This is a genomic window from Pseudomonas sp. NLJ1 (assembly GCF_049486705.1).
In the GTDB taxonomy this organism is placed as follows: Bacteria; Pseudomonadota; Gammaproteobacteria; order Pseudomonadales; family Pseudomonadaceae; genus Aquipseudomonas; species Aquipseudomonas inefficax.
Genome location: NZ_CP137735.1, coordinates 3,485,001 through 3,596,892 on the forward strand (window position 1 = coordinate 3,485,001; position 111,892 = coordinate 3,596,892).

Annotated in this window: 100 protein-coding genes, 7 tRNA genes, 2 rRNA genes and 5 pseudogenes (2 of these 114 only partly in view); 73 read left to right on the forward strand and 41 right to left on the reverse strand. The window is 61.2% G+C overall.

Annotated elements, in window-relative coordinates:
• The 5 genes from R9B85_RS15715 to R9B85_RS15735 form a co-directional block, all read left to right on the forward strand.
• Positions 1-2,065, forward strand: a 23S ribosomal RNA gene (locus tag R9B85_RS15715); it begins 827 nt to the left of the window's first position.
• A gap of 144 nt (positions 2,066-2,209) precedes the next feature.
• Positions 2,210-2,325: ribosomal RNA gene (gene rrf / locus R9B85_RS15720) — 5S ribosomal RNA — on the forward strand.
• Positions 2,326-2,628: 303 nt separating this feature from the next.
• Positions 2,629-3,288 (forward strand): paraquat-inducible protein A, encoded by a 660-nt coding sequence (locus tag R9B85_RS15725; protein ID WP_112251876.1) that lies wholly within the window; start codon positions 2,629-2,631, stop codon positions 3,286-3,288.
• The gene (locus tag R9B85_RS15730; protein WP_015268842.1) at positions 3,275-3,898 is read left to right on the forward strand and encodes a paraquat-inducible protein A; all 624 of its coding nucleotides are present in this window, start codon (positions 3,275-3,277) and stop codon (positions 3,896-3,898) included. The genes R9B85_RS15725 and R9B85_RS15730 overlap by 14 nt, the downstream gene beginning before the upstream one ends.
• Positions 3,891-6,191 carry a PqiB family protein gene (locus R9B85_RS15735; RefSeq protein ID WP_112251877.1) on the forward strand — a complete coding sequence of 767 codons (2,301 nt, stop codon included), beginning with the start codon at positions 3,891-3,893 and terminating at the stop codon, positions 6,189-6,191. The genes R9B85_RS15730 and R9B85_RS15735 overlap by 8 nt, the downstream gene beginning before the upstream one ends.
• Positions 6,192-6,436: 245 nt before the next feature.
• Here the strand turns inward: R9B85_RS15735 and rpsT are convergent, their stop codons facing one another.
• Positions 6,437-6,715, reverse strand: coding sequence for a 30S ribosomal protein S20 (gene rpsT / locus R9B85_RS15740; protein WP_003247625.1), 279 nt, complete (start codon positions 6,713-6,715; stop codon positions 6,437-6,439).
• A 250-nt stretch (positions 6,716-6,965) separates the two neighbouring features.
• Here rpsT and murJ point away from each other — a divergent pair, with 250 nt between their 5' ends.
• From murJ to ispH, 6 genes are all read left to right on the forward strand, one after another.
• The gene (murJ, locus tag R9B85_RS15745) at positions 6,966-8,504 is read left to right on the forward strand and encodes a murein biosynthesis integral membrane protein MurJ (protein WP_112251878.1); all 1,539 of its coding nucleotides are present in this window, start codon (positions 6,966-6,968) and stop codon (positions 8,502-8,504) included.
• A gap of 118 nt (positions 8,505-8,622) precedes the next feature.
• Entirely contained in the window at positions 8,623-9,573 is a 951-nt protein-coding gene (gene ribF, locus R9B85_RS15750; protein WP_112251879.1) for a bifunctional riboflavin kinase/FAD synthetase, read from the forward strand.
• Positions 9,570-12,401, forward strand: a complete 2,832-nt coding sequence (gene ileS, locus R9B85_RS15755) for an isoleucine--tRNA ligase (protein WP_112251880.1) — start codon at positions 9,570-9,572, stop codon at positions 12,399-12,401. Before ribF ends, ileS begins: the two co-directional genes overlap by 4 nt.
• Entirely contained in the window at positions 12,394-12,909 is a 516-nt protein-coding gene (gene lspA / locus R9B85_RS15760) for a signal peptidase II (protein WP_112251881.1), read from the forward strand. Before ileS ends, lspA begins: the two co-directional genes overlap by 8 nt.
• A complete protein-coding gene (gene fkpB, locus R9B85_RS15765; protein WP_003258215.1) occupies positions 12,902-13,339 on the forward strand; it encodes an FKBP-type peptidyl-prolyl cis-trans isomerase in 438 nt (145 codons plus the stop codon). Before lspA ends, fkpB begins: the two co-directional genes overlap by 8 nt.
• Positions 13,340-13,353: 14 nt before the next feature.
• Positions 13,354-14,301, forward strand: a complete 948-nt coding sequence (gene ispH / locus R9B85_RS15770; protein ID WP_215520195.1) for a 4-hydroxy-3-methylbut-2-enyl diphosphate reductase — start codon at positions 13,354-13,356, stop codon at positions 14,299-14,301.
• A gap of 136 nt (positions 14,302-14,437) precedes the next feature.
• Here the strand turns inward: ispH and R9B85_RS15775 are convergent, their stop codons facing one another.
• Entirely contained in the window at positions 14,438-14,953 is a 516-nt protein-coding gene (locus tag R9B85_RS15775; protein ID WP_112251884.1) for a GspH/FimT family pseudopilin, read from the reverse strand.
• 109 nt (positions 14,954-15,062) lie between these two features.
• Between R9B85_RS15775 and R9B85_RS15780 the strand changes: the two genes are divergently transcribed.
• From R9B85_RS15780 to thiO, 5 genes are read left to right on the forward strand one after another with little or no spacing between them, the layout of a single operon-like run.
• Entirely contained in the window at positions 15,063-15,245 is a 183-nt protein-coding gene (locus R9B85_RS15780) for a prepilin-type N-terminal cleavage/methylation domain-containing protein (protein WP_112251885.1), read from the forward strand.
• A complete protein-coding gene (locus R9B85_RS15785; RefSeq protein ID WP_112251886.1) occupies positions 15,242-15,886 on the forward strand; it encodes a PilW family protein in 645 nt (214 codons plus the stop codon). Before R9B85_RS15780 ends, R9B85_RS15785 begins: the two co-directional genes overlap by 4 nt.
• A complete protein-coding gene (locus R9B85_RS15790; protein ID WP_112251887.1) occupies positions 15,883-16,347 on the forward strand; it encodes a hypothetical protein in 465 nt (154 codons plus the stop codon). The genes R9B85_RS15785 and R9B85_RS15790 overlap by 4 nt, the downstream gene beginning before the upstream one ends.
• 1 nt (position 16,348) lies before the next feature.
• Positions 16,349-16,738, forward strand: a complete 390-nt coding sequence (locus R9B85_RS15795; protein WP_112251888.1) for a type IV pilin protein — start codon at positions 16,349-16,351, stop codon at positions 16,736-16,738.
• Between the two features lie 54 nt (positions 16,739-16,792).
• A complete protein-coding gene (gene thiO / locus R9B85_RS15800) occupies positions 16,793-17,890 on the forward strand; it encodes a glycine oxidase ThiO (RefSeq protein ID WP_112251889.1) in 1,098 nt (365 codons plus the stop codon).
• Positions 17,891-18,004: 114 nt separating this feature from the next.
• Here the strand turns inward: thiO and R9B85_RS15805 are convergent, their stop codons facing one another.
• The 10 genes from R9B85_RS15805 to R9B85_RS15850 form a co-directional block, all read right to left on the reverse strand.
• Entirely contained in the window at positions 18,005-19,414 is a 1,410-nt protein-coding gene (locus tag R9B85_RS15805; protein WP_207879905.1) for an amidase, read from the reverse strand.
• 1 nt (position 19,415) lies between these two features.
• The gene (locus R9B85_RS15810) at positions 19,416-20,693 is read right to left on the reverse strand and encodes a Zn-dependent hydrolase (protein WP_423770350.1); all 1,278 of its coding nucleotides are present in this window, start codon (positions 20,691-20,693) and stop codon (positions 19,416-19,418) included.
• 153 nt (positions 20,694-20,846) lie between these two features.
• Positions 20,847-21,542 carry an ABC transporter ATP-binding protein gene (locus R9B85_RS15815; protein ID WP_112251892.1) on the reverse strand — a complete coding sequence of 232 codons (696 nt, stop codon included), beginning with the start codon at positions 21,540-21,542 and terminating at the stop codon, positions 20,847-20,849.
• Positions 21,542-22,294, reverse strand: a complete 753-nt coding sequence (locus R9B85_RS15820) for an ABC transporter ATP-binding protein (protein ID WP_207879907.1) — start codon at positions 22,292-22,294, stop codon at positions 21,542-21,544. The genes R9B85_RS15815 and R9B85_RS15820 overlap by 1 nt, the downstream gene beginning before the upstream one ends.
• Positions 22,294-23,313, reverse strand: a complete 1,020-nt coding sequence (locus R9B85_RS15825) for a branched-chain amino acid ABC transporter permease (RefSeq protein WP_423770351.1) — start codon at positions 23,311-23,313, stop codon at positions 22,294-22,296. Before R9B85_RS15825 ends, R9B85_RS15820 begins: the two co-directional genes overlap by 1 nt.
• 1 nt (position 23,314) lies before the next feature.
• On the reverse strand, positions 23,315-24,175 hold the full coding sequence (locus R9B85_RS15830; RefSeq protein ID WP_039614952.1) for a branched-chain amino acid ABC transporter permease: 861 nt from the start codon (positions 24,173-24,175) through the stop codon (positions 23,315-23,317).
• Positions 24,176-24,240: 65 nt separating this feature from the next.
• Positions 24,241-25,443, reverse strand: a complete 1,203-nt coding sequence (locus R9B85_RS15835) for an ABC transporter substrate-binding protein (protein WP_112251894.1) — start codon at positions 25,441-25,443, stop codon at positions 24,241-24,243.
• Positions 25,444-25,533: 90 nt separating this feature from the next.
• Positions 25,534-26,298 carry a FadR/GntR family transcriptional regulator gene (locus tag R9B85_RS15840; protein ID WP_085626734.1) on the reverse strand — a complete coding sequence of 255 codons (765 nt, stop codon included), beginning with the start codon at positions 26,296-26,298 and terminating at the stop codon, positions 25,534-25,536.
• 226 nt (positions 26,299-26,524) lie between these two features.
• A complete protein-coding gene (locus tag R9B85_RS15845; protein ID WP_112251895.1) occupies positions 26,525-26,755 on the reverse strand; it encodes a PP0621 family protein in 231 nt (76 codons plus the stop codon).
• Positions 26,756-26,849: 94 nt separating this feature from the next.
• Positions 26,850-27,869, reverse strand: a complete 1,020-nt coding sequence (locus R9B85_RS15850) for an outer membrane protein assembly factor BamD (protein WP_085626733.1) — start codon at positions 27,867-27,869, stop codon at positions 26,850-26,852.
• Between the two features lie 147 nt (positions 27,870-28,016).
• Here R9B85_RS15850 and rluD point away from each other — a divergent pair, with 147 nt between their 5' ends.
• From rluD to R9B85_RS15890, 8 genes are all read left to right on the forward strand, one after another.
• Positions 28,017-28,979, forward strand: a complete 963-nt coding sequence (rluD, locus tag R9B85_RS15855; protein ID WP_085626778.1) for a 23S rRNA pseudouridine(1911/1915/1917) synthase RluD — start codon at positions 28,017-28,019, stop codon at positions 28,977-28,979.
• On the forward strand, positions 28,976-29,716 hold the full coding sequence (gene pgeF, locus R9B85_RS15860; protein WP_313852623.1) for a peptidoglycan editing factor PgeF: 741 nt from the start codon (positions 28,976-28,978) through the stop codon (positions 29,714-29,716). The genes rluD and pgeF overlap by 4 nt, the downstream gene beginning before the upstream one ends.
• Positions 29,717-29,966: 250 nt before the next feature.
• The gene (gene clpB, locus R9B85_RS15865; protein ID WP_112251897.1) at positions 29,967-32,531 is read left to right on the forward strand and encodes an ATP-dependent chaperone ClpB; all 2,565 of its coding nucleotides are present in this window, start codon (positions 29,967-29,969) and stop codon (positions 32,529-32,531) included.
• A 465-nt stretch (positions 32,532-32,996) separates the two neighbouring features.
• Positions 32,997-33,072, forward strand: a tRNA-Asn gene (locus tag R9B85_RS15870).
• A gap of 4 nt (positions 33,073-33,076) precedes the next feature.
• A tRNA-Pro gene (locus tag R9B85_RS15875) sits at positions 33,077-33,153 on the forward strand.
• 6 nt (positions 33,154-33,159) lie between these two features.
• A tRNA-Lys gene (locus R9B85_RS15880) sits at positions 33,160-33,235 on the forward strand.
• A 46-nt stretch (positions 33,236-33,281) separates the two neighbouring features.
• Positions 33,282-33,358, forward strand: a tRNA-Pro gene (locus R9B85_RS15885).
• A 5-nt stretch (positions 33,359-33,363) separates the two neighbouring features.
• A tRNA-Lys gene (locus R9B85_RS15890) sits at positions 33,364-33,439 on the forward strand.
• Between the two features lie 170 nt (positions 33,440-33,609).
• Here R9B85_RS15890 and R9B85_RS15895 read toward each other — a convergent pair.
• The 3 genes from R9B85_RS15895 to R9B85_RS15905 all read right to left on the reverse strand — a co-directional run bounded on the left by R9B85_RS15895 (position 33,610) and on the right by R9B85_RS15905 (position 35,926).
• A complete protein-coding gene (locus R9B85_RS15895) occupies positions 33,610-34,905 on the reverse strand; it encodes an NAD(P)/FAD-dependent oxidoreductase (RefSeq protein ID WP_025337608.1) in 1,296 nt (431 codons plus the stop codon).
• Between the two features lie 84 nt (positions 34,906-34,989).
• Positions 34,990-35,163: a DUF3094 family protein gene (locus R9B85_RS15900; RefSeq protein WP_013970765.1), complete on the reverse strand. Its 174-nt coding sequence runs from the start codon at positions 35,161-35,163 to the stop codon at positions 34,990-34,992.
• Positions 35,164-35,296: 133 nt separating this feature from the next.
• Positions 35,297-35,926 carry a DUF1780 domain-containing protein gene (locus R9B85_RS15905; protein ID WP_013970766.1) on the reverse strand — a complete coding sequence of 210 codons (630 nt, stop codon included), beginning with the start codon at positions 35,924-35,926 and terminating at the stop codon, positions 35,297-35,299.
• Positions 35,927-36,082: 156 nt separating this feature from the next.
• Here R9B85_RS15905 and R9B85_RS15910 point away from each other — a divergent pair, with 156 nt between their 5' ends.
• Positions 36,083-36,766, forward strand: coding sequence for an energy-coupling factor ABC transporter permease (locus tag R9B85_RS15910; RefSeq protein ID WP_423770352.1), 684 nt, complete (start codon positions 36,083-36,085; stop codon positions 36,764-36,766).
• Between the two features lie 260 nt (positions 36,767-37,026).
• Here the strand turns inward: R9B85_RS15910 and yacG are convergent, their stop codons facing one another.
• Genes yacG through R9B85_RS15930 form a run of 4 tightly spaced genes read right to left on the reverse strand, consistent with a single transcriptional unit; the run spans position 37,027 to position 39,924 of the window.
• A complete protein-coding gene (yacG, locus tag R9B85_RS15915; protein ID WP_003260624.1) occupies positions 37,027-37,227 on the reverse strand; it encodes a DNA gyrase inhibitor YacG in 201 nt (66 codons plus the stop codon).
• On the reverse strand, positions 37,224-37,847 hold the full coding sequence (gene coaE / locus R9B85_RS15920; protein ID WP_112251900.1) for a dephospho-CoA kinase: 624 nt from the start codon (positions 37,845-37,847) through the stop codon (positions 37,224-37,226). Before coaE ends, yacG begins: the two co-directional genes overlap by 4 nt.
• Positions 37,847-38,713: a prepilin peptidase gene (locus R9B85_RS15925; RefSeq protein WP_423770353.1), complete on the reverse strand. Its 867-nt coding sequence runs from the start codon at positions 38,711-38,713 to the stop codon at positions 37,847-37,849. Before R9B85_RS15925 ends, coaE begins: the two co-directional genes overlap by 1 nt.
• Before the next feature lie 2 nt (positions 38,714-38,715).
• Complete coding sequence (locus tag R9B85_RS15930) at positions 38,716-39,924, reverse strand: type II secretion system F family protein (RefSeq protein ID WP_423770354.1); 1,209 nt, start codon at positions 39,922-39,924, stop codon at positions 38,716-38,718.
• A 215-nt stretch (positions 39,925-40,139) separates the two neighbouring features.
• Here R9B85_RS15930 and R9B85_RS15935 point away from each other — a divergent pair, with 215 nt between their 5' ends.
• The 7 genes from R9B85_RS15935 to R9B85_RS15965 all read left to right on the forward strand — a co-directional run bounded on the left by R9B85_RS15935 (position 40,140) and on the right by R9B85_RS15965 (position 48,180).
• On the forward strand, positions 40,140-40,550 hold the full coding sequence (locus R9B85_RS15935) for a pilin (RefSeq protein WP_112251903.1): 411 nt from the start codon (positions 40,140-40,142) through the stop codon (positions 40,548-40,550).
• Positions 40,551-40,621: 71 nt separating this feature from the next.
• Positions 40,622-40,697: transfer RNA gene (locus tag R9B85_RS15940), tRNA-Thr, on the forward strand.
• Between the two features lie 164 nt (positions 40,698-40,861).
• A complete protein-coding gene (locus R9B85_RS15945; RefSeq protein WP_423770355.1) occupies positions 40,862-42,190 on the forward strand; it encodes a tyrosine-type recombinase/integrase in 1,329 nt (442 codons plus the stop codon).
• An 894-nt stretch (positions 42,191-43,084) separates the two neighbouring features.
• Complete coding sequence (locus R9B85_RS15950; RefSeq protein WP_423770356.1) at positions 43,085-44,065, forward strand: integrase domain-containing protein; 981 nt, start codon at positions 43,085-43,087, stop codon at positions 44,063-44,065.
• Positions 44,062-44,337, forward strand: coding sequence for a hypothetical protein (locus tag R9B85_RS15955; RefSeq protein ID WP_423770357.1), 276 nt, complete (start codon positions 44,062-44,064; stop codon positions 44,335-44,337). The genes R9B85_RS15950 and R9B85_RS15955 overlap by 4 nt, the downstream gene beginning before the upstream one ends.
• A gap of 317 nt (positions 44,338-44,654) precedes the next feature.
• A complete protein-coding gene (gene drt5, locus R9B85_RS15960; RefSeq protein WP_423770358.1) occupies positions 44,655-46,163 on the forward strand; it encodes an antiviral reverse transcriptase Drt5 in 1,509 nt (502 codons plus the stop codon).
• 562 nt (positions 46,164-46,725) lie between these two features.
• A complete protein-coding gene (locus R9B85_RS15965; protein WP_423770359.1) occupies positions 46,726-48,180 on the forward strand; it encodes a trypsin-like serine peptidase in 1,455 nt (484 codons plus the stop codon).
• A 352-nt stretch (positions 48,181-48,532) separates the two neighbouring features.
• Here the strand turns inward: R9B85_RS15965 and R9B85_RS15970 are convergent, their stop codons facing one another.
• A complete protein-coding gene (locus R9B85_RS15970; protein WP_423770360.1) occupies positions 48,533-49,786 on the reverse strand; it encodes a hypothetical protein in 1,254 nt (417 codons plus the stop codon).
• Between the two features lie 397 nt (positions 49,787-50,183).
• Positions 50,184-50,381, reverse strand: a pseudogene (locus R9B85_RS15975) (integrase); the annotation flags it as partial.
• Between the two features lie 178 nt (positions 50,382-50,559).
• On the opposite strand from R9B85_RS15975, the gene R9B85_RS15980 reads away from it, so the two are divergent.
• From R9B85_RS15980 to R9B85_RS15995, 4 genes are all read left to right on the forward strand, one after another.
• Complete coding sequence (locus R9B85_RS15980; RefSeq protein WP_423770361.1) at positions 50,560-51,657, forward strand: ABC-three component system protein; 1,098 nt, start codon at positions 50,560-50,562, stop codon at positions 51,655-51,657.
• Positions 51,650-52,135 (forward strand): ABC-three component system middle component 2, encoded by a 486-nt coding sequence (locus R9B85_RS15985; RefSeq protein WP_423770362.1) that lies wholly within the window; start codon positions 51,650-51,652, stop codon positions 52,133-52,135. The genes R9B85_RS15980 and R9B85_RS15985 overlap by 8 nt, the downstream gene beginning before the upstream one ends.
• Positions 52,135-53,949, forward strand: coding sequence for a hypothetical protein (locus R9B85_RS15990; protein WP_423770363.1), 1,815 nt, complete (start codon positions 52,135-52,137; stop codon positions 53,947-53,949). Before R9B85_RS15985 ends, R9B85_RS15990 begins: the two co-directional genes overlap by 1 nt.
• An 877-nt stretch (positions 53,950-54,826) precedes the next feature.
• Positions 54,827-55,054: a hypothetical protein gene (locus R9B85_RS15995; protein WP_207879775.1), complete on the forward strand. Its 228-nt coding sequence runs from the start codon at positions 54,827-54,829 to the stop codon at positions 55,052-55,054.
• 643 nt (positions 55,055-55,697) lie between these two features.
• Here the strand turns inward: R9B85_RS15995 and R9B85_RS16000 are convergent.
• The gene (locus R9B85_RS16000; RefSeq protein WP_112251912.1) at positions 55,698-55,949 is read right to left on the reverse strand and encodes a hypothetical protein; all 252 of its coding nucleotides are present in this window, start codon (positions 55,947-55,949) and stop codon (positions 55,698-55,700) included.
• 460 nt (positions 55,950-56,409) lie between these two features.
• On the opposite strand from R9B85_RS16000, the pseudogene R9B85_RS16005 reads away from it, so the two are divergent.
• The 4 genes and pseudogenes from R9B85_RS16005 to R9B85_RS16020 all read left to right on the forward strand — a co-directional run.
• Positions 56,410-56,529, forward strand: a pseudogene (locus tag R9B85_RS16005) (KGG domain-containing protein); the annotation flags it as partial.
• Positions 56,524-56,670, forward strand: a pseudogene (locus tag R9B85_RS16010) (general stress protein); the annotation flags it as partial. The pseudogenes R9B85_RS16005 and R9B85_RS16010, both read left to right, overlap by 6 nt.
• Positions 56,671-56,763, forward strand: a pseudogene (locus tag R9B85_RS16015) (general stress protein); the annotation flags it as partial. It abuts the pseudogene before it with no gap.
• A gap of 58 nt (positions 56,764-56,821) precedes the next feature.
• Positions 56,822-57,697 (forward strand): manganese catalase family protein, encoded by an 876-nt coding sequence (locus R9B85_RS16020; RefSeq protein ID WP_423770364.1) that lies wholly within the window; start codon positions 56,822-56,824, stop codon positions 57,695-57,697.
• Positions 57,698-57,739: 42 nt separating this feature from the next.
• On the opposite strand, the gene R9B85_RS16025 is transcribed toward R9B85_RS16020, so the two are convergent.
• On the reverse strand, positions 57,740-58,249 hold the full coding sequence (locus R9B85_RS16025; protein ID WP_112251915.1) for a ferritin-like domain-containing protein: 510 nt from the start codon (positions 58,247-58,249) through the stop codon (positions 57,740-57,742).
• Positions 58,250-58,498: 249 nt separating this feature from the next.
• On the opposite strand from R9B85_RS16025, the gene R9B85_RS16030 reads away from it, so the two are divergent.
• Positions 58,499-59,428 (forward strand): malate dehydrogenase, encoded by a 930-nt coding sequence (locus tag R9B85_RS16030; RefSeq protein WP_112251916.1) that lies wholly within the window; start codon positions 58,499-58,501, stop codon positions 59,426-59,428.
• A gap of 420 nt (positions 59,429-59,848) precedes the next feature.
• Positions 59,849-60,844, forward strand: coding sequence for an IS110 family transposase (locus tag R9B85_RS16035; protein ID WP_252379473.1), 996 nt, complete (start codon positions 59,849-59,851; stop codon positions 60,842-60,844).
• A 63-nt stretch (positions 60,845-60,907) separates the two neighbouring features.
• Here R9B85_RS16035 and R9B85_RS16040 read toward each other — a convergent pair whose 3' ends face one another.
• Together R9B85_RS16040 and R9B85_RS16045 are read right to left on the reverse strand one after the other, a co-directional pair.
• Positions 60,908-61,729, reverse strand: coding sequence for an amino acid ABC transporter permease (locus R9B85_RS16040; protein WP_112251917.1), 822 nt, complete (start codon positions 61,727-61,729; stop codon positions 60,908-60,910).
• A complete protein-coding gene (locus R9B85_RS16045) occupies positions 61,726-62,547 on the reverse strand; it encodes an ABC transporter substrate-binding protein (RefSeq protein WP_112251918.1) in 822 nt (273 codons plus the stop codon). The genes R9B85_RS16040 and R9B85_RS16045 overlap by 4 nt, the downstream gene beginning before the upstream one ends.
• Before the next feature lie 118 nt (positions 62,548-62,665).
• On the opposite strand from R9B85_RS16045, the gene R9B85_RS16050 reads away from it, so the two are divergent.
• The 9 genes from R9B85_RS16050 (at position 62,666) to R9B85_RS16090 (ending at position 72,402) form a co-directional block, all read left to right on the forward strand.
• Positions 62,666-63,550: a homocysteine S-methyltransferase family protein gene (locus R9B85_RS16050; RefSeq protein WP_181457332.1), complete on the forward strand. Its 885-nt coding sequence runs from the start codon at positions 62,666-62,668 to the stop codon at positions 63,548-63,550.
• Between the two features lie 169 nt (positions 63,551-63,719).
• On the forward strand, positions 63,720-64,991 hold the full coding sequence (locus R9B85_RS16055; RefSeq protein ID WP_252379350.1) for a cystathionine gamma-synthase family protein: 1,272 nt from the start codon (positions 63,720-63,722) through the stop codon (positions 64,989-64,991).
• A gap of 143 nt (positions 64,992-65,134) precedes the next feature.
• A complete protein-coding gene (locus tag R9B85_RS16060; RefSeq protein WP_181457330.1) occupies positions 65,135-66,583 on the forward strand; it encodes an amino acid permease in 1,449 nt (482 codons plus the stop codon).
• A 37-nt stretch (positions 66,584-66,620) separates the two neighbouring features.
• On the forward strand, positions 66,621-67,505 hold the full coding sequence (locus R9B85_RS16065) for a LysR substrate-binding domain-containing protein (protein ID WP_112251922.1): 885 nt from the start codon (positions 66,621-66,623) through the stop codon (positions 67,503-67,505).
• A gap of 23 nt (positions 67,506-67,528) precedes the next feature.
• Positions 67,529-68,917, forward strand: coding sequence for a threonine synthase (locus R9B85_RS16070; protein ID WP_423770365.1), 1,389 nt, complete (start codon positions 67,529-67,531; stop codon positions 68,915-68,917).
• Positions 68,914-69,351: an Lrp/AsnC family transcriptional regulator gene (locus tag R9B85_RS16075; RefSeq protein WP_085626668.1), complete on the forward strand. Its 438-nt coding sequence runs from the start codon at positions 68,914-68,916 to the stop codon at positions 69,349-69,351. Before R9B85_RS16070 ends, R9B85_RS16075 begins: the two co-directional genes overlap by 4 nt.
• Positions 69,352-69,559: 208 nt before the next feature.
• Complete coding sequence (locus R9B85_RS16080) at positions 69,560-70,603, forward strand: homoserine dehydrogenase (protein WP_207879778.1); 1,044 nt, start codon at positions 69,560-69,562, stop codon at positions 70,601-70,603.
• A 12-nt stretch (positions 70,604-70,615) separates the two neighbouring features.
• Positions 70,616-72,034 (forward strand): aldehyde dehydrogenase family protein, encoded by a 1,419-nt coding sequence (locus tag R9B85_RS16085; protein WP_112251925.1) that lies wholly within the window; start codon positions 70,616-70,618, stop codon positions 72,032-72,034.
• A 44-nt stretch (positions 72,035-72,078) separates the two neighbouring features.
• Positions 72,079-72,402, forward strand: a complete 324-nt coding sequence (locus R9B85_RS16090; protein WP_112251926.1) for a RidA family protein — start codon at positions 72,079-72,081, stop codon at positions 72,400-72,402.
• A gap of 23 nt (positions 72,403-72,425) precedes the next feature.
• Here the strand turns inward: R9B85_RS16090 and R9B85_RS16095 are convergent, their stop codons facing one another.
• Positions 72,426-73,379 carry a bile acid:sodium symporter gene (locus tag R9B85_RS16095; protein WP_313852669.1) on the reverse strand — a complete coding sequence of 318 codons (954 nt, stop codon included), beginning with the start codon at positions 73,377-73,379 and terminating at the stop codon, positions 72,426-72,428.
• A 443-nt stretch (positions 73,380-73,822) separates the two neighbouring features.
• Between R9B85_RS16095 and R9B85_RS16100 the strand changes: the two genes are divergently transcribed.
• Positions 73,823-74,818 (forward strand): IS110 family transposase, encoded by a 996-nt coding sequence (locus R9B85_RS16100; protein ID WP_423770366.1) that lies wholly within the window; start codon positions 73,823-73,825, stop codon positions 74,816-74,818.
• A gap of 94 nt (positions 74,819-74,912) precedes the next feature.
• Here the strand turns inward: R9B85_RS16100 and glyA are convergent, their stop codons facing one another.
• A complete protein-coding gene (gene glyA / locus R9B85_RS16105; protein WP_112251928.1) occupies positions 74,913-76,166 on the reverse strand; it encodes a serine hydroxymethyltransferase in 1,254 nt (417 codons plus the stop codon).
• Positions 76,167-76,450: 284 nt separating this feature from the next.
• The gene (locus tag R9B85_RS16110) at positions 76,451-80,281 is read right to left on the reverse strand and encodes a sensor domain-containing protein (RefSeq protein WP_207879782.1); all 3,831 of its coding nucleotides are present in this window, start codon (positions 80,279-80,281) and stop codon (positions 76,451-76,453) included.
• Between the two features lie 247 nt (positions 80,282-80,528).
• On the opposite strand from R9B85_RS16110, the gene R9B85_RS16115 reads away from it, so the two are divergent.
• The 3 genes from R9B85_RS16115 (at position 80,529) to gdhA (ending at position 84,845) form a co-directional block, all read left to right on the forward strand.
• Positions 80,529-80,942 carry a hypothetical protein gene (locus R9B85_RS16115; protein ID WP_112251931.1) on the forward strand — a complete coding sequence of 138 codons (414 nt, stop codon included), beginning with the start codon at positions 80,529-80,531 and terminating at the stop codon, positions 80,940-80,942.
• 580 nt (positions 80,943-81,522) lie between these two features.
• Positions 81,523-83,190 (forward strand): energy-dependent translational throttle protein EttA, encoded by a 1,668-nt coding sequence (gene ettA, locus R9B85_RS16120; RefSeq protein WP_085601695.1) that lies wholly within the window; start codon positions 81,523-81,525, stop codon positions 83,188-83,190.
• 314 nt (positions 83,191-83,504) lie between these two features.
• Positions 83,505-84,845, forward strand: a complete 1,341-nt coding sequence (gene gdhA / locus R9B85_RS16125; RefSeq protein ID WP_112251932.1) for an NADP-specific glutamate dehydrogenase — start codon at positions 83,505-83,507, stop codon at positions 84,843-84,845.
• Positions 84,846-84,967: 122 nt separating this feature from the next.
• Here the strand turns inward: gdhA and R9B85_RS16130 are convergent, their stop codons facing one another.
• The 4 genes from R9B85_RS16130 to R9B85_RS16145 form a co-directional block, all read right to left on the reverse strand.
• On the reverse strand, positions 84,968-85,465 hold the full coding sequence (locus R9B85_RS16130) for a GreA/GreB family elongation factor (protein WP_423770367.1): 498 nt from the start codon (positions 85,463-85,465) through the stop codon (positions 84,968-84,970).
• Between the two features lie 67 nt (positions 85,466-85,532).
• The gene (locus tag R9B85_RS16135) at positions 85,533-85,889 is read right to left on the reverse strand and encodes a hypothetical protein (protein ID WP_207878432.1); all 357 of its coding nucleotides are present in this window, start codon (positions 85,887-85,889) and stop codon (positions 85,533-85,535) included.
• A gap of 239 nt (positions 85,890-86,128) precedes the next feature.
• Positions 86,129-87,982, reverse strand: a complete 1,854-nt coding sequence (locus R9B85_RS16140) for a DUF4105 domain-containing protein (RefSeq protein WP_112251935.1) — start codon at positions 87,980-87,982, stop codon at positions 86,129-86,131.
• 74 nt (positions 87,983-88,056) lie between these two features.
• A complete protein-coding gene (locus R9B85_RS16145) occupies positions 88,057-88,545 on the reverse strand; it encodes a DUF3015 domain-containing protein (protein ID WP_112251936.1) in 489 nt (162 codons plus the stop codon).
• Between the two features lie 253 nt (positions 88,546-88,798).
• Here R9B85_RS16145 and R9B85_RS16150 point away from each other — a divergent pair, with 253 nt between their 5' ends.
• The 5 genes from R9B85_RS16150 (at position 88,799) to R9B85_RS16170 (ending at position 93,586) form a co-directional block, all read left to right on the forward strand.
• On the forward strand, positions 88,799-91,237 hold the full coding sequence (locus R9B85_RS16150; RefSeq protein WP_207878434.1) for a Lon protease family protein: 2,439 nt from the start codon (positions 88,799-88,801) through the stop codon (positions 91,235-91,237).
• Positions 91,238-91,398: 161 nt separating this feature from the next.
• Positions 91,399-91,737 carry a hypothetical protein gene (locus tag R9B85_RS16155; RefSeq protein ID WP_003247487.1) on the forward strand — a complete coding sequence of 113 codons (339 nt, stop codon included), beginning with the start codon at positions 91,399-91,401 and terminating at the stop codon, positions 91,735-91,737.
• Positions 91,738-91,931: 194 nt separating this feature from the next.
• Positions 91,932-92,420 (forward strand): TIGR00645 family protein, encoded by a 489-nt coding sequence (locus tag R9B85_RS16160; RefSeq protein WP_003247486.1) that lies wholly within the window; start codon positions 91,932-91,934, stop codon positions 92,418-92,420.
• 157 nt (positions 92,421-92,577) lie between these two features.
• A complete protein-coding gene (locus R9B85_RS16165) occupies positions 92,578-92,883 on the forward strand; it encodes a DUF6482 family protein (RefSeq protein ID WP_085626988.1) in 306 nt (101 codons plus the stop codon).
• A gap of 85 nt (positions 92,884-92,968) precedes the next feature.
• On the forward strand, positions 92,969-93,586 hold the full coding sequence (locus tag R9B85_RS16170) for an FKBP-type peptidyl-prolyl cis-trans isomerase (RefSeq protein ID WP_025337633.1): 618 nt from the start codon (positions 92,969-92,971) through the stop codon (positions 93,584-93,586).
• A 142-nt stretch (positions 93,587-93,728) separates the two neighbouring features.
• Here R9B85_RS16170 and R9B85_RS16175 read toward each other — a convergent pair whose 3' ends face one another.
• The 3 genes from R9B85_RS16175 to R9B85_RS16185 form a co-directional block, all read right to left on the reverse strand.
• On the reverse strand, positions 93,729-93,974 hold the full coding sequence (locus tag R9B85_RS16175) for a hypothetical protein (protein WP_112251938.1): 246 nt from the start codon (positions 93,972-93,974) through the stop codon (positions 93,729-93,731).
• Positions 93,975-94,058: 84 nt separating this feature from the next.
• Positions 94,059-94,400, reverse strand: coding sequence for a zinc ribbon domain-containing protein YjdM (locus R9B85_RS16180; protein WP_016713349.1), 342 nt, complete (start codon positions 94,398-94,400; stop codon positions 94,059-94,061).
• Between the two features lie 187 nt (positions 94,401-94,587).
• Entirely contained in the window at positions 94,588-95,556 is a 969-nt protein-coding gene (locus tag R9B85_RS16185; protein WP_112251939.1) for a polyprenyl synthetase family protein, read from the reverse strand.
• A 244-nt stretch (positions 95,557-95,800) separates the two neighbouring features.
• Here R9B85_RS16185 and rplU point away from each other — a divergent pair, with 244 nt between their 5' ends.
• The 5 genes from rplU (at position 95,801) to R9B85_RS16210 (ending at position 99,496) form a co-directional block, all read left to right on the forward strand.
• Positions 95,801-96,115 carry a 50S ribosomal protein L21 gene (gene rplU / locus R9B85_RS16190; protein ID WP_003247466.1) on the forward strand — a complete coding sequence of 105 codons (315 nt, stop codon included), beginning with the start codon at positions 95,801-95,803 and terminating at the stop codon, positions 96,113-96,115.
• A 38-nt stretch (positions 96,116-96,153) separates the two neighbouring features.
• A complete protein-coding gene (gene rpmA, locus R9B85_RS16195; RefSeq protein WP_003247464.1) occupies positions 96,154-96,411 on the forward strand; it encodes a 50S ribosomal protein L27 in 258 nt (85 codons plus the stop codon).
• A 188-nt stretch (positions 96,412-96,599) separates the two neighbouring features.
• Positions 96,600-97,826 (forward strand): Obg family GTPase CgtA, encoded by a 1,227-nt coding sequence (gene cgtA, locus R9B85_RS16200; RefSeq protein ID WP_112251940.1) that lies wholly within the window; start codon positions 96,600-96,602, stop codon positions 97,824-97,826.
• Positions 97,827-97,911: 85 nt separating this feature from the next.
• Positions 97,912-99,030, forward strand: coding sequence for a glutamate 5-kinase (gene proB, locus R9B85_RS16205; RefSeq protein WP_112251941.1), 1,119 nt, complete (start codon positions 97,912-97,914; stop codon positions 99,028-99,030).
• A gap of 22 nt (positions 99,031-99,052) precedes the next feature.
• Positions 99,053-99,496: a CreA family protein gene (locus tag R9B85_RS16210; protein ID WP_181457333.1), complete on the forward strand. Its 444-nt coding sequence runs from the start codon at positions 99,053-99,055 to the stop codon at positions 99,494-99,496.
• A gap of 131 nt (positions 99,497-99,627) precedes the next feature.
• Here the strand turns inward: R9B85_RS16210 and mksF are convergent, their stop codons facing one another.
• From mksF to mksB, 3 genes are read right to left on the reverse strand one after another with little or no spacing between them, the layout of a single operon-like run.
• Positions 99,628-102,459 carry an Mks condensin complex protein MksF gene (gene mksF, locus R9B85_RS16215; protein WP_112251943.1) on the reverse strand — a complete coding sequence of 944 codons (2,832 nt, stop codon included), beginning with the start codon at positions 102,457-102,459 and terminating at the stop codon, positions 99,628-99,630.
• The gene (mksE, locus tag R9B85_RS16220) at positions 102,456-103,163 is read right to left on the reverse strand and encodes an Mks condensin complex protein MksE (RefSeq protein WP_112251944.1); all 708 of its coding nucleotides are present in this window, start codon (positions 103,161-103,163) and stop codon (positions 102,456-102,458) included. Before mksE ends, mksF begins: the two co-directional genes overlap by 4 nt.
• Positions 103,153-104,442, reverse strand: coding sequence for an Mks condensin complex protein MksB (gene mksB / locus R9B85_RS16225; RefSeq protein ID WP_112251945.1), 1,290 nt, complete (start codon positions 104,440-104,442; stop codon positions 103,153-103,155). The genes mksE and mksB overlap by 11 nt, the downstream gene beginning before the upstream one ends.
• 301 nt (positions 104,443-104,743) lie before the next feature.
• Between mksB and R9B85_RS16230 the strand changes: the two genes are divergently transcribed.
• The 4 genes from R9B85_RS16230 (at position 104,744) to R9B85_RS16245 (ending at position 107,446) form a co-directional block, all read left to right on the forward strand.
• Entirely contained in the window at positions 104,744-105,529 is a 786-nt protein-coding gene (locus R9B85_RS16230; protein WP_207878436.1) for an energy transducer TonB, read from the forward strand.
• Positions 105,526-105,981 carry a ribosomal protein S18-alanine N-acetyltransferase gene (rimI, locus tag R9B85_RS16235; RefSeq protein ID WP_112251947.1) on the forward strand — a complete coding sequence of 152 codons (456 nt, stop codon included), beginning with the start codon at positions 105,526-105,528 and terminating at the stop codon, positions 105,979-105,981. The genes R9B85_RS16230 and rimI overlap by 4 nt, the downstream gene beginning before the upstream one ends.
• A 49-nt stretch (positions 105,982-106,030) precedes the next feature.
• Positions 106,031-106,669: a carbonate dehydratase gene (can, locus tag R9B85_RS16240; protein ID WP_112251948.1), complete on the forward strand. Its 639-nt coding sequence runs from the start codon at positions 106,031-106,033 to the stop codon at positions 106,667-106,669.
• 201 nt (positions 106,670-106,870) lie between these two features.
• Entirely contained in the window at positions 106,871-107,446 is a 576-nt protein-coding gene (locus R9B85_RS16245; protein WP_112251949.1) for a D-Ala-D-Ala carboxypeptidase family metallohydrolase, read from the forward strand.
• Here the strand turns inward: R9B85_RS16245 and R9B85_RS16250 are convergent.
• Positions 107,386-108,303, reverse strand: a complete 918-nt coding sequence (locus R9B85_RS16250; RefSeq protein WP_207878440.1) for a LysR substrate-binding domain-containing protein — start codon at positions 108,301-108,303, stop codon at positions 107,386-107,388. The two genes, R9B85_RS16245 and R9B85_RS16250, sit on opposite strands and share 61 nt — an antisense overlap.
• Positions 108,304-108,549: 246 nt before the next feature.
• On the opposite strand from R9B85_RS16250, the gene R9B85_RS16255 reads away from it, so the two are divergent.
• The gene (locus R9B85_RS16255; RefSeq protein ID WP_112251951.1) at positions 108,550-109,167 is read left to right on the forward strand and encodes a LysE family translocator; all 618 of its coding nucleotides are present in this window, start codon (positions 108,550-108,552) and stop codon (positions 109,165-109,167) included.
• 102 nt (positions 109,168-109,269) lie between these two features.
• On the opposite strand, the gene R9B85_RS16260 is transcribed toward R9B85_RS16255, so the two are convergent.
• Positions 109,270-109,346, reverse strand: a tRNA-Met gene (locus tag R9B85_RS16260).
• Between the two features lie 89 nt (positions 109,347-109,435).
• Positions 109,436-110,019, reverse strand: a pseudogene (locus tag R9B85_RS16265) (FecR family protein); the annotation flags it as partial.
• A 182-nt stretch (positions 110,020-110,201) separates the two neighbouring features.
• Between R9B85_RS16265 and R9B85_RS16270 the strand changes: the two are divergent.
• From R9B85_RS16270 to R9B85_RS16280, 3 genes are all read left to right on the forward strand, one after another.
• The gene (locus tag R9B85_RS16270; protein WP_112251953.1) at positions 110,202-111,416 is read left to right on the forward strand and encodes an MFS transporter; all 1,215 of its coding nucleotides are present in this window, start codon (positions 110,202-110,204) and stop codon (positions 111,414-111,416) included.
• Between the two features lie 184 nt (positions 111,417-111,600).
• On the forward strand, positions 111,601-111,738 hold the full coding sequence (locus R9B85_RS16275; protein WP_166674214.1) for a hypothetical protein: 138 nt from the start codon (positions 111,601-111,603) through the stop codon (positions 111,736-111,738).
• An 83-nt stretch (positions 111,739-111,821) separates the two neighbouring features.
• On the forward strand, positions 111,822-111,892 hold the start of the coding sequence (locus tag R9B85_RS16280) for an MFS transporter (protein ID WP_112251954.1). The gene runs 1,087 nt beyond the window's last position; 71 of the gene's 1,158 nt are visible here — the first part of the coding sequence; the start codon lies at positions 111,822-111,824; its stop codon lies off the right edge, out of view.

The following is a 111,892-nucleotide window of genomic DNA, read 5'->3' on the forward strand; positions in this document are numbered from 1 at the left end:
CCTCATGTATCACTGTAGGGGGTAGAGCACTGTTTCGGCTAGGGGGTCATCCCGACTTACCAAACCGATGCAAACTCCGAATACCTACAAGTGCCGAGCATGGGAGACACACGGCGGGTGCTAACGTCCGTCGTGAAAAGGGAAACAACCCAGACCGTCAGCTAAGGTCCCAAAGTCATGGTTAAGTGGGAAACGATGTGGGAAGGCTTAGACAGCTAGGAGGTTGGCTTAGAAGCAGCCACCCTTTAAAGAAAGCGTAATAGCTCACTAGTCGAGTCGGCCTGCGCGGAAGATGTAACGGGGCTCAAACCATGCACCGAAGCTACGGGTGTCATCTTTGATGACGCGGTAGAGGAGCGTTCTGTAAGCCTGTGAAGGTGAGTTGAGAAGCTTGCTGGAGGTATCAGAAGTGCGAATGCTGACATGAGTAACGACAATGCGAGTGAAAAACTCGCACGCCGAAAGACCAAGGTTTCCTGCGCAACGTTAATCGACGCAGGGTTAGTCGGTCCCTAAGGCGAGGCTGAAAAGCGTAGTCGATGGAAAACAGGTTAATATTCCTGTACTTCCAGTTATTGCGATGGAGGGACGGAGAAGGTTAGGCCAGCCTGGCGTTGGTTGTCCAGGTTTAAGGTGGTAGGCTGAAATCTTAGGCAAATCCGGGATTTCAAGGCCGAGAGCTGATGACGAGTTGCCTTTAGGCGACGAAGTGGTTGATACCATGCTTCCAAGAAAAGCTCCTAAGCTTCAGATAACTGGGAACCGTACCCCAAACCGACACAGGTGGTTAGGTAGAGAATACCAAGGCGCTTGAGAGAACTCGGGTGAAGGAACTAGGCAAAATGGCACCGTAACTTCGGGAGAAGGTGCGCCGGCGAGGGTGAAGGACTTGCTTCGTAAGCCCATGCCGGTCGAAGATACCAGGCCGCTGCGACTGTTTATTAAAAACACAGCACTCTGCAAACACGAAAGTGGACGTATAGGGTGTGACGCCTGCCCGGTGCCGGAAGGTTAATTGATGGGGTTAGCGCAAGCGAAGCTCTTGATCGAAGCCCCGGTAAACGGCGGCCGTAACTATAACGGTCCTAAGGTAGCGAAATTCCTTGTCGGGTAAGTTCCGACCTGCACGAATGGCGTAACGATGGCGGCGCTGTCTCCACCCGAGACTCAGTGAAATTGAAATCGCTGTGAAGATGCAGTGTATCCGCGGCTAGACGGAAAGACCCCGTGAACCTTTACTATAGCTTTGCACTGGACTTTGAATTTGCTTGTGTAGGATAGGTGGGAGGCTTTGAAGTGGGGACGCCAGTTCTCATGGAGCCATCCTTGAAATACCACCCTGGCAACTTTGAGGTTCTAACTCAGGTCCGTTATCCGGATCGAGGACAGTGTATGGTGGGTAGTTTGACTGGGGCGGTCTCCTCCCAAAGAGTAACGGAGGAGTACGAAGGTGCGCTCAGACCGGTCGGAAATCGGTCGTAGAGTATAAAGGCAAAAGCGCGCTTGACTGCGAGACAAACACGTCGAGCAGGTACGAAAGTAGGTCTTAGTGATCCGGTGGTTCTGTATGGAAGGGCCATCGCTCAACGGATAAAAGGTACTCCGGGGATAACAGGCTGATACCGCCCAAGAGTTCATATCGACGGCGGTGTTTGGCACCTCGATGTCGGCTCATCACATCCTGGGGCTGAAGCCGGTCCCAAGGGTATGGCTGTTCGCCATTTAAAGTGGTACGCGAGCTGGGTTTAGAACGTCGTGAGACAGTTCGGTCCCTATCTGCCGTGGACGTTTGAGATTTGAGAGGGGCTGCTCCTAGTACGAGAGGACCGGAGTGGACGAACCTCTGGTGTTCCGGTTGTCACGCCAGTGGCATTGCCGGGTAGCTATGTTCGGAAGAGATAACCGCTGAAAGCATCTAAGCGGGAAACTTGCCTCAAGATGAGATCTCACTGGGATCTTGAATCCCCTAAAGGGCCGTCGAAGACTACGACGTTGATAGGTTGGGTGTGTAAGCGCTGTGAGGCGTTGAGCTAACCAATACTAATTGCCCGTGAGGCTTGACCATATAACACCCAAGCAATTTGCTGACGCAGATTGCGGTGGTGAAGACGAAACGAACCGAAAGTTCGCACTGCTCACAAAAGCACCACAAATATCGCATATCCGAATTCGCTGGGCTGTCCATCTGGACATTCTGGCAACAGAATTTCTTGACGACCATAGAGCATTGGAACCACCTGATCCCATCCCGAACTCAGCAGTGAAACGATGCATCGCCGATGGTAGTGTGGGGTTTCCCCATGTGAGAGTAGGTCATCGTCAAGATTCATTTCGCAAAACCCCTATCTGCGCGTGCAGGTAGGGGTTTTGTCTTTCTGGCGCAAAAACTTCCAGGCATACGCGGCCCCTGTAGGAGCGGCCTTGTGTCGCGATCGGGCGCGCAGCGGCCGCCAAACCTGCCTCCTCGATCTCCCAGGTAAACCGCGTCGCCCGGATTGCGGCCGCTGCGCGCCCGGTCGCGACACAAGGCCGCTCCTACAAAGATCGCGCAGGCCCGCTGTTATGTCGCCTCCCACAATTCGAGCCAGAACACTAGAATAGGCCCACGCACCTATTCAGAAGCGCTATATGCCCAAACCTGTCGAACCTGAAACCTTGGCCCAGTTGCCGCTGGACGAGCTTGTCGCCTGCCATGAATGCGACCTGCTGCTGCGCAAGCCCATGCTCCAGCATGACGAGAAGGCCCAATGCCCACGCTGTGGCTATGAGCTCTACGCTCATCGGCACAATGTGGTCAACCGCAGCCTGGCTCTGGTACTTACTGCCTTGCTACTGTTTGTGCCTGCCAATTTCCTGCCGATCATGCAGCTGCACCTGCTGGGCCAGACATCGGACGATACCGTCTGGAGCGGCGTGCTGGGTCTGTACAACTCGGGAATGCGCGGCGTGGCCGTGGTAGTGTTCCTGTGCAGCATGGCCATCCCTCTGGCAAAACTGCTCTGTCAGCTGCTGGTGCTCTTGAGTATCCGCCTGAACGTGGGGCGTAGTTTCGGCCTGCTGTTCTATCGCATCTATCACCACTTGCGTGACTGGGGCATGCTCGAGGTCTATTTCATGGGCGTGCTGGTGGCCATCGTCAAGCTGGTGGACCTGGCCGAACTGACCGTGGGGCTGGGGCTGTTCTGCTTCATCAGCCTGTTGTTGATCCAGGTGTGGCTCGAGGTGGTGATGTCACCGCACCAGATCTGGAGTGCACTATCAGGAGAGGACCTGCATGCGGGCGATTGATGCAGGCATTCTCGTCTGCAATGAATGTCACGAGCTGAACAGGCAACAGCCAGACAGCACTTCACAGACCTGTACGCGCTGCGGCGCCATAGTGCATGCCCGTCGGCCGAACAGCATCGCACGCACTTGGGCGCTGCTGATTGCTGCGTCGATCCTGTACATCCCGGCCAACATGCTACCGATCATGACCGTGAGTACCTTGGGCCAAGGCAGCCCCGACACGATCATGTCCGGCGTCATCACCTTGCTCAAGCATGGCATGGTGCCCATTGCTGCCGTGGTGTTCATTGCCAGTATCCTGGTGCCCACGTTCAAGCTGGTGGGCATCGGCTTGCTGTTGTACTCCGTTCAGCGTCGCCAGCCGCTTTCGGCGCGGCAACGGATATTGATGTACCGCTTCATCGAATTCATTGGACGCTGGTCCATGCTCGATATCTTCGTTATCGCCATCCTGGTGGCGGTGGTGAATTTCGGCCGAATAGCCAGTGTCGAAGCCAACCTGGGCGCTGTCGCCTTTGCAACTGTGGTGATCCTGACAATGCTTGCCGCTTTAACTTTCGATCCCCGACTGATTTGGGATAACACGGAGTCGGATGACGACCATGAGTGACCTGCCAACGGCTAAAACCCGCCCAGCCTCGAACTGGTCGGCCATCTGGATCCTGCCTTTGATCGCCTTGATGATCGGTGGCTGGCTTGCGTGGCAGGCTTACCGTGATGCCGGGGTGGAAATTGAAGTCCGCTTCGAGTCGGGCGAGGGTATCGTCGCCAACAAGACCGAGGTGATCTACAAGGGCATGCCGGTTGGCAAGGTCAAAAGCCTGGTGCTAGACGCCAAGGGTGAGAACCAGGGGGTGATCGCCACCATCGAGATGAACAAGGCTGCCGAGCCTCATCTGACCAAGGGTACGCGTTTCTGGCTGGTGAAGCCGAGTGTCAGCCTGGCGGGTATTTCCGGCCTGGAAACACTGGTATCAGGCAACTACATCGCCGTCAGCCCGGGGGAGGGGGAGCGCACCAAGCGTTTTACCGCCTTGAAGGTGGCGCCGCCACTGTCGGATACCGAGCCGGGCCTGCACCTTACCCTGAAGGCCGAGCGGCTGGGGTCGCTCAACCGTGACAGCCCGGTGTTCTACAAGCAGATCCAGGTTGGCCGGGTTAAAAGCTACCGCCTGTCCGAAGACCAGAGCACCGTCGAGATCAAAGTCTTCATCGAGCCGGCCTATGCCAGCCTGGTGCGCAAGCATACGCGTTTCTGGAATGCCAGCGGCGTCAGCATCGACGCCTCGCTCTCGGGCGTGAAAGTGCGTAGCGAATCGCTGTCGAGCATTGTTGCCGGTGGTATCGCCTTTGCCACACCGGAACACCGCAAGGACAGCCCACCCACCGACTCGAACCTGCCGTTCCGTCTGTATGAGGACTTCGATGCGGCCCAGGCAGGTATCCGGGTAAAGGTGAAATTGAGCGATTACGAGGGCCTGCAGGCGGGCCGTACACCGGTCATGTACAAGGGCATCCAGGTGGGCTCGCTGAAATCCCTGACAATGGCAGACAACCTGGCCAGTGCATCGGCCGAGCTTACGCTGGACCCGTTGGCCGAGGACTATCTGGTCGAGGGCACGCAGTTCTGGGTGGTCAAGCCATCGATTTCCCTGGCGGGTATCACCGGCCTGGAGGCGCTGGTAAAGGGTAACTACATCGCCATTCGCCCTGGTGACAAGGGGGCGCGGCCCGAGCGTGAGTTCGAAGCCCGTGCCAAGGCGCCGCCGCTCGACCTCAAGGCACCAGGCCTGCACATGGTGTTGTTCGCCGACACCCTGGGTTCGCTGGAAGTCGGTAGCCCGGTCATGTACCGCCAGGTGAAGGTGGGTAGCGTGCAGAGCTACCAGTTCGCCCGCAACAGCAACCGCATCCTGATCGGTGTGCATATCGAGAAGGAATACGAAAAACTGGTCAATGGTTCGTCGCGCTTCTGGAATGTCAGCGGTATCACCCTGACGGGCGGCCTGTCGGGCATCAAGATCAAGAGTGAATCACTGCAAACCCTGATGGCTGGTGGTATTGCGTTCGACACGCCACGGCCCGATGTGCCGCTCAAGCGCCACATCCCACGCTTCCGCCTGCATGACAGCCAGGAAGCGGTCAATCGCGCGGGTACGTTGATCACCATTCGCGTGGACCGTGCCGATGGCCTCAAGCCGGGCACGGCGATTCGCTTCCGCGGCCTGGATGTGGGCAGCATCGAGAGCGTCGACCTGACCGATGACTTGCAGGCGGTGCTGCTGCGGGCGCGCATTACCGAAGCGGCGGAGCGTATCGCCCGCGTTGGTACGCAGTTCTGGGTGGTCAAGCCAGCCTTTGGCCTGGTGCGCACGCAGAACCTCGACACGTTGGTGGGTGGGCAGTATCTGGAGGTGCAGCCGGCTGCCAAGGACCGTGGCCCGCAGCGCGATTTCATCGCCTTGGCCGACGCCCCGCAGGTGGCAGGGCCGGAGGTTGGTCTGCCTTTGACACTAAGCGCCCCGCGCCGTGGCTCGATCAAGCCGGGCGTGCCGGTAACCTACCGTGAGGTTGCGGTGGGCAAGGTGACGGGCTTCGAGTTGGGCCAGAGCGCTGACCGTGTACTGATCCACATCCTGATCGAGCCGCGCTATGCGGCCCTGGTGCGCAGCGGCAGCCGCTTCTGGAACAGCAGTGGCTTCGGTTTCGACTGGGGGCTGTTCAAGGGGGCTACGGTGCGTACCGAGTCGGTGGAGACCATGATCGACGGCGGTATCGCCTTTGCCACGCCGGATGGCGAGCAGATGGGCAACCCGGCACGGCCGCAGCAGACCTTTGCCTTGTTCGACAAGGCCGAGGATGAATGGCTGCAGTGGGCGCCGAAGATTCAGATAGCGAAGTAGCATATGGCAGGGCTACCAAACATGGCCCTGCTTTTTTTGTGTGGGAGCGGCCTTGTGTCGCGAAAGGGGCGCGCAGCGGCCCCCTTATCTCAGCGCAGATGCTGAAATTGCTGGGGGCCGCTTTGCGACCCTTTCGCGACACAAGGCCGCTCCCACAGAAGGCTGTTCCCGCAGAGGGGGCGCAAACACAAATCGCAGGCAACAAAAAGCCGACCCTAGGGTCGGCTTTTCGACTAGCACGTCGCTTAGGCAGCTGCAGCTTCTTTCAGCGCCTTGATGTGGCCATTCAGACGGCCTTTGTGACGAGCAGCCTTGTTCTTGTGGATGATGCCCTTGTCGGCCATACGGTCGATTACAGGTACAGCCAGAACGTAAGCGGCTTGCGCTTTTTCGGCGTCTTTTGCGTCGATGGCCTTGACTACATTCTTGATGTAGGTGCGGACCATGGAACGCAGGCTGGCGTTGTGGCTGCGACGCTTCTCAGCCTGTTTTGCACGTTTCTTGGCGGAAGGTGTGTTGGCCACCGTCGAGCTCCTCGAAAGACTTTAGGTAAATAGCAAACAAAATAGGCCGCGAATCATGCCGATCAGTCGAACGGATGTCAAGGCCACCTGCAAGGTTCCGCCGAGCGGTGCGCCAACAAGAGGGAAATATTCCTTTCTGCTGCGCGACCTGTAAACTCGGGATTTTTTGGCTCCCCTGCGAAGGCGCGGGAGTATCGCACATTCGGACGCTGTCTGGCAGCGTCCTCTGCCCTTGGCGTGAATCTTTTCGATGAACCTGCTCAAATCCCTGGCTGCGGTAAGCTCGATCACCATGATTTCGCGGGTGCTGGGCTTTGTCCGCGACACCATCCTGGCGCGTGTATTCGGCGCCGGCATCGCCACCGATGCCTTCTTCATTGCCTTCAAACTGCCCAACCTGCTGCGGCGCATCTTCGCCGAGGGCGCGTTTTCCCAGGCCTTCGTGCCGATTCTGGCTGAATACAAGACCCAGCAAGGCGAGGAGGCGACCCGCACCTTCGTTGCCTATGTCAGCGGCCTGCTGACCCTGGTTCTGGCGCTGGTGACAGCCATCGGCATCCTGGCGGCGCCGTGGGTGGTGTGGGCGACTGCGCCAGGCTTTGTCGACAGTGCCGAAAAATACGAGCTGACCACCGCCCTGTTGCGGGTGACTTTTCCTTATATATTGCTGATCTCGCTGTCCTCCCTGGCCGGTGCGATCCTCAATACCTGGAACCGCTTCTCGGTGCCGGCCTTTACCCCGACCCTGCTGAACGTGGCGATGATCGCCTTCGCGGTGCTGCTCACGCCGTATTTCGACCCGCCGATCATGGCCTTGGCATGGGGCGTGCTGGCCGGTGGCCTGGCACAGTTGCTGTACCAGCTGCCAGCGCTGAAGAAGATCGGCATGCTCGTGCTGCCGCGCCTGAACCTGGGTGATGCTGGTGTGTGGCGGGTGCTCAAGCAGATGCTGCCGGCGATCCTCGGGGTGTCGGTGAGCCAGATCTCGCTGATCATCAACACCATTTTCGCCTCCTTCCTGGTAGCCGGCTCGGTGTCGTGGATGTACTACGCCGACCGCCTCATGGAGCTGCCTTCCGGCGTACTGGGCGTGGCCCTGGGCACCATACTGTTGCCGACCCTGGCCAAGACCTACGCCAACAAGGACCGCGAGGAGTACTCGCGGATCCTCGACTGGGGCCTGCGCCTGTGCTTCCTGCTGGTGCTGCCCTGCACCCTGGCCCTGGCCCTCCTCGCCGAGCCACTGACCGTGGCGCTGTTCCAGTACGGCAAGTTCACCGCGACCGATGCGGCCATGACCCAGCGGGCGCTGATTGCCTATTCCGTAGGCTTGCTGGCAATCATCCTGGTCAAGGTACTGGCACCCGGCTTCTATGCGCAGCAGAATATCCGTACACCGGTGAAGATCGCGGTATTCACGCTGGTCTGCACCCAACTGTTCAACCTGGCCCTGATCGGCCCGCTGGCGCATGCCGGCCTGGCCCTGGCGATCAGCCTGGGGGCCTGCCTGAACGCCGGCTTGCTGTTCTGGAAGCTGCGCAGCAAGCAGCTGTTCCAGCCGCAGCCAGGCTGGGGGATGTTCCTGTTCAAGCTGGTGCTGGCGGTGGGGCTGATGTCGGCGGTGTTGCTGGCCGGCATGCATTATCTGCCGGCCTGGGAGCAGGGCAACATGCTCGAGCGCCTGGTGCGTTTGGGGGCTCTGGTTCTGGCGGGCGTCGTGACCTATTTCGGCTGCCTGTACCTGTGCGGCTTCCGCCCTCGGCATTTCGCTCGCAAGGCCTTGCACTGAGGCTTCGGGCGGGTCAGGCGTCGGTTTTTCGCATTCCACGCCGCCCTTGGGCGCTGCTGCCTGTCACCGGCGCCCGGGTGTGGTTATAATCGGCCACTTTATGAGCAAGAAGCGCGTTATGCAGCTGGTTCGAGGTCTTCACAACCTGCGCCCCGAGCACCGGGGCTGTGTCGCCACCATTGGCAACTTCGACGGGGTTCACCGCGGCCACCAGGCGATCCTGGCGCGCCTGCGCGAGCGCGGCCAGGCCTTGGGCCTGCCGACCTGCGTGGTAATCTTCGAACCGCAACCACGCGAGTACTTCGCCCCCGACACCGCGCCGGCCCGCCTGGCCCGCCTGCGCGACAAGATCGAACTGCTGGCGGGCGAGGGTATCGACCGGGTGCTGTGTCTGGCATTCAACCAGCGCCTGAGCAAGCTCGGTGCCGATGACTTCGTCAAGGCCATCCTGGTCGACGGCCTGGGTGTACGCCACCTCGAAGTGGGCGATGACTTCCGCTTCGGCTGCGACCGCGCCGGCGACTTCGCCTTCCTGGTCGAGGCCGGCAAGCAGTACGGCTTCACCGTCGAGGCCGCCAACACGGTGATCCAGGACGGCCTGCGTGTCAGCAGCACCGAAGTGCGCAAGGCCCTGTCCGAAGGCAACTTCGAGCTGGCCGAGCACCTGTTGGGCCGCCCGTACCGCATCAGCGGCCGCGTGCTGCATGGCCAGAAGCTGGCCCGCCAGCTCGGCACACCTACCGCCAACATCCAGCTCAAGCGCCGCCGCGTACCGCTGTCCGGGGTCTACCTGGCCAGCATCGAAATCGACGGCAAGGCCTGGCCGGGTGTCGGCAATATCGGCGTGCGCCCCACCGTTGCCGGTGACGGGCGCCCGCACCTGGAGATTCATCTGCTGGATTATGCCGGCGACCTGTATGGCCGGCGCCTGACGGTGGAGTTCCACCACAAGCTGCGTGAAGAGCAGCGTTTCGCCTCCCTGGAGGCGCTGAAGTCGGCGATCGATGCGGATATCGCCGCCGCACGTGCACATTGGCACGCTCAACCGTTAACGAAGAGCCTGAAATGACCGACTACAAAGCCACGCTTAACCTTCCGGACACCGCCTTCCCCATGAAGGCCGGCCTGCCTCAGCGCGAACCGCAGATCCTGCAGCGCTGGGACAGCATTGGCCTGTACCAGAAGCTGCGCGAAATTGGCAAGGATCGTCCCAAGTTCGTCCTGCACGACGGCCCGCCCTATGCCAACGGCAAGATTCACATCGGTCATGCGCTGAACAAGATCCTCAAGGACATGATCGTCCGTTCCAAGACCCTGGCCGGCTTCGATGCGCCGTACGTGCCGGGCTGGGACTGCCATGGCCTGCCGATCGAGCACAAGGTCGAGGTCACCCACGGCAAGCACCTGTCCGCCGACCGCACCCGCGAGCTGTGCCGCGAATATGCCGCCGAGCAGATCGAAGGGCAGAAGACCGAGTTCATCCGCCTGGGCGTGCTGGGTGACTGGGACAACCCGTACAAGACCATGAACTTCGCCAACGAGGCCGGTGAAATCCGCGCCCTGGCCGAAATGGTCAAGCAAGGCTTCGTGTTCAAGGGCCTGAAGCCGGTGAACTGGTGCTTCGATTGCGGTTCGGCCCTGGCCGAGGCCGAAGTCGAGTACGCCGACAAGAAATCGCAGACCATCGACGTTGCCTTCCCGGTAGCCGACGAGGCCAAGCTGGCCGCTGCCTTCGGCCTGGCTTCGCTGGCCAAGCCGGCCGCCATCGTGATCTGGACCACCACCCCGTGGACCATCCCGGCCAACCAGGCGCTGAACATCCACCCCGAGTTCAAGTACGCCCTGGTCGACACCGGCGAGCGCCTGCTGGTACTGGCCGAAGAGCTGGTCGAGTCGTGCCTCAAGCGCTACAGCCTGGAGGGCTCGGTCATCGCCACCGCCCAGGGTTCGGCGCTGGAACTGATCAACTTCCGCCACCCGTTCTACGACCGCCTGTCGCCAGTCTACCTGGCCGACTACGTCGAACTGGGCGCCGGTACCGGCGTGGTGCACTCCTCGCCAGCCTACGGTGAAGACGACTTCGTCACCTGCAAGCGCTACGGCATGGTCAACGACGATATCCTCACCCCGGTGCAGAGCAACGGCGTGTATGTCGACTCCCTGCCATTCTTCGGCGGTCAATTCATCTGGAAGGCCAACCCGGCCATCGTCGAGAAGCTGAGCGAAGTCGGTGCGCTGATGCACACCGAAACCATCAGCCACAGCTACATGCACTGCTGGCGCCACAAAACCCCGCTGATCTACCGCGCCACCGCGCAGTGGTTCGTGGGTATGGACAAGCAGCCGACCACCGGCGAGCCGCTGCGTGAGCGTGCACTGAAAGCCATCGAGGACACCAAGTTCGTCCCGGCCTGGGGCCAGGCGCGCCTGCATTCGATGATCGCCAACCGCCCGGACTGGTGCATCTCGCGTCAGCGCAACTGGGGCGTACCGATCCCATTCTTCCTGCACAAGCAGACCGGCGAGCTGCACCCGCGCACCGTCGAGCTGATGGAAGCAGTGGCCAAGCGCGTCGAACAGGAAGGCATCGAGGCCTGGTTCAAGCTGGACGCCGCCGAACTGCTGGGCGCTGAAGCCGAGCAGTACGACAAGATCACCGACACCCTCGATGTGTGGTTCGACTCGGGTACCACCCACTGGCATGTGTTGCGTGGCTCGCACGACATCGGCCACGCCACTGGCCCGCGTGCCGACCTGTACCTGGAAGGTTCCGACCAGCACCGCGGCTGGTTCCACTCGTCCTTGCTGACCGGTTGCGCCATCGATGGCCACGCGCCGTACCGCGAGCTGCTGACCCACGGCTTCACCGTGGACGAGAACGGCCGCAAGATGTCCAAGTCGCTGGGCAACACCATCGAGCCGGAGAAGGTCAACAACACCCTGGGTGCCGATATCCTCCGCCTTTGGGTCGCCGCTACCGACTATTCCGGTGAAATGGCTGTTTCCGAGCAGATCCTGCAGCGCAGCGCCGACGCCTACCGGCGTATCCGCAACACTGCACGCTTCTTGCTCTCCAACCTGTCCGGCTTCGACCCGGCCCGCGATCTGCTGGCCCCGGAGGACATGCTGGCGCTGGACCGCTGGGCCGTAGACCGTACCCTGCTGCTGCAGCGCGAGCTGGAAGAGCACTACAGCGAGTACCGTTTCTGGAACGTCTACTCCAAGGTGCACAACTTCTGCGTGCAGGAACTGGGCGGCTTCTACCTCGATATCATCAAGGACCGCCAGTACACCACCGGCGCCAACAGTGTCGCCCGCCGTTCCTGCCAGACCGCGCTGTACCACATCAGCGAGGCGCTGGTGCGCTGGATCGCGCCGATCCTGGCGTTCACCGCCGACGAGATCTGGCAGTACCTGCCAGGCGAGCGCAACGAGTCGGTAATGCTCAACGGCTGGTACCAAGGCCTGAGCGAGCTGCCAGAAGGCAGCGAACTGGACCGCGCCTACTGGGACCGCGTGATGGCCGTCAAGGCATCGGTCAACAAGGAACTGGAAAATCAGCGTACCGCCAAGGTCATCGGCGGCAACCTGCAAGCCGAAGTCACCTTGTACGCCGACGAAGGCCTGAGCGCCGACCTGGGCAAGCTGGGCGACGAACTGCGCTTTGTGCTGATCACCTCGGCTGCCAGTGTGGTGCCGTTCGTGCAGGCGCCGGCCGAAGCCGTGGCCACCGAAGTCGAAGGCCTCAAGCTGCAAGTGGTCAAGTCCGGCCACGCCAAGTGCGGCCGTTGCTGGCACTTCCGCGCCGACGTCGGCAGCCACCCGGAGCATCCGGAAATCTGCGGCCGTTGCGTCGACAACCTCAGCGGTTCCGGCGAGGTGCGCCACTATGCCTAACCCTGCAGCGGGGCGCTTCGGGCGCCTTGCATGGCTTTGGCTGAGCCTGGTGGTACTGGTCCTCGACCAGGCCACCAAGCTGTATTTCAACAACGCCCTGACCATGTACCAGCAGATCGTCGTCATCCCCGACTACTTCAGCTGGACCTTGGCCTACAACACCGGCGCGGCGTTCAGCTTCCTGGCGGACAGCTCCGGCTGGCAGCGCTGGCTGTTCGCCCTGATCGCCGTGGCGGTCAGTGCCGTGCTGGTGGTGTGGCTCAAGCGCCTGGGGCGCAACGAGACCTGGCTGGCCGTGGCGCTGGCGCTGGTGCTGGGTGGCGCGATCGGCAACTTGTACGATCGCGTCGTGCTCGGCCATGTGGTCGACTTCATCCTGGTGCACTGGCAGAACCGCCATTACTTCCCGGCCTTCAACCTGGCCGACAGCGCCATCACCGTCGGTGCGGTGATGCTGGCGCTGGATATGTTCAAGAGCAAGAAGTCCGAGGATCCGGTCCATGACTGACACCCGTATCGGCCAGAACACCGAAGTCACCCTGCACTTCGCGCTGCACCTGGAAAACGGCGACACCGTCGACAGCACGTTCGACAAGGCCCCGGCCACCTTCAAGGTTGGCGATGGCAACCTGCTGCCAGGTTTCGAGAACGCGCTGTTCGGCTTCAAAGGCGGTGACAAGCGTACCGTCGTGGTGGCCCCGGAGAACGCCTTCGGCCAGCCCAACCCGCAGAACGTGCAAGTCATGCCGCGGTCCCAGTTCGAGGGCATGGAGTTGTCCGAAGGGCTGTTGATCATCTTCAACGACGCCGCCAACACCGAGCTGCCAGGTGTTGTCAAAGCGTTCGATGACGACCAGGTGACCATCGACTTCAATCACCCATTGGCTGGCAAGACCCTGACCTTCGAGGTGGAGATCCTCGAGGTGAAGGCCCTGTAAGCCTGGAGCCGAGCATGCAAATCAAACTCGCCAACCCCCGCGGCTTCTGCGCAGGGGTCGACCGGGCGATCGAGATCGTCAACCGCGCGCTGGAAGTCTTCGGCCCGCCGATCTACGTGCGTCACGAAGTGGTGCACAACAAGTTCGTGGTGGAAGACCTGCGCAACCGTGGCGCCATCTTCGTCGAAGAGCTGGACCAGGTACCGGACGATGTCATCGTCATCTTCAGTGCCCACGGCGTTTCCCAGGCCGTGCGCCAGGAAGCCGCTGGCCGTGGCCTGAAAGTGTTCGATGCCACCTGCCCGCTGGTGACCAAGGTGCACATCGAAGTGGCCAAATACAGCCGCGACGGCCGTGAGTGCATCCTCATCGGTCACGAAGGGCACCCGGAAGTCGAAGGCACCATGGGCCAGTACGACGCCAGCAACGGTGGCGCCATCTACCTCGTCGAAGACGAGGAGGATGTTGCCAGCCTGCAGGTGAAGGACCCGGACCACTTGGCGTTCGTTACCCAGACCACGCTGTCGATGGACGACACCAGCCGCGTCATCGACGCCCTGCGTGCGCGTTTCCCGAACATTGGTGGCCCGCGCAAGGACGACATCTGCTACGCCACCCAGAATCGCCAGGACGCGGTCAAGCAACTGGCGGACGAGTGTGATGTGGTACTGGTGGTCGGCAGCCCGAACAGTTCCAACTCCAACCGCCTGCGCGAGCTGGCCGAGCGCATGGGCACCCCGGCTTACCTGATCGACGGTGCCGAGGACCTGCAGCGTGGCTGGTTCGACCAGACGGCGCGGATCGGCATCACCGCCGGTGCTTCTGCCCCTGAAGTGTTGGTGCGTGGCGTGATCGAACAGCTCAAGGCCTGGGGTGCCACCGGCGCTGAAGAACTGGATGGGCGGGAAGAGAACATCACCTTCTCCATGCCCAAGGAGCTGCGGGTTCGGTCGCTGATCTGACCGCGCTTTCGGGCGCGATCTCCCTGTAGGAGCGGCCTTGTGTCGCGAACGGGCTGCAAGGCAGCCCCAGGATTTCAGCGTTAGAGCTGGCATTGCCGGGGCCGCTTTGCGGCCCGTTCGCGACACAAGGCCGCTCCTACAGAGACTGCGTCGATCTGCTGGCGGAGCCTTTGCACCGGGAGTTTCTGGCCTCTCCCATTTCTACCCTGACCCTGCCAGTCTGTGCCATCACCACTCGATACTGGCTAGTTGGGGTCAAGCGCTCGCAAACCTCCATCGTTGAACCAAACCAGTTATTGTTCGCCCCCAGCGGAACCCCCTGCGCACTGAACTTCAGTTGCCCGCCGCCATTGCTGGTGATCGTCAGCGGCCGTGAAAGGCGCTGCTCGCGCAGCACCTGCTGGTTATGCTCCAGCATCACCCGCCAACCATTCCCCCAATCACCATCCAGCGCCTGCACCAGCACCGGCTGGCTCTGCAGCATGGCATGGCTGCGCGCACTGCGCAGCGCCTGCGCCAAGTCACGCGCAGCCGCCGCCCTGTGCAGGTCGTCGCTCAATCTGGCGTAGGCCGGCATGCCGAGCTGTGTCAGCAATATGGCCACCGCCAGGGCCGACAACATTTGTATCAGTGTTACACCTCGTTGCTTCACCGTGCATTCCTCCCTGGAAGTGCTTGGCTATAGCTTCACGGTCGTTGGACCGGCGGTCCAGTCGCCCGGGTTCAATGCAATTGCAGGAAAAGTCGCAGGAGGTGCAGGGATGCGCGCAATACAACGGGGCATGACGCTTCTGGAAGTGTTATTGGCGGTGGGCGTGGTGGCCGTGGGTATGTTCGCAGCAGCAGGCTTGCAACTGCGGGCATTGCAAGCTGCCGAGGACGCGCGCCGCGATGGGCAGGCGCTGATGGCGGCGCACAGTGAGCAGGAAAGGGGGCGGCCATGAGGCGCGGCCAGCGTGGTTTCGGCTTGCTTGAGGTGATGCTGGCGCTGACCATCGGGTTGCTGCTGTTGGCGGCCGCCAGCCAGCTCTTTACCTCGGCCCACCACGCATGGCGGCTGCAAAGCACGGCAGTACGCATGCAGGATGAGGCACGCCTGGCATTGCTGCGAATGGCCCAGGATATCCGCATGACCGGGATGTTCGGCTGCCTGCGACTTCGGCCACAGCACTTCAGCAGTTCCAGCGCAGAGCACGCATTTACCCGGCCGATGGAAGTCGAAGCATCCACCCTGAGCCTGGTCGTGACGGAGTTGCCTGGGCAAGCCGGGGCGCCGCTGTGGTTCCTGCACACGGACTGCACAAGCGAAGTGTCTGTGGATGACAAGTTGAAGGAGGGCTACCCACAGGTTTACCCCATCAGCAGATATGTCTACCAGCTCCAGGGCAATACGCTGAAATTCAAACGCAACAACAGCAACTTCCAGCCGCTGGTTGAGAATGTGCGGTCCATGCGTTTCCAGCGTGTGCAAGTGGCGCAAGGTGAGCGGGTGGATATTGCCCTGACGCTTTACGAACCCACGCTCGAACTCGAACAACGCCATGAACTGAGCGTGGCGATCCGCAATCCGGTGCCGGCCTCATGAGTGGTCAGCGTGGCATCGTCCTGTTGGTGGCCCTGGTCTTGAGCACGCTGCTGGGGTTGCTTGCGGCGTCCGCCCTGCGTGATGCGCTAGCGGCAACGCGGATGACTGGTTATCTGAGCGAAGGCCTGCTGGCGCTGGAGCAGGCCGAGGACACGTTGCTGGCAGGGGCAGGCGAGCTCGAACGGGCTCCTCCCGACCCTTGCAAAGTGTGCCCGCCACCAGTTCGACCGCACGATCTGAGCGGGCAGTGGCAGCGCACACGAACTGGCTACTTCCACTTGCAGAATCTGGGTACCAGCGATTACGCCGCGCATATGCCGGAAGGGCAGCAGGTCACCCTGTACCGAGTCACCGCCGTCAGCCTGCAAACCCAGTCACGGCATGTGCTGGAAGCGGTCTATGCCATGGACGGCGACACAACCCGGCGCATTGCCTGGCGGCAGAGATTGCGAGGAGACTGACATGCAGCAAGGCTTGAGCCTGATCGAGTTGTTGATTGTGCTGGCCGTGACCGGCATTCTGGCAGCCATTGCCTACCCCAGTTACAGCGACCAGTTACGGCGAGCTGCGCGCAGCGAAGTGGTTGGCCTGCTGCATGATGCCGCCCTGCGCCTGGAACGCCACCGCGTACGCACTGGCCAATACGCCGAGGGCGACCCGGCCTTGCCCGATGGTACCCGCTATTACAGCCTGCAGGCCCAGCGTGACAGCGACACCTTCACGCTGCGCGCCCGGCGGCTGCCGAACGGGCTGATGGCACAGGACCGCTGCGGCGATTTCCAGCTCGACCAGGCTGGCGTGCAGCGCAATCCGGGGGCCGTCGAAGACAGCGTGCACTGCTGGGGAAGCTGAAGGTTGAATGATGCCCGGTGCATCGCGGATTTACTTCAGGTGTTGGATCGACAGATGAGCAAGCAAGTAGTGGTGGTCGGTGGCGGGGTGATCGGCCTGCTGACGGCATTCAACCTGGCGGCGAAGGTCGGGCAGGTGGTGGTGTGTGATCAGGGTGAAGTCGGCCGCGAGTCGTCCTGGGCCGGCGGTGGCATCGTCTCGCCACTGTACCCGTGGCGCTACAGCCCTGCGGTGACCGCCTTGGCACACTGGTCGCAAGACTTTTATCCACAGCTGGGCGAGCGCTTGTTCGCCAGCACCGGCGTCGACCCCGAAGTGCACACTACCGGCCTGTACTGGCTCGACCTGGACGACGAGGCCGAAGCGCTGGCCTGGGCCGAGCGTGAGCAGCGGCCGCTGAGTGCCGTGGATATCTCGGCGGCCTATGACGCAGTGCCAGTGCTGGGCCCAGGCTTCAAGCGTGCGATCTACATGGCCGGCGTGGCCAACGTGCGCAACCCGCGCCTGGTGAAGTCGCTCAAGGCGGCGTTGCTGGCGTTGCCCAACGTGACCTTGCGTGAGCACTGCCAGATTACCGGCTTCGTCGAGCAAGGCGGCCGCGTGACCGGTGTGCAGACGGCAGACGGTGTGCTGGCAGCGGATGAGGTGGTGCTGAGTGCCGGCGCCTGGAGTGGCGACCTGCTGCGTACGCTAGGCCTGGAGCTGCCGGTGGAGCCGGTGAAGGGCCAGATGATTTTGTTCAAGTGTGCCGACGACTTCCTGCCGAGCATGGTGCTGGCCAAGGGGCGCTATGCGATCCCCCGGCGTGACGGGCATATTCTGGTCGGTAGCACGCTGGAGCATGCCGGGTACGACAAGACCCCGACCGGGGAGGCGTTGGAGAGCCTGAAGGCGTCGGCGGTGGAGTTGCTGCCTGAGCTCGAGGGGGCCCCGGTGGTGGCGCATTGGGCCGGGCTGCGGCCGGGGTCACCGGAAGGTATTCCGTATATCGGGCCGGTACCGGGGCATCAGGGGTTGTGGTTGAACTGTGGGCATTACCGCAACGGGCTGGTGCTGGCGCCGGCTTCATGCCAACTGTTTACCGACCTGTTGACCGGGGCAGAGCCGATCATTGACCCGGCGCCGTATGCGCCAGTCGGGCGTTTGAACTGAGGGCCTCTTCGCGGGTAAACCCGCTCCCACAGGGATCGCACGGTTTTCGAAACCTGCGATGTACCTGTGGGAGCGGGTTTACCCGCGAAAGGGCCGGAGAGGGCAGTAGGGGTTTCAGCCGGTAATCGGTGCCTGCAAGTGCCGGCTCGGGTAATGCTGCTCATACACCTTGCACACTCGCAGCACCTGCTCATCGGCAAAGCGCCCGGCGACCACCTGCAGCCCCACCGGCAACCCCTCGCGGGTGAACCCGCACGGCACCGAAGCCGCTGGCTGCTGGGTCAGGTTGAAGGGATAGCTGAACGGCGTCCACTCCATCCACTGCGCCATCCCCGACCCAGGCGGCACATTGTGCCCGGCCTCGAATGCCACCAGCGGTAGCATTGGCGATACCAGCACATCATAGCGCCGGTGGAAGGCATTCATCCTGGCGATCAACTCTGCCCGTGCCTCCAGGGCCTGGGTGTATTCGCCAAGGCTGATTCGCGCTCCCTGTTCGGCAATCCAGCGCAGCCCTGGGTCAAGCAGCGCCCGCTGTTCATCGCTGAACGCACTGGCCAACCGCGCCGCACCGGCAAACCACAGGGTGTTGAACGTCTCCAGCGGGTCGCCGAACCCCGGGTCGACTTCTTCAACCTTTGCGCCCAGCCGTGCCAGGCGCTGCACGGCCTGGGCCACCAGTGCCTGGACCTGCCGGTCGACCTGCACGTAGCCGAAGTTGGCACTGTAGGCGATGCGCAGGCCGCTCAGGTCCTGCTCCTGGCCCAGCCACGGCGCTTGCCTGGGTGCGCCAGCCAGCCCGTCACGGGCATCGGGGCGGGCGACGCAGTCGAGCATCAGTACCGAATCGTCGACGGTGCGCGTCATCGGCCCCAGGTGCGACAGCACGGTCATGGCACTGGCGGGCCATTGCGGTACGTAGCCGAAGGTCGGTTTTATGCCGAACGTGCCGGTAAAGGCGCAGGGGATGCGAATCGAGCCGCCGGCATCGCTGCCCTGGTGCAGAACGCCCAGGTTCAGCGCGGCCGCCGCCGCGGCACCACCGGACGAGCCGCCGGCGGTCAGCCGGGTATCCCAGGGGTTGCGGGTGATGCCGTACAGCGGGTTGTCGGTCACCCCCTTCCAGCCGAACTCCGGCGTGGTGGTCTTGCCCACCAATACAGCGCCGGCTTCGCGCATGAAGGCCGTGAAGGGCGCATCGACTTCCCACGGGCCGGCGCCCGAGGTGGTGCGCGAGCCCTTGCGTGTGGGCATGCCGCGGGTCAGGGTCAGGTCCTTGATCGAGGCGGGTACGCCATCCAGCCGGCCGCAGGGCTCGCCACGCTGCCAGCGCTGTTCGCTGGCGCGGGCGGCGACGCGGGCACCTTCGCCGTCGACATGGCAATAGGCGTTGACCGCCGGGTTGTGCAGGTCGATGCGCGCCAGCACATCGTCGATCACCTCGACCGGTGACAGTTGGCGGCGCTGGTACAACTCGAGCAGTTCGACGGCGGTGAACTCGCCAATCGCGGTTTTCTGGGTCATTTCAACGGGCTCCCGGGTTGGCGGCCTGGAACATGGCGCGCAGCAGAACATCGCAGCCATCGGCCAGGTCCTGTGGCGCGGCATTTTCGATTTCGTTGTGGCTGATGCCGCCCTCGCAGGGCACGAAGATCATCCCGGCCGGGCCCAGTTCGGCGAGGAAGATTGCGTCGTGGCCGGCGCCGCTGACGATATCCATGTGGCTCAGGCCCAGCTCCCGCGCGCCTTGGCGCACGGCGTCAACGCACTGCTCGGCGAAGTACAGCGGCGGGAAGTCGGCGGTTGGCGTCAGTTCAAAACTCAATCCGTGCCTTGCCGTGCTGGTTTCAATGGCTGCGCGTACTTCGCTGACCATGGTGGCGAGGTGCTCGGGGTCGAGGTGGCGCAGGTCGATGGTCATCTGCACCTGGCCGGGGATGACATTGCGCGAGCCCGGGTGCAGGTTCAGGCAGCCGACGGTGCCGCAGGCATGCGGCTGGTGGGCGTGCGCCACGCGGTTGACCGCAGCCACCACCTCGGCGGCACCGACCAGGGCATCCTTGCGCAGGTGCATCGGAGTAGGGCCGGCATGGGCCTCTACGCCGGTCAGTACCAGGTCGAACCATTTCTGCCCAAGGCAGCCCTGGACCACGCCAATGGTGGTGCGCTGGTCTTCCAGCACCGGGCCCTGTTCTATATGCGCCTCGAAGTAGGCGCCGACGGCATGCCCGGTGGGCACGCGCGGGCCGGCGTAACCAATGCGCTGGAGTTCCGCGCCTACCGACAGGCCCTGGTCGTCGACCTTGGCCAGGGTCTCCTGCAGGCCGAACTTACCGGCGAACACCCCCGAGCCCATCATGCATGGCGGGAAGCGCGAGCCTTCCTCGTTGGTCCATACCACCACTTCCAGCGGGGCTTCGGTGGTCAGGTTCAGGTCGTTCAGGGTGCGCAGCACCTCGAGGCCGGCCATGACGCCGTAGCAGCCATCGAACTTGCCGCCGGTGGGTTGGGTGTCGATGTGGCTGCCGGTCATCACCGGTTGCAGTGCCGGGTTGCGGCCGGGGCGGCGGGCGAAGATGTTGCCGATGGCGTCGATGCTGACCGTACAACCGGCTTCTTCGCACCAGCGCACGAACAGGTCGCGGGCCTGGCGGTCGAGGTCGGTCAGGGCCAGGCGGCATACGCCGCCTTTGGCGGTGGCGCCGAGCCGGGCCAGGTCCATCAGCGATCGCCAGAGGCGTTCGCGGCTGACCAGCGGGCCCTGGCCGAGCAGGTGTTGCGAGGGATCGATGCGGGTGTTCATGGTTCATCTCTCCTGAAATGACTGGGTTGCGTGTACCGGCCTCTTCGCGGGTGAACCCGCTCCCACAGGGATATCACCGGCCTGAAGACAGTGAGGTCTCTGTGGGAGCGGGTTTACCCGCGAAGAGGCCGGCACAGGTAAACAAGGTCTGGGTCAGGCGCTCAGGGCCAGATACCGGTTCTTGACACTCGGGTCCTCGCGGAACTGCGCCGCACTGCCCTGGTAGGCAACCCGACCCTGCTCCAGCACGTAATGGCGGTCAGCCAGGGCGTCGCAGACCATCAGGTTCTGCTCCACCAGCAGGATCGACAGGCCTTCGTCCTTGATCCGCCGCAAAATCTTCACCAGCTCGTCGACAATCACCGGGGCCAGGCCTTCAGTCGGTTCGTCGAGGATCAGCAGCTTCGGCCCGTTGAGCAGGGCGCGGGCGATGGCCAGCATCTGCTGTTCGCCGCCGGAAAGGGCGAAACCGCCGTTGCGGCGCCGCTCCTTCAGCCGTGGGAACATGCTGTACACGTCTTCCAGCTGCCAGCGGCTGTCCTTGCGTGCGGCAATCCTCAGGTTTTCCTCAACGCTGAGCTGGCGAAAGATGCCGCGGTGCTCCGGTACCAGGGCAATGCCGAGCCGGGCGATATCGAAGATTTCGCGGCCGACCAGCTGCTGGCCGTTGAAGCTGATCTGCCCCTGCCGTGGGCGGACGATGCCGAGGATGCTGCGCAGGGTGGTGGTCTTGCCCGCGCCGTTGCGCCCCAGCAGGGTCACCAGTTCGCCAGCCTCGACCTTGAGCGAGACGCCTTCGAGCACATGGCTCTTGTCGTAGTAGGAATGGATCGAATCGACGTTGAGCATCAGGCGGTCTCTCCAAGGTAGGCGGTGCGGACACGCTCGTCGTTGCGCACCTGTTCAGGGGTACCCTCGACCAGGATCTGGCCGTGGCTCATCACCGTGATGCGCTGGCTGATTGACATGACGATGCTCATGTTGTGCTCGATCAGCAGCACGGTGTGGTCGCGGCCGAGGTCGCTGATCAGGTCGGTCATCACCGGGATATCGTCGATGCCCATGCCCGAAGTGGGCTCGTCGAGCATCAGCAGTGCAGGTTTGGCGCAGATCGACATGCCCACTTCCAGCACCCGTTGCTGGCCGTGCGACAACTCGCCGGCCAGGGTCTCGGCGCGGGCAGTCAGCTTCAGGCGCTCCAGCACCTGGTCGGCAGTGTTCCAGTGGCTGCGCTTGTGCTCGACGCTACGCCAGAAGTTCAGCGCACCCAGGCCGTCGCGGCCCTGGGCGGCCAGGCGCAGGTTTTCGCGCACCGACAGGTTCTGGAACAGGCTGGTGAGCTGGAACGAACGGGCCATGCCCAGCGCCACGCGCCCGTGGGACGGTTTGCGGATGATGTCCTGGCCGTTGAACAGGATCTTGCCCGCGGTGGCCTGGCGCTCGCCGGTCAGGCAGTGGAACAGGCTGGTCTTGCCGGCGCCGTTGGGGCCGATGATGGTGTGGATGGAGCCGGCGCGGACCTTGAGGTCGACGCCCGCAACCGCCTTGAACGGGCCGTAGGCCAGCTCCAGCTGGCGGGTTTCCAGGAGGTAGTCACTCATCACAGGGTCTCCTTGGTCTTGGCCTGGGGTTTGTCATCGGCATTGCGGTTAGCCAGCAGGCGCTTGCCCAGTTCTGCCAGGCCGCCCCACAGGCCGCCACGCATGAACACCACCACCAGGATCAGGATCACCCCAAGCAGCATCAGCCAGCGCGGCCACAGCTCCGACAGCACGTCACCCAGCAACACGATGGCGCCGGCCCCCAGCAGCGAGCCGAACAGCGAGCCGGTGCCACCGACGATGGTCATGATCAGGATGTTCTCGCTCATCATCAGGTCGATGTTCGACAGCGGCGCAAAGTGCAGCAGCATGGCGTACAGCGCCCCGGCAATACCGGTGATGGCACCCGACAGCATGAACACCAGGATCTTGAAGTGACGGGTGTCGTAGCCGATGGCTGCGGCGCGTGTCTCGTTTTCGCGGATGGCCAGCAGGGTGCTGCCGAATGGTGAGCGGATCACCCGCAGGGCGCCGGCAAAGATCAGCAGGAACAGCACCGCGACGAATACATAAAAGTGCCTTGGGTCGGCCAGGTCGACCAGCACATGGCCGGCGATTTCGATATTGGGCCGGGGCACATCGAGCAGGCCGTTGTCACCGCCGGTCCAGCCGCTGAGGGTGTAGGCCAGGAAGTAGGCCATCTGGCTGAAGGCCAGGGTCAGCATGACGAAGTAGATACCCGTGCGGCGGATCGCCAGGGCACCTACCAGCAGCGCCAGGAAGGCACCGAACACGGCGGCGCCAAGCAGCGCGGCGAACATGCCCCACTGCAGGTGGATCATCAGCAGCGCCGCGCCATAGGCGCCCACGCCAAAGAAGATGCCCTGGCCGAACGACAGCAGGCCGGTGTAGCCGAGCAGCAGGTTGCAGGCCAGCGCCGCCAGGGCAAAGATCAGGATCTCGGTGGCCAGGGTGGCCGATGGCAGCAGCAGCGGCAGCGCCACCAGGCTGGCGACCACCAGCAACAGCAGGGCCGGGGCGCGGCCCTTGGCGACCGGCAATGGGTTTTTCTTGCTCATCTCAGGCTCTCCCGAACAGGCCATAGGGACGGACCAGGATCACTGCGGCCATGGCGCCGTAGATCATCAGGCTGGCGCCTTGCGGCCAGAGGCTGGTCATCATGCTTTGCACCACACCCACCAGCAGGCCGCCGACCAGGGCACCGCCGAACGAGCCCATGCCGCCGATCACCACCACCACGAAGGCGATGCCGAGGATTTCCGGGCCGACGAAGGGCTGGGCGCCACGCAGCGGTGCGAACAGCACGCCCGCCACGCCGGCCAGGCCCACGCCCAGGGCGAAGGTCAGGGAGAACAGGCGGAAGATGTTGGTGCCCAGCAGCGACACGGTTTCGGTGCTTTCGCTGCCGGCCCGCACCAGGGCGCCGAAGCGGGTGCGCTCCAGCAGCAGCCACAGGCCAAGGCCGATCAGCGCGGCGAAACCGATCAGGAACAGCCGGTAGTAGGGGTAGATGAAGTCGCCGACGATCAGCACCCCGCGCAGCTCCGGTGGCACCGCGATGTTCTTGCCCACCGGGCCCCAGATCAGTACCGAGGCTTCCTGGATGATCAGCGCGATACCAAGGGTGACGAGGATCTGGAAAGTGTGCGGCAGGTGGTAGATGCGCTTGATCAGCAGGCGCTCGACCGCCCAGGCCAGCGCCGCCACCACCAGTGGTGCGATCAGCAGGGCAAGCCAGAAATTACCGGTAATGGCCACGGCGGTGTAGCACAGGTAGGCGCCCAGCAAGAAAAACGCGCCGTGGGCGAAGTTGACGAAGTTGAGCAGGCCGAAAATGATCGTCAGGCCCACGGCGATGAGGAAGTAGATCATCCCCAGGCCCAGGCCGTTGAGCAGTTGGAACAGGTACAAATCGAGCATGAGCGTGCCCTCGACAGCGCGCGGTGCGGCTGCCTGTACGAGTGTGTGTGACTGACGCCGTGGCTTCAGGCCAGGGCGCAACCGGTGTGGTCGACTTCGACGAACGAGCGGCCCGAGCTGATGACTTCGGCCAGGTCGTCCTCGTCGCGCATCTGCCCCTGGGGCTTGCCGCGCAGCAGGTAGTAGTCCTTGAGCACCTGGTGGTCGCCCGGGCGGATCAGTTCTTCGCCGGTGGGGCCCTGGAAGCGCATGCCCTGCAACGCCGCGGACACCGCGGCGCCATCCAGGCTGCCGGCCTTGATGATGGCTTCGAGCATGACCTTGGTGCCGATGTAGTCGGCCGCCAGCGGGTAGTTGGGGTTGATGCCATAGGCCTTGCGGGTGGCGGCGACCAGCTGTTTGTTCAATGGGGTATCGACCTGGTGCCAGTACTGCGCGCCCAGGTACACGCCTTCGAGCACGTCGCTGCCCAGCTCCTGGAACTGGTCGAGGCCGGCGGACCACACCATCAGCACTTTCATGCGCTCCTTGATGCCGAAGTTCACTGCCTGGCGCAGGGCGTTGGACGCCTGGCTGCCGAAGTTGAGCAGCACCAGCACATCGGGCTTGGCGGCGATGGCGTTGGTCAGGTAGCCGGAAAACTCCTGCTCCTGCAGCGAGTGGTAGCTGTTGCCGATGTGTTCCACGCCGAGCTCGGCGAACACCTTGCGGGCATTGTCCAGCAGGGCATCGCCGAACACGTACTGCGGGGTGATGGTGTACCAGCGCTTGGCCTGGGGCAGTTGGCGGCTCATCGGCACCAGCGTTTCGCGGATGGCGCCGTAGGTGGGCACCGACCAGCGGAAGGTCGAGGCATTGCAGTCCTTGCCGGTAATTTCATCGGCGCCGACAGGGGTCATGAACACGCCGCCGGCCTTGTGGATTTCCTTCGACACCGCCAGTGCCGAGGACGACAGCGTGCAGCCCTGGAAGAAGCGTGCGCCATCCTGGCCGATGGCTTCCTGCACCTTGCGCACCGCCTTGCCGGCGTTGCCTTCGGTGTCGATGACCTTGTACTTGAGCGGGTGGCCGAGCAGTTGCGGGTGTTCGGCGATAGCCAGGCGCGAGCCCATGTCGGCGTACTTGCCGTAGCTGGCGAAGGCGCCAGACATCGACTTGAGCCCATAGAAGGTCAACGGTTGGTCGGCGAATGCCCGGTGCGCCCCCAGGGGGAGGCTACCTAAGGCACCCAGGGCAAGGCCTGCCTTGAGCAGGGTACGTCTTTGCATGAGTAACTCCTTGGTTGTGGTTATTAGGCAGGAGTGGCAATGACAAAGCGGGTACGGTCGGGCCTGTGTGCAGGCCTCTTTCCAGGCGGATCAGTGGTGGTGTTCGAACTCCAGCAGGAAGTTACGGGCAACCTCGCCTTCCAGCGCGGTCATGTGGTGTTCGGCGTCGCACATGTGTTCGTGCATCAGCCGGCGCACGGCGGGCTCGTCGCTGGCGCGCAGGGCGGTGAGCAGTTGCTTGTGGTAGGCGATGTTGGCAGCGGCGAATTGCTGGCGCTTGGGCAGGTAGGCTTTTTTCAGCACCACCAGGTCACGCAGCAGGTCGTTGAGGAACACCGCCATGAAACGCAGTAGCGGGTTGGAGCAGCGGTCGGCCAGCAGGGTGTGGAACTCCAGCTCGGCCAGGCGCTGTTCGCGCTGGCCTTCCTCGCTGTCCTCCGGTGCGCTGCAGAAGTCGATGTTGGCCTGCAGCGCGGCGTAGTCGGCTTCGCTCAGCTTGCCCATCACCGACACCGCCAGTTCCACCTCGATGACCTTACGCAACTGGTACACCTGTTCGCCGTCCAGGTGCTGGAAGTGCAGGTAGTTGCGCAGTGCGCGGCTGGCAGGTTCGGTGCCGACTTCGTTGAGGTAGGCGCCACCGCTCGGGCCGGTGCGGGTGCTGACCAGGCCCTCGACCTCCAGGGCCTTGAGCGCTTCGCGGGCGGTACCCTTGGAGCACTCGAAATGCTCCATCAGCTCACGCTCGGTGGGCAGGCGGTCGCCGGGGTGCAGCGCTTCGGTGACGATCGAGCGCTTTACCGATTCGACGATCACATCGGACAGCTTCTGGCGCTTGCGTTTGGGTTTGAGCATTTCGCTATTTTTCATATTTATGCGGATAAATAGGATTTAGCGAGTTTTGCCGGGGTGGGTCAATGCTGGCGGCGGGGGAGGGGTCGCAAATGGTGCGAAAGGGTCGGGGAGGGATAAGTGATGTTGGGATTCACCGCACCACCTGTGGGAGCGGGTTTACCCGCGAATGCTGCAGTAAAGCTACCGACGCATTCGCGGGTGAACCCGCTCCCACAGGCTACTGTGTTCAGTTCTGGCGGCCGGGGCCCTGTTGCAGGTGTGCCTGGCTGCAATACCACTCGTCGCCCTGTTGCAGCGCCCGGTCATTGGGCAGGTGCACGCCGCAATGGGCGCAACGCACCATCTTCAGCGGCGCATCCAGCTTCGCCTCGGGGTGCGACTGTTGGCTGGCTTTGAACTTGCGCCACAGCCAGAACGCGGCGGCGATCAGGGCGATCCAGAAAAGTAGGCGAACCATGGTGTCCAGCTTGTCGGTTGAAGAAGCCGACAGTCTAGGACGCGGCCAATAAAAAAGGGAGGCCCAAGGCCTCCCTTTCATGTACCGCTGCGTATCAGTCGAACAGACCAAAGGTCATGTAGCTGAACCAGGAGCGGTCCTTCTCGGCTTCCTTCGGCCCTTCCGGCACGATCGGGTCACCGTTCTCGTCAGTCGGCAGCAGCTCGCGCGGCATTTCGTCACGGGCATCCTGGAACTGCTTGACCACATCCTGGTTGGCGCGGGTTTCGCCCGGCGGCAGCGGGGTGTCGGTTTCGATCAGGCCCAGGGTTGCCTTGGACAGCCAGCCGCGGCCGTCAGACTCGGTCTGCTTTGGCTGGAACTCGCCATCTGCCAGGCTCGGGTGGTCAGGGTAGTTGAGCTTGAGGGTTTCCAGGCTGGTGGCGGCCAGTTCGTCCAGGTGCATCTTCTGGTACGCCTCGACCATCACCGCCAGGCCGTCGCCGACCGATGGGGTTTCCTGGAAGTTCTCCACCACGTAGCGGCCACGGTTGGCGGCAGCTACATAGGCCTGGCGGCTCAGGTAGTAGTCGGCAACATGGATTTCGTACGAGGCCAGCAGGTTGCGCAGGTAGATCATGCGCTGCTTGGCGTCGGGCGCGTAGCGGCTGTTGGGGAAGCGGCTGGTCAGCTGGGCGAACTCGTTGTACGAGTCGCGGGCGGCACCTGGGTCACGCTTGGTCATGTCCAGCGGCAGGAAGCGCGCCACCAGGCCACGGTCCTGGTCGAACGAGGTCAGGCCCTTGAGGTAGTAGGCGTAGTCGACGTTCGGGTGCTGCGGGTGCAGGCGGATGAAGCGCTCGGCCGCCGACTTGGCAGCCTCTGGCTCGGAGTTCTTGTAGTTGGCGTAGATCAGCTCGAGCTGCGCCTGGTCGGCATAGCGGCCGAACGGGTAGCGCGACTCCAGGGCCTTGAGCTTGTTCACGGCGCTGGTGTAGCTGGAGTTGTCCAGGTCAGCTTGCGCCTGCTGATACAGCTCGGCCTCGCTGAGGTTCTCGTCAATCACTTCTTTATTGGAGGAACAGGCCGCGGTGAGCCCGAGGATGGCGATCAGCAGCAGGTGTTTCACTTGCATGGCGGCTTGCGTCCCTTTGACGGCCGCTGTCTTGGGCGGTGCCGTCCTGTTATGATGAGCGCCCCGGCCAACCCCGGGACAAAAGAAGTCGTATTTAACCACAAGCTCGCAGCCGAAACCAAAGGCTGTGCGCCCGCCGAATCGAGCATGTCCGAGATCATTCAACTTAGCGCAGAGGTCCCGTCCGAACTGGGCGGTCAACGCCTCGACCAGGTCGCCGCCCAATTGTTCGCCGAGTACTCGCGTTCCCGGCTGACTTCGTGGATCAAAGAAGGCCGCCTGACGGTCGATGGTGCCGTGGTGCGCCCTCGAGACCTCGTCCATGGTGGCTCGCAACTTGTCCTTGAGGCCGAGCAAGAGGCCCAGGGCGAGTGGGTCGCCGAAGATATCGAGCTGGATATCGTCTACGAAGACGACCATATCATGGTGATCAACAAGCCTGCCGGGCTGGTTGTGCATCCGGCCGCCGGGCATGCCAGCGGGACTTTGCTCAATGCACTGCTGCACCACGTGCCTGACATCGTCAACGTACCGCGCGCCGGTATCGTCCACCGCCTGGACAAGGACACCACCGGCCTGATGGTAGTGGCCAAGACCTTGCAGGCGCAGACCCGGCTGGTCGAGCAGATGCAGGCGCGCAAGGTCAGCCGCATCTACGAGTGCATCGTGATTGGCGTGGTCACTGCCGGCGGCAAGATCGATGCCCCGATCGGCCGCCATGGCGGCATGCGCCAGCGCATGGCGGTTACCGACGGCGGCAAGCCGGCGGTCAGCCACTACCGTGTACTCAAGCGCTTCCGCTCGCACACCCACGTGCGGGTCAAGCTGGAAACCGGCCGTACCCACCAGATTCGCGTGCACATGGCTCACGTTGGCTTCCCGTTGGTCGGCGACCAGACGTACGGCGGGCGCTTCCGCATTCCGCCGGCAGCCAGCCCGACCATGGTCGAGGCGGTGAAAACCTTCCCGCGCCAGGCACTGCATGCGCGCTTCCTGGCATTGGCCCACCCGATTACCGGTGAAGTCATGAAGTGGGAATCGCCGCTGCCGGACGACTTCGTCTGGTTGCTGTCGCTGCTGAACCAGGACCGCGAGAGCTTTATCGGATGAGTGGCCTGACGCAGTCGCTGCTGTTCCCCGACTGGCCGGCCCCGGCCTCGGTGCGCGCCTGTGTCACCACCCGCCAGGGCGGCGTAAGCCTGCCGCCCTATGAAGCCTTCAATCTTGGCGACCATGTAGGGGACGACCCTGCCGCGGTGGCCGAGAACCGTCGCCGCCTGAGCGACGAATTCGCCATCCAGCCGGCCTGGCTCAAGCAAGTGCATGGTTTGGTGGTGGCGGATGCCGACCCGGCCGTGGTGGCCGAGGCCGACGCCAGCTGGACCGACCAGCCCGGCATTGCCTGTACTGTGATGACTGCCGATTGCCTGCCTGCGCTGTTCTGCGACCGGGCCGGTACCCGCGTGGCGGCGGCGCATGCTGGCTGGCGCGGGTTGGCCGGTGGTGTGCTGGAGGCCACCTTGGATCGCCTGGCACTGCCGCCTGAAGAGGTGCTGGTGTGGTTGGGGCCGGCGATTGGCCCGCAGGCGTTCGAAGTGGGGCTGGAGGTGCGCGATGCCTTTACGGCGGTGCACCCGCAAGCGGCCAGGGCCTTTGTCGATGGTGCCCGGCCGGGCAAGTTGATGGCCGACATCTATGAGCTGGCGCGTATTCGTTTGGCGGCGCGTGGGGTGACTGCTGTCTATGGCGGTGGCTTGTGCACGGTCAGCGATGAGCGGTTCTTCTCCTATCGCCGTACCCCGCAGGGCGGGCGCTTTGCTTCACTGGTGTGGCTGGAGCCGCGCTAGCCTGTAGCGGCCTCTTCGCGGGTAAACCCGCTCCCACAGGCACTGCATCGCTCTCAAGGTCTGTGAGGATCCTGTGGGAGCGGGTTCACCCGCGAATGGCCCCCCACTAATCCAACAGGTTGACTCGGGTCAACCCCGCTACGCTTGAATCTTCCAGAATCAGCCTTATCTATAAGGTCATCTCAGGCAGGTTTCTTCATAAACAGGCGCTGTCCATCGCTCCGACCTGCCCTTTAAAGGAAGGTACCCCATGCGAATAGACCGTTTGACCAGCAAGCTGCAGCTTGCAATATCCGATGCCCAATCCCTGGCCGTTGGCATGGACCACCCCGCCATCGAGCCCGTGCACCTGTTGCAGGCACTGCTCGAGCAGCAGGGCGGTTCGATCAAGCCGCTGCTGATGCAGGTTGGCTTCGACATCAACAGCCTGCGCCAGGCGCTGGTGAAAGAACTCGACCAGCTACCGAAAATCCAGAACCCCACTGGCGACGTGAACATGTCGCAGGACCTGGCGCGCCTGCTCAACCAGGCCGACCGCCTGGCCCAGCAGAAGGGTGACCAGTTCATTTCCAGCGAGCTGGTGCTGCTGGCTGCCATGGACGAGAACAGCAAGCTCGGCAAGCTGTTGCTGGGCCAGGGCGTAAGCAAGAAAGCCCTGGAAAACGCCATCAACAACCTGCGTGGCGGCGCGGCGGTCAACGATGCCAACGCCGAGGAGTCGCGCCAGGCGCTGGACAAGTACACCGTCGACCTGACCAAGCGCGCCGAAGAAGGCAAGCTGGACCCGGTGATTGGCCGTGACGACGAAATCCGCCGTACCGTGCAGGTGCTGCAACGCCGTACCAAGAACAACCCGGTGCTGATCGGTGAGCCTGGCGTAGGTAAAACGGCCATCGCCGAAGGCCTGGCCCAGCGCATCATCAACGGTGAAGTGCCCGACGGCCTCAAGGGCAAGCGCCTGCTGGCGCTGGACATGGGCGCGCTGATTGCCGGTGCCAAGTACCGCGGCGAGTTCGAAGAGCGCCTCAAAGGCCTGCTGAACGAGCTTTCCAAACAGGAAGGCCAGATCATCCTGTTCATCGACGAACTGCATACCATGGTCGGCGCCGGCAAAGGCGAGGGCGCCATGGACGCCGGCAACATGCTCAAGCCGGCCCTGGCCCGTGGCGAGCTGCACTGCGTTGGCGCCACCACGCTGAACGAGTACCGCCAGTTCATCGAGAAGGACGCAGCCCTGGAGCGCCGCTTCCAGAAGGTGCTGGTCGAGGAGCCGAGCGAGGAAGACACCATCGCCATCCTGCGTGGCCTGAAAGAGCGCTATGAAGTGCACCACAAGGTGGCCATCACCGACGGCGCCATCATTGCCGCGGCCAAGCTCAGCCACCGCTACATCACCGACCGTCAGCTGCCGGACAAGGCCATCGACCTGATCGACGAAGCGGCCAGCCGCATCCGCATGGAGATCGACTCCAAGCCGGAAGTGCTCGACCGCCTCGACCGTCGCCTGATCCAGCTGAAGGTGGAATCGCAGGCGCTGAAGAAGGAAGAAGACGAAGCGGCGAAAAAGCGCCTGGAGAAGCTGACCGAGGAAATCGACCGGCTGGAGCGTGAGTACGCCGACCTGGAAGAAATCTGGGCCTCCGAGAAAGCCGAGGTGCAGGGCTCCGCGCAGATCCAGCAAAAGATCGAGCAGGCCCGCCAGGAGCTGGAAACCGCCCGTCGCAAAGGCGACCTGAGCCGCATGGCCGAGCTGCAGTACGGGGTGATCCCGGACCTGGAGCGCAGCCTGCAAATGGTCGACCAGCACGGCAAGACCGAGAACCAGTTGCTGCGCAACAAGGTAACCGAGGAAGAAATTGCCGAAGTGGTGTCGAAGTGGACCGGTATCCCGGTGGCCAAGATGCTCGAAGGCGAGCGCGAGAAACTGCTGAAGATGGAAGAGCTGCTGCACCAGCGCGTGATCGGCCAGGGCGAGGCGGTAACCGCCGTGGCCAACGCCGTGCGCCGTTCGCGTGCCGGGCTGTCCGACCCGAACCGGCCAAGTGGTTCGTTCCTGTTCCTCGGCCCGACCGGGGTGGGCAAGACCGAGCTGTGCAAGGCCTTGGCCGAGTTCCTGTTCGACACTGAAGAGGCGATGGTGCGCATCGACATGTCCGAGTTCATGGAGAAGCATTCCGTGGCTCGCCTGATCGGTGCCCCACCAGGCTATGTAGGGTATGAAGAGGGCGGTTACCTGACCGAGGCAGTACGGCGCAAGCCATACTCGGTGGTGCTGCTGGACGAGGTGGAGAAGGCCCACCCGGATGTGTTCAACGTACTGCTGCAGGTGTTGGAAGACGGCCGCCTGACCGACAGCCACGGGCGCACCGTGGACTTCCGCAACACCGTGATCGTGATGACCTCCAACCTGGGCTCGGCGCAGATCCAGGAACTGGTGGGGGACCGCGAGGCACAGCGTGCGGCGGTGATGGATGCGGTGGGTGCGCACTTCCGTCCGGAGTTCATCAACCGTATCGACGAAGTGGTGGTGTTCGAGCCACTGGGCCGCGAGCAGATTGCCGGCATTACCGAAATCCAGCTGGGCCGCCTGCGCAGCCGACTGCTGGAGCGCGAACTGTCGCTGAGCCTGAGCCCGGAGGCCTTGGACAAGCTGATTGCCGTGGGTTACGACCCGGTGTACGGCGCACGGCCGCTGAAACGGGCGATCCAGCGCTGGATCGAAAACCCGTTGGCGCAGTTGATCCTGGCAGGCAAGTTCATGCCGGGGACGGCGATTACTGCCAAGGTGGAAGGCGACGAAATCGTCTTTGGCTGATCTGTTTCACCATGAGCCCCGCATCTGCGGGGCTTTTTTTTGCCTGTTTTCCTGTGCTGGCCCCTTCGCGGGCATGCCCGCTCCCACAGGAATACCGACAGCCTCGAGGCTTGCGCAGCACCTGTGGGAGCGGGTTTACCCGCGAAGAGGCCAGCACAGGCCCCGCGAAACCAAGGCTTTTCAGGCTTTCTGGATAACTTGCTGAAATTTTTGAAATTTTTGCTTGCATCTAAAATCGGGTGACCCTAATATACGCCGCGTTGTCAGGCACTAAGCGAATCACAAGCAACACCGGTGACCGCAAAACAACTTACAAATCAGTAAGTTGAATGAAAAAAAGTGGTTGACAAGCAAAACGAAGAATGTAGAATAGCCGGCCTCAGCAGCTGTAACGCGAAAGCGGATAGCCAAAGAGACCGAAGCTAACACAGGCTTCGAAGCTGTAAAGATGTACCGAAGTTCAGTTCCGCGATAGCTCAGTCGGTAGAGCAAATGACTGTTAATCATTGGGTCCCTGGTTCGAGTCCAGGTCGCGGAGCCAATCTCGGGGTGTAGCGCAGTCCGGTAGCGCGCCTGCTTTGGGAGCAGGATGTCAGGAGTTCGAATCCCCTCACCCCGACCATTTTCCGGGTCGTTAGCTCAGTTGGTAGAGCAGTTGGCTTTTAACCAATTGGTCGTAGGTTCGAATCCTACACGACCCACCATGTAAAAAGGGCATCTCAGCGAGATGCCCTTTTTCTTTAAGTATCACGGGGTGTAGCGCAGTCCGGTAGCGCGCCTGCTTTGGGAGCAGGATGTCAGGAGTTCGAATCCCCTCACCCCGACCATTTCCGGGTCGTTAGCTCAGTTGGTAGAGCAGTTGGCTTTTAACCAATTGGTCGTAGGTTCGAATCCTACACGACCCACCATGAAAAAAAGGGCATCTCGCATGAGATGCCCTTTTTTTTGCCTCGAAATTAAGATGCGCTCTTGGGGCCCACACAATCCTCTGTGGGAGCGGGTTCACCCGCGAATGCGTCAGCAGGTTCACCATCGCATTCGCGGGTAAACCCGCTCCCACAGGGCATGCTGGCGCCTGTCAGTGCAGCTTCAGGCGCGGCTCGGTACCCCGACCAATCTTGCTACCCAGCATCATCAACGCCGTACGGAAGAACCCATACAACGCCATCTGGTGCATCCGGTACAGCGACACGTAGAACATCCGCGCCAGCCAACCCTCCAGCTTCACGCTGCCCATCAGGTTACCCATCAGGTTGCCCACCGCCGAGAAGCGCGACAGCGACACCAGCGAGCCGTAGTCCTTGTACTCGTAGGTCGGCAGCGCCTTGTTCTCCAGCCGCGCCTTCAAACTCTGCGCCAGCATCGAAGCCTGCTGGTGCGCCGCCTGGGCACGTGGCGGCACGTTGCGGTCGCTGCCCGGTTGCGGGCAGGCAGCGCAGTCGCCGAAGGCAAAGATATTGTCATCGCGCGTGGTCTGCAGGGTAGGGCGCACCACCAGCTGGTTGATGCGGTTGGTTTCTAGCCCATCGATGTCCTTGAGGAAGCCCGGCGCACGGATACCGGCCGCCCACACCTTCAGGCTGGCCTGGATCACTTCACCGTCCTTGGTTTTCAGCCCATCCTCGGTCACTTCACTGACTGCGGCGTTGGTCATCACCTTCACCCCGAGTTTTTCCAGGGTCTTGTGCACCGGCACGCTGATGCGCTCTGGCAGTGCCGGCAACACGCGCGGGCCCGCTTCGATAATGGTGATGTGCATGTCCTTGGGCTGGATGCGGTCCAGGCCATAGGCCGCCAGTTCGTGGGCCGCGTGATGCAGCTCGGCTGCCAGTTCCACACCGGTGGCACCGGCACCGACGATGGCCACGCTGATCTTCTCGCTCGCCACATCACCGGCATGGGCACGCAGGTAGTGGTTGAGCAACTGCTGGTGGAAACGCTCGGCCTGCTTGCGGGTGTCGAGGAACAAGCAGTGCTGCGCCGCGCCCAGGGTACCGAAGTCGTTGGTGTTGGAACCCACGGCAATCACCAGGGTGTCGTAGCCCAGGGTGCGCGCAGGCAGCAGCTCGCGGCCCTCTTCATCGAGGGTGGCGGCCAGTTGAATCTGCTTGCCTTCACGGTCCAGGCCGCTCATGCGACCCAGCTGGAAGTTGAAGTGGTTCCACTTGGCCTGGGCCACGTAGTTCAGTTCGTCTTCCGAGGAGTTGAGCGAGCCGGCGGCCACTTCGTGCAGCAGTGGCTTCCAGATGTGCGTGAGGTTGGCGTCGACCAGGGTGATCTCGGCCTGCTTGCGCTTGCCCAGGCTTTTACCCAGGCGGGTCGCCAGTTCCAGGCCGCCGGCGCCGCCGCCGACAATCACGATGCGATGAGTCATTGGGATATCTCATAAGGTTTACGGAATTCGTGGCCCCGGGGGCCGGCCGCAAACTGCACGAGGGGAGGGCGAGCGCGAAGCGGCTCATAGCACCAGTCCACTGAGCAGGCGGCTGATGAGACCCAACCCGATGGTCACGGCCACCACCAGCACAAGGAGCAGCCACGGCCGGAAGGGCCGGCGCTCGACTTGGTGCTGGGGGGCTCGCAGATACTCATCGACACGACGCTGATCTTCCGGATTCAGGCGGCTGGTCATGGTGGGGCCTCGTCAGGTAGACGTTTGTGACTGCGTAAACGCTACAGTGTTCACGCAAGCGCATGAAACAAATGATAAGGCTTTCTATGGCTGGCGCCGAGTTTACGCCATCGCAAACACTCGCTGCACTGGATCAAAGACTGATGCCCACGTCGAAAACAATGCTGCGGCCCAAGTTACCGCGCAGGAAGTCCGGCGCATCGGGGTGGGCGAACAGCACCCGGGCAAAGGTTGGCCCGACCAGCGACAGCGAGCGCCAGCCCTGGCGCAGGTATTCGGTGGGCGGCGGAAAATGGGTGTTGAGGTCGAGCACTTCGCGCTTGAGGCTGGCGAAGGCAATGATGTCCAGCTCGTTCAGCTCCAGCCCGCGTTCCCGGTAGTTGTGCGCCTTCTTGCGCAAGGTCGGCGCCAGGCGCCCCAGCAGCTCGGTGGCACTGATGCGCCGCGGGCGCGCTTCGCGGCGTACCAGCTGCGCCAGGGAGAACGCACTGCGCCGGCGCTGCAGCTCTTCGCGCCATTCATCATTTAGCCGGCGGCCCTCGTCGAGCACGAAAAACACCTCGAAGGCCGCGTCGCGGAACAGCACATCTGGCGGTTCTTGCCCGGCCGGGGTGAAGTCCTCGCTGCGGTAGGGGATGTTCAGCCCCTGCAACAGGCGTTGGCACACCCAACGCTCCCGCTCCCACTTGCGGGCGTTGGAGAGAAAGGCATTGGCTTGTTCGGCCTGGATAGTAAGCAGGCGCAGGTAGTCTGAGTCATCCATGGGACAAGCTTAGACGTTAATCGATGACGATAAGATGCTGTTTGTGCGCAGAAATCAGCCCGGCACCGGGGCACTGTTGCGGGACCCCTGCCAGATGAAACGGAGAATGGGTGTAGACTCGGCTTTATCCACAAGGTAGCAAGGGGCATTCATCAGGTGATCAGCGCGCAGGTGTTGTCCGGCACCACCCTTACGCTTGGCTGGCTGGGTTATGTGCCGTTGCTGATCTGGGCGGCCAGCCAGGTGCGCTGGGTTGAGCTGTTCACTGACCGGCGCCGCCAGCATCTGCTGTTTGGCACGGTGTTCTGCCTGTTTGCGTTGTGGTTGGTGCGGCGCGATTTCGATACCGGGGTGTCGTACCACTTCATTGGAATGACGGCGGTCACGCTGTTGCTGGACTGGCCACTGGCGGTGCTTGGCGGGTTCATGGCCCAGCTAGGCTTGCTGTTGCTGGGGCGCCACGACCTGGCGGCGCTGGGGGTGAATGGCCTGTTGCTGGTTGGCCTGCCGGTGCTGATAGCCGAGGCGTGCGCAATAGGGGTCGAGCGCGCCCAGCCGCGGAACCTGTTTGTGTATATCTTCTGTTCAGGGTTCTTCCCGGCAGCATTGACCGTACTGGCCTGCCTGTCGACCGCGCTGGGGCTGTTGTGGCTGGACGAGCGCTTCGCCATGCCGGAGTGGCTCAGCGATTTTGTCGGCTACCTGTGGCTGATGATGTTCCCCGAAGCGTTCATCAACGGCACGGTGATCAGTGCGCTGGTGGTGTTTTGCCCGGAGTGGCTGGAAACCTTCAACCGCACGCGGTATCTGCAGGCGCCGTGGAAGGAGGATGAGCGGTGAATTTGTGATGGCTGTACCGGCCCTTTCGCGGGTGAACCCGCTCCCACAGGGACCGCGCGGCTTTCAAGGCTGGTGCAATATTTGTGGGAGCGGGTGAAACCGCTCTGACAGGGACCCTACGGTTTTGAAGGCTGATGCAATACCGGTGGGAGCGGGTGAAACCCGCTCTGAAAGGGACCCTGCGGTTTTCAAGGCTGGTGCAATACCTGTGGGAGCGGGTTTACCCGCGAAAGGGCCCTGAAGGGCACCTTGCTATCAGCTCAATGCCGCGGCTCCAAGTCCCCAGAATACAACTCATCCTCGGACTCTTCCGCCCCTGGAATCTTGTGCTCTTCAGCCGCCCAGGCCCCCAGGTCGATCAGCTTGCAACGGTCCGAACAAAATGGCCGGAACGGGCTTTTCTCGTTCCATTCCACAGGTGCGCCACAGGTCGGGCAATCGACGGTCAATGGCTGGCTCATGGCTGGCCTCCTCGTAAAGTCAGGTAAAAGTGGTGCAGGCGGTCAATCTGCTCATGCAGCGCGGCCAGGTCGCCGTCATTGACCACCACATCATCGGCATGGCGCAGGCGCTCCTCGCGGGCCAGCTGGGCCTTGAGAATGGCCTGCACCTGCTCGGCGCTGGTGTTGTCACGCGCCAGGGTACGCGCCACCTGCAGCTCCTGCGGCGCATCGATCACCAGCACCCGCTGGGTTTTCTGGTACTGGCCCGACTCGATCAGCAGCGGCGACACATAAACCGCATACGGCGACTCCGCCTTGGCCAGGTAGCTGAAAATTTCCTGCCCGATCAGCGGGTGCAGCAATTGCTCCAGCCATTTGCGCTGCGCCGGGTCGGCGAAGATCAGCTGGCGCAGGGCGGCACGATCGAGTTGGCCGTCCGCCTGCAGCACACCGGCGCCGAAGCGCTCGACGATGCTGGCCAGGGCAGGGCGGCCAGGCTCGACGACCCAACGCGCCGCCTGGTCGGCATCGACCAGGTGCACGCCAAGCTCGACGAAACGCTCGGCAGCGGCGCTCTTGCCGCTACCAATACCGCCGGTCAGGCCGAGAATCCAGGGGGTAAAGGCCGCAGTGGTCATCAGAATCCAAGCAGTTGTGTATATGAAGCGTATATTTCATCACCCCAGAGCACGGCAATCCACCCCGCAATCGCCAGATAAGGCCCGAACGGGATCGCCGTGCCCATGGCATGGCGGCGCAGACGCAGCAGGCACAGCCCAGCCAGCGCCCCGACCACCGATGACAACAGCAAGGTCAATGGCAACACCTGCCAGCCACCCCAGGCCCCGATCAGCGCCATCAGCTTGAAGTCGCCATAGCCCATGCCTTCCTTGCCAGTGGCCAGCTTGAACACCCAGTACACCGTCCACAGGCTGAGGTAACCGGCCACCGCGCCCCACAGCGCACTGCTCAGCGGGACGTAGAGGCCGAAGGCGTTGACGATCAGCCCCAGCCACAGCATCGGCAGCACCAGCGCATCCGGCAGCAACTGGTGTTCGGCATCGATCAGGCTCAGGGCCAGCAGGCACCAGGTCAGTGGCAACGCCAGCAAGGCCTCGGGCGAAACACCAAAGCGCCAGGCCACCACCAGCGACAGCAGCGCACTGGCCACCTCCACCAACGGGTAGCGCGGGCTGATGCGGGTTTTGCAGGCTGAACAACGCCCGCGCAAGGCCAGATAGCTGATGACCGGAATGTTCTCCCACGCGCGAATTCGATGCGCGCAATGCGGGCAGCGCGAGGCAGGTAGCCACAGGTCGAAACGCTCGTGCGGCGTGATCGGCAACTCCAGCATTTCCTGCGCCTCACGCTGCCATTGCCGCTCCAGCATGATCGGCAGGCGGTACACCAGCACATTGAGAAAGCTGCCCACCAGCAGGCCGAGCACCGTGGCCAGGGTGAGAAAATACGCCGGCTGCTCAGCCAGCAAAGTCCATAAAGTCATGTTCAGATCAAGCTACCCAACTGGAAGATCGGCAAGTACATCGCCACCACCAGGCCACCCACCAGCAGGCCCAGGACCAGCACGATGGCCGGCTCCAGCAGACTGGTCAACTGGTCCAGCGCCTGGCCGACCTGTTCCTCGTAGTAGCTGGCGGCTTTTTCCAGCATCTGGTCCAGCGTGCCACTGGATTCGCCGATGGCCGTCAGTTGTACCAGCAGCGGCGGAAACAGCGGCTCGGCGGCCATCGCCTGGTGCAGCCCCTGCCCATTGGCCATGCCCTGGCGCAGCCGCAACACCGCCTGCTGATGCAGGTCGCCACCACTGACCCTGGCCACAGTGCCCAGCGCATCCAGCAACGGCACCCCGGCGGCATAGGACGTTGCCAGGCTACGCGCAAAGCGCGCCAGCGCCGCCTGCCCCAGCAGCGTGCCGAACACCGGCAAGCCCAGCACCCGGCGAGATATCCACAGGCGCGCTGGCGCATGCTGCCGGTAAAGCTGGCGCATGGCAAAACCCAGTACCACACCCATCACCAGCAGCAGCGGGGCAAACCGGCTCAGCCCTGTGGACAAGTCGATCACCCATTGGGTAAATGCCGGCAACGCCACGCCCATGCCAGAGAACATGCTCTCGAATTTCGGAATCACCTCCAGCAACAGGATCGCCGACACCCCCAGCCCCGTCAGCAACAGCATCAGCGGGTAGATCATCGCCTTGCGCACTTTCTTGTGCAGCACCCGACGCTGCTCCAGCATGCCCGCCAGCTGTTCCAGTTGCCGGTCGAGCGTGCCGGACTGCTCACCCACCCGCACCAGGTTGCAGTACAGCCCATCGAACCACCCCGGGTGGCGCTGCAACGCATCCGCCAGCCCCAGGCCCGAGGCCACATCCTGTTTCAATCTATCCAGCAATGCCGCCTGCGCCGCATCGCAGCCACTGCGCCCCATCACCTCGAACGCCTGCAACAACGGCACCCCGGCCTTGAGCAAGGTCGCCAGTTGCCGGCTGAACCCCGCCGGGTCGGCCTTTTCCCGCCGCTTTGGCAAGCTGAACTTAAGCCCACCGGCAGGCCGCAAGCTGGCGACCTTGATGCCCTGGCGGATCAGCCCGGCCCGCACATAGGCCGGGCTGCGCCCGGGCGTTTGGCCACTGACCGGCGTGCCGTTGGCATCGGTGCCGTGCCAGGAGTAGAGGAGTGTGGATTGGGTCATGCAAAGGTCCTTTTTCTGCCCGTGCGACAAGCCTGGAAACAGCTTGCTGCGTCCATGCAAGGGCGCGTGTCCGTGATGCTCACTAGAGTAGTTCAGCGAAGACGACGCCCGAGCGGGCAGGGGTGACAAAAGGTGTCTGTTCAGGCCTACTGCGCCGCTGCCAGCCGGGGTCGAGCCTGACCTCAACGAGTACCCGTATCAAAAAGGAAACGTTCATGAAAGGGCAACGCGGTATCACCCTGATCGAACTGATGATCGTTGTCGCGATCATCGGCATTCTGGCGACCATCGCCTTACCGATGTACACCAACCACCAGTCACGCTCCAAGGCCGCGGCCGGGTTGCTGGAGATCAGCGCGCTGAAGACCGCGATGGACCTGCGGTTGAATGACGGCAAGGACGTGGCGGGCGTGGCCGAGCTGGGTGGCCAGCCGGCGACGGCGCACTGTGCGATCACGGCTAGCGGCAAGGCGGCGGATGGCACCGGGAGTATCGTGTGCACGCTGGTGGATGCACCGGCTACTGTGCTGGGCAAGGCCCTGACCCTGACACGTTCGGCTACCGGGTGGGCGTGTACGACCGACATCGAGGAAGACCTGGCGCCGAAGGGGTGCAAGGCGCCTTGAGGGTAAGGCAATAAACTAGCGGAAACAGGGGTTTGCGTAACGGGTGCGAGCAGTGGTACGTTGCGCTACACGCCGGTGTAGCTCAGTCGGTAGAGCAGCGCACTCGTAACGCGAAGGTCGCAGGTTCGATTCCTGTCTCCGGCACCACATCCAGCTCCACTGCATTCCGCTGAATGCTTTGGAAACCCTCTAAACCGGCCTTCTGGCCGGTTTTTCGTTTCCACGACCCTCCGTCGGGAACCAACAAAATCCCCAATAACCGGGGGTATTTTTGGGGTACAGCGTCTTTCCTGAATGGAGAACGTACCCCTATGCCACGTCTAGCCATTCCGCTCAGCGACCTCAAATGCCGTACGGCCAAACCGCGTGATCGTGCTTACAAACTGTTCGACGGCGGGGGTATGTACCTGTACGTCGCGCCCAGTGGCTCGAAGACTTGGCGGCTGCGGTATTTCAAACCCAACGGCAAGGAAGGCACGCTGATCATCGGCAAGTACCCCATCGTTTCGTTGGCTGTTGCGAGGACCAAGCGCGATGAGGTCAAGGCTCTGTTGCTCGACAACCTTGATCCGATGGAAGAAAAGCAGAAGGCCAAGATCGCAGCTCAGCGAGCGAGTCTTCTCTTCGAAACTGTCGCCTTGGAGTGGCATGTCGAAATGTCCCGGCGCTGGACTGAGGGGCACGCCAAGACGGTGCTGAGCAGGTTGCGCACCCATGTGTTTCCACTGATTGGTCAGCGGCCTATCGCTGAACTCGACACCCATGATCTCCTTGAGGTCACCCAGCGGATCAAGGATCGCGGCACCATGGATGTTGCGCTGCGTGTGCAGAACTATCTATCCACGATCATGCGGGGAGCGAAGCGGGCGCGGCAGATCACTCAAAACCCAGCGCTCGATCTGGCCGGCTCGATTCAAGCGCCGCGTACCGTGCACCGACCTGCACTCTCGCTGAACCGCCTTCCTGAACTGTTGGATCGAATCGACAACTACACCGGTCGCGAACTGACCCGGCTCGCAGTGCTGCTAACGTTGCATGTATTTGTGCGCTCCAGCGAACTGCGCTTTGCTAGGTGGGATGAATTCGACCTGCAACGTGCGATGTGGGAGATCCCCGATACCCGCAAGCCGATTGAAGGCGTCCGCTATTCCACACGCGGGACCAAGATGAGTGGAGACATTCAGATAGTGCCGCTGTCGCCGCAAGTCATCGAGATCCTTGAGCGGCTGCGCAGCTTGAATCGGTTCTCTGAACTGGTGTTGCCCGGTGATCACAGGTACTGGAAACCCTTGTCGGAGAATACGGTTAACCAGGTGCTGCGCAATATGGGCTACGACACCACCAAGGACGTGTGCGGGCATGGTTTCAGGACCATGGCCTGTAGCGCCTTGCTCGAATCGGGGCTGTGGACGGACGCGGCGATTGAGCGGCAGATGAGCCATCAGGAGCGTAACCGCGTACGCGCTGCGTACATCCACAAGGCCCAATTTCTGGAGCAGCGTCGGTTGATCATGGCGTGGTGGAGTAACTACATCGATGCCAACAGATCGGGCCATGTCACTCCGCATGAGTTTGCCCATCCGGTAGGCGATAACGTCGCCGCCTTGCCAAATGGCCATGGCGCATTCAATCGCGGGTAAGCCTGCAATATCGGCGCTGGCTGCTCTTTCACGCGGGTCCATTCAAACAGGGCTGCAAAGCCGCCCTGTTTGAATGGACCTCACTTTGAAGAACTACAAGCCACGACGTTGTCCGGGATTTACCACTCAATTCCACCGGTGGATAACCGCTTTTCACGTCCCAAGTAGCGCTCAATTTCGACCCTTGACCGAGTTTATCCACAGGCGTAGAACTGGCCGTGCAAGCGCTGTCGATGACAGCACCCCAGGTGACCCGAACCTTAAAGGTCACGCCGCTCTCGCGGTGGTTCTCCCCAAGGGCGATTCGCATCCGGCAGCTCGCCCGGTCACTACCCATGTGATGGATGCTCTTACACATATAGCGCTCGTGCGCCAGATACTCCGTACCTCGCTGCCCTGCAGCAACCTATCCGCTTGGCCGAAGATTGCGCCAACCTGTGCCCGTCTCTTTCTGTGGAAAGAGACGGGCACTTCTACCACTGCTGCAGCCCCGATCGCACAAGGCTTTGCGGCATTCCCCCCTCGTGACAATCGGCGTGACAAACGCCGATGTCACCAGCAACAGCGCTGTAGATGATGGTGCCGCAGACCAAGGAATGGACTGCACCTGACTGACAGTCAGGTATGCCCCGGTCATCGCATTGCTGCTTGCACATGGCTCAGGATCTTCAGGCGCTGATCTCGTCAGCCAGTGCTGCCTCCACCCGCCCACCGGTAACGGTGCTCAGGAGGCCAGATCATGAGATGCCCTTGCTCCCGGTTGTAAGGAGCCGCCAGTCCCGCGTAGTGGACATTCCCCACAGGTCGCAGGGGCCTTGATCCCTGATAACACTCAGCATTCTTGGCGGGATGATGTGGGGCGAGGATCGGAGAACGGTAGATGAGGTGACCGACATGGCATTGGTAGGTAGACGCGATGGCCGTAATTTCGGCTACGGCAGGCAATTGAGCTATGCAGGGCCGCAGGCGCTGAAAGACATGTTTGGCGGTGGCCATTACGGCACGGTCAAGGCGCACTGTGATCGCTGGCTGGCATTCGTGAAGTGGTGCCGCTCAGAACAGGGGCCGGGCATCAATGATGCGCGGCAGATTGACCGGAAGGTGTTGGCCGACTATGCGGCGTATCTGCGTGACGTGCTTGAGCGGGGTGACCTCGCCGTCAGCACCGCACAAAACCGGCTATCCAGCGTTAACAGGACCATGGCAGCGCTTCGCGGTGATCAGTACGTGAAATTGCCCAGTCCGAGCAAGGCGTTGGGTATGCAGCGCACCGGGATTCGCCACTCAGTGCCGCAGGGCCAAGACCGCGAACAGATTAAGCAGATCGTCGATGCGCTTTGTAGCAAACATCAGCTACGAGCCGCCGCGATCGTTCTGTTGGCGCGAGCCACCGGCATGCGCTTGCGTGAGGCCATTTTGGCAGACCTGCCACGGCTAAGCCGTGAGGCTAACGACCTAGGCAGGATTAACATTCAGGATGGCACCAAAGGTGGCCGCGCCGGCGCCTCAGCGCCACGTTGGATTGCAGTGGACGACCATGTTCGAGGTGCCCTTGGGTTTGCATGGCAGGTGTCGCCTGCAGGTAGCCGCAACCTAATTGCGCCAGACGAAAGCTATCTGAATGTTCTGCGGGAAATCATCCGCCCAGCGCGGGGCGTGCTGCATGCACACAAGCTCAAAGGCTTCCATGAGCTACGAGCGGCGTACGCGTGTGAGCGCTATGAGCAAATAACCCAACACCGCGCGCCTATTAACGGTGGACAATGCTGCCAGGAAGATCTGCGCCTTGATCGCGAAGCGCGGAAGCAAATCAGCAATGAACTGGGGCACGGTCGGGTCGATGTAATCGCAGCCTACATCGGTGGGCGGGTATGAGTAAGTCATTCGACATGGAGCTGTTCCTGTCTGGAGTACTGACCGGCTCGCACGCAACGCGGCAACGCCATCTGCGGCAGGCAACGCTTATCCAAGCTGAAATTGCAAATCGCTGGAAGCGGGAGACTCCTTGGGCTTGGCAGAAAAAGCATATGGATTGGTTTCTTGAGCGTCGCCTAAGTCGACGCAGCGAGGCGACGCGGTATTACTATTTGCTGACCGTACGGCTGCTCGCTTCTCGTCTACAAAAAACATGGGTGTTCAACCTCTGAGCGAGGATCTGATTTTGATAAGCACGACTGACAGCAATCGACCCATAGATGCATCTCGCGAAGGACATCGATCGGCCAACAGCGGACGATTGAAGCGCCACCGGTTCAACAGCCGTTTGGAATGTCTGCTTTAGGTAGATCTCTGCGCTCTGTGAAAGGCAGCTTGGGTCGTCTGCTGCCCTCCAGTCTGAATAGCGTCATCTACATAAAACCGGAAAAACTCACAGTACGAGTCGATCCTAGACATCTCGGATCAATATCTGAGATGCTTTGACGTCGTTGTGGGGTCTGTCTGCTAGCCCTCTTTTGGAGCAACTGTGAATACCCTCGAGTTCTTCGAACTGGATTTCATGTCTGGGCTCTTCCCGCTGAAAACCAATAAGCTGATGATGGAAAATGCCGGGGCTGAATTGGCGGAGTACGTCCAGCGCGCACTGTCCAACCTGCCGGGCGATGCGTCTTACAAGCTCCTCGGGCAGGAGCGTGCGCACGCGGCAAAACCGAATCATCACCTCAGGAGGACGATCGTACTCGACCCGGTTTGCACATTCTTCATCTATGATTTGGTGTACCGCAATCGGCGAGCTTTCGATGAGCGTAAAAAATCTGATCGAGTTTCCTTCGGATATCGATTTTTCGAAGGCTCACCGATAGCGGTACATAAGGCGTTCGGTGACTATACCAGAGCTATCAACACCGAACGCGCCGATTTCAAGCACTCACTCAGCTTCGACATCGCCTCATACTTCAACGCGATCTATCACCATGATCTGAGCAACTGGTTTGCCAATCTAAGAGACGTTACGCCTGAGGATGCGAAAGCATTTGGTTTCTTTATGCGGGAAATCAATTCCGGCAGGTCGATTGATTTCCTTCCGCATGGTCTTTATCCAACTAAAATGATTGGGGCCAGTTTTCTAAGCTTCGTGGAAAGCTCCGGTGAGATTAAGTCTGCGTGCTCATTGCGGTTTATGGATGACATTCATCTATTTGACGATTCCCGAGAAACGCTGGTAGGCGACTTCCTCAAAATTCAGGACTTGCTGGGTGGCATGGCGCTGAACGTAAATGCAGCAAAGACCAGCTTTGATTTTGGCCTCGCTACCGTCAATGATTCAGCATCTACGATTCGTGTCAGGCTACGTGAAATTCTGGATGATGACCGCCAGCATTCTTATTTCGGATCAGGCAGCGACTGGTCAGATGAGGACAAGGATGACGACGAAGGCATGCATGACGGCGATGACGAAATTTCAAGCGAGGAAATTTCCGAGCTTGAGGATCTGCTGCTCGATGTCCGAGCTGACGAAGCAGACGTTGAGCTGATCCTAGGAATACTCCAGGAAAATGACGCGGTTCCCGCCTCGGTGATTCCCACGCTTTACTTGCGCTTTCCAAATATTGCAAAGCAATTGTATAAATTGATAGCTGCCTCGGACGACAAGGACGCTATCGCCGAAGGCTTTGCGGAACTTCTTTACTCAGAGGCGGAACTACTAGAGTACCAGCTCTTTTGGCTCGCCGTAATCGTAGAGGATCATTTGAGCAATACCGACGAGTTCGGAGATTTGGTAATGAAAATCTACGAACGGTCTGCCCCGTACGAAATTGTCGCAGCGAAGATACTAGAGATTCCAGATCAGACGTTCGGTCTGAAGGCTATCCGAGCACGGATATTAAAGTCCGGGGCTTCTAACTGGAGAAGTTGGGCGTCTGCGATGGGCGCGCGGACTTTGTCGGCTGCAGAGCGTAACCACCTTCTTGGATATTTCGCAAATGGTTCGCCCATGAACAACCTAATTGCGAATTGCGTGAAGAAACTGTAGTGTTTGTGTTTTAACAAAATTCTATTAGAAATTGCGGGCGCATGATTGAGAGTATTCATAAGTATCTCGCCTAAGCAAATTCGGACGATGGAGTGCTTGATCTCAGTAGAGTAAGACTAGCTGTGGCAGTTAATTCCGGCACCGTTGCACAGCCGCCTCATTGGCACTGGAGTAACCACAATAGTTCGGTAGCAGCCGGTCACGACTCAACTTTATCGAGCCAAGCGCATTGATGACAGACTTGGAGTTATCTCTTGCCAATGCAGACAAAACCTCTAAAGACTTGTTAAAGTCACCTGAAAGCGTGCCTCCACGATGCCGCCAGAGTCGCAGGAGAAAAAGGATGCTCTTAGCATGACGGGACAGATCGAGATCGGCATGATGGATGTTGGGGTTAAACTTGGAGCGAAATCGGGCAGAAAGCGATGTGCTGCAACGAGGTATCAAAAACTCGTCAATTGCAGTATAACTTTCCTTCCGTGCGCTTTGGTATTTAACTGATTGCTCACTTTCGCACCTGATAAATTATTTAATAAAAATATTACTGAGATAGAGTTTAGGCATGAGCGAACAGCATTCCTTTAAGGTGACTGAAGACAATCCGTTATTGGCAGACTTGAAGCTGTCATGGTCTTCTATGGTTTTTAGTTCTGATGATGGAATTGGCCCAATGCGTTCTTTGCATGAAGCCGGTGACTCATTGGTTGCAGTCGTCTACTTCGATGATGACGGCCCCTCATTTTTAGGAAGCGGTGTGATGGTTGCGCCGGGGCTGCTGTTGACTGCAACCCATGTACTTGATGAGCTACGGGCTATGGAAAAGCATCCGATATTTCTGACGTTCTTACCGACAGGAGCAAGAGGCTGGCTTGCTAAAGAAAGCCGGAATTCAGTGCGTGAGAGTAAGTACGAGGAAGGCAAAACAAACCCATCAGACCTAACTTTGGTGAGTTGCACACTAAACTCGGATGCATTGGCTGAGTACCCGCTGAATCTTGGGGCTTTAAGGGTTGGGTTGCCACTCGTTGGTGAGCGTTTATGGGCATTTGGCTTTAGGCATTGCTTTGTTGAAGATGGAGTAGCCTCCGTGAGTCCGATGGTCTCGTCAGGGTTGGTAACTGCCGCTTTTCCTCAAGGCCGTGGTGAACGAATGCCTGCGCCATGTATCGAAGTAGACATGGACACTATGGGCGGTATGAGCGGGGGGCCGGTTGTGGACTCGGATGGGAACGTCATTGGTGTGGTGTCATCTTCATTTGATGGTGGGCCGTCTTACGTTACGCTCATTTGGGATGCTCTAAATTATCGTGTCGGAGGGACGGTACCGGCGCTAATGAAGTATGAAAATGTGAGTCTTTTAACTTCAAAGGCTTTGGGGCTCACTAGAATCAAAGGCAGTGTCGAGCGGAAGCCTTGGGGAGATATCGTTTTCACGCTGTCTGAGGGTGAGATGGAGCTTATGAAGTTATCCTCAGACCCATCGGCCATTAAATCAAACAATAAATTTCTAAAGAATGATCAATTAGACGAATTCATTGATAAATGGGGCTACGATCTGGAGCATGCCGCGTCTAATGCTGCAATTGAATGTCTTGGGAGCGTATCTAACTCACCCATTCAAAAATTTTTGGGGGCAGTTGGAGTTCCGCTAGATTGTCTTAAAAGTATCCAGAGTTTTTCCGCTATCGACTTTGAAGGGGTTGAGGATCCTGAGATATATTCAAGCGAGCAATTTAATGATGGAACTATCAAGCTCGGCTATTACTTTGAGCTGTTAAGCGTGGTGTGGGTTGTCCAGGTTTCAGAAGAAGACTACCATGCTCACGAAATGGATTTCGATAGTCACTTTTATAACAAAGAGTTGAAAGATGGAGTGGTAAGCTTGGAGGCTTTTCAACGATGCCTTTTTAAAGCTGATGTGATTTTTAATCCGGAAATAGAAGAATTTTCTGATGTGAAATTCGTCTGGATGGGGATTCGTATACCTAATAAGAGAGTGAAAAAGAATACCCAATGATCAGCGCCCGAAGGTATCTGAGTCTGAACGGGCTTACAGCAAGGGGCTTTATTTGCTCAAAAGCGGATACGTGATGACGGAGCAACGACCTACTGATGCCTCCTTCAGAATGTGAAAGGCAAAGAGCGGGTGGCTGCTTCTTGCTGTCGGCAGCCCTCAGTAAGGGCTGCTCAGGGTCGTTTTCTGTCGTTCCTCACCTAGCTTTTTGAGCGGGCTTCCTCTGCAAGTCCCAATTAGATTCCACTGAAAGCTATAACCAGCTGATCTTTATGGCTACTTCATTTGTAGCATGCGGAGCTTGCCCGGGCTGAGATTAAATTTTCCTAGTGCGATGAAACTTATACGAATGGGCCTATCGAACTATGTTTATTTTATGGTTGTCTAAAAACTGCCCGAATGGACACTGATTGTCTTCGGAAACCTTGCGCGCTACATTGTCTATGCAGTCTGGTGACATGAGTTCAGGAGTAGAATTTTCACAGAATTCACACATTGGGCATGTTTGGTCAGAATGAGTGAGGAATTCATTGAACTTGAAGGATGTATAAAACTGAATAAAACTATCTTTGTTGTATTTTTCTGGGAGTAAGGAGATGTGTTCATTCAATGAGTTGAAAACTAGAGGAACCCCGAGTGCCTTTAGTAGGTTATCAATCTCGATGAGAAAATCATTTTTTTCTTTCTCATATAGTTCGGCAAAATACATTCTGCCCTTGAGGTTCTTGTCGACGTAGGAGATCACATCGTCAAACCATCCGCTGATATCTTTAAATTGCTCAGCGGGATATTTTTTTTGGATGTGGCTTTGAATGGTTTCAAGGCGACGCTTAAGCTTTGAGTGAATAGTTTCTTCAAATCCGCCTCGAGCCCCCCACAAAAGCCTCTTGAGTACGTAATCAAGGAAGTCAAAATGTAGGTAGCACTGTTCGACACCTTTAAGTCCAAGACTTCCGTTTTGAATGGTTTCGATGGTTCGAAAAAGGTGATGGATTGGGTTGTCATTGTGCAAGCAAAACTCAATAAGTGCTATTTTGCACATGTCTGGTATAGTGCCCAATCCTAGTTGGTCAAAAACCAAATCCATGGTTCTATAAGGTAAGTCAGGCTGATCTGTCGGCCAGTGCTTAGATTCGATTTTGTGCGCGATATACTCCAACATATCCTTTGCGCCGATGGGGTAACGACAGCCGTTACTTAATAGGGCAGTGTATTTGAATACCCTTGCGCCAGTTTCCGCAATGGTGTAGTGATTAACATCGTAATCAGTTATGGGGGCAGCCTTCTTGACTGGCTTTGAGTAACCCCAGGTTTGTTGATGCTGCCGCTCAATGCATAAGAACTCTGGGCTCCAATCATTGAATGGACGTTGTATATTTTCGCTTTTTGTCTTCTCAGTGATGTAGACAAAACGGTGAACTTCGTTGACATTATTTCGAATGCAGTAAGGAAGGAAAATGTCTTGGATGAAGTGAATATACTCATGGATAAATGTTTGGCTGTGGGTATCGATGTTGATATCCAGTTTTTGTGTGGTTTCAATTTTTATGAAAAAATAAGACGGCTCGTACATGCCTTCCATGCCGTCAATGGCAGTTTTTAATCTCATCAGTTTCTCGCAATATTTTATTTTTGTGCGCGCATATTTTGATCGCGTACGGTACCGTGGTAAGCGCCGAAGTTAACTACTTAATCGAGTGCGGTTCTTAGGCTGGTTCGTGTTTAGGCCAGGCGTATGGCCTTCTGTCTTAACCAGCTTAGATTCAAGTCTTTTTTAGCCTGGCTTGATTTAGCGCTCTTCTTTCGGCACGGATCTAGGCTTGGTGGGTTTAAGGACTCAAAGGGGGCAGATCTATTTTTTTTGACGCTCGTTGATATAACATAGACTTAGGGCCTGTCCCGCGTCAAGAGACGTAATAAGTGATACTCGAATCGTTCTCGTGAAGGTTGTGACGTTCACTCGAACCTACGGTAAAAATAAATCTGTCCCCTTTTTCGGTCTATAGTCAGACTACCATTTGCTCCGTCATTTCTAGGGCATTATCGACCTTGATTCCCAGGTATCTGACGGCGCTTTCAAGCTTCGTGTGCCCAAGCAGAAACTGGACCGCTCTTAACTTCTTCGTCCAGCGATAGATCAACCATGCCTGGTTTCTCTGTAGCGTGTGAGTGCCGTACATGCTTGGGTCTAGATCAATGGCGGTCATCAAGCTTTTCGGGGCGATTTGGAAAGGTGGTATCTGGCGCATGGCAATGGACGAAACAGTGGCATTCTGCTAGCGTCGATCCACTCCCAGCACGGACGTTTTAGGGGCCGGGGAGTGAAACCATCGGCACCTCGGACACCCAAGGGCCACTGCTCCAACATGGCAGGCGAGCATTGTGATTTCGGACATCGATTTACAAGAAATTATCCCAAGGGAACGGACGTCCTCTGCATCCGCGATGCATGTAGTAAGTGGTATTCCGGTACCAAAACCCCAACGCGTTCGGAGCTTCAGCCCAGAAGAATGGGAGGAGTTTGTTGAGGAGTGGGGAAGTAGCCTCAAGGCTGAATACACTAAAGTCCGACGCTTCGGCGGTTCAGGTGACTTGGGTGTGGACATTGCAGGCTTCTGCTCTCCGGAGGGTTTTAAAGGCATCTGGGATAATTTTCAATGCAAACGGTACGGTCACCCGCTCCGACCTAGTGATATCTGGGTGGAAATTGGGAAGATAATTTATTATTCGTTCAAAGAGTACTATATTCCCCCGCGCAGGCATTATTTTGCGGGGTCTCAAGACATCGGCACCACCTTAGAGCAGCTACTGAATAACCCTGAGGAGTTGCAGTTTAAGGCGGAGGAGAATTGGAATCAAAACTGTAAGAGTGGAATAACGTCGACCACGGAAATACCTCTAACGGGCGACTTATTCCATTACTTTCAGGCATTCGATTTCTCCATATTTTCCTCAAAATCTGTTGTTGAATTAATAGAGGGCCATAGCCGTACCCAGTTCCATTCTGTGAGGTTTGGTGGTGGTCTTCCATTCAGGCCTGACTCATTGAAACCTCCGGAAGTTCCGGCAGGCAGTGAAAGTCGGTATATTCGGCAAATATTTGATGCTTATGGGAATTATCTGGGCAAGGCTATATCCGGTGAGGCTGATCTTGAGTCTCATGGAGCACTCAAGAGAGATTACCTGCGGCAGAGAGAGAGGTTTTATCACGCCGAGTCCCTAAGGAATTTTGCAAGAGATACAGTACCTGAAGGTACCTTCGCAGCCCTGCAAGATGAAATCTATTATGGGGTTGTCGATGTTTGTGAGGATGACCATACAGACGGATTCGCACGAATGAAGGCCACTATTACCCATTCTTCAACCATTGCTGCTTCAGCAAATGCTCTGGCCTCGGCTTTCAAAACCCAAGATCGTCAAGGTATATGTCATCAACTGGCAAATGATGACCGGTTAGCGTGGGTGCCTGAAAATGAGTGAGCCAACAGTAAAGAGTCCTTTTAATGGTCCTCTGGAAACCGGTGTGCGGTCTTTAGCTATCCTGACGGCGGCCTTTCCGATGGCGATGGATTTACAGCGTTTAGTAGAGATGGACTATTTAGTAGTGCATTCTGAAGATGCTAAGGGGCCAAGTAGCCTACACGCACCATTGCCGTTGCGAGCCGGTGAACTTCTTGTGCGTAGAGGATTGATAGAGTCAGGGTTGAAGCTGATGGTTAGGCGTGGGTTATTGAGCCGGATTGCGTCATATGATGGCTTCAGTTACATCGCTACAGATTCCGCTCAGCCTTTCGTATCCTCACTCACGTCGAACTATTCGATTAAGTTGTTGGAAAGGGCTAGGTGGGCGTATGAGACTTATGGAAGTACACCTACTGAAGAAGTTAGGAAGGTTACTCATCGGATATTCAAGTGGACCAGTGAGTTTCAGGTTTTTGAACAGAGGGGCGTTGAATAATGAGTGAGTGTGGTTTTCAATTGCGTCGTGTTCAATTCTCCGGTCCAAGTGGTGAGCGACATATAGACTTATTTGATGGTCTTAACGTGATTTGTGGCTCGTCAGATACAGGTAAATCCTATCTGGCTGAGACAATCGATTATATGCTAGGTGGTTCCGAACTCAGGAAAATTGATGAGTTAGATGGATATGATCGGATTACTTTGTCTTTGGAGTCTGGCTCCGGCGAAGAATGGCGTTTGGAGCGTGCTCTAAATGGCGGAGGCTTCAAACTGACCGAGGGCGATCAGGACGAATCTACGGTTCTAAAGGCTACTCACTCTCACGGAGCTACAGACAACCTTTCGGGGTTCCTACTAAACAAGCTTGGGCTGCTCGGCAAAAAGGTTTTGAAAAGCAGCGCGAAATCCACGTTGCAGAGTCTTGGATTCCGAAATATTGCAAGGTTAGTCATTGTACAAGAAGAAGAGATTGCTACTAAAGGATCGCCGTTTTGGAGTGGTCAATTCACCACGAAAACCTCTGAATTAGCTACCGTTAAATTGCTTGTGACCGGGATGGATGACTCGGCAATCAATACCCCGATAGTTAAAGTAGTCGATAATTCAGGAAAAATTGCCTTGCTCGATGATTTGATATCCGAGTTGGCCGATGACGTAGGTGATAGCAAACGCGAAGAACTTGAAGCACAGCTTGAAAAAATCGGTGTTACTTTAGAGCGATATCGGAAATCAATTGCCCTTAATGAGGGGTTGGTTTCTGAGCTCATGGATAGACGTCAAAATAACGTGTTTCAGCGGCAGTTAGTTTCTGAGCGAATTGACGAAATCGCTGACCTTTTCACACGATTTGACCTCCTGCGTGACCATTATGACGTCGACCTTGAACGCTTAGAAGCCATTAAAGAAAGTGGCTCCATGCTGATCTATGTGGATAAAGTAGACTGCCCTATGTGCGGTGCTGCACCTTGTGATCAGCATCTCGAAGGTGACGATGAAGCAGTTCTGCGCTCGGCTGTGCTGGCAGCCTCCGCGGAAATCGAAAAAATTGAACAACTCAAGAGCGATCTAGTTAGAACTATTGATGAACTAAAAAATGAAAGTGAGGAGCTTTCCAAAGGCTACTTAATCCAGCAGAAAGAGTATGCTGAGATTGAAGTCTCTTTAAAAAAGGCACTTTCTCCACGTAAAGATGAAGAAAAGATAAACTATGAAGACTTGATCGAGCTGCGACAAGATGTGTCAAAGAAAATTAGTGGTTTTGAGCGTATCGAACAACTGACTCAGCGTAAGTTTTTGCTTGAAAAAGAAGGGGGTTCGGCTGGTGGCAAGACAACTGCCGTTGTCAGTATCCCCGACACCATTGGTAATTCTTTATCAGACAAGATCTCCTCAATTTTGAATGATTGGAACTTTCCTGGTGAGTGTAAAGTGGTGTTTGATAAGGGGTCGAGCGATTTTATTATCGATGGTAAACCTAGGGGGAGTCGCGGAAAAGGGTTGCGATCCATTACGCATGCTGCGGTTAGCCTAGGATTGCTTGAGTACGCGCAGGAAAATTCTCTGCCTCACCCTGGTTTCCTTGTACTTGATTCTCCGCTTCTTGCTTATTTCGCACCGGAAGGTGACGATGATTTACTTCTGAGAGGAAGTAATTTAAAAGAAAAATTTTATGAATACTTAATTCATCATCATGGAAGCGGTAGCCAGATAGTAATAATCGAGAACCAACACCCACCACAGGAAGCTTTGTCAAATATGCATCTGACCGTATTCACCAATAATCCACATGAGGGCAGGGCGGGGCTTTTGTAGGCCCATAAGAAGCGACAAAAACCACTTTCGCATTTTTCTCGGATTTTCCGGATTTCGATTAAGTTGTCTTGCTTAAGATTAGTATCGATCAGGCAAGATCTAGCCTAATTTAAACGCCGCTCATTCAGAGATGCCTTCCGCTGAACAGTGCTGATCCGTTGCGAGCGTCTGATTCGGGTCGTTTTCTGCCGTTCCTTATCTAGCATTTGACGCGGGTATGCGTAGCTCTCACTGAACCCTCTGCAAGTTCCGATTCGATTCCACCGAAAGCCATAACTAGCTGATTTTTTTATAGACACCCTATGAGGCACACCAAAAAATCCACCAAATTCCAGCCCCGCGAAAACCGGGCCCTCACGGCCAACAACCGTCCGTCTGTCTCCGCACCACAATGAGTTGGCGTGTTTCAGGTCCTCTAGCTACGGCTCGCCCCCTGACTGACTTTTTCCTACAGTTTTCCGCGACCACTCATACAACGGACAACCTTGCATCAGAGCCCCCACAGCGATACCTTGCTCCAGTCGCGGCCAATTCCGCGACCGGGTTTGGCGACCCGAACGAAAAGGCGCAACGGCGCCCCGACCACGATTGCAGGCGCTTTTTTTGCGTCCGCAGTTTCGTGTAATGGCGGCTGTGCGTGGGAGACCTTCGGGTCTGCCGAGTTCCTTTTCCTCGGTTCGCCAACCTGCGTACAGCTGCCACCCTAACCGTTTGGCGACGGTCAGCGTGGTGCTTTAACCGAAAAGGACCGCATGCATGTCTACCTCAAGTCCATTCAAGATACTCACATTCGTTCTCCCCCATCATTCCTGCACCACGCTCAGTTATCTCACCTCCAGCCAATCCCGCTCCGTCTCCGCCCAATCGGAGGCACGCCATGACTAACCAAGAACGCCTATCCACCATCCAAAGCTACGCCTGGACCCTAGAACTGCTAGGCGAAGCCCTGGTCCAGCACGACGAAATGCTGGAGTGCGAACACAACCCACACCTGAGCTTTCGCAACACGGCCGGTATCCATCAGGCGATCCGGATCATCAGTCGTTTGGCCAGTGAACAGTGTGGCAAGGTGATGGAGCGAAACGGGCAGGGGCCTGAGAGTTAGGCAAGATCGTTGTTGGGTGGTGGGCCAGATATTGGCGACTGGCCCTCTGGTAAAGGCCGCTTAGGGTTTATTTCTGCCAGGTAGAGTATGGGGCTGCTGTGCAGCCCATCGCAGGCAAGCCAGCTCCCACAGGGACCGCGCTAATTCCTGGATATTTGCTTTACCGGTGGCAGTGGTGCAGGCGCGGGGAAGCGGCAAAACGGCACGGGCTTCGCTCGTTTTCGCTTTGAATAGCAATCATTGTTGGAGCGGGCCAGATATTGGCGACTGGCCCTCTGCCAAAGGCCACCTGGGGTTTATTCCTGCCAGGTAGAGTATGGGGCTGCTTTGCAGCCCATCGCAGGCAAGCCAGCTCCCACAGGGACCGCGCTAATCCCGGGATATGTGCTTTGCCTGTGACAGTGGGGCAGGTGCGGGGAAACGGCAAAACGACTGGCCTTCTACCAAAGACCGCCTGGGGTTTATTCCTGCCAGGTGTGGGTAAGGGGGCTGCTGTGCAGCCCATCGCAGGCAAGCCAGCTCCTACAGGGGGCGCGAAAGCCTGGGGTATCTGCTTTGGCTGCGGCAGTGGGAAGGCGCTGGGGCAAATGGCACGCCCTTCTGAAACCCGCCTTGTGGCGGGTTCTTTCCTAGCCGGCCAGCACTAAACGCCGTGATAGTCAGAGCCCGCAATCGCTCTCAGAAACCCTCGATCGGCCAGCCGCCGCAGGTCCCGCCACTCGCGCCAGTCCACCAAACCAAGGCGGTCCATTTCATCGGCCAGGCGCAACAATTCCTCGTGGTGGGTGCTAGGGCAGTTTCGTCTTTGCTCGACGTCGTCGTACAGCAGAAACCAGCGATTGACCGCTTTGAGCCGGCGCTGTCCCAGGGCTATCTCCTCGCTGAACGCGTTCATGCCGAAAACTGCGCCTGCACATTAGCGAGCGATGACACTTCGCAGCACAAGTCTTCCTGGTAACTGCGCAACTCGCAGGTACCGGGCTGGCCGAGGATGCAGGGGATCAAGTACAGGTAGTTGACCATTGCGAATGCCCTCTTGGCGGAACTGGGACAAGCGACTCAGTTAGGTTGATCCCGATCGAGCCGCATCCGTTCAGCCGGATAGATGGCTGGCTGCGAATCAAACAGTGTTCCCCCCCACAGGCGAGCGATTGTTTTTGGACAAGGCTTTGGGGGCCGCTGATAACCGCGATTTGTATACCTCACCGCGAGGATCGTTCTCGCAAGAAGTAAGGGCCACTTCCATTAGGGCATTTCGTCAGCTCTTTCAGAATTCGTTGCAAGATGCGCCGCTTGGGCTCTGTCACTGATGAACACAGACCTTCCTGTGTAACTACCGACATGAGGTGTCAATCATGGCTAGCAATCAGGACAACCGCGGTAACCAAGGTGGCAACGCCAATACCAATCCAGGCAACTTTGCCAACGATCGCGAAAAGGCATCGGAGGCCGGGCAGAAAGGCGGCCAGATGTCAGGGGGTAACTTCAAGAACGATCCAGAGCGCGCCTCGGAAGCAGGCCACAAGGGTGGCCAGGCGTCGGGTGGCAATTTCAAGAACGACCCTGAGCGTGCGTCCGAAGCTGGCCGCAAGGGCGGTCAGCAGTCCGGGGGCAACTTCGCCAATGACCGGGAAAAGGCTTCGGAGGCCGGACGGGTCGGTGGCCAGCATAGCCACGGCGGTGGTCGCAAGAGTGACGACAACCGCTAGTCATCCGTAAAAAACGCAGGGGCAGCCGCGCTGCCCCTGCATGCCTGAGGACCTGCTTATGTTCATGCACAACAAGCGATTGCAATACACCGTACGCGTGGCACAACCTGATCCCGGCCTGGCCAACCTGTTGCTGGAGCAGTTCGGTGGCCCGCAGGGCGAGCTGGCTGCGGCCATGCGCTATTTCACCCAAGCGGTCAGTGAGGACGACCCAGGCCGCAAGGACATGCTCTACGACATCGCGACCGAGGAACTCAGCCACCTGGAGATCATCGGTTCGATCGTGGTGATGCTCAACAAAGGGGCCAAGGGCAACCTTGCTGAAGGCGTGGAGGCCGAGGGCGAGCTCTACCGCTCGCTGACCGGTGCCGGCAACGACTCACATGTCACCAGCCTGCTGTATGGGGCCGGGGCGCCGCTGGTCAATTCCGCCGGCGTACCGTGGAGCGCTGCCTACATCGACACCATTGGCGAACCGACTGCCGACCTGCGTTCGAACATCGCCGCCGAGGCGCGGGCCAAGATCGTCTACGAACGGCTGATCAACGTCACCGACGACCCAGGCATCAAGGACGCGCTGGGCTTTCTGATGAGCCGCGAAATCGCCCACCAGATGTCGTTCGAAAAGGCATTGCACGCTATCCAGCCAAACTTCCCGCAAGGCAAGTTGCCAGGTGATCCAGAGCTCAACCGCACCTATTTCAACCTGTCCCAGGGCGGTGAAATGCGTGGGGCGTGGAACCAGGGGCAGGACTGGATCTATGTCGACGAGCCGCACCCGGCGGTAGACGGCGGCGATGGCTCTGCCAGCGTCCAGCTGGACGAGCAGAGTGCGTCGGCGGTCGAGGCAATGAAGCTTCGCACCCAGTCGAACCCGGAGGCGCAACCTCTGACTGGAGCGGAGCTGGGCAAGGTCAACAGCGGACAGCAATGAGAAATGCCCGCGCCGGAGTTGATCCGGCGCGGGGCAGTACACTTAGCGCTTGGCAGTGGCGTCAGGGTCGGCCGAGCGGGCCAGGAACGCTCGGGTTACCTCGGGCAGATGCTCCTTCAGCCATTCGGCCATGGCCACTTCTTCCTTCAGGATCGAACGACAGGCTTGTGCAGTGGCGCTATCCCCGACCGCCTCGGCCGCCTCGATCAGCACCGTGTAAGACGCGATTTCCATGTTCTCGAACACGTACCCTGCCATGGCGCCTTTGACCACTTCATCGCTCATGGCCATCCCGCCCACTGCCTGCCCGAACGCCATGAGTTTGCCGGCCAGGTCCTTCAAGGTCGATGTGCTGCCGCCCAAGCGCTCGATGCACTCCACCAGCACGCGCTGTTGGCCTTGGGTCTCTTCAATATGCCTGACGATGCGGCCCTTGAGTTCCGGGTAGTGCTCCAGGCGCTCGGCCTGGCCTTTGAGCATGCTTTCCGCTTGCTGCTCCATCGCATGGGCATCACGCAGCCAGTCGAGCAGGTTTTCCCTTGGAGTTGCCATGATCAGTCCTCGTTTCCAGTGATGGGTATCTGTTCAGAGAACCCTACCGCTGCCACGGTCGGCTGGACCGACGAACGGGCAAGCGAAGGCGAGGCCGAGGACATCCGCGAAGAAGTACGGATCTGGTCGGCGGGGTGCTGCACCAGGGGATGGCTCGCATCAACCTTCGAGTGGCCTTTTCGCCTCAGCGGGCAATACTTCTGTATTGCAGGCGTGTTCCTGGTGGCGCGCGCCGCTGGGAGGTGTCACGTGAACAAACTAGCAATCGTGGGTGCCGGCATGGTCGGCGAGGCGGCGGCGCAGATCATCGCCCGGGAAGAGTTGTGCCGTGAGTTGGTGTTGATGGATGTGCAGGGCGAGTTGGCCCAGGGCAAGGCGCTGGATGTGTGGCAGGCGGCAGTCGAGTCGGGGTCCGATACCCGCGTTCACGGCGGGGCCAAGGCTGAAATGCTGGACGGGGCTGAGCTGGTGGTGATCACCGCAGGCGTGCCGCGCAAGCCTGGGCAGTCGCGTCAGGACGTGCTCAGCATCAACCTGCCGATTATCGATAGCATCATGGCGGATATCAAACAGCATGCGCCAACGGCGACGGTGCTGGTGGTGTCGAACCCGGTCGATGTGCTGACCTACCGCGCCTGGAGCCTCAGCGGGCAGGGGCGCAGCAAGGTGTTCGGCCAGGCGGGGGTGCTGGATACCGCGCGCATGAAGTGTTTCATCGCCGAGCAGACCGGGTTTTCTGCCCGGGATATCACGGCGCTGGTCCTGGGCGGGCATGGCGACAGCATGGTGCCGCTGATGCGCTATTGCCAGATCGGTTCGGTGCCGCTGTCACACTTCCTCTCCAGCGAGCAGATCGAGCAGATCGTGGAGCGCACGCGCAAGGGTGGTGGCGAGATTTTGGGGCTGAAGAAGCTGGGCAGTGCCTGCGATGCGCCGGGCGTGGCGATTGCGCAAATGGTGGATGCGATCGCCAATGGGCGAAACCGCATCTTGCCGGCGGTGGCGATTCTGGAGGGCGAGTACGGGCGAACGGACATCGCCATGGGTGTGCCCTGCGTACTGGCAGAAGAGGGGCTGGCGCGGGTGATCGAGTTGCCGCTGGATGCGCGGGAGCAGGCGATGTTCGATCAATCGGCAGACCAGGTGGCGCGGGATATTGTTGAAATGAAGGCGCTGTGACGCTGTGGGAGCAACTGTCTGGCTCAATTTCTAGAAGCTGGCGCGATCCCTGTAGGAGCGGCCTTGTGTCGCGATGGGCTGCGCAGCAGCCCCCGGCAATGTGTGCATCTGTGCGCAAACCCTGGGGCTGCTGCGCAGCCCATCGCGACACAAGGCCGCTCCTTGTATGTTGTGTCTGGCCTAGCGGGAGAGGTTATTCTCGTCGGGCTGAAGAAGCACTTCCGGGGAGGCCGATCGCTCCTGAAGGCAGGCATTGCCCCTGACCTTGTATGTAGAGAGGCCCCCCGCCTCATTGCCCACTGCGAAGAGTATCGAGAAGCCGACAAGTCGGACTTCGCATTACAAGGTTGCAGCAGCATGAAGTTCGAGGTCGGGGAACCGGAGGCCATTGTTACCTAACTCGCTTGGGAGAGGGAAGAAATGAGTGTCTGGGTTGGCGTCGATATCGGCTCACGTACTTCGGTCGTTGCGGTGCGTAAAGATGGGCGTCCGGCCGGACAGTGGGATATCGCTCAAACCCCTGCAGGCCGTAAGGCTGCGGTGAAAAAGCTGCTGGCACTCAAACCCAAGTCGATCGTGATGGAGGCGACCGGAATCTATTACCTGGACTTGGCCCTTGAGCTACATGCGGCTGACCTCCCTGTATCCGTGATCAACCCCAAGAGCTTCCACAATTTCGCCAAACTAATGCTGGTGAACAGCAAGACCGATGCAATAGATGCTCAACTGCTGTCCGAGTACGGCGAGCGTATGACACCGCGCTTGTGGACACCTCCAAGCCTTGTGCAGCTTGAGCTGAGGGCTCTGGGGCGACACATCAATCGTTTGGTGGGGCATCGTACAAGGGCGAAGAACGAACTGCATGCATTGCAGGCGACCGCTACAACCGTGTCGATGCTGATCGAGGATCAGGAGGAAGCGATTGCTTCACTGGATAATCGAATTGAGCGCTTTCGTAAGGCGGGCCGCGAGCTGGTCGCCCAGTGTCCGACGCTTACTCGGCAGTACAAGCAGCTGCTCGCAGGGCCTGGGATGGGAGAAGTCTCGGCACTTGCGGCATTGGCTGAACTGACCATCCTTCCTCAAATACTCAAGTCCTCGCAGGTAGCTCGCCACGCGGGTCTCGATGTTCGACAGACCCAATCGGGAACGAGCATTGATAAGCCCGGCAGACTCGGCAAAAGTGGGAATGCTTATCTACGGGCAGCCATGTACATGCCTGCCTTGACCGCAGTGCGCTGCGACCCTTATGCGAAGGCTTTTTACGAGTCGTTGGTCAACAGGGGCAAGAAGAAAATGCAGGCTATCGCTGCGGTCATGCGCAAGTACCTGACAGGCATCTGGGCATGCATGCGCGGGAATGAGCCATTTGATACGGCCAAGCTTTTCAGCTCTGAACACCTCAGAAAAGCTTGACCGCCAACAGAGTATCTACAAGGGCCAGGCTTATGCAAGACAGTTGCCCTGCCAATTCAGCCCCTAGCGCTGATAGGCCCTGCCAAAATGCCGCTCCAGCCGCGCCTGCACCAGCTCCAGCAGGATCGACAGCACCCAGTAGATCACCGCCGCCGTGGTCAGCATCTCCAGGTACCGGTAGCTCGACCGCCCGTATGACTGCGCCAGGAACATCACCTCCCACACCCCCATCACCGATATAAGCGATGAATCCTTCAGCATCGAGATGAACTGGTTGGCGGTAGGCGGAATGATCACCCGCATGGCCTGGGGCAGGACGATATGCCAGAAAATCTGCGGCGTGCGCATGCCCAGCGCCAGTGCCGCTTCACGTTGCCCGCGCGCGACGCCGAGAATGCCGGCCCGGAAGATTTCGCTCAGGTAGGCCCCGTAGTTCAGCGACAGGGCGATGATGCCGGCGCTGATGGCGCCCGGTACCAGGCCCAGCTGCGGCAGCCCCAGGTAGATCAGCAGAATCTGGATCAACAGCGGCGTGCCACGGAAGAACGAGGTGTAGAAGCTGGCGACACCCACCAGCACCGCGCTGTTCGACAACCGCGCCAGCGCGGCGGCAAAGCCGAACAGCACCGACACCAGCATCGAGCACAGGCACAGGAACAGGGTCAGCGCCGCGCCTTGCAGAAAGCCGTTGGGCCCCAGCTTGAAACCGGCGAGGTTGGGGAATTTCTCCAGAATGATCGAGAACTTCAGGTCGAAGCTGAGGAAAAACGCGACAAACAGCCCGAACAGCGCCAGCCAGGTCAGCAGCAACCGGGTGCGAAAGCCGAACAGGCTGTTGCCCGTGGGCTTGACCACGGGCTTGGGGGACGATGGGAAGGTGCTCATTTGCTGATATCGGCGCCAATCCATTTCTGCGACAGCTTGGCCAGGGTGCCATCAGCCTTCAGTTCGGCAAATACCTGGCGCACCTTGGCATCCCACTCGGGGTCGCCTTTTTCGATGGCCACCGAGTTCGGCTCTTCATACAACGGGGCGCCGGCCAGCTTGAAGCGCTTGTCCTGGTCCAGGCGCGGCTGCGCGGTCACCAGGTTGGTGAGGATGGCATCCAGGCGTACGCCAGCGCCCAGGCCCAGGTCCTGGAAGGCGACGTTGTCGGTGTCGTACGGCGCGATCTGCACGAAGTCAAAGGGGTAGTCGATCTTCTTGTCCTCGTTGCCTTCGATCACCAGGTTCTTGTTCAGGTAGCTCTCGTAGCTCGAGGCACTGGTCAAACCCACCTTGCGGCCTTCCAGGTCCTTGGCGCCATGGATGCGCTCATCCTTGGCGTTGACCACGATCACCGCAGGCGATGCGTAGTACTCCACCGGGAAGTCGAACACTTCGGCGCGGGCCTTGCTCGGGGTCATCGAGCAGATGCAGATGTCGTAGCGGCCGCTCCAGCGGCCAGCGGCGATCACGTCCCACGAGGGGGTTTCCAGCCGCAGCTTGACGCCCAGCTTGTCCGCCACGGCCTTGGCCACATCCACGTCGAAACCGTCCAGCTGGTTCTGGTCGTTGAGAAAGGAAAACGGCGGGTAGCTTTCCATCAGCACGTTGACCAGTTCCTTGCGCGATTCAACCCGCTCCAGCGTGGTGCCAGCAAAGGCTTGGGAAGCAGTTGCGAGCAGCACGAGGCCCGCACCGAGCACAGTAGAGAATCGCATGTACATACCTGAAATGTTGGCCAATTGGGAGAAAGTGTATTTAATAGTTATAAACGCAACTCACATAATGAATTTTGTTCATAAGAACCTGCAGAGTAGTTATATGAAACAGCGAGCGATGGTGATTCTCGACGGTGGCATGGGCCGTGAGCTGCAGCGCAGTGGGGCGCCGTTTCGCCAGCCTGAATGGTCGGCGCTGGCGCTGAGCGAGGCGCCCGAAGCGGTAGTTGGTGTGCACGCAGCGTTCATCGGTGCCGGTGCCCAGGTCATTACCAGCAACAGTTACGCGGTGGTGCCTTTTCACATTGGTGAGGAGCGTTTTGCCAAGGAAGGGCGCCAGCTCGCCAATATCGCAGGCCAGCTGGCGCGGCACGCCGCCGATGCCGGGGCGCACCCGGTCAAGGTAGCGGGCTCGCTGCCGCCGCTGTTCGGTTCCTACCGCCCGGACCTGTTCCAGCCCGAGCGCGTCGGGGAGGTGTTGACCCCGCTGCTGCAAGGCCTGGCCCCGCACGTCGACCTGTGGCTGGCAGAAACCCAGAGCTCGATTGCCGAAGTGCGGGCCATCCACGCCCACCTGCCGCAAGACGGCAAGCCGTTCTGGGTGTCGTTCACCTTGCAGGACGAGGACGTGGACGAAACGCCGCGCCTGCGCTCCGGCGAGCCAGTGGCCGATGCCATCGAAGCGGTGGTCGGCCTGGGTGTGGCGGCCGTGCTGTTCAACTGCAGCCAGCCCGAGGTAATCGGCGCTGCGGTCGATGTGGCGCGCTCGGTGATCGAGCGCCACAACGCTGACGTCGCCATTGGCGCCTATGCCAACGCCTTTCCGCCGCAGCCCAAGGAAGCCACCGCCAACGATGGCCTGGATGAGCTGCGCGAAGACCTGGACCCGCCGGGTTACCTGGCATGGGCCGCTGACTGGCGCAAGCGCGGTGCCAGCATGGTCGGTGGCTGCTGTGGCATCGGCCCGGAGCACATTGCCGAGCTGAAACGCAACCTGGGGTGAAGCCGGCAGGGTGCCGGGCGGCTTGTGCGACCGCTTGGCATCCAGCCATTAAAAAAAACGTTACTCAGACCCGGATTCCATCGTTTTTCAGTCCCCCGCCATGCCCCTATAGTCCGCTGAAAGCCGATGCCGAATCGGTGTACACAACTCAGCGGTGCGGGAACCGGATATGAACAACAACGAAAAAATCGTGGGCAATGCAGCGGTCGGTATCGGCACGCGAGTAGTGTGGAGCGGGGAACAGGTCCAGCACCCGTACAACGCTACCCAGACCCCGATCGTGGTCAGTGCCGCCTACGGCTACAACGACATCGATGCCTGGTACGACGTGGCGCAGGGCAAATTGCCGGGCTACATCTACAGCCGCATGAGCAACCCGACAGTCGCCACGCTGGAAGCGAAGCTGTGCGAGCTGGAACAGTCCGAATCGGCGGTGGCATTCAGCAGCGGCATGGCTGCCATCAGTGCCGTGCTGCATACCTTTCTCTCAAGCGGCAAGCGCGTTGTATCGACCCGCGACAGTTACGGCGGCACCAACAAGATTTTCGAAGAGTTCCTGCCGCGCATGGGCGTGCAAGTCTGCCTGTGTGACACCCTCGACACCGAGGCGCTGGAGCGCGAGATCGCCGCAGGTTGCGACCTGCTGTATCTGGAAACCCCTACCAACCCCACCCTGAAGGTACTGGACATCCAGCGCCTGAGCGCTGCTGCCCGGCAGGCCGGCGCTGTGGTAGTGGCCGACAACACCTTCGCCACGCCGCTGAACCAGAACCCGTTGGCCCTGGGCGTGGACGTGGTAGTGCACAGCGCGACCAAGTTCCTGTCCGGGCACGGTGACGTGCTGGGTGGCGTGGTGTGCGGTGCCGAGCCGTTGATGGCGCAGGTACGCCACTACCGTGAAATCAATGGTGCGGCGCTGGACCCGTTTTCCGCCTACCTGATCATCCGCGGTATCAAGACCCTGGCCCTGCGCCTGCGTCAGCAACAGGCCAGCGCGAAGGCCCTGGCGAATTACCTGACGACCGAACCGCTGGTTGAAGCGGTCAACTACCCCGGTTTGCCCCAGCACCCGGGCCATGCAATTGCCAAGGCGCAGATGCGCGGCTTCGGAGCCATCGTCAGCTTCGTGCTCAAAGGTGGCATGCCCACCGTGGCGCGGTTGCTGCCGCGCCTGAAGTACGCCCATCGGGCGGGCAACCTGGGGGCAGTCGAGACCATCTATGGCCCGGCGCGAACCACCAGCCATGTGGAAAACACCCTCGAAGAACGGCTGGCCCTGGGCATTTCCGAAGGGCTGGTGCGCATTTCGGTGGGCATCGAGGACACCGAGGACCTGCTGGCAGACCTGGCACAGGCCTGTGCATCGGTGCGTCAGGAGTTGGCCGCAGCAAAGGAACTGCACGGTGACGAAGGCGCCTGCCTGGCCGAAGCACAGGCCTGAGGCTGGCACGTAGCACCCGCTGCTTGCGGTGGGTGCCACTTCATGAAGTCGAACAAAAACAATATGCAAGGCAATTCGCTTCGCTCTGCCAAGACGAGGTCGTTGCAACGTCCTTGCCCGCCAACTTTCATGAGTAAACCACAATGTCCCTGCAGACAACGACAACGAGAAATGCTTCGGCGCACAGCTTCAAGCAGGATATGCAAACCCGCCATATCGTCATGCTGGCGCTGGGTGGTGTCATTGGTACCGGCCTGTTCCTGACGTCGGGCTACACCGTCAACCAGGCGGGCCCGCTGGGGGCGGTCATCGCCTATGTCCTCGGCGCGATCATGGTCTACCTGGTGATGATGTGCCTGGGCGAACTGGCGGTACACATGCCGGAAGTCGGCTCGTTCAGCAGTTACGCCACGCGCTACCTCGGGCCGGGTACAGGCTACATGGTGGCCTGGATGTACTGGCTGACCTGGACCGTGGCCATCGGCTCGGAATTCACCGCCGCCGGTATCCTGATGGTGCGCTGGTTCCCCGATACGCCGGTGTGGATATGGAGTGCGCTGTTCGGGTTTGCAGTGTTCATCAGCAATATCATCTCGGTGCGGTCGTTTGCCGAAACCGAATTCTGGTTGTCACTGATCAAGGTGCTGGCGGTGATTGCCTTCCTGGTGGTGGGCGGCGGCGCGATCCTGGGCGTTTTCGAAATTACCCAGGCGCACAGTGTCGGGCTGGGCAACTTCACCCGCGAAGGGCTGTTCCCTACGGGCTTCTGGTCGATCGCCATGACCCTGCTGGCGGTGGCCTTCGCGTTCTCGGGCACCGAGTTGATCGGCATCGCCGCCGGCGAAACCCGCGACCCGGAAAAGAACGTGCCCAAGGCCATCCGTACCACGGTCCTGCGCCTGGCGCTGTTCTTCGTCGGCACCATCTTTGTATTGGCAACCTTGTTGCCGCGTGAACAGGCCGGGCTGGTTGAAAGCCCGTTCGTGATGGTCTTTGCCATGATCGGTATCCCCTATGCCGCAGACATCATGAACTTCGTCATCATCACTGCGCTGCTGTCGGCGGCCAATTCCGGGCTCTATGCTGCGGCGCGCATGCTGTGGACCCTCAGTGACCAAGGCAACATGCCCCGCCGGTATGCGGCACTGTCGCGTCGTGGCACGCCGTTCAACGCCATTGTCCTGAGCATGGCGGGCGGCATGGCTTCGCTGCTCAGCAGCGTGTTTGCCCCTGACACCATCTACCTGGCGCTGGTGTCCATTTCCGGGTTGGCGGTGGTGGTGGTGTGGATCAGCATCGCGGCCAGCCAAATGGCTTTCCGCCGCCATTACCTCGCCAATGGCGGCAACCTCGCAGACCTGAAGTTCCGGGTGCGCGGCTACCCGTTCGTCCCGCTAGCCGCCATCTTCTGCTGCGTGTTGGCCTGCGTCGGTATTGCCTTCGACCCCGCCCAGCGCGTGGCCCTGTACTTCGGCTTGCCCTTCATCGCCTGGTGCTACCTGGCCTATTGGCTGACGTGCAAGTTCCGCAGCCGCCAGGCAGGCCCGCTGGAAGTGGTCGCGCCAGGTTCCGAGGCTGCCAGAGCAGGGTGATACTAGGCCACCGGAACGTTGCCACGAGAAACCGCCGATGACCCAGAAAACCCTGCCCCCCTTGAACTGGCTCAGAGCCTTCGAAGTGTCGGCGCGTTACCTGAACTTCACCCATGCAGCCGAGGAACTGCACCTCACCCAGGGGGCCGTGAGCCAGCAGATTCGCCACCTGGAGAGCCAGTTGGGGGTGGCGCTGTTCAAGCGCCTGCCCCGGGGGCTGGGGTTGACTGAAGAGGGCCAGTCCTACCTGCCGGTGGTGCAGGACGCGATCAGCCGCCTGGCGGTGGGCACCAATGAAATTTTCGGGCAACGCCAGCGTCGGCCCTTGAAAGTACGCGGCAGCCTGTCGTTCCTGCACTTCTGGCTGGCGCCCCGACTGGCCGATTTTCGTCGTTCGCACCCGCAGGTGGACATCCGCTACATCAGCAACCTGTGGGTCAAGGAACTGGATGCCGAGGATGACCTGGAAATCCGTTGGGGCAGCGGCCAGTGGGCGGGCGTGGAGGCGCAGCGCCTGACCCGCGACATGCTGGTGCCGGTCTGCTCGCCTGCGCTGATTGCCGACGCCCCGCTACGCGAGCCGCGCGACCTGGCCCGCGTCCCGTTGCTGCATGTGCTGGGTTACGAGGAGGGGTGGGGTTATTGGCTGGAGCGGGTTGGCGCCGATCAGGTCGACTCCTCCAGCGGCCTGCAGTTCGACACCCTGGTGGCGACCTTGCGCATGGCGGAACTGGGGCTTGGGGTGGCGCTGGCGCGCTCGTCGCTGGTCGAGGACTTGCTGCGGGAGGGGCGGCTGGTAGCGCCTTTTGCCCAACGCATCGAGGCGAGCGAGTCGTTTTACCTGGTACGTGGCCTGGGCGAGGCGTTGTCCACGGATGCCCAGGCCTTCAGCCACTGGTTGGTGGCAATGGCCCACCGTTAATCAAATAGTTACCTGGAGCACCGATGCAGTACACATCCACGCGCGGCAACGAGATACGGGTCGATTTCCGCACGGCGCTGCTTTCCGGGCTGGCCGACGATGGCGGGCTATACGTGCCTGCCGCGGTGCCGACCTTCAGCCAGCAGGAAATTGCCAGCTGGTCGTGGTTGCCGTTCGACGAACTGGCCTGGCGGGTGATCGCACCGTTTGTCGGCGATACCCTTGATGAGCCGACCCTCAGGGCGCTGGTCAGCGACAGCTACCGAGGGTTCAGGCACCGTGGCATCGCGCCGTTGCAGCAGATTGGCCACAACGAATGGATCCTGCAGCTGTTTCACGGGCCTACCCGGTCCTCCAAGGATTTCGCCGCGCAGTTGCAGGCGCGGCTCATCCGCCATTTCCTGGGGGCCGATTGCGAACGGGTCATGCTGGTCGGTGCCAGCAACGGCGATACGGCGGTGGCCGCAATCGAAGCCTTGCGGCATTGCCCGACGGCACGCTTGCTGGCGCTGTACCCCAGTGCCGGGACACCGGCCGACCGGGCGGCGGTGATGCGCAGTGCCGCTTCCGACAGCGTCAGCTGCGTGGCCGTGGACGGCAGCTTCGATGACTGCCAGTCGCTGGTGTCGGCGCTGCTGCGTGCATGGCCATGCCCCGGGCTGATTCCCGTGAGTTTCAACTCGACCAACTGGGTCGGCGTGCTGGCGCAGATCGTGTTCTATTTTCACGCCGCGCTGCAGCTGGGCGGGGGGATTAGGCCGGTGGGCTTCAGTATCCCCACGGCCAGTTTTGCCGAAATCTACGCAGGGTTCATTGCCCAGAAAATGGGCCTGCCGATCAACCAGATCATCGTCTCCACCAACCGCAACGATGCCCTGCACCGGTTCATCCACTGCAATCGCTACAGCCGTGGCTCAACCAGCCAGACCTTGTCGCCGGTCATGGACTTCTCGCTGTTCTCCAACCTGGAGCGCTTCGTCTGGGAGCTGTATGACCGCGATGGCGGGGCGACCCGGGCGCTGATGGAGCACTTCGAGGATTGTGGCGAGTTGAGCATCGGCAACCGCCAATGGTTGCATGCGCGCATGCTGTTCGACTCCTATGCCGTGGACGACGCGCTGATCCGCGAAGAAATCGTCACGCTGTTCCACGAAACCGGCAGCGCAGTAGACCCGCATGCCGCCACCGGGGCATTCGCCGGGCGCCTGCACCGGCGCAACATTGGCGCGCCCATCGTCACGCTGGGGCAGTTTGCCCCGGAAAAGTCCGCCGGGCTGCTGGCGGAGCTGGGGGCCTGGCATGGCGAAGTACCGGCCAGTGTCGTGGCTGCTGCAGGCGGCGGGCCGCTGCTGGCACCCGACGACCTGGCGGGGGTTCATGAGCTGCTGGCCCGGTTGCAGGCCGGACTATGAAGCGCATCCTCGATCCCCTGGACGAGCGTATCCTCGCCGAACTCACCGCCAATGCACGCATTGCCCATGCCGAACTGGGGCTCAAGGTGAACCTGTCGCGCAACGCGGTACGCCAGCGCATCGAGCGCCTGGAGCGTGACGGGGCCATCCAGGGCTATACCCTGCGCATCGGTGAGGGACGACGACCGAGTTCATTGATCAACGCGGTCATCTTCGTCTACCGCTATGACCGCATGCGCGGAGAAGCTGTGCTCGATGCATTGCGCCAGATTCCCGAGGTGATCCAGTGTGAAGTGCTCAGCGGTGAATTCGACCTGCTGCTGCGCGTCGAGGCTTCCAGCCCGGAACGGGTGCACCATGTATGGAAGGAGATTGCCGCCATGCCGGGGGTCGAGAACACCGTCACATCGTTCGTCCTGGCCACGGTGATCTGAGACGCCCGCTGCCGTTTGCCAACCCTCGCTACAACAACGCCGCCCGGGCTTGCGCCCTGGCGGCGTTGTGCATTCCGGCGGCGCCCAGGCATGCATCAGGCACTGGTCAGATTGGCCAGTAAATACAGCGGATTGCCATATTCAACTGGCATTGCACGGCTCTTACGCTTGTCCTCATCGACCAATCGCCTGGAAAGGACAGCAAACCATGACCGAATACAAGATCGCACTCGTTGGCTTTGGCGGCGTGAACCGTGCCCTGGCCCAACTGATCGCCGAACGCAATGCGCGCTGGCAGAAAGAGCTGGGCTTCGGCCTGAAGATCGTTGGCGTCACCGACCTGTTCCTGGGTTCGGCAATCGACCGCAATGGCCTGGATGCGGCCACGCTGGCTGCTCTGCCCGCTCAGAAGGGTGCGCTGGCGCAGATCCCTCAAGGTTCGGCAGAGGCGTTCAACGAGTCGGTGATCAAGCAGTCCGGTGCCGACATCATCGCCGAGGCCACTTTCACCAACCCCAAGGACGGTGAACCGGCGGCAACCTTCTGCCGCTGGGCGCTGGAAGCGGGCAAGCATGTGGTCACTACCAACAAGGGGCCGATCGCCTTGCATGCCCAGGCGCTGAAAGCCTTGGCCAAGGCCAATGGCGTGTCGTTCGAATACGAAGGCGCGGTGATGAGCGGTACACCGGTGCTGCGCATGGCGCGCCAGACGTTGGCCGGTGCAGGCCTTGTGGGCTTCGAGGGCATCCTCAACGGCACCTCGAACTATGTGCTGACGCGTATGGAAGAGGGGCTGGGCTTTGCCGATGCGGTGGCCCAAGCGCAAGCACTTGGCTACGCCGAGGCAGACCCGAGCGCCGATGTGGAGGGGTATGACGTGCGCCTGAAGGTGGTCATTCTCGCCAACGAGCTGCTCGGTGCCTGCTTGCAGGTGAACGATGTCAGCTGCAGCGGCATCAGCAACCTCGACAGCGCGGCTATCCAGCAAGCGCAGGCGGCGGGCCAGCGTTGGAAACTGATCGGCAGTGCCAGCCGTGAAACCGATGGCTCGGTGCGTGCCAGCGTCGAAGCGCGCCTGCTACCCGGCAATCACCCCCTGGCGGGTATTTCCGGTGCCACCAATGCGGTTGCGTTCAACACCGAATTGCTGGGCGCTGTGACCGTGTCCGGCCCGGGTGCGGGACGTGTCGAAACGGCATTCGCCCTGCTGTCGGATATCGTCGCCATCCACACCGCTGGCCGCTCGGCCTGAGGAGCAACCGTCATGAGCCTGACTTCCGTGTCCCGGGTAGCCGTCCAGCAACCCACCTTGATCGATGTGTACAGCCCCTTCGACGGTAGCCTGGTCGGCAGCGTCGCCAACCTTGCTGCCGATGCCGTGCCAGGTCTGCTCGTCCGTGCTCGCCAGGGCGTGCGCGAGAGTGCCGCGCTGCCCCGGCACCGCCGCGCCAGCATTCTGGAGCAGGCCGCCCGACTCATCGAACGTGACGCCGCGGATTTTGCCGGCCTGATTGTCGACGAAGCGGGCAAGACCCTGCGTCAGGCCGAGAAGGAGGTGAAACGCTGCATCAACACGCTCAAGCTGTCTGCCGAGGAAGCGCGGCGCAACGCCGGCGAGGTGGTGCCTTTTGATGCCTATGAAGGCTCCGAGTCGCGCCAGGGCTGGTTCACCCGCGAGCCGTTGGGGCTGATCCTGGCCATTACCCCGTACAACGACCCGCTCAACCTGGTGGCGCACAAGCTGGGGCCAGCGATTGCTGGAGGCAATGCGGTCATTCTGAAGCCCTCGGAGCTGGCCCCGCTGTCCGCCTTGAAGCTGGTGCAGTACCTGGTTGATGCAGGGCTGCCGGAGGCTGTCGTCACCGTGGCCACTGGCGGTGCCGAGCTGGGCAAGGCCCTGGTGGCCGTGCGTGAAGTGCGGATGATTTCCTTCACGGGCGGCTTCGCCACGGGCGAACAGATTGCCCGGGGGGCGGGCCTGAAAAAACTTGCCATGGACCTGGGCGGCAACGCCCCGGTACTGGTACTGAAGGACTGCGAACTCGAGGCCACTGTCGAGGCTTGTGTGTCTGGCGCATTCTGGGCGGCCGGGCAGAACTGCATCGGCACCCAGCGCATCCTGGTGGACGCTTCGATCTATGAGGCGTTCCGCCAGCGCTTCGTTGCCTTGACCCAGGCGATGGTGGTGGGTGATCCAGGCCTGCGCGAAACCGACATGGGGCCGATGATCACCGAAGGCGCGGCCCGGCAGATTGAAGAGCGCGTGAACCTGGCCCTTCAGGACGGTGCTCGCCTGCTTTGCGGCCATCGACGCCAGGGGGCGGCCTATGCGCCGACGGTGCTGGAAGGCGTTGACCACGCCAGCCGGCTGTGGCGTGAGGAGGTATTCGCACCGGTGGTGATGCTGGCGCCTTTCGAGGATATCGAGCAGGCGATAGCACTGGCCAACGCCCCGGAGTACAGCTTGCATGCCGGTGTGTTTACCCGCGACCTGTCGCTGGCGTTGAGCCTGGCCCGGCGAATCGAGGCGGGTGGGGTGATGATCAACGACTCGTCCGACTACCGCTTCGATGCCATGCCATTCGGTGGTTCCAAGTATGGGAGCCTCGGGCGTGAGGGGGTACGGTTCGCCTACGAGGACATGACCCAGCCCAAAGTCGTCTGCCTCAACCAGTTGGGTTAAGGGGAGGAGCTTTGATGATCGAACGGTATGGATCAGGCGAGCGGATGTCGCTGGCGGTCAGCTACAGGGGCCTGTTCGAAACGGCAGGCGTGGTCGCGGACGACCTGCGCCAGGATGTGCAGGGGCAGTTGCGCCAGGCGTTGAGTACGATCGATGGGTTGATGGCAGAGGCCAACGTGGGCAAGGAACACTTGACCCGGGTTCAGTTATGGATTGCCGACTACAGCCACTTCGACCTGGTCAATGAGGTGTACGACGCCTGGTTGCAGGGTTGTCCGAAACCACCCCGGGCTTGTGTAGGCGCAGACCTGGGAGAGGGCTACCTGGTCGAGGTGCAGGTGTTTGCCGTGTGCCCTGAGCGCTCCTGACCCCGAGCGACCGATGCCCCGGGTCAGCACACGGCGCGGGGCACCGCCCTTACATAGATCAGTTCGCTTACCAGCTCCACCAGTGTCTGTGTAATCACCGCTGCTGCCGCCAACCCGCGCATGTCTTCCGGTAACGCCAGCGCCAGCGGCAGTACGACCAGCGAGTTGCGCGTGGCGGCGCTGAAGGTGACCGAGCGTGCCTCGGTCACCGGCAAACGCAGCAAGCGCGCGGCAACGAACCCGAGCACTGGCGCCAACAGCATGAAGCCGATGTACACCGGAATCACCGGCAGCAAACGGTCGAAGTCACGCAGCACCACGGCAATCTGCGAGGCGATCACTACCACAAGCACCAGGGCCATGGCCGGTACCGGCATCCACGCCCAGGCGTCGTTCCAGGTCGAGACCGTGCGCGAGCGACGGGCACCGGCGCTGGTGAGCACGGCAAGAACCATCGGCAGCACGATCAGCAGCACGAAGGCTTCCACGAACGGGGTGACGGAGATGGCCACGTTGCTGCTGTCAGCCAGCATCAGGGCCAGATAGAGCGGTAGCAGCGCCAGTTGCACCAACAGCAGCACGGGGGTGGCGGCCAGGGTCAGGCGGGCGTCGCCCTTGCCGATGTGGGTGAACACCACCACGTAGTCGATGCACGGTGTCAGCAGCACCAGCAGCGCGCCGATGAGGATCGCCGGGTGTTCGACCAGCCCGCGGGTGATGGCCCAGACCAGCAGCGGCACGAGGATGAAGTTGGCCAGCAGCAGGGCGGCGATGAAGCGGCGGTTGCCCAGGCCCTGGCGCAGGTCGAGGAAGGGGATCTGCAGGAACATCGCGTACATCAGTACGGCGATGGCGGGGGTGACCAGGGCTTGCAGGTGGCGTGCAGTGTCGCTGGCCAGCAGGCCGAACGTGACGGCGACGAGCACGGCGGCGAAGTAGATCGGGACCTGTTGGGTTTCGAGTTGCGCTCTGGTCAAGGTATAGCCTGTGTTTGCTGGATGAAAAGGCATACAGGGTAATACGCACCATCAGCAGGGTGTCGCGCTTTTTTGTAGGAGCGGCCTTGTGTCGCGAAAGGACCGCAACGCGGTCCCGGCAATTTCGGCGGCAACGCTGCAATCGTGGGGCCGCTGCGCGCCCCTTTCGCGACACAAGGCCGCTCCTTGTATGTTGTGTCTGGCCTAGCGGGAGAGGTTATTCTCGTCGGGCTGAAGAAGCACTTCCGGGGAGGCCGATCGCTCCTGAAGGCAGGCATTGCCCCTGACCTTGTATGTAGAGAGGCCCCCCGCCTCATTGCCCACTGCGAAGAGTATCGAGAAGCCGACAAGTCGGACTTCGCATTACAAGGTTGCAGCAGCATGAAGTTCGAGGTCGGGGAACCGGAGGCCATTGTTACCTAACTCGCTTGGAGAGGGAAGAAATGAGTGTCTGGGTTGGCGTCGATATCGGCTCACGTACTTCGGTCGTTGCGGTGCGTAAAGATGGGCGTCCGGCCGGACAGTGGGATATCGCTCAAACCCCTGCAGGCCGTAAGGCTGCGGTGAAAAAGCTGCTGGCACTCAAACCCAAGTCGATCGTGATGGAGGCGACCGGAATCTATTACCTGGACTTGGCCCTTGAGCTACATGCGGCTGACCTTCCTGTATCCGTGATCAACCCCAAGAGCTTCCACAATTTCGCCAAACTAATGCTGGTGAACAGCAAGACCGATGCAATAGATGCTCAACTGCTGTCCGAGTACGGCGAGCGTATGACACCGCGCTTGTGGACACCTCCAAGCCTTGTGCAGCTTGAGCTGAGGGCTCTGGGGCGACACATCAATCGTTTGGTGGGGCATCGTACAAGGGCGAAGAACGAACTGCATGCATTGCAGGCGACCGCTACAACCGTGTCGATGCTGATCGAGGATCAGGAGGAAGCGATTGCTTCACTGGATAATCGAATTGAGCGCTTTCGTAAGGCGGGCCGCGAGCTGGTCGCCCAGTGTCCGACGCTTACTCGGCAGTACAAGCAGCTGCTCGCAGGGCCTGGGATGGGAGAAGTCTCGGCACTTGCGGCATTGGCTGAACTGACCATCCTTCCTCAAATACTCAAGTCCTCGCAGGTAGCTCGCCACGCGGGTCTCGATGTTCGACAGACCCAATCGGGAACGAGCATTGATAAGCCCGGCAGACTCGGCAAAAGTGGGAATGCTTATCTACGGGCAGCCATGTACATGCCTGCCTTGACCGCAGTGCGCTACGACCCTTATGCGAAGGCTTTTTACGAGTCGTTGGTCAACAGGGGCAAGAAGAAAATGCAGGCTATAGCTGCTGTCATGCGCAAGTACCTGACAGGCATCTGGGCATGCATGCGCGGGGATGAGCCATTTGATACGGCCAAGCTTTTCAGCTCTGAACACCTCAGAAAAGCTTGACCGCCAACAGAGTATCTACAGGATTGGCGACAGCCCCCCGAAAACGAAAAAGCCCGGCACTAGGCCGGGCTTTTTCCTGTCAGGCAATCGCCAATCAGTTGCCGTAAACCGGCAGCTTCTTGCAAATGGCCTTGACCTTCTCACGCACGGCGTCGATCACCGCTTCGTTGTTCAGATCAGCCAGGATGTCGCAGATCCAGCCAGCCAGCTCGCGGCACTCGGCTTCCTTGAAACCACGGGTGGTAACGGCTGGGGTGCCGAAACGCAGGCCCGAGGTGACGAACGGGGAACGTGGGTCGTTCGGTACCGAGTTCTTGTTGACGGTGATGAAGGCTTTGCCCAGGGCGGCGTCAGCGTCCTTGCCGGAGATTTCCTGCTTGATCAGCGAAAGCAGGAACAGGTGGTTCTGGGTACCACCGGAAACCACGTCGAAACCACGCTCGATGAACACGCTGGCCATGGCCTGGGCGTTCTTCACTACCTGCTGCTGGTAAGCCTTGAACTCAGGCTGCAGGGCTTCCTTGAAGCAGATGGCCTTGGCAGCGATGACGTGCTCCAGCGGGCCACCCTGGGCGCCCGGGAAGACGGCGGAGTTCAGCTTCTTCTCGATCTCTTCGTTCTTGCGAGCGAGGATCAGGCCGCCGCGCGGGCCGCGCAGGGTCTTGTGGGTGGTGGTGGTGACCACGTCGGCGAACGGAACAGGGTTCGGGTACACGCCAGCGGCAACCAGGCCGGCAACGTGGGCCATGTCGACGAACAGGTAGGCACCGACCTTGTCGGCGATGGCGCGGAAGCGGGCGAAGTCCAGAACCTGCGAGTAGGCAGAGAAGCCGGCAACGATCATCTTCGGCTTGTGCTCGACAGCCAGGCGCTCGACTTCGTCGTAGTCGATCAGGCCGTTGCCGTCGATGCCGTACTGGATGGCGTTGTACAGCTTGCCCGAGGAGCTTACCGAAGCACCGTGGGTCAGGTGGCCACCGTGGGCCAGGCTCATGCCCAGAATGGTGTCACCGGCCGACAGCAGGGCCAGGTAGACGGCGGCGTTGGCCTGGGAGCCGGCGTGCGGCTGGACGTTGGCGTAGTCGGCGCCGAACAGTTGCTTGGCACGGTCGATGGCCAGCTGCTCGACGACGTCGACGTACTCGCAACCACCGTAGTAGCGCTTGCCCGGGTAGCCTTCGGCGTACTTGTTGGTCAGGACCGAGCCCTGGGCCTCCATGACTGCCGGGCTGGTGTAGTTTTCCGAAGCGATCAGCTCGATATGCTCTTCCTGGCGCAGAGCTTCTTGCTGCATGGCTTCGAAGAGCTCGGCGTCGTACTTGGCAATGGTCAAATCACGGCTGAACATGGCGGTCCTCAAGGATCGGGGTGAATTGGGGGGGCATTCTAACCGATTGATTCGCGACTGGCATATGAAGTGGCATCAAGTCGCGGACCAATGGGCTTCATGTTGCATCCCGCGTCGTGTCTGGGCTGGGCGGGGATCGGAGTTGACCTGGAAGTCCGCTTTTGGGGGCGCGTTGCGCCCCATCGCCGGCAAGCCAGCTCCCACTTCGACTGCGCTGGCCTCAAGCCATGCATTGTACCTGTGGGAGCTGGCTTGCCGGCGATGAGGCCAGTGCAGGCAACGCATCAATGGAACATGAACAACGTCTCGTTGGCGAACTGCGCCTCGAACTGATGCGCCGGCATCGGCCGCCCGAACAGGTAGCCCTGCACCTCGTCGCAACCATGCTCGCGCAGGAACTCCAGCTGCTCGTGGGTCTCCACCCCTTCGGCGATCACCGCCAGGTTGAGGCTGTGGGCCATGGCGATGATCGCCCGGGCAATCTGCGCATCCTGCTCGCCTTCAGGCAGGCCGTCGACGAAGGTGCGGTCGATCTTCAATACGTCGATCGGGAACTGCTTGAGGTAGTTCAACGACGAGTAACCGGTGCCGAAGTCGTCCACCGCGATGCTCAGGCCGAGGTTTTTCAGGCTGGCGAGAATCTGCATGGCTTCGTTCACTTCGCGCATCAGGATGCTTTCGGTCAGCTCCAGCTCCAGGCATGCCGGTGGCAGGCTGGTTTCTTCCAGAATGGTGGCGATGCGCGTGCCCAACTGGCCGTCGGAGAACTGCCGCGCCGAGATGTTCACCGACACCTTGGGCACGCGCACCTTGGCCTTGTGCCAGGCCTTGAGCTGGCGGCTGGCCTCGCGCAGCACCCAGTCGCCCACGTCCACCACCAGGCCCAGCTCTTCGATCACCGGGATGAAATCGCCCGGCGGCACCAGGCCGCGGGTCGGGTGGCGCCAGCGCAGCAGGGCTTCGGCGCCGGTCAGGCGCTTGCCGTCGCCGCTGAACTGCGGCTGGTAGTAGAGAATGAACTCGTTCTGCTCCATGGCATGGCGCAGGTCGCTCTCCAGCTCCAGGCGTTCCAGGGCGCTGGCGTTCATCTCCGCCTGGTAGAACTGGAAGTTGTTCTTGCCGCGCTCCTTGGCGTGGTACATGGCGGTGTCGGCGTTTTTCATCAGCTGGCTCAGCTCGCTGCCGTCCTGCGGGCTGAGGGCGATGCCAATGCTGGCGGTAACGAAGAACTCGCGGTTTTCCAGCACGAACGGCCGCACCAGGCTGGCAAGAATGTTCTCGGCCACGTGGATGGCGCGGTTGAGTGCCATCTCGCGGGTAGCGCGCGGTTGCAGCAGCAGGGTGAACTCGTCACCGCCCATGCGCGCCACGGTGTCGTCGTTGTCCACGCAGGCCAGCAGGCGCTGGGCCATGTCCTTGAGCATGCGGTCGCCAGCGGCATGGCCGAGGGAATCGTTGATCGGCTTGAAGCGGTCCAGGTCCAGGAACATCAGCACCACCCAGGCCTTTTGCCGCTCGGCCTGCTGCAGGGCGTTGTACAGGCGGTCCTGGAACAACGTGCGGTTGGGCAGGTGGGTGAGGGCATCGTAGTAGGCCAGGCGGTGGATGCGCTGTTCGCTGGCCTTGCGCTCGCTGATATCGGTGAAGAAGCACACGTAGCTGGCCAGGTCGCCTTCATCGTCCAGCACTGCGGTAATACCGACCCAGGCCGGGTAGTGGTCGCCGTCGCGGCGCTTGAGCCACACCTCGCCCTCCCAGCTGCCGCGCTGGAACAGCTGCTTGACCACGTAGCGCAGGTGGCCTTCCTGCTGCTCGTCGACGGTAAGCATGCCCGGCAACTGGTCGAGCACCTCGCTGACGGCGTAGCCACTGACGCGGCTGAACGCTTCGTTGGCCTGGACGATATAGCCTGCCGGGTCGGTGATGAGGATGGCCGAGGTGGAGTGCTCGAATACCGTCGCGGCCATGCGCAGGTCTTTTTCGGCGCGGCGTTGCTGGCTGATGTCGCGGCCCACCCCAAGCACGCCTTCGAAGCGTTCTTCATCGTCCCACACCAGCACCAGGCGCAGTTCGATGGGGATCTTGCGGCCATCGGCGCGCAGGCAGTCGAACAGGAACAGCTGGGTGGGCAACTGGCTGCGCAGCTGGGCCAGCTGGGCCGGGTCGCCCATGGCCTTGCTGACGCGCTCCATCAGGCTGTAGATGCCGGTGAGCTGGGACGGGTTGGCGACGATCGACTGCCAGCCGTTGGTGAAGATCCAGTCGGCCTGGTAGCCCAGCACGCTCTGCACCGAGGGGCTTACGTAGTTGAGCTGGAGCAGCCTGTCGGTGGAGAAGATCACGTCGCTGATGCTTTCGGCGAGCATGCGGTAGCGCTGTTCGCTGTCGCGCAGTGACTGGCTGGCCTCGATCTGCACAGTCACGTCCTTGCCTACGCCGATGATGCGCGTGACCAGGCCGTCGGCGTCACGGGTCAGCACTTGTTCGCGGATGTCGTAGCAGCGCCAGCCGCCATCACGGTGGCGGAAGCGCAGTTGGCAGTGCAGCGGCTGGTCATGGCCGCTGTCGCGCTGTTGCTGGCGCAGCGCCTGGTAGTGCGCGGCGTCCTCGGGGTGCAGCAGCAGCTCCCAGAAGCGGTCGCCCATCTGCGCCAGCTCGGTACGGTCGTAGCCCAGCGTCTGGCCGAGGTGGCGGTTGCTGAAGATCATGCGCTGGCTGAGCACGTCCTGCACGTACAACTGATCGGGCACGGTGCGCACCACGTCCGACCAGAAACTTTCGCGCTCCAGCAGCGACAGCTCCACCTGCTTGCGGCTGGTGATGTCGCTGATGCTGAGGATGACCGCCTGGTAGTCACGGCGCTGCTGCGGCAGGCGGGCCATCAGCCACAGGTGCAGCTCGCCACCCAGCGGCGCCGGCAGGCGTACTTCCAGCTCCAGCAGCGGGCGCTGTTCGATCAGCGCGTCGATCAGTTGCATGCCGATGCTGTCGCGGCCATCGCCAGTGCCGTCGATCAGGCGCTGCCAGGCACCTTCGTGGCTGTCGATGTTCAACAACTGGCGGGCCACCTGGTTGATCTCGGTGATCTTCAGCTCCAGCAGCAGCGAGCGGCGCAGGTTCGGGTCCAGGGCCAGGCTGTGCTTGAGCGCGGCACGGTTGCGCAGGTGGTAGCGGTCGAGTTGGCCGGGCAGGCTGGACAGGTCGAGCACGCACAAGGCCACGCCGGTGCCTTCGAAGATTTCCTGATAGCGCCGGCGGTCTTCCTGCAGCGCCCGTTGGCGGCGGCGCATGTTGATCAAGGCCAGTACCGGCAACAGGGCGCAGAACAGCACCAGCAGGCATTTGCCGAGCAGCGCCGGCAGCAGCTTCTGCTGGGCCAGCTTGGCGTCGAACAGGCCGCGCAACTGCCAGGTACTGTTATCGATGAAGGCCAGCATCACGCTTTGCAGCGGCTCGTTGCTGGTGTCGGCTGGCGCATGGCTTTGCAGTACCTCGCCGTTGCGGCTGTTTTCCAGCAGCCACAGCGGGTGGCCGGCACCATCCAGGTGGAGGGTGAGGGTGCGGTAGTAGTCCGGTGACAGGCGCAGCAGCCAGTAGCCACGGCCCTGTTCGGTGGCCTGGCGTAGCAACAGGTAGAGGGTGCGGTTGTCGGCCGAATTGGTGAAGAAATACGGGCTGCCCTGGTTCAGCCTGAGCAGTTCGTCAAGCAAATGGCGGTCGGGGCTGCCGGCCAGGCTGTCGGCCTGCACCTGCCCGTTGGCGTCCAGCCAGGCCATGCTCTGCAGGGCTGGCAGGCGCTCACGCAGGGTGCCCAGCAGGCTGGGCAGGGCCGAGGGTGTCGGCGGCTTGACGTAGGGCTGCACCACATTCATGGCCTGCTGGGCCTTGAACGCCATGTTCAGGCTCAGGTGGTCAGCCAGTTCGGCGGTGGCGTCCAGGCTCTGTTTGCGCAGGTCGGCCTGGGTATGGTTGAACTGGGCGAACAGTTGCCACAGCAGCAGGCCCAGCAGGATCAGGGCCAGCAGCGCCAACGCACCCTTGATCGACCCGCGCAGCGAGGCGGCGGGCGCCTGTGGCGCGGAACGCAATGACGACGGATGAGTAAGATTGGTCAAGCGTTGATCCTGCGATTGGGCTGGCGATGGCAGGGATGGATCATGCACGGTGTGTGCCGGTGTCTGGTTGCCAGACCGCGGTGGCGCACTATAAGGCCGGACACCCGAAACGAGCTAGCATGCCGAGAATTATGGCAAAGTGCCAGTCGATATGACCGATGGTGCCTGCCCGGTGGTTCGGCAAGCTCCTGCAACCTGTGCGAGAATGCGCCCGCTTCAAATGACAACGCATCGGAGATGTTCGGTTTTGGTTACTCACTTTTCCTCCAATGGCCTCGATTCCGCCTGCGGGCGCAGCAGTCAGACCCTTGTCAGCACTGCCGTGACCGAGGACGTATCCTGCAAGTCTTGCCAGCGTTCGCTGAGCAAACCCGAGGCGGCAGCTGTCGCCAAGAGCAAGAGCCCGTCGCTGGCTGAACTGCGCAAGACCGCCAAGGCGGCAGCAGAGCCGGCAGTTGCCGTGGCCGAGGCCAAGCCGGCGGCCAAGGTCGTCAGCAATGTGCCTGCGGCCGCCAAACCGGCCAAACCGGCCAAGGCTGCCGAACAGCAGCCGGCTCGCAGCGGTGGCTTCAGTGTGAAGTCCGCCTGGGCCGCGCGCCTGGCCGAGCAGGGCGAGCGTTGCCGCTTGCCGCGGGGCAAGGCCAGGCAGCGTCACGTCTGAGCCATCGTTGGCTGCTGTGCCGGCCCTTTCGCGGCTAAAGCCGCTCCCACAGGGATATCACTGCCTTTGAGTTCTGTGCAGTTCCTGTGGGACTCCTCAGGGATATCACTGCCTTTGAGTTCTGTGCAGTTCCTGTGGGACTCCTCAGGGATATCACTGCCTTTGAGTTCTGTGCAGTTCCTGTGGGACTCCTCAGGGATATCACTGCCTTTGAGTTCTGTGCAGTTCCTGTGGGACTCCTCAGGGATATCACTGCCTTTGAGTTCTGTGCAGTTCCTGTGGGACTCCTCAGGGATATCACTGCCTTTGAGTTCTGTGCAGTTCCTGTGGGACTCCTCAGGGATATCACTGCCTTTGAATACTGTGCAGTTCCTGTGGGAGCGGCTTTAGCCGCGAAGAGGCCGGTACAGGCAATAGATTCCCCCCGATCCCACTCCCACCATCCGCCCCTCCTATGCAACGCCGCGCGTTGGCGTAGAATGGTCGACTTTGTTCAATGACACCCCGTAAATACATCCCCCTGGCCAGCGCGCCGGGGCGATCGTCGATGTCTTTACCTATCTGATTAGAGGGCTTGGTTTTGGCTCAATACGTCTACACCATGCATCGGCTGAGCAAGGTCGTGCCGCCGAAGCGGGAAATTCTCAAGAACATTTCCCTGTCGTTCTTCCCGGGCGCCAAGATCGGCGTGCTCGGCCTGAACGGCGCCGGTAAATCGACCCTGCTGCGGATCATGGCGGGCGTCGACAAGGAATTCGACGGCGAAGCCCGTCCGATGCCCGACATCAACGTTGGCTACCTGCCGCAGGAACCGCAACTGGACCCGAACAAGTCGGTGCGCGAAGTGGTCGAGGAAGCGGTCAGCGTGATCAAGGACGCCCAGGCGCGCCTGGACGAGGTCTACGCGGCCTACGCCGAACCGGATGCCGACTTCGACAAGCTGGCCGCCGAGCAGGCCAAGCTGGAAGCCATCCTGCAGGCCGCCGACGGCCACAACCTGGAGCGTCAGCTGGACGTTGCCGCCGACGCCCTGCGCCTGCCCGCGTGGGACGCGCGCATCGAGCACCTGTCCGGTGGTGAGAAGCGCCGTGTGGCCCTGTGCCGCCTGCTGCTGTCGGCCCCCGACATGCTGCTGCTGGACGAACCGACCAACCACCTGGATGCCGACTCGGTGGCTTGGCTGGAGCGCTTCCTGCACGACTTCCCGGGCACCGTGGTAGCCATTACCCACGACCGTTACTTCCTCGACAACGTCGCTGGCTGGATCCTGGAACTGGACCGCGGCGCCGGCATCCCGTACGAAGGCAACTACTCGGGCTGGCTGGAAGCCAAGTCCGAGCGCCTGGCGCAGGAATCCAAGCAGCAGAGCGCCCACGAAAAGGCCATGAAAGAGGAACTGGAATGGGTGCGCAAAGGCGCCAAGGCCCGCCAGTCCAAGTCCAAGGCCCGTCTGCAGCGCTTTGAAGAAATGCAGTCGCAGGAATTCCAGAAGCGCAGCGAAACCAACGAGATCTACATCCCGGCCGGTCCGCGCCTGGGCGACAAGGTCATCGAGTTCAAGAACGTCACCAAGGGCTACGGCGATCGCGTGCTGATCGACAACCTGTCGTTCTCCATGCCTAAAGGCGCCATCGTCGGTGTGATCGGTGGTAACGGTGCCGGTAAGTCGACCCTGTTCCGCATGCTGATGGGCAAGGAACAACCGGACTCGGGCAGCATCGAGATCGGTGAAACCGTGCAGCTGGCCTGCGTCGACCAGAGCCGCGAGGACCTGGACGGTGCCAAGACCGTGTTCCAGCAGATTTCCGACGGTTCCGACATGATCCGCATCGGCAACTACGAGATCCCGTCGCGTACCTACGTCGGCCGCTTCAACTTCAAGGGTGGCGACCAGCAGAAGTTCGTCAAGGACCTGTCCGGTGGTGAGCGTGGCCGCCTGCACCTGGCCCTGACCCTGAAGGAGGGCGGTAACGTCCTGCTGCTCGACGAACCGTCCAACGACCTCGACGTCGAAACCCTGCGTTCGCTGGAAGAAGCCCTGCTGGACTTCCCGGGCGCGGCGATCGTGATCTCCCACGACCGTTGGTTCCTGGACCGTGTGGCTACCCACATCCTGGCCTACGAAGACGACTCGAACGTGGTGTTCTTCGAGGGTAACTACACCGAGTACGAAGCCGACCGCAAGAAGCGCCTGGGCGATGCTGCAGCCCAGCCGCACCGTGTCCGGCACAAGAAGCTGGCCCAGTAAGCCGGTGTTCTGATGCACAGGAATGGGGCCCTTCGCGGCCCCATTTTTGTGCCTGGCTGGAAAGTGGTGTGGGTTTCTTCGCGGGTGAACCCGCTCCCACAGGAAAGCCCACAGTTTTAAACTTTTGCAAAACCCCTGTGGGAGCGGGTTTACCCGCGAAGATGCCATCACTGACGGTTGGTTTGTATACAGTTATAGAAAACGCACCAAATAATTTCAAAAAAACGACATCTCGCCCTATTCCGGTGCGATTGCTTCTTGGTACATTCCTGAAAAAAACCAATAAGTCCAATCCTCTTGGTGAGATGTCTACCATGATCGAATCTGTCGACAATTTCCTCGCGCGCCTGAAGCAACGCGACCCGGGCCAACCTGAATTTCATCAGGCGGTGGAAGAAGTGCTGCGCAGCCTGTGGCCATTCCTCGAGGCCAACCCGCATTACCTGCAGGCGGGCATTCTGGAACGCATGGTCGAGCCCGAGCGCGCCGTACTGTTCCGCGTGTCCTGGGTCGATGACCAGGGCAAGGTGCAGGTCAATCGCGGCTACCGCATTCAGATGAGCAGCGCCATCGGCCCGTACAAGGGCGGCCTGCGCTTCCACCCGTCGGTCAACCTGGGCGTGCTCAAGTTCCTGGCCTTCGAGCAGGTATTCAAGAACTCCCTCACCTCGCTGCCCATGGGCGGCGGCAAAGGCGGCTCGGACTTCGACCCCAAAGGCAAGAGCGATGCCGAAGTCATGCGCTTCTGCCAGGCGTTCATGAGCGAGCTGTACCGCCACATCGGCGCTGACCTGGACGTCCCGGCCGGCGACATCGGCGTGGGTGCCCGCGAAATCGGCTTCATGTTCGGCCAGTACAAGCGCCTGGCCAACCAGTTCACTTCGGTGCTGACCGGCAAGGGCATGACTTACGGCGGCAGCCTGATCCGCCCGGAAGCCACCGGCTACGGCTGCGTGTACTTCGCCGAAGAAATGCTCAAGCGCCAGGACAAGCGTATCGATGGCTGCCGCGTGGCGATTTCCGGTTCGGGTAACGTGGCCCAGTATGCTGCGCGCAAGGTCATGGACCTGGGTGGCAAGGTGGTTTCGCTGTCTGATTCCGAAGGCACGCTGTACGCCGAAGCCGGCCTGACCGATGCCCAGTGGGATGCGGTGATGGAGCTGAAGAACGTCAAGCGTGGCCGCATCAGCGAGCTGGCCGCGCAGTTCGGCCTGGAGTTCCGCAAGGGCCAGACCCCGTGGAGCCTGCCGTGCGACATCGCCCTGCCGTGTGCCACGCAGAACGAGCTGGACGTTGAAGACGCCCGCACCTTGCTGCGCAATGGCTGCATCTGCGTGGCCGAAGGCGCCAACATGCCGACTACCCTGGAGGCTGTGGATATCTTCCTCGAAGCCGGCATCCTGTACGCCCCGGGCAAGGCCTCCAACGCTGGTGGCGTGGCTGTGTCGGGCCTGGAGATGTCGCAGAACGCCATGCGCCTGCTATGGACTGCCGGTGAGGTGGACAGCAAGCTGCACAACATCATGCAGTCGATTCACCATGCTTGCGTGCATTACGGTGAAGAGGCGGATGGCAGCATCAACTACGTCAAAGGTGCGAACATCGCAGGCTTCGTGAAAGTGGCTGATGCGATGCTGGCGCAGGGCGTGGTTTGATTCGAGGCCGTTGGGCCGCTTTGCGGCCCTTTCGCGACACAAGGCCGCTCCCACAGGGAATTGCGTACTCCTGTGGGAGCGGCCTTGTGTCGCGATGGGCTGCAAAGCAGCCCCCAAGGCCCTCAACCTTCACTCATAACCTCAACCACCTCGATCACCTGCTCCCCGACCGGCCGCCGCCAGACCACCTCATCCCCAGGCCCCGCCCCCAGCAAAGCCCGCCCCAACGGCGCCCCCCAGTTGATCAGCCCCCGCCCGGCATCCGCCTCATCCTCGCCCACCAGCCGCACCACATGTTCCTGATCCTGCGTATCGACAAACCGCACCCGGCTACCAATCTGTACCTTGCTGCGGGAAGTCGCCGCCGGCACCACCTGGGCACTCTGCACCCGCGCGCTGAAGTAGCGCAGGTCCCGCTCGGTATCTGCCAGCCTTTGCCTGTCGACCCGTTCGCCCTGGGCCTGCAGTTCGCTGCGCAGGGCATTCAGTTCGGCCACGCGCTCCTGCAGCTGGCGCAAACCACTGGCGGTGACGTAGTTGGGTTGCGCGCTGACCCGTCGCTCGACCGGCTGATCAGCTTGGGCAGCGGCCTGGTCTTCGTTGACGAATGCTCGGCTCATGTGTGGCCTCCTTGTGCAGGAGACCATCATCGCAGGCTGCCGGTTTCAAGGAATGTCCGTTTGCGACTCAGTTGTGGCGATAGGCGCGTGCGGCATCGCGGTCTTTTTCCTGCTCCCAGTCGCGTTCGCGCTGGTCCCAGAAGCGCTCGTGGTACTGGCGCTGTTCTTCGCTGTTCTGCATGGCGTGGCACTGGCGAAAACCGTCGTCCCAGCCGCTTTCGTACTGGCGCTCGTGCAGGTAGCGCGGCACGTCCTTGCGAAAACCACCGACCATCAGCCCCGCCGCCTGGCGGCCGCTGCTGCAGCCGTCCTGGAAACCATCGGCATAGGCGGGGGGATAACCCTGATTGATCATCTGCTCGTGGGTGGTTTCGCAACCAGACAGCAACAACGCCATGCACACGCCGAACCAGTACCGCGACATAACCACAAAACCTCCGGTTGATACTGGAAAGTCTAGGTGGCGTTCTGTCGGGGAACCGTCAAAACAGTGTCAAAGACTCGGTTGGTTCACATAGGTCAGCCGTGATGCGGTCATTTGTGGGAGCGGCCTTGCGTCGCGAAAGGGCCGCAAAGCGGCCCCGGCAATTCTGCATGAGTGCAACAATCTGGGGGCGCTTCGCACCCCTTTCGCGACGCAAGGCCGCTCCCACAAAGTCCGCTTCAGTAGTGATACCACTTCAGCTCAAGCATCACCTCGTTCTGCGCCGTAGCCAGGTGGCTGAACTCCCGCGAAGCACTCAACCGCACGCCCAGGTTCTGGCTGATCTCCCACTGCTGGTTCAGGCTCACACTGCGCCGCACCTCACCATTGGCGAAATAATCGCCCTTGGCCTCAAGCGTCATGTTGCCCAGCCCGTTGCGCCACAGCAGCCCGCCATTGAAGCCCGCCGCCGGGGCGATGAACTGGGCAAAATCATTGTGGTGCTCGACCCGCACCGTGCCCAGGGCAAAGCCCAGCAACCCGTCGGCCAGTTGCCAGGTGCCACCGGCCCCGCCGTTCACATGGCTCACCAGCACTTCGTCATCGTGCTTGCCCGGCACGCGCTCAAGCCCGCCGGCCACCTGCCACGACCAAGGCTTGAGCAGCTCGTTGCGCGGCGTCAGCGAGCGAATGGTGGCCAGGTCCAGGCGCTGTACCTGCCAGTCATTGCCTTCGTACTGGCGCAGCTTCAGCTGCAGGATCTCGATCTGCGCACCCAGCGGGAAGCCATAGGCGTTGTCATTCAGGTCGTGGTAGGCCATGCGCAGGCCGTACTCGGCGTAGGCGCGGTCTTCGCGGGTGCCCACGCCCAGCTGCCAGGTGCGCGAATCATGGCCGTCCTCGGGCAGGCCCGGGCGCTCGATCTGCAGGGGCGGTGGCGGGTTGCTGTTGATTGCCCGCAGCAGTTCGAAACTGCGCTTGGCCTGCCCAGGGTCGCGCTCCTGGCCATTGGCGCGGTAACGCTCCAGGCGGTACGCGGCATCCTGCACCAGCGCCTGGCGCTGGCGGGGGAGGGCCTTGAATTCGGGGCTCTGCAATTGCGCGGTGTCGGCGCTTACAGCCAGCACCTGGCGCTTCTCGTCGTGATCAAGCGGCTCGGCCCGGGCCAACAGTTCGCGTTCGCGAGAAGGGCGGTACGTTTCGCTGGCGACCATGCCGGACTGCTTCACGGCCTTCACCGTGTCGGTCGGGATCGCGGTCAGCGGGAACTGCGACGTCAGGTCCAGGCTCGGGCGGGCCACCTGCAGCAGTTCCAGCAGGCGATACGAGCAGTTCTCGTCGAAGAAGAAGTAGTCGAACTGGATCTGCTTCAGCTCCCACACATGTTCGACCATGCGCCCGGTTTCTTCCGGGGTCAGGTCCAGCTGGTACTCCCACAGGTCACGGTTTTCCAGGCTGCGGTATTCGGACAGTTTTTCCTGGTAGGGCATCAGCGCGAACAGGCCCGGGTAGCCGCCCATCAGGCCTTTCCAGGCATACAGGATGCTGTTGTCGCTGCCTTCGATGTAGGCGCCGAAGTTGATCGCGTAGCTCAGCAGCGTGGTGTCGTCGCTGCGGGTGTTGGACTGGTCGATGCGCAGCAAGGTGTGGCCGAACATCGATGACGGGCTGTTCAGGTAGGCCGCCGGGAAGATCAGCGCCGCACTGTGCGGGTCGATCGACTGGTACCAGGTGGTGAATTCCTGGCAGTTTGGTTGTGGCAAATCCTGCAGGTCGAGCTGTTCGCGCAGCCAGCGGGTGCGCGCCGGGAACACGCACTGGGCATGCTTGTCGCCGAGGTTGGCCGGCGCGTACAGCGCTTCGACCGTGGCTTGCAGCTCCTGATCGGGGTGGTGCGCGCCGTCCTCGGCAAGGAAGAACGCCTCATCGTCCACGTAGCTGCGCCAGCCACCCAGCTTGGCGGTTTCGTAATGGCCCAGGGCAATCCAGTAAGGGGTGTTGGCCAGTTGCTGGACACGGCCTTGGTCCAGCACGGGCGCGGCATGAACAGGGGCGCAGGCACACAGCGCCAGGGATACGAAGCGTTTGAGCATGTCGGGCAACTACTTCTGAACGATGCCGAAAAAAGGCGAAACCCGCCCCGGAACCGGGGCGGGAGCAGCTGCACTCAGGCCTCGGTTGCGTATTTGGCCAGGCGTGGGTCGTTCTTCAGAACGGCCAGGGTGTTGCTGTGGACGGTTTCGGCAGTGACGTCGGCGCTGCTGAAGATCTGGTTGAAGTGCTGGTGGGTGACCGACGCGAAGTAGCCACGGTCTTCCGGAGCCACACCGAGGACCACGGCATAGGTGGTCAGCGCTTCACCCTGGCCCATGGCCATGTCTTCGGACAGTTCGTTCATCATGCCATTCATGGCGAACCAGGACTTACCGCCGTAGGTCAGCGACGCCCTGGTCGAGCAGCCGTTGGTGCCGGAGGTCATGCCGAAGGTGGCGTTACCGGAGGTGCCGTTGGTGGTGGAAGCCAGGAAGTGTGCCGGAGTGCCGCGCTGGCCTTCGAACAGCATGTTGCCCCAGCCGCAGTTCGGGCCGCCTGGCGCTTCGGCCATGGCATTGATCGAGACCACGGTGAACAGAGTACCCAGAAGAATCCGTTTCATAGCATTTGTTCTCTATTTGACTTAACCAAGGGTCAGGGTTTCTGGCAACTCGGTTGCCAGGTCGGGAAAGCTTTTCACCCACCCGCGCAGCTTGGAGTTTAGGCACGATCTAAAGGTTGCGTTGTTGATTGCGAAAAATTTGCTGTTCCATGACCCGCTTCGGCTGCGACATAAAGTCCTGCGGAGCCTTGCAAGGCGCGCGCGGGCAGCGCCAGAATGCTGCGTATCTGCCCCGCCGAAGTAAGGAAACCCAATGCCCGATCCTGTCGCTGCGCGCCTGCGTCTCGCGCCTGAAGCCCTGACCCGGCGTTTCTCCCCCGAGCAGTTTGCCTTTACCCATACCGACGATCTGGAGCCGTTTCGCGGAGTCCTGGGCCAGGAACGTGCTGTCGAGGCCCTGCAGTTCGGCGTGGCCATGCCGCGCCCTGGTTACAACGTGTATGTGATGGGCGAGCCCGGTACCGGCCGCTTCTCGTTCGTCAAGCGCTACCTCAAGGCCGAGGGCAAGCGCCAGCAAACCCCTTCCGACTGGGTCTACGTCAATCATTTCGACGACACCCGCGAACCGCGTGCGCTGGAATTGCCGTCCGGCAGCGCCGGGGCGTTCATCGCCGACATGAACGGGCTGATCGACAACCTCTTGTCGACCTTCCCGGCGGTGTTCGAACACCCGTCGTACCAGCAGAAGAAAGGCGCCATCGACCGTGCCTTCAACCAGCGTTACGACCGCGCCCTGGATGTGATCGAGCGCGCCTCGCTGGAAAAGGACGTGGCCCTGTACCGCGACGCCAGCAACGTTGCCTTCACCCCGATGGCCGACGGCAAGGCGCTGGATGAAGCCGAGTTCGCCCAGTTGCCGGAAGAGGTGCGCGAGCAGTTCCACGAAGATATCGCCCTGCTCGAGGAACGCCTGAACGAAGAGCTGGCCAGCCTGCCGCAATGGAAACGCGAGTCGAACAACCAGCTGCGCCAGCTCAACGAAGAAACCATCACCCTGGCCCTGCAGCCGTTGCTGGCGCCGCTGTCGGAGAAGTACGCCGAGAACGCTGCCGTCTGCGCCTACCTGCAGTCGGTGCAGCTGAACCTGCTGCGTACCGTGGTCGAGCAACTGGTCGAAGACAGCAAGACTGACGCTGCCGCGCGCAAGCTGCTGGAAGAGCAGTACGCCCCAAGCCTGGTGGTCGGCCACCACGCCGACGGCGGTGCCCCGGTGGTATTCGAGCCGCACCCGACCTACGACAACCTGTTCGGACGTATCGAATACAGCACCGATCAGGGCGCGCTGTACACCTCGTACCGCCAGCTACGCCCGGGCGCGCTGCACCGCGCCAATGGCGGCTTCCTGATCCTCGAAGCCGAGAAGATGCTGGGCGAGCCGTTCGTCTGGGACGCGCTCAAGCGCGCGCTGCAATCGCGCAAGCTGAAGATGGAGTCGCCGCTCGGCGAGCTGGGCCGGGTCGCCACCGTCAGCCTGACGCCGCAGATGATCCCGCTGAACATCAAGCTGGTCATCATCGGTTCGCGCCAGCTGTACTACGCGCTGCAGGACCACGACCCGGACTTCCAGGAGATGTTCCGGGTGCTGGTGGACTTCGACGAAGACATGCCCATGGTCGATGAGAACCTGGAGCAGTTCGCCCAGCTGTTGCGCACCCGCACCAACGAAGAAGGCATGGCGCCACTGACCAGCGACGCGGTGGCGCGCCTGGCCACGTACAGTGCCCGCCTGGCCGAAAACCAGTCGCGCCTGTCGGCACGTATCGGCGACCTGTTCCAGCTGGTCAGCGAAGCCGATTTCATCCGCCAGCTGGCCAGTGACGAAATGACCGACGCCGGGCACATCGAGCGTGCGCTCAAGGCCAAGGCCACCCGCACCGGGCGTGTTTCGCAGCGGGTGCTGGACGACATGCTCGCCGGCATCATCCTGATCGACACCGAAGGCGCGGCCATCGGCAAGTGCAACGGCCTGACGGTGCTGGAAGTGGGCGATTCGGCGTTCGGCATGCCGGCGCGTATCTCCGCCACCGTGTATCCGGGTGGCAGCGGTATCGTCGACATCGAGCGTGAGGTCAACCTCGGCCAGCCGATCCACTCCAAAGGTGTGATGATCCTCACCGGCTACCTGGGCAGCCGCTATGCCCAGGAGTTCCCGCTGGCGATCTCGGCGAGCATCGCCCTGGAACAGTCCTACGGCTATGTGGATGGTGACAGCGCCTCGCTGGGCGAAGCCTGCACGCTGATCTCGGCCTTGTCGCGCACGCCGCTCAAACAGTGCTTCGCCATCACCGGCTCAATCAACCAGTTTGGCGAAGTGCAGGCAGTGGGCGGGGTCAACGAGAAGATCGAGGGCTTCTTCCGCCTGTGCGAGGCGCGCGGCCTGACCGGCGAGCAAGGGGTGATCATCCCGCGTGCCAACGTTGCCACGTTGATGCTCGACGAGCGCGTGCTGCAGGCGGTGGAGAACGGCATGTTCCACGTGTACGCGGTCAGCCAGGCCGACGAGGCGTTGAGCTTGCTGGTGGGCGAGGAGGCCGGTGTGCCGGATGACAAGGGCCAGTTCACCGAAGGCAGCGTCAACGCCCGGGTGGTTGAGCGCCTGCGTGAGATCGCCGAGATGATCAGCGAGGAAGAAATCGAGAAGGCGGAGAAAGAGCGCCTGGAAGAGGTGATCGCCCAGGCCAAACCGGCCTGAGTCAATAAACCGGCGCTGGCGGCGATGTGCTACCGTTCAGCGCCGGTTTTCCATCTTTCTATACCGTTCTTCTATGCTGGAACTTAAGGACGGTATCAGCGTTCAGGATGGAAACAGCCTGAGGTTCAGGCTGAACAAGGCTTATTGGAGGGGGCGCGGCCATGCGCAATCTCAGCCTCACACGCCAGTGCCTGGGCCTGGTGACCCGCATCGAATGCAGCATTCGTCCGCTGGCCGGGGACAACGGCATGTGGACACTGCTGTTCGCCGCCGGCATGGCCGGTGAACAACCCTCCGCGATCAAGGCCCAAGGGCCGTTCCATGGGCCGCTGGTGGCCGAATCGGTGCTCAATGCCATTGTCGACAGCCTGACCTTGCATGGCTATCAGGTGGCCGAGGATCCGCAGATCTGGTGCTTGCATTTGCAGGCGCAGTTGCGGCGGATCAATGGTGAGCGTTGCCGGAACCTGGGGGATTACCAGTTTCATCCTGAGACCTGATTGAGGCCGGGGGCCGCTTTGCGGCCCATCGCGACACAAGGCAGCTCCTACAAGGGACCGCGATCTCTTGTAGGAGTGGCCTTGTGTCGCGATGGTCTGCAAAGCAGCCCCCATTTCACCGGGCTTTTGCTGTAACAGGTGGCTGGCTATACTCGCCGTCGCTTTTTTAGTCACCTGATGAGTCCCGACACTCCATGGAACGTATCCTCGAAAACGCGATGTATGCCTCGCGCTGGCTGCTCGCCCCTATCTACTTCGGCCTGTCCCTTGGCCTGCTGGCCCTGGCGCTGAAATTCTTCCAGGAAGTGGTTCACGTCCTGCCCAACGTCTTCGCCCTCAGCGAAGCCGACCTGATCCTGGTGATCCTGTCGCTGATCGACATGTCCCTGGTGGGCGGCCTGCTGGTGATGGTGATGATCTCCGGCTACGAGAACTTCGTCTCGCAACTGGACATCGACGAGAGTAAGGAAAAGCTCAACTGGCTGGGCAAGATGGACTCTTCGTCGCTGAAGATGAAGGTTGCCGCGTCGATCGTGGCCATCTCGTCCATCCACCTGCTGCGTGTGTTCATGGATGCGCAGAACATCTCCACCGATTACCTGATGTGGTACGTGATCATCCACATGACCTTCGTGGTCTCGGCATTCTGCATGGGCTACCTGGACAAGCTGACCAAGCACTGAGCCTTCAGGCCTCTTCGCGATCCCTGTGGGAGCGGGCAAGCCCGCGAAGAGGCCGGTACGGTCCACCTGACGAGCGGCGTCAGTCATGCCTTGTGCATTCGTCCATTCTGTACAAAAAATGAGCTCTCATGCGTGGTTCTCATCGCGAGGTGCTTTCATGAACCTGCATCAGCTCAACACCGAGGCCAGGGCTGGCCATGTCGACGAACTGAACCTGATCGCCATCGAAGGCGGTGACTACCTGCTCGAGGCCCGGATCAAAGGCCACGCCCACCCCCTCTCAGACCCCCGTGGTGAACGCCTGCGCGTGCACTCGGTGGAGGATGCGCGCAAGTTGCTGCAAACCATCCCCATGGTCTCGATGAACCTGGTGCACTGGTCGGTGCAGGACGAAATGTGCGGCATGGGCACGCACCCGGAAGAAGACTTGAAGGTGCCGATTTCCCAGCGCTCGGCCTGGTAGCTGCTCGCAGCGCCCCAGTATGCTAGGCTGCTCGCCCTTTTCATCAAGGGCGCGGCTTCACTGCGCCCTGCAGTGGAGCACGACAATGTCCGAACTCAACCTGTCCACCGACGAAACTCGCGTCAGCTACGGCATCGGCCGTCAGCTGGGCGGCCAGCTGCGCGACAACCCGCCACCAGGCGTCAGCCTGGAAGCCATCCTGGCCGGCCTGACCGACGCCTTCAACGGCGCCGACAGCCGCGTCAGCGAAGCCGACCTGTCGGCCAGCTTCAAGGTCATCCGCGACGTGATGCAAGCCGAAGCAGCCGCCAAGGCTGAAGCCGCTGCTGCCGCTGGCAAGGCATTCCTGGTCGAGAACGCCAAGCGTGACGGCATCACCACCCTGGCTTCGGGCCTGCAGTTCGAAGTACTGACCGCTGGCGAAGGCGCCAAGCCGACCCGCGAAGACAACGTGCGCACCCACTACCACGGCACCCTGATCGACGGCACTGTGTTCGACAGCTCCTACGACCGTGGTCAGCCGGCTGAATTCCCGGTAGGTGGTGTGATCGCTGGCTGGACCGAAGCCCTGCAACTGATGAATGCTGGCAGCAAATGGCGCCTGTACGTGCCGAGCGAGCTGGCCTACGGCGCCCAAGGCGTTGGCAGCATCCCGCCGCACAGCGTGCTGGTGTTCGACGTCGAGCTGCTCGACGTTCTGTAATGCCGCTGGGGCCGCTTTGCGGCCCATTCGCGGGCAAGCCCGCTCCCACAGGTACAGCGCAGGATTCAGATGCTGTGGAGTCCCTGTGGGAGCGGGTTCATCGTGGCGACGAACCGCCGCGAAGAGGCCGGCCCTGCCAGCCTCAATTCCAGTCTGTTCCCCCGGGGCGCAACGCCCGCGCATAGCAGAACAGAAACAGATTCCGCACCAGCTCCTTGAGCACCCCCGGTTCACTCGAATTCAGCCCGCTCATGTCCAGGTCGCCCAGGTCACGCAGCTCGTCGAGCGCTTCTTCTTCAAGCACCGCGCACACTTCACCGGTTTCCCGATGAAGAATGCGCAGGTAGGGGTGAGGGCGGTCCAGCCAGGCGTCGATCAGATAAGTCATGGCTATTCTCCTTGGATAGCAGTCCCAATGAGAATAATTCTTATTATCTGAATAGCAAGCGCCAATTGGCGGTTTTAAGAAAAATCAGACCTTGCGTACGAATTCGGACTTCAGCTTCATGGCGCCGATGCCGTCGATCTTGCAGTCGATGTCGTGGTCGCCGTCGCACAGGCGGATGTTCTTGACCTTGGTGCCGACCTTGACCACCAGGGACGAGCCCTTGACCTTGAGGTCCTTGATAACGGTGACGGTGTCGCCATCCTGCAGGATGTTGCCGACCGAGTCCTTCTTCACCACCTCGTCGCTGGCCGCTTCGGTGTCGCCGCTGGCCGACCACTCGTGGGCGCATTCAGGGCAGATCAGCTGAGTGCCATCCTCATAGGTGTATTCGGAGTTGCATTTCGGGCAGGGTGGCAGAGTGCTCACTTCGGTTCCTCAAACAAACAGACGGGCGGTTGAAAACCCGAATTGTAAAAGGTATTTCTGCGAAAGTGATTATGTCCGGACAAAAGCTTCGCGGGTAAATCCGCTCCCACAGGTACAGCATAGGCCCAGAGCCCTGTGATATCCCTGTGGGAGCGGGTTTACCCGCGAATGAAGGCGACTCGGTCTATCAGTGAGTACGCGCGACCGCAAACTCGCTCAGCTCGACCAGCGCATCCCGGTATTCGCTGGCTGGCAGCACTTCCAGGCAGGCGATGGCACGCTTGACGTAGTCACGCGCCAGCTCCGCCGTGTACTTCAGCGCACCCGACTCTTCTACCGCCACGCGAATCTGCTCCAGGTCTTCCAGGCCACCTTTCTGAATGGCCTGGCGCACCAGCGCAGCCTGTTCGGCAGTGCCTTCGCGCATGGTGTAGATCAGCGGCAGGGTAGGCTTGCCTTCGGCCAGGTCGTCACCGACGTTCTTGCCCAGTGTCTGCGAGTCGCCCTTGTAGTCCAGCAGGTCGTCGACCAGCTGGAAGGCCACGCCCAGGTGGTCGCCAAAGGTGCGCAGGGCCTCGCGCTGTTCGTCGGTTGCCTCGGCCAGCGCGGCGGCGCTGTGGGTCGACGCTTCGAACAGCATCGCGGTCTTGCCGCGGATGACCTCCATGTAGACTTCCTCGGTGGTGCTGGCATCGCGTACCCGCGACAGCTGCAGCACTTCACCTTCGGCAATCACGCGGGTGGCCTTGGACAGGATCTGCATGACCGGCATCGAGCCCAGTTCGACCATCATCTCGAACGAGCGCGAATAGAGGAAGTCGCCCACCAGCACGCTCGGTGCGTTGCCCCACAGGGCATTGGCGGTGGAGCGGCCACGGCGCATGCCGGACATGTCGACCACGTCGTCGTGCAGCAGGGTGGCGGTGTGCAGGAATTCGATGGTGGCAGCCAGCAGGCGCAGGTCGTCGCCTTCGCGGCCCAGGGCCTTGCCACACAGCAGCACCAGCAGGGGGCGCAGGCGCTTGCCACCGGCGGACGTGATATAGTCGCCGATCTTCGATACCAGCGGCACGCGCGAGGTCAGCTGCTTCTTGATGATCTCGTCGACGGCGCTGAAATCATCAGCCACCGCGCGGTAGAAGGATTGGGGTTGCATCGGCTGCTCCAGTGAGGTTGCGCGGCATGCTAGGTCGCGGGTCCCGGCGTGTCAAGGCGCGGTGCCAGCGCGCCGGGGGCGGTACTTGCAAGCAAAACCGCGGTTGCGTACAATCGCGCACCCTAACTTCCTGGGCAGCACCTGCCTTACGCAATTGCGCCGGGCCGTTCCAGCCCTGTGCAGCCATGCCAGCCAATACTCATCATATAAAGCGCTGGGTGAGCAGGATTATCGGAGAAATACCATGTCTTACGCAGTAATCGTTACCGGCGGCAAGCAGTACAAAGTCGCTGAAGGTGAATTCCTCAAGATCGAAAAACTGGAAGTCGCCACTGGCGAATCCGTGACCTTCGATCGCGTCCTGCTGGTCGCCAACGGTGAAGAAGTCACCATCGGTGCTCCAGTTGTTGCTGGCGCTAAAGTAGTGGCCGAAGTCGTTTCGCAAGGCCGCCACGACAAGGTTCGCATCATCAAGTTCCGTCGTCGTAAGCACCACATGAAGCGTATGGGCCACCGCCAGTGGTTCACCGAGATCAAAATCACCGGCATCCAGGCTTAATCCCCTAGATCCCCTGAATTTATTTGGAGAATTGAACCATGGCTCACAAGAAGGCTGGTGGTAGTACTCGTAACGGTCGCGACTCAGAATCGAAACGCCTTGGCGTGAAGATGTATGGCGGCCAGGTTATCAAGCCAGGCAACATCATCGTCCGTCAGCGCGGCACCGAATTCCACGCTGGCTATGGCGTTGGCATGGGCAAGGATCACACCTTGTTCGCCAAGATCGAAGGCGTGATCAAGTTCGAGAAAAAAGGCGAGTTCATGCGCCGTTACGTGAGCATCGTCGCCGCTTAATCGCGACGTCGCTCCAGAAGCCCCGTCACGCGACGGGGCTTTTTCGTTTGTGGTGAGCCTCTTGCAAAGCTGTTTGTATGGGCTGCCGGCGTGAGTTTCTACGGTCGTACGGGGCCGCCGCGCTCATTTTTGCAAGAGCCTCATGTTTTTGAGTCATTCAGCTCGTCTACCGACGAGAGGCGGTTTTAATGAAGTTTGTTGACGAAGTATCCATTCGGGTCAAGGCCGGTGACGGCGGCAACGGTTGCATGAGCTTCCGTCGCGAGAAGTTCATCGAGAACGGTGGCCCCAACGGTGGTGACGGTGGTGATGGTGGTTCGGTGTACATGATCGCCGACGAAAACCTCAACACCCTGGTCGACTATCGCTACACCCGTCACCATGAGGCCCAGCGTGGCGCCAACGGTGGCAGCACCGACTGCACCGGCAAGAAAGGCGAAGACCTGTTCCTGCGTGTGCCGGTCGGTACCACCGTGATCGACGCCTCCACCCAGGAAGTGATCGGTGACCTGGTTACCCCGGGCCAGAAGCTGATGGTCGCCCAGGGCGGCTGGCACGGCCTGGGCAACACCCGTTTCAAGTCCAGCACCAACCGTGCGCCGCGCCAGACCACCCCTGGCAAGCCGGGTGAGCAGCGTGACCTGAAAATGGAAATGAAAGTGCTGGCCGACGTCGGCCTGCTGGGCCTGCCGAACGCCGGCAAGAGCACTTTCATTCGCTCGGTTTCGGCCGCCAAGCCGAAAGTGGCCGACTACCCGTTCACCACCCTGGTGCCGAACCTGGGTGTTGTCAGTGTCGACCGCTGGAAGAGCTTCGTCATCGCCGACATCCCCGGCCTGATCGAAGGTGCTTCCGAAGGCGCTGGCCTGGGTATCCGCTTCCTCAAGCACCTGGCGCGTACCCGCGTGCTGCTGCACCTGGTGGACATGGCGCCGCTGGACGAAAGCAGCCCGGCCGATGCCGCCGAAGTCATCGTCAACGAGCTGACCCGCTTCAGCCCGTCGCTGGCCGAGCGTGAGCGCTGGCTGGTGCTGAACAAGGCCGACATGGTCATGGACGACGAGCGCGACGAGCGGGTCAAGGAAGTGGTCGAGCGCCTGCAGTGGGAAGGCCCGGTCTACGTGATCTCGGCCATCTCCAAGCAGGGCACCGAAAAGCTCAGCCACGACCTGATGCGCTACCTCGAAGACCGCGCCGACCGCCTGGCCAACGACCCGGCCTACGCCGAAGAGCTGGCCGACCTCGACCAGCGCATCGAAGACGAAGCCCGCGCCCAGCTGCAGGCCCTGGACGACGCCCGTACCTTGCGCCGTACCGGCGTCAAGAGCGTGCACGACATCGGCGACGATGACGGTTGGGACGATGATTTCGAGGACGACGAAGACGGCCCGGAAATCATTTACGTGCGCGACTGACCGGTTGCAGTACACTAAACGCCGCTCTTTGGAGCGGCGTTTTTGTATCCACGGTATCTACAGATTCGACATAGGTTGGAAGAAGATGCGAAGCAAGGTGACGGGCGCCAAGCGCTGGGTCGTGAAGATTGGCAGTGCTCTGCTGACCGCCGATGGCAAAGGCCTCGACCGCGGTGCCATGGCCGTTTGGGTCGAGCAGATGGTTGCGCTGCGTGAGGCAGGCGTGGAGTTGGTACTGGTCTCCTCCGGGGCCGTGGCTGCCGGCATGAGCCAGCTGGGCTGGACGTCGCGACCGAGTGCGATGAACGAGCTGCAGGCGGCTGCCTCGATCGGCCAGATGCGCCTGGTGCAGGCTTGGGAGTCGAGCTTCGGCGAGCACGGCAAGCACACCGCGCAGATCCTGCTGACCCACGACGACCTGTCCGACCGCAAGCGCTACCTGAACGCCCGCAGCACCCTGCGCACGCTGGTCGACCTGGGCGTGGTGCCGGTGATCAACGAAAACGATACCGTGGTCACCGACGAGATCCGCTTCGGCGACAACGACACCCTGGCGGCGCTGGTGGCCAACCTGGTCGAGGCTGACCTGCTGGTGATCCTTACCGACCGCGATGGCATGTTCGACGCCGACCCGCGCAACAACCCCGAAGCCCAGCTGATCTACGAGGCCCGCGCCGACGACCCGACACTGGACGCCGTAGCCGGCGGTACCGGCGGTGCCCTGGGCCGTGGCGGCATGCAGACCAAGCTGCGCGCCGCGCGCCTGGCAGCCCGTTCCGGTGCCCACACCATCATCATCGGTGGCCGCATCGAGCGCGTACTGGATCGCCTCAAGGCTGGCGAACGCCTGGGTACCTTGCTGTCGCCCGAGCGCGGCATGCTTGCGGCGCGCAAGCAGTGGCTGGCTGGCCACCTGCAGACCCGTGGCACCCTGGTACTGGATGCCGGTGCCGTGCAGGCGCTGCGTCAGGCCAACAAGAGCCTGCTGCCGGTTGGCGTGAAGACCGTGCAGGGCAGCTTCCGTCGTGGCGAGATGGTGGTGTGCGTCGGCCCGGACGGCCTTGAAGTGGCGCGCGGCCTGGCCAACTACAGCGCCCTGGAGGCGCAGAAGATCATCGGCCAGCCGTCGGATGCCATCGAAAGCATCCTGGGCTATATCGCGGAGCCCGAGTTGGTGCACCGTGACAACCTGGTTCTGGTCTGAGGACGTGCGCGTGCTGAAAAGGATGATTGCCGTGGCGGCACTGGCGTTGCCGATGCTGGCCGGGGCCGAGGAAATCGGCCAGGTGTCCACCGTGTTCAAGTTCCTCGGGCCGAATGATCGTATTGTGGTCGAGGCGTTCGACGACCCCAAGGTCGAGGGCGTGACCTGCTACCTGTCGCGGGCCAAGACGGGCGGCGTGAAGGGTGGGTTGGGGCTGGCGGAGGACCGGGCGGAGGCATCGATTGCCTGTCGTCAGGTCGGGCCGATCAGTTTCAAGGGTGAGCTGAAGGATGGCGAGGAAGTGTTCAAGGAACGCACCTCGCTGGTGTTCAAGACCATGCAGGTGGTGCGCTTCCTCGACAAGAAGCGCAATACCTTGGTGTACCTGGTGTACAGCGACCGCATCGTCGAAGGTAGCCCGCAGAATGCGGTGACAGCGATTCCGATCCTGCCTTGGGCGCATTGATCGCCTGACAGATCGCCGGGAGGCCTTTGGCCTCCATCGCGACACAAGGCCGCTCCTACAGGGAACGCGAATCCCTGTAGGAGCGGCCTTGTGTCGCGATAGGGCCGCAAAGCGGCCCCATTACCCCGATATCAGGCCAATTCTTCGGCCTGATCCTCTCGCACAACAGCCTTCACTTCATCCCGACGGCTGATGAACTTCCAGTCCGCTTCGTCGATGTAGATGCCATTCGGCCCGCTGCCACCTTCCAGGTCGATCGCCACGCGCGCCGAAACCTGCGGCTTCACGCTCGCCAGAATCGGCACGAAGCCCAGCTGCAGGCTGGTTTCCAGCAGCGCAGCCTGGTTGCGTTCGTCGATGTCCGCCGCTTCGTCCAGGTAGTACGGCAGGCGAATGCGCCCGGCCAGGTCGCGGTCCATCAGGTGCAGCAACAGGTACATGTTGGTCAGCGCCTTGATGGTCATGGTGGTGCCGTTGGATGCCGCGCCGTCGATGTCGGCATGGATCACCGGCTGGCCGTTGACCTTGGTGATCTCGAACGCCAGCTCGAACAGGTCCTTCAGGCCCAGCTGGTTGTGGTTGGCCGCCACCAGCCGTGCCAGGTATTCCTTGGCCTCTTCGTTCTTGTTGTCCTGCTCGGCGCTCTGGGTCAGGTCGAATACCGACAGGGTTTCGCCTTCTTCGTACTGACCAGCGCTGTGGATGATCTGGTCGATGTGCTTGAGCGCTTCCTTGTTCGGCGCCAGCACCACGCGGAAGCTCTCCAGGTTGGATACCTGGCGCTTGTTGATCTCGCGGTTGAACAGGGCCAGCTGGTGCTCGAGGCTGTCGTAGTCGCTGCGGATGTTACGCAGGGTCCGGGCGATGTCGGTGACCGCCGCGCGGCGGGCCTTGGCCAGGGTCAGGGCTTCGTCGGTGCGGTGCGCATAGGCATTCACCAGCAGTTGCAGGCGGCGCTCCATGTCGTCTTCGCTGTCGAACTTGGCCACGCCTTTCAGGCGCACCTGGGCGTACAGCGCCTCGATCTGGTTGTCCACCCGCTGCAGGCCCTGCCAGCTGTCCTGGTAGTCGTTGAGCAGTGGCAGCAGGTTGTCCATCGAGTCGTCGACGGCTTCCATGTACGGCGTGCCGTAGGGCAGGTCGGCCGGCAACAGCTGGCGACGGCGCAGAGCGTCTTCCAGGGTGCGCTGCTTGGCCTCGAGGTCGCCGATCTGCCTACCGACCAGCTGCAGCTTGGCCGACAGTTGCTGGACACGTTCGGTGAAGGCGTCGCTGGAGCGCTTGAGTTCGTCCTGGGCGGCTTCGAGCTGCGACAGCTGTTCCAGCTTCTCGGGCTCTTCGGCGGCCAGGGTTTCGCTGCGGCGGAAGTCTTCCAGCGCTTTTTGCGCGTCCAGTACTTCCTGGTACAGGGTTTCGGTCTGCGCCTTGGAGGCGGAGCGGTCGGCGGCCACGGCTTGCTGGGTCTTGAGCTGCTTGAGCTCCTTTTCCAGGCGCTCTTTCTGGTCACGCAGGGCAGCACGGTCGGCCAGGGCCTGCAGTGCTGGTGGGTCGATGTGCGACAGGTCGATGGACAGCCCCGGGGCTTCGAAGCGTTCGCCCTTGAAGCCGTCGAGCACCGCCTCCAGCGATTTTACCCACAGGTCGCTGTCGTCCAGTTCGATGCCGCGGTCACCCAGCGGCAGGCTGAACAGCGCGCCGTTGAACAGGCGCATCAGGCGGTCGACGTCCTGCTGCGAGAACTCTTCGCGCAGGCGGGCGTAGCTGTTGTTGTCGGCGTGGTCGAGCTGTTGCTTGACCTGCTTCAGGCGTTTTTCCAGGTCGCGTACGCGCTCGTCGAGGTCTTCGGCGCTGAACTGCCGCGACTGGGCCAGGGCACCGGCCAACTCGTCGTGGGCGTCCTTGGCCGCCAGCAGTTGCTGCTCCAGCACCTTGACGTCATCGACCAGGGCGAAGCGGTGCTTGAGCACCGACAGCTCGCCCAGCCAGCGCTGGATACCGGTGATTTCACGCTCCAGGCGCATCAGTTCCTGGGTGCCGCCGCGCTGGTCGTTCTGCAGGCGGTCCTGCTCGCCACGGTAGTGCTCGGCCTGGATCACCAGCTCTTCCTTGCGCGCCATGGCGTATTCCTGCCAGGTGCCCAGCAGGGTGTCGAGCACTGGCGAAATGCGGTGCAGCTTGCCGCGCAGGATGTCGCGCTGGGCCACGCCACCGGCCAGGGCCTCGACCAGCGGGCCGGCGGCGACCAGGGCGTTGTAGTCCTGCTCCATGCGGCGCACGTCGCGGAAGGCTTCCTCGCAGGCGGCGATGTAGTCGACGCTGCCGGAGCGCAGGCTGTGCTCGAAGGCGTCGAGGAACAGCTGCTTGAGCTTGGCGGCGGTGATTTCGCGCATGTGCAGCAGGTTGATGAACAGCGCGCGGAAGGTTTTCAGGCTTTGCTCGCTGGTCGAGCGCAGCGGGATCATGGTCAGGTCCAGCGGCACCGAGGTGTGGCCGCCGACCAGCAGCCGGCGCAGTTCATCCGGCTTCAGCTCGTAGGCCTTGATCCCCAGGCGCTCGAGGTTGGTGAACAGCTCTTTCTGGCGCAGGCAGGTGTCGTTCTTCTGGTAGTGGGCCAGGTCCAGTTCGCCCTTGTAGGCAAAGAACTGGTGGCCGAAACCGCCGCCCGGGCCGCGGCCGACCACGCCGATGACGTGCGGGCCGTGGGGCAGGCTCAGTTCGCAGAGAATGTACGAGGTGTCGCTGGCGAAGTAGAAGCGGCGCGACTGCTCGAGGCTGTACTTGCCGAAGCTCATGTCCGACATGCGCGCCAGGATCGGGAACTGCAGGGCGTTGATCGACGCCGATTTACCCAGGTTGTTGGCACCGTATACCGACAGTGGGTGCTCCAGCGGGAACAGGCCAAGGCTGTAGCCGGCGGTGTTGAGCAGTGCGAAGCGGCGGATGCCGTAGCGTTCCTGGCTCATGCGTCAATCTCCTGTTGCTCTTCGCGGATCGCCCGGGCCAGGGCTTCCTCTTCGCTTTCCTCGCCCTCGAAGGGGCTGAGGTCGAGCGGGTCGTCGGTGCGGTTGAGTTCTTCGGGGCTTTCTTCCTCGACCAGCACCGGGGTCGGCAGCGGCAGGTCGCTGTGCAGGGTGGCCGCCAGGTCGCGGTCCTGCTGCACCGCCAGGCACACATCGAGGAACCGGTGCATCGGCGGCAGGAAGCGGTAGATGCCGCCTTCCTCGAAGGCGAAGCCGAGCTGGGTCATGCGGCGCAGGATTTTTTCTTCCAGCTCGTCCACGGTCTGCACTTCGGCCTGCAGGAACAGGTCGCGGTACTTGTCCAGCAGCGAGGGCAGTTCGTCACGGCCGATGCTGCCGCCATCGAGCACGGCCATCGGGTCGCGGCCCTGGTCGGCCAGGTGTTCGACCAGGATGAAGGTGAACAGCGACAGGCGCTGCGCGGTCTTGTTGACCTGCGCGGCGGCCATGTCCGGCACGAAGTAGTAGAAGCCACGGGTATCGCACACCAGTTCGAAGCCCAGAGCCTTGAACAGGGTGCGGTACTGGTCCTGGAAGTTCGACAGCTGAGCATACAGCTCGGGGTCGCGGCGGCTGACGTGGAAGCCTTTGAACAGCTCGCGGAAGATCGGCGCGAGCTGGGACAGTTCGGAAAGATCAAGATGCATGGGCTGGGCTCGCGTTGGATTCGGTAGGCGCGCTGGCGGCGTCTTCGCGGCTGGAGGTCAGGGCGAACGAGCGCAGGCTGACCAGGTGTTCCTGGGTGATGTACTCGCGGCGGTCGAGGCGTTCGCGCTTGAAGCGCTTTTCCCGCGACAGGCGCGAGAACCAGTACAGCAGCTCGTCGGTGGCGCCTTCGGGTTCCTGCTCCAGCAGCCAGACCATCAGGTCGGGCAGCGGCAGGGCCTGTTCGCAGCGTTCGGCCATTTCCTTGACCGTGCGCGGTGCACGGGGCAGGGCGCCGGACTGGGTCTTGTGGGCCTTGGGGAAACGCGCCGGCTTGGGCTCGAAGCGGGCCAGGGCGTAGACATAGGCTTCCACCTGGCTGGCGCTGCCGAGGAAGGTGCTTTGCGGGCGGGTGAACATCGGCATGGCCGCTTGCGGTACGGCGTCGATGCCCTTGCGCCGGATCACCGACAGGGCCAGCGCGGCGCCACGGGTCACGGCGTTGTGCCGGCGGGCTTCCTCACGCAGCGGCAGCAGCAGTTCGCGGGCGTGACGCAGGGTCAGCTGGGCGCTGGTCTGCATTTCCAGGATGCGCGCGTGGGTCCGCAGCAGCATGTCGTCGTCGACCAGGTGGCCCAGGCGCGCCTGTTCGCCCAGCAGCTTCAGCAGCACGGTCTCGACTTTGCGCACGCCCTGTTCGAAGGCGCCGTCGGCGTTGACCAGCTGGATCATCGGCTCGACGTACTCGTCCCAGGTCGCCAGTACTTCGGCATAGCGCTGGCGCAGCGGGATCTGGCGGTTGCTGGTCTTGGCCCGCTCGGCCACGGCCACCAGTGCCTGCTCGTCATTGTCGAGCTTCTTCAGTACATCGCGCACACGCATGTCGAGCAGGCGCAGCTGGCGTGCCAGGTCGTCGCTGTCGCGGTTGTCGAAGGCGTCCTGGATATGCCCGGCCAGGCGTTCCAGGTGGCGCAGGTAGGCTTCGATCTCCAGGCACAGGCCCAGCCGGTGTTCGCGGCGCAGGTAGGCGAGGAAGTCATGGATCTGCGCGTTGAGCTCGAAACGGTTCGGGCTCTTGGCCACCGGGACCAGGATATCCAGACGGATCCACACGTCGAGCAGCTGGGTGATGTCCTGCGGGGTGCTCTCGACCTGCTGGCGGCCCACATGCTGACGCAATTCGACCAGGCTCAGGGTGCCCTGGTCGAAACGCTCGCACAGCGGCTCGATCAGGGCCCAGTGTTCGGCTAGGGCGCGCAGGACGCGCTTGGGTTCGATCATTGGCTTCGACTCGTTGCCAAGAAAAAGGGGGCGATTGTACTGCATCCGGGGGGGAGGTTTTCACCCCTTGGTCTGTAATGAGCGATAACCTTGATACTTGCAGGGGATTCACTGGCCTCTTCGCGGGTGAACCCGCTCCCACAGGCACTGCGCACATTTCAGACTGTGTGCAGTACCTGTGGGAGCGGGCGTGCCCGCGAAGAGGCCGGTACAGGCAACAAAAATCCGCCGACCAGTTGCGGCACTCGAATGCCAACAGCGTTAGAATGCCCCACTGTCTCCACCCCTCGGATACCCGCTCTTGCTCACCGAACCCCGTCGCCGCGCCTACCTTTCCGCCATGCAAGTGGTGCACTGGCTGCCGCGCGCCGAGCTGCCGTTCGCCGCACCGTCGCGGCCCGAGCTGCTGTTGCCGGTGGCGCCGGTCGAGGACCTCGATTTCGACGTCAGGCCCGCACCGGCGGCTACCGAGGCACCAGCCGCCCCCCAGGCTCGCTCCGGCGAGCGGCCAAAAATCGAGATTCCGCGCCCGGGCAGTGCGCCAAAACCGGCCGCCAAACCAGTCGAGTCCGAGGAGCAGGCCGCGCCACCGCGCCCGGCCCCGGTACCGCCCCCGCGCTTCTCGTTGCAGTTGCTGCGCGCCGGCAGCTGCCTGCTGCTGGTGGAGCTGGCCACCGGCCAACCATTTCAGAGCCGCGACCCGTCCTATCTGCTGCTCAAGGACATGCTGCGCGCCGCCGGGCTGCCCGACGCCCCGCAGATCATCGGCGAACCGGTGCGCTGGCCGCTGCTGGTGCGCGGCAACATGGACCAGGGCCCGGAGGCCGCGCGCGATTTCGTCCAGGGCTTTGTTCAGGCGCGCCTGGAAGAGGCGCCGTGCAGCTGCCTGTGGCTGATCGGCGTGCCGGCTCTGCGCTTTGCCGCCAATGCCGACGGCGAGGCCTATTACCAAACCCTGAAGCTCGAGGGCCTTGGCGAAGCCTGGGCCTTGCCGGGCCTTGAACTGTTGATGGACGAGCCGCAGCGCAAGGCGGACGTCTGGAAAGCCATGCGCCAGCTGATGGCGCGCTGGAAGAGCGTTGAATGAGTGACTCGATCAGCTTCCGCCCGATGACCGAGGCGGATCTGGATGCCGTACTTAAGATCGAATATGCCGCGTTCAGTCATCCCTGGACCCGCGGGATCTTTCAGGATGCACTCAAATCGTACGAAGTCTGGCTGATGTTCGACGGCCAGCAGCAGGTGGGCCATGGCGTGATCAACGTGATCATCGACGAGGCGCACCTGCTCAACATCACCGTCAAGCCGGAAAACCAGGGCCGCGGCCTGGGCCTGCGCCTGCTCGAGCACCTGATGGCACGGGCCTACCAGCTCAATGGCCGCGAGTGCTTCCTGGAAGTGCGCGCAAGCAACCAGTCGGCCTATCGTTTGTACGAGCGCTACGGTTTCAATGAAATCGGCCGCCGCCGCGACTACTACCCGGTTGCCGGCGGCCGTGAAGACGCCCTGGTGATGGCCTGCACCCTGTTCGAGGACTGACCTTGCAGGGGCTGGAGTCATGCAGGCAAACCCTGATGAGGCAACGACCATGCATGACCTGCAGGAACTGATCGACAACAACGCCCGCTGGGCCGACGCGATCAACCAGCGCGACCCCGACTTCTTCGCCAAGCTGGCCCGCCAGCAGACTCCGGAGTTCCTCTGGATCGGCTGTTCCGACGCCCGCGTGCCGGCCAACGAAATCGTCGGCATGCTACCGGGTGATCTGTTCGTCCACCGCAACGTTGCCAATGTGGTGCTGCACACCGACCTCAACTGCCTGTCGGTGATCCAGTACGCGGTGGAGGTATTGAAAGTGCGGCACATCCTGGTTACCGGCCACTACGGTTGCGGTGGCGTGCGCGCCGCCATGCAGGACCGCCAGCTGGGCCTGATCGATGGCTGGCTACGCTCGATCCGCGACCTGTATTACGAAAAGCGCACCGAGCTGGCCAAGCTGGACAACGAAGAGGCGAGGGTCGACCGCCTGTGCGAACTGAACGTCATCCAGCAGGTGGCCAACGTGGCCCATACCAGCATCGTGCAGAACGCCTGGCACCGTGGCCAGGAACTGTCGGTGCATGGCTGCATCTATGGCATCAAGGATGGCCGGTGGAAAAGCCTGGACACCACCATCAGCGGCTTCGCCCAACTGCCGCCGCAGTACCGGTTGCGGGCGTTGGAGTAGTGACGTTTGCAAGCCTGGCACAGACCCTGTGGGAGCGGGTTCACCCGCGAAGAAGGCGACGCGGTGCATGGCACCGGCTTTGCCGGTGTTCGCGGGTGAACCCGCTCCCACAGGGATCGTGCAAGCGTTTGGGTTTTCAGTAGGACAGTTGCCGTAAGGCGGCGTGGCAGCCTATGTTCCATGTGCAGGGATGGGTGAAGGATGAAAAGACTGCTTCTGGCGGCAGGCCTTCTGGTAGCGGCCACTGCCCACGCCGACGAACGCGACCTGTGGTTGTTCGCGCAATGGGCTGGGGACCATCAGACCCGGCCGTTTCGCGAGATGCTGGTGGATGCCCGCCTGTATGGCGTGGTGCCGATCCATCAGTTGCTGCGTTCGGCTTCGGACTGGAAGCTGTGCCGCGCGTCCCCCTTCGCCGTGCCACCTGCCAGCAACTGGCCGCAAGTGCGGTCAACGCTCTCGCTGATCAAGACGCTCGACGAGCAAGGCATCCTGCGCCAGTTCGAGGTGGTTTCGGCCTATCGCGACCCACGGCTGAACGTCTGCGCCGGCGGGGCGGCCAACAGCGCGCATACCCGGGCGTTCGCCGTCGATATCCTGCTACCCGACTGGGCGGACCCCAACCCGCTGTGCCGTTTCTGGCAGCAGTATGGCCAGGCCTGGAACATGGGCCTGGGGCGCTATCCGTCCGGGCGTATACATGTGGATACGGCGGGTTACCGTACCTGGGGCGGTGACGGCCGTGCGGGTTCGTCGTTCTGTATCAAGCCCAGATGAGCCAGGCAGCTCCTGCATTCGCCCGTCACCCACGTGGCGAAGCGCTGGCGCTTGCCGTTGTCTTCCAGTGGCTGGGGGCTGAGCAGGTGATAGGCCGAGCCGTCACGCACAAAGCCGAACGGCGCCTGCAGCTGCCCGTTGTCGAGCTCGTCGCGCACCATGAGGGCTGAGGCCATGGCCAGGCCCAGGCCGGCGCTTGCGGCCTGGATCGACAGGTAGAAATGCTCGTAGTCGCTGCGCTCGGTGTGCCGGGCCTGCTGGCCGCTCAGGCGCAGCCAGTTGGGCCAGGCGCCGGGGCGAGTGGCGCTGTGCAGCAGGCGTTGGCCTTCGAGTTGGATGGGGGCGGTGGGGCGGCAGACCGGGCCGATCCATTCGTCGCAGATCTTCTGGTTGTACAGCTGCTCGTCCCAGTGGAAGTCATCGCGGCGTATTGCCAGGTCGACACCACTGCGGGCGAAATCCAGTGGCCCGCCTGCGGCCACCAGGTGCAACTGCAGGTCGGGATGGATGGCATGGAAGCGGGGCAGGCGCGGGATCAGCCAGCGCATGGCGATTGTCGGCTCGCAAGACAGCACCAGCACGTTGTCGCGGGCCTGTTGCTGCAAGCGCTGCACGGCGCCTTCGAGCTGCTCGAAGATCGCCTGGGTGGTGCCTTGCAAGGCACGCCCGGCAGGGGTGAGGAAAATGGCCCGGTTGCGGCGCTCGAACAACTCCACACCAAGGCTTTCTTCAAGCAGGCGCACCTGGCGGCTGACTGCACCATGGGTGACATGCAGATGCTCGGCGGCGCGCACGAAGCTCTCGGTTGCGGCGGCGATGTCGAAGTAGCGGAAGGCGTTGAGTGGGGGCAGTTTCATAGCATCCCTTTGTGCCTTTGCAGGCCTTTTCGCGGGTAAACCCGCTCCCACAGGTGATACGCAACCCTCAGGTTTGGTGAAGTCCCTGTGGGAGCGGGTTTACCCGCGAAGAGGCCGGCACAGGTTCTATATATCTGTGAGTAAAGCTATCAGATTTGCCCCACTATAAATCGATTTTCCCCTGTCTATAAGCTCTCGATAATTACCTGGTCTGTGCATTTCCATCGCCTATCGAGAGCCACCAGCATGACCGAAATCATCGCCGTCGCCCTGTTCACCTTGCTCGCCGTCATCAGCCCCGGTGCTGACTTCGCCATGGTCACCCGCAGCAGTTATGCACAGGGTCGCAAGGCCGGGCTGGCTGCTGCCGTGGGCATTGCCCTGGGAGTGCAGGTGCATGTCCTGTACACGGTGCTGGGCATCGCGGTGATCATCAGCCAGAGCCCGACCCTGTTCCTGGGCATGAAAGTGCTGGGCGCGGGTTATCTGGTCTACCTGGGCTACCAGTCACTGACCAACACCCGACGCATCAGCCTCGACGGGGTTGCCGCATCATCAGCCGCCAGCGTAACGCAGGCATTGCGCACGGGCTTTCTGACCAACGCCCTCAACCCAAAGACCATGCTGTTCGTCATCAGCGCCTTCACCCAAGTGGTGCAACCTGGCAGCTCGCTGGCGCTGGATTTTGCCTACGGCGCTTTCATGTCCGTTGCCCACTGGCTGTGGTTCAGCCTGGTGGCGGTGTTCTTCTCCAGTACGGCATTGCGCAAGGCGATGATCGAGCGGCAAGGGCTGGTGGACCGGGTAATCGGCCTGGCACTGATCGGGTTGGGGCTGGCCGTGGCGGTGACCGGCATGCGTTGAGCCGGGGATCGAATGCCCTGTGCGGGAAGGGGGCAGGCCTGTGGGGAGTTTTTCGCAGGCAAAGAAAAAGGGCTTACCTTGCGGTAAGCCCTTCGTCTTGTTTGGTGGCTACACAGGGACTTGAACCCCGGACCCCAGCATTATGAATGCTATGCTCTAACCAACTGAGCTATGTAGCCGATGGCGCGCATTATTCTCTTGAACGGCCCCCCTGTCAACACTCATTTCAAAAAAAATTTGCACGCTTTCAAAAACTTAGCGGCCAAGCCCGGGCCGTTGCCTTGCCCAACGGCATGTCGCCGGCTTTCAGCTGCCCGTACGCCAGCCATCGGCGGCCTTGAGGTCGGCTTTCTGTACCGGGCCGATACGCGCGCCATCGAAGGTTACCCGCTCGCCCGCCGATATCATGCGCTGTTCGGCACCCTGGTTAACCAGGGCCTTGCCACTGAGCACTACCAGTTCGTCATGGCCGGCATGGCGGGCGACCTGCAGGCGGGTACCGAGCACCTGGATGCGCGCGTCGCCCACCGCCACCTCCATGGCTCGGCCGTCGAGCGTCACTTCAAGGTACACCCGGCCCTGCACCAGGTGCAGCTGGCGCGTGCGCCCGCGCAGGTCAGCGTTCATCGCGCTGGCGCTGCCCAGTTGCAGAGTGGTGCCATCGGCCAGGCGGACACTGCGGCGTTCGCCTGTATCGGTGTGCAGTTGGCTGCCCAGACGCTGCATCAGCGGCCAGTACAGGTAGACGGCGGTGCCCAGCCCCAACAGGAACAGTAGCGCCAGCCATTTGCTCAAATGGCTGGCGCGCGTAGTGATCTGTCGTGGACGGGGGCGAGCAGGCATCGGGCTCATGAGTTCGGTCTGCTCGCTGTAAGGGTTGTTTCGCCCAATGATTGCAGGGTATCGAGCCGAAGATGCTAATAATATTGAGAACCATTTACAAGTACGCTGCCGCAGAGAATTAAAAAAGGTAGCTATGTATCTATTCGTTTCCCGATAATCGGATCCCAAACTACGGATGGAGATTCAGGCACATGGCTATCAGTAGCGCCTCTACGGCGCCCACCGGTGCGGCGGCGAGCCAAGCCACGCCGCTGGTGATGCGCATCATCGGCTTTTGCGCCTTGGCGCACCTGATCAATGACCTGATCCAGTCGGTGCTGCCGGCGATCTACCCGATGCTCAAGGCCAACTACGACCTGAGTTTCGCCCAGATCGGCATGATCACGCTGACCTTCCAGATCACTGCCTCGCTGCTGCAGCCGTGGGTCGGCTTCTTCACCGATCGCCGACCGGCACCGAACCTGCTGCCGCTGGGCACCCTGTGTACCCTGGTGGGTATCGTGATGCTGGCCTTCGTCGGCAGCTTCCCCATGATTCTGCTGGCATCGGCGCTGGTGGGGATCGGCTCGTCGACCTTCCACCCGGAAACCTCGCGTATTGCGCGCCTGGCCTCGGGCGGGCGTTTTGGCCTGGCCCAGTCAACCTTCCAGGTCGGCGGCAACACCGGCTCTGCCCTGGGCCCACTGCTGGCGGCGGCCATTGTCATTCCGTTCGGCCAGAGCCACGTGGCCTGGTTCGGCCTGGCTGCGCTGTTCTTCCTCGGCGTCACCCTGATGCTGCGTGGCTGGTACAAGGAGCACCTCAACCAGGCCAAGGCGCGCAAGGCAGTGCAGGCGACCCATGGCATTTCCCGTGGGCGGGTGGTTGCGGCGCTGATCGTGCTGGGGCTGCTGGTGTTCTCCAAGTACTTCTACATGGCCAGCTTTACCAGCTACTTCACCTTTTACCTGATCGAGAAGTTCGACGTGTCGGTGGCCAGCTCGCAGCTGCACCTGTTCCTGTTCCTCGGTGCGGTGGCGGCGGGAACCTTCTTTGGCGGGCCGATCGGTGACCGCATCGGGCGCAAGGCCGTGATCTGGTTCTCGATCCTTGGCGTGGCGCCGTTTACCTTGGTATTGCCGTATGCCGACCTGTTCTGGACCACCGTGTTGAGCGTGGTGATCGGCTTTATCCTGGCCTCGGCGTTTTCCGCGATCGTGGTGTATGCGCAGGAGCTGGTGCCGGGCAGCGTGGGCATGATTGCCGGGATCTTCTTCGGGCTGATGTTTGGCTTTGGTGGCATCGGTGCGGCCTTGCTGGGATATGTAGCGGACATGCGTGGCATCGAGTACGTGTACGAGGTGTGTTCGTTCCTGCCGTTGTTCGGGTTGTTGGCGGTGTTCTTGCCGAGTACCGGCAAGCGTTGATATTGCCGGGGCTGCTTGCAGCCCATCGCGACACAAGGCCGCTCCCACAGGGGACCGCGTACTGTTGTAGGAGTGGCCTTGTGTCGCGAAAGGGCCTCGTAGAGGCCCCCTGGGCAATTGACGAGCCAACCTGCGGTGGCCTAGAGTCCGCCTTTCCCCAACCACCTGCGTAGTAGTCAAAGCAATGTGCCGTACCCAGTCCCTGCCAAACGCCCGCCAGCCTGCCTTCCAGGCCCTGCGTCGTGCGTGGCCGAGCGACACGGTGCTCAAGCGTCGCCGCAGCGTGCTGTTTGCCTTCACCTTCTCGCCACACCTCGCCTGAACTGATCTGCGCTTTCGCGTCGCTCGCCGCCCTGGCGTGCGCGCCTGTGTCTGCACGTCTTTTCGGTTTGCAAGGAGTGGTACATGAACATGCGTTTGCTGGCGGGCTTGTTGTTCGCCGTTTCGGTCGTGGGTTTCAGTCTGGGGGCCAGCCT

What these genes read in the sequence shown, in the direction of transcription:
- R9B85_RS15725 (WP_112251876.1), top strand. Translation starts at nt 2,629, where the DNA reads ATGCCCAAACCTGTCGAACCTGAAACCTTGGCCCAGTTGCCGCTGGAC.
- R9B85_RS15730 (WP_015268842.1), top strand. Translation starts at nt 3,275, where the DNA reads ATGCGGGCGATTGATGCAGGCATTCTCGTCTGCAATGAATGTCACGAG.
- R9B85_RS15735 (WP_112251877.1), top strand. Translation starts at nt 3,891, where the DNA reads ATGAGTGACCTGCCAACGGCTAAAACCCGCCCAGCCTCGAACTGGTCG.
- murJ (WP_112251878.1), top strand. Translation starts at nt 6,966, where the DNA reads ATGAACCTGCTCAAATCCCTGGCTGCGGTAAGCTCGATCACCATGATT.
- ribF (WP_112251879.1), top strand. Translation starts at nt 8,623, where the DNA reads ATGCAGCTGGTTCGAGGTCTTCACAACCTGCGCCCCGAGCACCGGGGC.
- ileS (WP_112251880.1), top strand. Translation starts at nt 9,570, where the DNA reads ATGACCGACTACAAAGCCACGCTTAACCTTCCGGACACCGCCTTCCCC.
- lspA (WP_112251881.1), top strand. Translation starts at nt 12,394, where the DNA reads ATGCCTAACCCTGCAGCGGGGCGCTTCGGGCGCCTTGCATGGCTTTGG.
- fkpB (WP_003258215.1), top strand. Translation starts at nt 12,902, where the DNA reads ATGACTGACACCCGTATCGGCCAGAACACCGAAGTCACCCTGCACTTC.
- ispH (WP_215520195.1), top strand. Translation starts at nt 13,354, where the DNA reads ATGCAAATCAAACTCGCCAACCCCCGCGGCTTCTGCGCAGGGGTCGAC.
- R9B85_RS15780 (WP_112251885.1), top strand. Translation starts at nt 15,063, where the DNA reads ATGCGCGCAATACAACGGGGCATGACGCTTCTGGAAGTGTTATTGGCG.
- R9B85_RS15785 (WP_112251886.1), top strand. Translation starts at nt 15,242, where the DNA reads ATGAGGCGCGGCCAGCGTGGTTTCGGCTTGCTTGAGGTGATGCTGGCG.
- R9B85_RS15790 (WP_112251887.1), top strand. Translation starts at nt 15,883, where the DNA reads ATGAGTGGTCAGCGTGGCATCGTCCTGTTGGTGGCCCTGGTCTTGAGC.
- R9B85_RS15795 (WP_112251888.1), top strand. Translation starts at nt 16,349, where the DNA reads ATGCAGCAAGGCTTGAGCCTGATCGAGTTGTTGATTGTGCTGGCCGTG.
- thiO (WP_112251889.1), top strand. Translation starts at nt 16,793, where the DNA reads ATGAGCAAGCAAGTAGTGGTGGTCGGTGGCGGGGTGATCGGCCTGCTG.
- R9B85_RS15805 (WP_207879905.1), bottom strand. Translation starts at nt 19,414, where the DNA reads ATGACCCAGAAAACCGCGATTGGCGAGTTCACCGCCGTCGAACTGCTC.
- R9B85_RS15810 (WP_423770350.1), bottom strand. Translation starts at nt 20,693, where the DNA reads ATGAACACCCGCATCGATCCCTCGCAACACCTGCTCGGCCAGGGCCCG.
- R9B85_RS15815 (WP_112251892.1), bottom strand. Translation starts at nt 21,542, where the DNA reads ATGCTCAACGTCGATTCGATCCATTCCTACTACGACAAGAGCCATGTG.
- R9B85_RS15820 (WP_207879907.1), bottom strand. Translation starts at nt 22,294, where the DNA reads ATGAGTGACTACCTCCTGGAAACCCGCCAGCTGGAGCTGGCCTACGGC.
- R9B85_RS15825 (WP_423770351.1), bottom strand. Translation starts at nt 23,313, where the DNA reads ATGAGCAAGAAAAACCCATTGCCGGTCGCCAAGGGCCGCGCCCCGGCC.
- R9B85_RS15830 (WP_039614952.1), bottom strand. Translation starts at nt 24,175, where the DNA reads ATGCTCGATTTGTACCTGTTCCAACTGCTCAACGGCCTGGGCCTGGGG.
- R9B85_RS15835 (WP_112251894.1), bottom strand. Translation starts at nt 25,443, where the DNA reads ATGCAAAGACGTACCCTGCTCAAGGCAGGCCTTGCCCTGGGTGCCTTA.
- R9B85_RS15840 (WP_085626734.1), bottom strand. Translation starts at nt 26,298, where the DNA reads ATGCTCAAACCCAAACGCAAGCGCCAGAAGCTGTCCGATGTGATCGTC.
- R9B85_RS15845 (WP_112251895.1), bottom strand. Translation starts at nt 26,755, where the DNA reads ATGGTTCGCCTACTTTTCTGGATCGCCCTGATCGCCGCCGCGTTCTGG.
- R9B85_RS15850 (WP_085626733.1), bottom strand. Translation starts at nt 27,869, where the DNA reads ATGCAAGTGAAACACCTGCTGCTGATCGCCATCCTCGGGCTCACCGCG.
- rluD (WP_085626778.1), top strand. Translation starts at nt 28,017, where the DNA reads ATGTCCGAGATCATTCAACTTAGCGCAGAGGTCCCGTCCGAACTGGGC.
- pgeF (WP_313852623.1), top strand. Translation starts at nt 28,976, where the DNA reads ATGAGTGGCCTGACGCAGTCGCTGCTGTTCCCCGACTGGCCGGCCCCG.
- clpB (WP_112251897.1), top strand. Translation starts at nt 29,967, where the DNA reads ATGCGAATAGACCGTTTGACCAGCAAGCTGCAGCTTGCAATATCCGAT.
- R9B85_RS15895 (WP_025337608.1), bottom strand. Translation starts at nt 34,905, where the DNA reads ATGACTCATCGCATCGTGATTGTCGGCGGCGGCGCCGGCGGCCTGGAA.
- R9B85_RS15900 (WP_013970765.1), bottom strand. Translation starts at nt 35,163, where the DNA reads ATGACCAGCCGCCTGAATCCGGAAGATCAGCGTCGTGTCGATGAGTAT.
- R9B85_RS15905 (WP_013970766.1), bottom strand. Translation starts at nt 35,926, where the DNA reads ATGGATGACTCAGACTACCTGCGCCTGCTTACTATCCAGGCCGAACAA.
- yacG (WP_003260624.1), bottom strand. Translation starts at nt 37,227, where the DNA reads ATGAGCCAGCCATTGACCGTCGATTGCCCGACCTGTGGCGCACCTGTG.
- coaE (WP_112251900.1), bottom strand. Translation starts at nt 37,847, where the DNA reads ATGACCACTGCGGCCTTTACCCCCTGGATTCTCGGCCTGACCGGCGGT.
- R9B85_RS15925 (WP_423770353.1), bottom strand. Translation starts at nt 38,713, where the DNA reads ATGACTTTATGGACTTTGCTGGCTGAGCAGCCGGCGTATTTTCTCACC.
- R9B85_RS15930 (WP_423770354.1), bottom strand. Translation starts at nt 39,924, where the DNA reads ATGACCCAATCCACACTCCTCTACTCCTGGCACGGCACCGATGCCAAC.
- R9B85_RS15935 (WP_112251903.1), top strand. Translation starts at nt 40,140, where the DNA reads ATGAAAGGGCAACGCGGTATCACCCTGATCGAACTGATGATCGTTGTC.
- R9B85_RS15945 (WP_423770355.1), top strand. Translation starts at nt 40,862, where the DNA reads ATGCCACGTCTAGCCATTCCGCTCAGCGACCTCAAATGCCGTACGGCC.
- R9B85_RS15950 (WP_423770356.1), top strand. Translation starts at nt 43,085, where the DNA reads ATGGCATTGGTAGGTAGACGCGATGGCCGTAATTTCGGCTACGGCAGG.
- R9B85_RS15955 (WP_423770357.1), top strand. Translation starts at nt 44,062, where the DNA reads ATGAGTAAGTCATTCGACATGGAGCTGTTCCTGTCTGGAGTACTGACC.
- R9B85_RS15965 (WP_423770359.1), top strand. Translation starts at nt 46,726, where the DNA reads ATGAGCGAACAGCATTCCTTTAAGGTGACTGAAGACAATCCGTTATTG.
- R9B85_RS15970 (WP_423770360.1), bottom strand. Translation starts at nt 49,786, where the DNA reads ATGAGATTAAAAACTGCCATTGACGGCATGGAAGGCATGTACGAGCCG.
- R9B85_RS15985 (WP_423770362.1), top strand. Translation starts at nt 51,650, where the DNA reads ATGAGTGAGCCAACAGTAAAGAGTCCTTTTAATGGTCCTCTGGAAACC.
- R9B85_RS15990 (WP_423770363.1), top strand. Translation starts at nt 52,135, where the DNA reads ATGAGTGAGTGTGGTTTTCAATTGCGTCGTGTTCAATTCTCCGGTCCA.
- R9B85_RS15995 (WP_207879775.1), top strand. Translation starts at nt 54,827, where the DNA reads ATGACTAACCAAGAACGCCTATCCACCATCCAAAGCTACGCCTGGACC.
- R9B85_RS16000 (WP_112251912.1), bottom strand. Translation starts at nt 55,949, where the DNA reads ATGAACGCGTTCAGCGAGGAGATAGCCCTGGGACAGCGCCGGCTCAAA.
- R9B85_RS16020 (WP_423770364.1), top strand. Translation starts at nt 56,822, where the DNA reads ATGTTCATGCACAACAAGCGATTGCAATACACCGTACGCGTGGCACAA.
- R9B85_RS16025 (WP_112251915.1), bottom strand. Translation starts at nt 58,249, where the DNA reads ATGGCAACTCCAAGGGAAAACCTGCTCGACTGGCTGCGTGATGCCCAT.
- R9B85_RS16035 (WP_252379473.1), top strand. Translation starts at nt 59,849, where the DNA reads ATGAGTGTCTGGGTTGGCGTCGATATCGGCTCACGTACTTCGGTCGTT.
- R9B85_RS16040 (WP_112251917.1), bottom strand. Translation starts at nt 61,729, where the DNA reads ATGAGCACCTTCCCATCGTCCCCCAAGCCCGTGGTCAAGCCCACGGGC.
- R9B85_RS16045 (WP_112251918.1), bottom strand. Translation starts at nt 62,547, where the DNA reads ATGCGATTCTCTACTGTGCTCGGTGCGGGCCTCGTGCTGCTCGCAACT.
- R9B85_RS16050 (WP_181457332.1), top strand. Translation starts at nt 62,666, where the DNA reads ATGGTGATTCTCGACGGTGGCATGGGCCGTGAGCTGCAGCGCAGTGGG.
- R9B85_RS16055 (WP_252379350.1), top strand. Translation starts at nt 63,720, where the DNA reads ATGAACAACAACGAAAAAATCGTGGGCAATGCAGCGGTCGGTATCGGC.
- R9B85_RS16060 (WP_181457330.1), top strand. Translation starts at nt 65,135, where the DNA reads ATGTCCCTGCAGACAACGACAACGAGAAATGCTTCGGCGCACAGCTTC.
- R9B85_RS16065 (WP_112251922.1), top strand. Translation starts at nt 66,621, where the DNA reads ATGACCCAGAAAACCCTGCCCCCCTTGAACTGGCTCAGAGCCTTCGAA.
- R9B85_RS16070 (WP_423770365.1), top strand. Translation starts at nt 67,529, where the DNA reads ATGCAGTACACATCCACGCGCGGCAACGAGATACGGGTCGATTTCCGC.
- R9B85_RS16075 (WP_085626668.1), top strand. Translation starts at nt 68,914, where the DNA reads ATGAAGCGCATCCTCGATCCCCTGGACGAGCGTATCCTCGCCGAACTC.
- R9B85_RS16080 (WP_207879778.1), top strand. Translation starts at nt 69,560, where the DNA reads ATGACCGAATACAAGATCGCACTCGTTGGCTTTGGCGGCGTGAACCGT.
- R9B85_RS16085 (WP_112251925.1), top strand. Translation starts at nt 70,616, where the DNA reads ATGAGCCTGACTTCCGTGTCCCGGGTAGCCGTCCAGCAACCCACCTTG.
- R9B85_RS16090 (WP_112251926.1), top strand. Translation starts at nt 72,079, where the DNA reads ATGTCGCTGGCGGTCAGCTACAGGGGCCTGTTCGAAACGGCAGGCGTG.
- R9B85_RS16100 (WP_423770366.1), top strand. Translation starts at nt 73,823, where the DNA reads ATGAGTGTCTGGGTTGGCGTCGATATCGGCTCACGTACTTCGGTCGTT.
- glyA (WP_112251928.1), bottom strand. Translation starts at nt 76,166, where the DNA reads ATGTTCAGCCGTGATTTGACCATTGCCAAGTACGACGCCGAGCTCTTC.
- gdhA (WP_112251932.1), top strand. Translation starts at nt 83,505, where the DNA reads ATGATCGAATCTGTCGACAATTTCCTCGCGCGCCTGAAGCAACGCGAC.
- R9B85_RS16130 (WP_423770367.1), bottom strand. Translation starts at nt 85,465, where the DNA reads ATGAGCCGAGCATTCGTCAACGAAGACCAGGCCGCTGCCCAAGCTGAT.
- R9B85_RS16135 (WP_207878432.1), bottom strand. Translation starts at nt 85,889, where the DNA reads ATGTCGCGGTACTGGTTCGGCGTGTGCATGGCGTTGTTGCTGTCTGGT.
- R9B85_RS16140 (WP_112251935.1), bottom strand. Translation starts at nt 87,982, where the DNA reads ATGCTCAAACGCTTCGTATCCCTGGCGCTGTGTGCCTGCGCCCCTGTT.
- R9B85_RS16145 (WP_112251936.1), bottom strand. Translation starts at nt 88,545, where the DNA reads ATGAAACGGATTCTTCTGGGTACTCTGTTCACCGTGGTCTCGATCAAT.
- R9B85_RS16150 (WP_207878434.1), top strand. Translation starts at nt 88,799, where the DNA reads ATGCCCGATCCTGTCGCTGCGCGCCTGCGTCTCGCGCCTGAAGCCCTG.
- R9B85_RS16155 (WP_003247487.1), top strand. Translation starts at nt 91,399, where the DNA reads ATGCGCAATCTCAGCCTCACACGCCAGTGCCTGGGCCTGGTGACCCGC.
- R9B85_RS16160 (WP_003247486.1), top strand. Translation starts at nt 91,932, where the DNA reads ATGGAACGTATCCTCGAAAACGCGATGTATGCCTCGCGCTGGCTGCTC.
- R9B85_RS16165 (WP_085626988.1), top strand. Translation starts at nt 92,578, where the DNA reads ATGAACCTGCATCAGCTCAACACCGAGGCCAGGGCTGGCCATGTCGAC.
- R9B85_RS16170 (WP_025337633.1), top strand. Translation starts at nt 92,969, where the DNA reads ATGTCCGAACTCAACCTGTCCACCGACGAAACTCGCGTCAGCTACGGC.
- R9B85_RS16175 (WP_112251938.1), bottom strand. Translation starts at nt 93,974, where the DNA reads ATGACTTATCTGATCGACGCCTGGCTGGACCGCCCTCACCCCTACCTG.
- R9B85_RS16185 (WP_112251939.1), bottom strand. Translation starts at nt 95,556, where the DNA reads ATGCAACCCCAATCCTTCTACCGCGCGGTGGCTGATGATTTCAGCGCC.
- rplU (WP_003247466.1), top strand. Translation starts at nt 95,801, where the DNA reads ATGTCTTACGCAGTAATCGTTACCGGCGGCAAGCAGTACAAAGTCGCT.
- rpmA (WP_003247464.1), top strand. Translation starts at nt 96,154, where the DNA reads ATGGCTCACAAGAAGGCTGGTGGTAGTACTCGTAACGGTCGCGACTCA.
- cgtA (WP_112251940.1), top strand. Translation starts at nt 96,600, where the DNA reads ATGAAGTTTGTTGACGAAGTATCCATTCGGGTCAAGGCCGGTGACGGC.
- proB (WP_112251941.1), top strand. Translation starts at nt 97,912, where the DNA reads ATGCGAAGCAAGGTGACGGGCGCCAAGCGCTGGGTCGTGAAGATTGGC.
- R9B85_RS16210 (WP_181457333.1), top strand. Translation starts at nt 99,053, where the DNA reads ATGATTGCCGTGGCGGCACTGGCGTTGCCGATGCTGGCCGGGGCCGAG.
- mksF (WP_112251943.1), bottom strand. Translation starts at nt 102,459, where the DNA reads ATGAGCCAGGAACGCTACGGCATCCGCCGCTTCGCACTGCTCAACACC.
- mksE (WP_112251944.1), bottom strand. Translation starts at nt 103,163, where the DNA reads ATGCATCTTGATCTTTCCGAACTGTCCCAGCTCGCGCCGATCTTCCGC.
- mksB (WP_112251945.1), bottom strand. Translation starts at nt 104,442, where the DNA reads ATGATCGAACCCAAGCGCGTCCTGCGCGCCCTAGCCGAACACTGGGCC.
- rimI (WP_112251947.1), top strand. Translation starts at nt 105,526, where the DNA reads ATGAGTGACTCGATCAGCTTCCGCCCGATGACCGAGGCGGATCTGGAT.
- can (WP_112251948.1), top strand. Translation starts at nt 106,031, where the DNA reads ATGCATGACCTGCAGGAACTGATCGACAACAACGCCCGCTGGGCCGAC.
- R9B85_RS16245 (WP_112251949.1), top strand. Translation starts at nt 106,871, where the DNA reads ATGAAAAGACTGCTTCTGGCGGCAGGCCTTCTGGTAGCGGCCACTGCC.
- R9B85_RS16250 (WP_207878440.1), bottom strand. Translation starts at nt 108,303, where the DNA reads ATGAAACTGCCCCCACTCAACGCCTTCCGCTACTTCGACATCGCCGCC.
- R9B85_RS16255 (WP_112251951.1), top strand. Translation starts at nt 108,550, where the DNA reads ATGACCGAAATCATCGCCGTCGCCCTGTTCACCTTGCTCGCCGTCATC.
- R9B85_RS16270 (WP_112251953.1), top strand. Translation starts at nt 110,202, where the DNA reads ATGGCTATCAGTAGCGCCTCTACGGCGCCCACCGGTGCGGCGGCGAGC.
- R9B85_RS16275 (WP_166674214.1), top strand. Translation starts at nt 111,601, where the DNA reads ATGTGCCGTACCCAGTCCCTGCCAAACGCCCGCCAGCCTGCCTTCCAG.